Annotated in this window: 104 protein-coding genes, 1 tRNA gene and 2 pseudogenes (1 of these 107 running past the window's edge); 49 read left to right on the top strand and 58 right to left on the bottom strand. The window is 69.8% G+C overall.

The genetic code is table 11. The features are described 5' to 3' along the window. The 3 genes in view from ABD108_RS07525 to ABD108_RS07515 are tightly spaced (at most 10 nt apart) and all read left to right on the top strand, a layout consistent with a single transcriptional unit that may run on beyond the window. Nucleotides 1-1,112 carry the 3' portion of a hypothetical protein gene (locus ABD108_RS07525; protein ID WP_343929938.1) on the top strand. Its footprint begins 46 nt before the window's first position, so 1,112 of the gene's 1,158 nt are visible here — the last part of the coding sequence; its start codon lies off the left edge, out of view; its stop codon occupies nucleotides 1,110-1,112. Further along, nucleotides 1,112-1,888, top strand: coding sequence for an SDR family oxidoreductase (locus tag ABD108_RS07520; protein WP_305111169.1), 777 nt, complete (start codon nucleotides 1,112-1,114; stop codon nucleotides 1,886-1,888). Before ABD108_RS07525 ends, ABD108_RS07520 begins: the two co-directional genes overlap by 1 nt. A 10-nt stretch (nucleotides 1,889-1,898) precedes the next feature. Further along, on the top strand, nucleotides 1,899-3,059 hold the full coding sequence (locus ABD108_RS07515) for a sulfotransferase family protein (protein ID WP_220657807.1): 1,161 nt from the start codon (nucleotides 1,899-1,901) through the stop codon (nucleotides 3,057-3,059). On the opposite strand, the gene ABD108_RS07510 is transcribed toward ABD108_RS07515, so the two are convergent. From ABD108_RS07510 to ABD108_RS07490, 5 genes are all read right to left on the bottom strand, one after another. Then, the gene (locus ABD108_RS07510) at nucleotides 3,056-4,594 is read right to left on the bottom strand and encodes an ABC transporter substrate-binding protein (protein ID WP_343929937.1); all 1,539 of its coding nucleotides are present in this window, start codon (nucleotides 4,592-4,594) and stop codon (nucleotides 3,056-3,058) included. The genes ABD108_RS07515 and ABD108_RS07510 overlap by 4 nt on opposite strands. Then, entirely contained in the window at nucleotides 4,591-6,156 is a 1,566-nt protein-coding gene (locus ABD108_RS07505; RefSeq protein ID WP_343929936.1) for an ATP-binding cassette domain-containing protein, read from the bottom strand. The genes ABD108_RS07510 and ABD108_RS07505 overlap by 4 nt, the downstream gene beginning before the upstream one ends. Continuing rightward, on the bottom strand, nucleotides 6,153-6,944 hold the full coding sequence (locus ABD108_RS07500) for an ABC transporter permease (RefSeq protein ID WP_220657804.1): 792 nt from the start codon (nucleotides 6,942-6,944) through the stop codon (nucleotides 6,153-6,155). Before ABD108_RS07500 ends, ABD108_RS07505 begins: the two co-directional genes overlap by 4 nt. Next, nucleotides 6,941-7,918, bottom strand: coding sequence for an ABC transporter permease (locus ABD108_RS07495; protein WP_343929935.1), 978 nt, complete (start codon nucleotides 7,916-7,918; stop codon nucleotides 6,941-6,943). The genes ABD108_RS07500 and ABD108_RS07495 overlap by 4 nt, the downstream gene beginning before the upstream one ends. Before the next feature lie 75 nt (nucleotides 7,919-7,993). Then, nucleotides 7,994-8,830 (bottom strand): SDR family NAD(P)-dependent oxidoreductase, encoded by an 837-nt coding sequence (locus ABD108_RS07490; RefSeq protein WP_343929934.1) that lies wholly within the window; start codon nucleotides 8,828-8,830, stop codon nucleotides 7,994-7,996. An 82-nt stretch (nucleotides 8,831-8,912) separates the two neighbouring features. Between ABD108_RS07490 and ABD108_RS07485 the strand changes: the two genes are divergently transcribed. Further along, entirely contained in the window at nucleotides 8,913-10,136 is a 1,224-nt protein-coding gene (locus ABD108_RS07485) for a DUF418 domain-containing protein (protein ID WP_343929933.1), read from the top strand. Here ABD108_RS07485 and ABD108_RS07480 read toward each other — a convergent pair. Further along, entirely contained in the window at nucleotides 10,133-12,013 is a 1,881-nt protein-coding gene (locus ABD108_RS07480; RefSeq protein ID WP_305111176.1) for an SDR family oxidoreductase, read from the bottom strand. The two genes, ABD108_RS07485 and ABD108_RS07480, sit on opposite strands and share 4 nt — an antisense overlap. Nucleotides 12,014-12,143: 130 nt before the next feature. Between ABD108_RS07480 and dinB the strand changes: the two genes are divergently transcribed. Both dinB and ABD108_RS07470 read left to right on the top strand, forming a co-directional pair. Continuing rightward, entirely contained in the window at nucleotides 12,144-13,361 is a 1,218-nt protein-coding gene (gene dinB / locus ABD108_RS07475; protein ID WP_220657799.1) for a DNA polymerase IV, read from the top strand. Between the two features lie 73 nt (nucleotides 13,362-13,434). Further along, entirely contained in the window at nucleotides 13,435-15,639 is a 2,205-nt protein-coding gene (locus ABD108_RS07470) for a molybdopterin-dependent oxidoreductase (protein ID WP_343929932.1), read from the top strand. Here the strand turns inward: ABD108_RS07470 and ABD108_RS07465 are convergent, their stop codons facing one another. The 4 genes from ABD108_RS07465 to purS are packed head-to-tail and all read right to left on the bottom strand — an operon-like array spanning nucleotide 15,640 to nucleotide 19,348. Beyond that, nucleotides 15,640-17,121, bottom strand: a complete 1,482-nt coding sequence (locus ABD108_RS07465) for an amino acid permease (protein WP_220657797.1) — start codon at nucleotides 17,119-17,121, stop codon at nucleotides 15,640-15,642. Nucleotides 17,122-17,157: 36 nt separating this feature from the next. Then, entirely contained in the window at nucleotides 17,158-18,426 is a 1,269-nt protein-coding gene (locus tag ABD108_RS07460; protein WP_343929931.1) for a M18 family aminopeptidase, read from the bottom strand. Beyond that, the gene (gene purQ / locus ABD108_RS07455) at nucleotides 18,426-19,112 is read right to left on the bottom strand and encodes a phosphoribosylformylglycinamidine synthase subunit PurQ (RefSeq protein ID WP_220657795.1); all 687 of its coding nucleotides are present in this window, start codon (nucleotides 19,110-19,112) and stop codon (nucleotides 18,426-18,428) included. The genes ABD108_RS07460 and purQ overlap by 1 nt, the downstream gene beginning before the upstream one ends. Further along, nucleotides 19,109-19,348, bottom strand: coding sequence for a phosphoribosylformylglycinamidine synthase subunit PurS (gene purS / locus ABD108_RS07450; protein WP_220657794.1), 240 nt, complete (start codon nucleotides 19,346-19,348; stop codon nucleotides 19,109-19,111). The genes purQ and purS overlap by 4 nt, the downstream gene beginning before the upstream one ends. Nucleotides 19,349-19,429: 81 nt before the next feature. Between purS and ABD108_RS07445 the strand changes: the two genes are divergently transcribed. Beyond that, nucleotides 19,430-20,077: an MBL fold metallo-hydrolase gene (locus tag ABD108_RS07445; protein ID WP_220657793.1), complete on the top strand. Its 648-nt coding sequence runs from the start codon at nucleotides 19,430-19,432 to the stop codon at nucleotides 20,075-20,077. 7 nt (nucleotides 20,078-20,084) lie between these two features. Here ABD108_RS07445 and ABD108_RS07440 read toward each other — a convergent pair whose 3' ends face one another. Next, nucleotides 20,085-20,783, bottom strand: coding sequence for a DUF2334 domain-containing protein (locus tag ABD108_RS07440; protein WP_220657792.1), 699 nt, complete (start codon nucleotides 20,781-20,783; stop codon nucleotides 20,085-20,087). 68 nt (nucleotides 20,784-20,851) lie between these two features. After that, a complete protein-coding gene (locus ABD108_RS07435) occupies nucleotides 20,852-21,343 on the bottom strand; it encodes a glutathione peroxidase (RefSeq protein ID WP_220657791.1) in 492 nt (163 codons plus the stop codon). Nucleotides 21,344-21,445: 102 nt separating this feature from the next. Here ABD108_RS07435 and ABD108_RS07430 point away from each other — a divergent pair, with 102 nt between their 5' ends. Both ABD108_RS07430 and ABD108_RS07425 read left to right on the top strand, forming a co-directional pair. After that, the gene (locus ABD108_RS07430) at nucleotides 21,446-21,919 is read left to right on the top strand and encodes a MarR family winged helix-turn-helix transcriptional regulator (RefSeq protein WP_220657790.1); all 474 of its coding nucleotides are present in this window, start codon (nucleotides 21,446-21,448) and stop codon (nucleotides 21,917-21,919) included. Then, entirely contained in the window at nucleotides 21,916-23,517 is a 1,602-nt protein-coding gene (locus ABD108_RS07425; protein ID WP_220657789.1) for a DHA2 family efflux MFS transporter permease subunit, read from the top strand. Before ABD108_RS07430 ends, ABD108_RS07425 begins: the two co-directional genes overlap by 4 nt. A gap of 76 nt (nucleotides 23,518-23,593) precedes the next feature. Here the strand turns inward: ABD108_RS07425 and ABD108_RS07420 are convergent, their stop codons facing one another. The 3 genes from ABD108_RS07420 to ABD108_RS07410 are packed head-to-tail and all read right to left on the bottom strand — an operon-like array spanning nucleotide 23,594 to nucleotide 27,115. Beyond that, nucleotides 23,594-24,094: a hypothetical protein gene (locus ABD108_RS07420; protein WP_305111184.1), complete on the bottom strand. Its 501-nt coding sequence runs from the start codon at nucleotides 24,092-24,094 to the stop codon at nucleotides 23,594-23,596. Nucleotides 24,095-24,104: 10 nt separating this feature from the next. Beyond that, a complete protein-coding gene (locus ABD108_RS07415; protein ID WP_343929930.1) occupies nucleotides 24,105-26,225 on the bottom strand; it encodes a S9 family peptidase in 2,121 nt (706 codons plus the stop codon). Next, the gene (locus ABD108_RS07410; protein ID WP_343929929.1) at nucleotides 26,222-27,115 is read right to left on the bottom strand and encodes a phosphoribosylaminoimidazolesuccinocarboxamide synthase; all 894 of its coding nucleotides are present in this window, start codon (nucleotides 27,113-27,115) and stop codon (nucleotides 26,222-26,224) included. The genes ABD108_RS07415 and ABD108_RS07410 overlap by 4 nt, the downstream gene beginning before the upstream one ends. Nucleotides 27,116-27,215: 100 nt before the next feature. On the opposite strand from ABD108_RS07410, the gene ABD108_RS07405 reads away from it, so the two are divergent. Together ABD108_RS07405 and ABD108_RS07400 are read left to right on the top strand one after the other, a co-directional pair. Then, the gene (locus ABD108_RS07405) at nucleotides 27,216-27,830 is read left to right on the top strand and encodes a TetR/AcrR family transcriptional regulator (RefSeq protein ID WP_343929928.1); all 615 of its coding nucleotides are present in this window, start codon (nucleotides 27,216-27,218) and stop codon (nucleotides 27,828-27,830) included. Beyond that, entirely contained in the window at nucleotides 27,827-29,188 is a 1,362-nt protein-coding gene (locus tag ABD108_RS07400) for a flavin monoamine oxidase family protein (RefSeq protein WP_220657783.1), read from the top strand. Before ABD108_RS07405 ends, ABD108_RS07400 begins: the two co-directional genes overlap by 4 nt. Here the strand turns inward: ABD108_RS07400 and purB are convergent. The 3 genes from purB to purD all read right to left on the bottom strand — a co-directional run bounded on the left by purB (nucleotide 29,164) and on the right by purD (nucleotide 32,554). Beyond that, entirely contained in the window at nucleotides 29,164-30,591 is a 1,428-nt protein-coding gene (gene purB, locus ABD108_RS07395; protein WP_220657782.1) for an adenylosuccinate lyase, read from the bottom strand. The genes ABD108_RS07400 and purB overlap by 25 nt on opposite strands. Before the next feature lie 34 nt (nucleotides 30,592-30,625). Continuing rightward, the gene (locus ABD108_RS07390) at nucleotides 30,626-31,237 is read right to left on the bottom strand and encodes a TetR/AcrR family transcriptional regulator (RefSeq protein ID WP_343929927.1); all 612 of its coding nucleotides are present in this window, start codon (nucleotides 31,235-31,237) and stop codon (nucleotides 30,626-30,628) included. Nucleotides 31,238-31,318: 81 nt separating this feature from the next. Continuing rightward, nucleotides 31,319-32,554, bottom strand: coding sequence for a phosphoribosylamine--glycine ligase (purD, locus tag ABD108_RS07385; protein WP_305111193.1), 1,236 nt, complete (start codon nucleotides 32,552-32,554; stop codon nucleotides 31,319-31,321). Between the two features lie 92 nt (nucleotides 32,555-32,646). Here purD and ABD108_RS07380 point away from each other — a divergent pair, with 92 nt between their 5' ends. Genes ABD108_RS07380 through ABD108_RS07370 form a run of 3 tightly spaced genes read left to right on the top strand, consistent with a single transcriptional unit; the run spans nucleotide 32,647 to nucleotide 34,557 of the window. Further along, a complete protein-coding gene (locus ABD108_RS07380; RefSeq protein ID WP_343929926.1) occupies nucleotides 32,647-33,648 on the top strand; it encodes a serine hydrolase in 1,002 nt (333 codons plus the stop codon). A 9-nt stretch (nucleotides 33,649-33,657) separates the two neighbouring features. After that, a complete protein-coding gene (locus tag ABD108_RS07375; protein ID WP_343929925.1) occupies nucleotides 33,658-34,122 on the top strand; it encodes an ArsR/SmtB family transcription factor in 465 nt (154 codons plus the stop codon). A 9-nt stretch (nucleotides 34,123-34,131) separates the two neighbouring features. Continuing rightward, on the top strand, nucleotides 34,132-34,557 hold the full coding sequence (locus tag ABD108_RS07370; RefSeq protein ID WP_220657777.1) for an HIT family protein: 426 nt from the start codon (nucleotides 34,132-34,134) through the stop codon (nucleotides 34,555-34,557). 4 nt (nucleotides 34,558-34,561) lie between these two features. Here the strand turns inward: ABD108_RS07370 and ABD108_RS07365 are convergent, their stop codons facing one another. The 4 genes from ABD108_RS07365 to ABD108_RS07350 all read right to left on the bottom strand — a co-directional run bounded on the left by ABD108_RS07365 (nucleotide 34,562) and on the right by ABD108_RS07350 (nucleotide 38,108). After that, on the bottom strand, nucleotides 34,562-35,968 hold the full coding sequence (locus ABD108_RS07365; RefSeq protein WP_343929924.1) for a sensor histidine kinase: 1,407 nt from the start codon (nucleotides 35,966-35,968) through the stop codon (nucleotides 34,562-34,564). A 5-nt stretch (nucleotides 35,969-35,973) separates the two neighbouring features. Then, entirely contained in the window at nucleotides 35,974-36,681 is a 708-nt protein-coding gene (locus ABD108_RS07360; protein ID WP_220657775.1) for a response regulator transcription factor, read from the bottom strand. A 102-nt stretch (nucleotides 36,682-36,783) separates the two neighbouring features. Continuing rightward, the gene (locus ABD108_RS07355; protein WP_220657774.1) at nucleotides 36,784-37,119 is read right to left on the bottom strand and encodes a GNAT family N-acetyltransferase; all 336 of its coding nucleotides are present in this window, start codon (nucleotides 37,117-37,119) and stop codon (nucleotides 36,784-36,786) included. Further along, nucleotides 37,116-38,108, bottom strand: a complete 993-nt coding sequence (locus ABD108_RS07350) for a pirin family protein (protein WP_343929923.1) — start codon at nucleotides 38,106-38,108, stop codon at nucleotides 37,116-37,118. Before ABD108_RS07350 ends, ABD108_RS07355 begins: the two co-directional genes overlap by 4 nt. Nucleotides 38,109-38,126: 18 nt before the next feature. On the opposite strand from ABD108_RS07350, the gene ABD108_RS07345 reads away from it, so the two are divergent. Together ABD108_RS07345 and ABD108_RS07340 are read left to right on the top strand one after the other, a co-directional pair. Beyond that, nucleotides 38,127-38,591, top strand: coding sequence for a carboxymuconolactone decarboxylase family protein (locus ABD108_RS07345; RefSeq protein ID WP_220657772.1), 465 nt, complete (start codon nucleotides 38,127-38,129; stop codon nucleotides 38,589-38,591). Between the two features lie 64 nt (nucleotides 38,592-38,655). Then, a complete protein-coding gene (locus tag ABD108_RS07340; RefSeq protein ID WP_343929922.1) occupies nucleotides 38,656-39,504 on the top strand; it encodes an alpha/beta fold hydrolase in 849 nt (282 codons plus the stop codon). Here ABD108_RS07340 and ABD108_RS07335 read toward each other — a convergent pair whose 3' ends face one another. The 3 genes from ABD108_RS07335 to ABD108_RS07325 form a co-directional block, all read right to left on the bottom strand. Next, a complete protein-coding gene (locus ABD108_RS07335; protein WP_220657770.1) occupies nucleotides 39,505-39,993 on the bottom strand; it encodes a GNAT family N-acetyltransferase in 489 nt (162 codons plus the stop codon). Nucleotides 39,994-40,030: 37 nt separating this feature from the next. Beyond that, nucleotides 40,031-41,743, bottom strand: a complete 1,713-nt coding sequence (locus ABD108_RS07330; RefSeq protein WP_220657769.1) for an aminotransferase class V-fold PLP-dependent enzyme — start codon at nucleotides 41,741-41,743, stop codon at nucleotides 40,031-40,033. Between the two features lie 117 nt (nucleotides 41,744-41,860). Beyond that, entirely contained in the window at nucleotides 41,861-42,742 is an 882-nt protein-coding gene (locus ABD108_RS07325) for a crotonase/enoyl-CoA hydratase family protein (RefSeq protein ID WP_220657768.1), read from the bottom strand. Nucleotides 42,743-42,785: 43 nt separating this feature from the next. On the opposite strand from ABD108_RS07325, the gene ABD108_RS07320 reads away from it, so the two are divergent. The 5 genes from ABD108_RS07320 (at nucleotide 42,786) to otsB (ending at nucleotide 46,854) form a co-directional block, all read left to right on the top strand. After that, nucleotides 42,786-42,860: transfer RNA gene (locus ABD108_RS07320), tRNA-Thr, on the top strand. Between the two features lie 189 nt (nucleotides 42,861-43,049). Then, nucleotides 43,050-44,453, top strand: coding sequence for a threonine/serine exporter family protein (locus ABD108_RS07315; protein WP_220657767.1), 1,404 nt, complete (start codon nucleotides 43,050-43,052; stop codon nucleotides 44,451-44,453). A 38-nt stretch (nucleotides 44,454-44,491) separates the two neighbouring features. After that, nucleotides 44,492-44,650 (top strand): hypothetical protein, encoded by a 159-nt coding sequence (locus ABD108_RS07310; protein WP_220657766.1) that lies wholly within the window; start codon nucleotides 44,492-44,494, stop codon nucleotides 44,648-44,650. A gap of 6 nt (nucleotides 44,651-44,656) precedes the next feature. Further along, nucleotides 44,657-46,111 carry an alpha,alpha-trehalose-phosphate synthase (UDP-forming) gene (locus ABD108_RS07305; protein ID WP_305111203.1) on the top strand — a complete coding sequence of 485 codons (1,455 nt, stop codon included), beginning with the start codon at nucleotides 44,657-44,659 and terminating at the stop codon, nucleotides 46,109-46,111. Further along, nucleotides 46,108-46,854: a trehalose-phosphatase gene (otsB, locus tag ABD108_RS07300; RefSeq protein ID WP_343929921.1), complete on the top strand. Its 747-nt coding sequence runs from the start codon at nucleotides 46,108-46,110 to the stop codon at nucleotides 46,852-46,854. The genes ABD108_RS07305 and otsB overlap by 4 nt, the downstream gene beginning before the upstream one ends. Here the strand turns inward: otsB and ABD108_RS07295 are convergent. Genes ABD108_RS07295 through ABD108_RS07285 form a run of 3 tightly spaced genes read right to left on the bottom strand, consistent with a single transcriptional unit; the run spans nucleotide 46,847 to nucleotide 49,887 of the window. Further along, on the bottom strand, nucleotides 46,847-47,686 hold the full coding sequence (locus ABD108_RS07295; protein ID WP_343929920.1) for a transglutaminase-like domain-containing protein: 840 nt from the start codon (nucleotides 47,684-47,686) through the stop codon (nucleotides 46,847-46,849). The two genes, otsB and ABD108_RS07295, sit on opposite strands and share 8 nt — an antisense overlap. Continuing rightward, nucleotides 47,653-48,837 (bottom strand): L,D-transpeptidase, encoded by a 1,185-nt coding sequence (locus ABD108_RS07290; protein WP_343929919.1) that lies wholly within the window; start codon nucleotides 48,835-48,837, stop codon nucleotides 47,653-47,655. The genes ABD108_RS07295 and ABD108_RS07290 overlap by 34 nt, the downstream gene beginning before the upstream one ends. Further along, nucleotides 48,838-49,887, bottom strand: a complete 1,050-nt coding sequence (locus tag ABD108_RS07285) for a UDP-N-acetylmuramate dehydrogenase (protein WP_343929918.1) — start codon at nucleotides 49,885-49,887, stop codon at nucleotides 48,838-48,840. Between the two features lie 24 nt (nucleotides 49,888-49,911). On the opposite strand from ABD108_RS07285, the gene ABD108_RS07280 reads away from it, so the two are divergent. The 6 genes from ABD108_RS07280 to ABD108_RS07255 are packed head-to-tail and all read left to right on the top strand — an operon-like array spanning nucleotide 49,912 to nucleotide 55,097. Then, nucleotides 49,912-50,433: a DUF2505 domain-containing protein gene (locus ABD108_RS07280; protein WP_220657760.1), complete on the top strand. Its 522-nt coding sequence runs from the start codon at nucleotides 49,912-49,914 to the stop codon at nucleotides 50,431-50,433. A gap of 22 nt (nucleotides 50,434-50,455) precedes the next feature. Then, nucleotides 50,456-50,965, top strand: a complete 510-nt coding sequence (locus tag ABD108_RS07275) for a DUF2505 domain-containing protein (RefSeq protein ID WP_220657759.1) — start codon at nucleotides 50,456-50,458, stop codon at nucleotides 50,963-50,965. 3 nt (nucleotides 50,966-50,968) lie between these two features. After that, nucleotides 50,969-51,736: an O-methyltransferase gene (locus ABD108_RS07270; protein WP_343929917.1), complete on the top strand. Its 768-nt coding sequence runs from the start codon at nucleotides 50,969-50,971 to the stop codon at nucleotides 51,734-51,736. A 54-nt stretch (nucleotides 51,737-51,790) separates the two neighbouring features. Further along, complete coding sequence (locus ABD108_RS07265) at nucleotides 51,791-52,597, top strand: carbon-nitrogen hydrolase family protein (protein ID WP_220657757.1); 807 nt, start codon at nucleotides 51,791-51,793, stop codon at nucleotides 52,595-52,597. 56 nt (nucleotides 52,598-52,653) lie between these two features. Further along, nucleotides 52,654-53,802, top strand: a complete 1,149-nt coding sequence (locus ABD108_RS07260) for an LmeA family phospholipid-binding protein (protein ID WP_343929916.1) — start codon at nucleotides 52,654-52,656, stop codon at nucleotides 53,800-53,802. Then, the gene (locus ABD108_RS07255; protein ID WP_343929915.1) at nucleotides 53,802-55,097 is read left to right on the top strand and encodes a cytochrome P450; all 1,296 of its coding nucleotides are present in this window, start codon (nucleotides 53,802-53,804) and stop codon (nucleotides 55,095-55,097) included. The genes ABD108_RS07260 and ABD108_RS07255 overlap by 1 nt, the downstream gene beginning before the upstream one ends. A gap of 1 nt (nucleotide 55,098) precedes the next feature. Here ABD108_RS07255 and deoC read toward each other — a convergent pair whose 3' ends face one another. Beyond that, entirely contained in the window at nucleotides 55,099-55,803 is a 705-nt protein-coding gene (gene deoC / locus ABD108_RS07250) for a deoxyribose-phosphate aldolase (RefSeq protein WP_220658567.1), read from the bottom strand. Between the two features lie 7 nt (nucleotides 55,804-55,810). On the opposite strand from deoC, the gene purU reads away from it, so the two are divergent. Continuing rightward, nucleotides 55,811-56,683, top strand: coding sequence for a formyltetrahydrofolate deformylase (purU, locus tag ABD108_RS07245; protein ID WP_220657754.1), 873 nt, complete (start codon nucleotides 55,811-55,813; stop codon nucleotides 56,681-56,683). Between the two features lie 36 nt (nucleotides 56,684-56,719). On the opposite strand, the gene ABD108_RS07240 is transcribed toward purU, so the two are convergent. From ABD108_RS07240 to ABD108_RS07215, 6 genes are all read right to left on the bottom strand, one after another. Further along, the gene (locus ABD108_RS07240; protein WP_255585654.1) at nucleotides 56,720-57,628 is read right to left on the bottom strand and encodes an endonuclease domain-containing protein; all 909 of its coding nucleotides are present in this window, start codon (nucleotides 57,626-57,628) and stop codon (nucleotides 56,720-56,722) included. A gap of 104 nt (nucleotides 57,629-57,732) precedes the next feature. Continuing rightward, the gene (locus ABD108_RS07235) at nucleotides 57,733-58,776 is read right to left on the bottom strand and encodes an alpha/beta fold hydrolase (protein ID WP_305111222.1); all 1,044 of its coding nucleotides are present in this window, start codon (nucleotides 58,774-58,776) and stop codon (nucleotides 57,733-57,735) included. Between the two features lie 24 nt (nucleotides 58,777-58,800). Further along, complete coding sequence (locus ABD108_RS07230; RefSeq protein WP_220657752.1) at nucleotides 58,801-59,100, bottom strand: DUF2516 family protein; 300 nt, start codon at nucleotides 59,098-59,100, stop codon at nucleotides 58,801-58,803. Nucleotides 59,101-59,173: 73 nt separating this feature from the next. Continuing rightward, a complete protein-coding gene (locus ABD108_RS07225; protein ID WP_220657751.1) occupies nucleotides 59,174-59,716 on the bottom strand; it encodes a heparin-binding hemagglutinin in 543 nt (180 codons plus the stop codon). Further along, nucleotides 59,713-60,096 (bottom strand): helix-turn-helix domain-containing protein, encoded by a 384-nt coding sequence (locus ABD108_RS07220; RefSeq protein ID WP_220657750.1) that lies wholly within the window; start codon nucleotides 60,094-60,096, stop codon nucleotides 59,713-59,715. The genes ABD108_RS07225 and ABD108_RS07220 overlap by 4 nt, the downstream gene beginning before the upstream one ends. 86 nt (nucleotides 60,097-60,182) lie before the next feature. Then, nucleotides 60,183-61,508, bottom strand: a complete 1,326-nt coding sequence (locus ABD108_RS07215) for a DUF445 domain-containing protein (protein WP_220657749.1) — start codon at nucleotides 61,506-61,508, stop codon at nucleotides 60,183-60,185. A 60-nt stretch (nucleotides 61,509-61,568) separates the two neighbouring features. Here ABD108_RS07215 and ABD108_RS07210 point away from each other — a divergent pair, with 60 nt between their 5' ends. Beyond that, nucleotides 61,569-62,432: a polyphosphate kinase 2 family protein gene (locus ABD108_RS07210; RefSeq protein ID WP_220657748.1), complete on the top strand. Its 864-nt coding sequence runs from the start codon at nucleotides 61,569-61,571 to the stop codon at nucleotides 62,430-62,432. Nucleotide 62,433: 1 nt separating this feature from the next. Here the strand turns inward: ABD108_RS07210 and ABD108_RS07205 are convergent, their stop codons facing one another. Together ABD108_RS07205 and ABD108_RS07200 are read right to left on the bottom strand one after the other, a co-directional pair. Then, nucleotides 62,434-63,669, bottom strand: a complete 1,236-nt coding sequence (locus ABD108_RS07205) for a low temperature requirement protein A (protein ID WP_220657747.1) — start codon at nucleotides 63,667-63,669, stop codon at nucleotides 62,434-62,436. 52 nt (nucleotides 63,670-63,721) lie between these two features. Further along, nucleotides 63,722-64,474, bottom strand: a complete 753-nt coding sequence (locus ABD108_RS07200) for an SDR family oxidoreductase (protein ID WP_305111224.1) — start codon at nucleotides 64,472-64,474, stop codon at nucleotides 63,722-63,724. A 124-nt stretch (nucleotides 64,475-64,598) separates the two neighbouring features. On the opposite strand from ABD108_RS07200, the gene ABD108_RS07195 reads away from it, so the two are divergent. Then, nucleotides 64,599-65,492 carry a LysR family transcriptional regulator gene (locus ABD108_RS07195; RefSeq protein WP_343929914.1) on the top strand — a complete coding sequence of 298 codons (894 nt, stop codon included), beginning with the start codon at nucleotides 64,599-64,601 and terminating at the stop codon, nucleotides 65,490-65,492. Here ABD108_RS07195 and ABD108_RS07190 read toward each other — a convergent pair. The 4 genes from ABD108_RS07190 to aceA form a co-directional block, all read right to left on the bottom strand. Further along, entirely contained in the window at nucleotides 65,480-66,250 is a 771-nt protein-coding gene (locus ABD108_RS07190) for a class I SAM-dependent methyltransferase (protein ID WP_343929913.1), read from the bottom strand. The genes ABD108_RS07195 and ABD108_RS07190 overlap by 13 nt on opposite strands. Next, the gene (locus tag ABD108_RS07185) at nucleotides 66,247-67,194 is read right to left on the bottom strand and encodes an NAD(P)/FAD-dependent oxidoreductase (protein WP_343929912.1); all 948 of its coding nucleotides are present in this window, start codon (nucleotides 67,192-67,194) and stop codon (nucleotides 66,247-66,249) included. Before ABD108_RS07185 ends, ABD108_RS07190 begins: the two co-directional genes overlap by 4 nt. A gap of 176 nt (nucleotides 67,195-67,370) precedes the next feature. Further along, a complete protein-coding gene (locus ABD108_RS07180) occupies nucleotides 67,371-68,240 on the bottom strand; it encodes a 3-hydroxybutyryl-CoA dehydrogenase (RefSeq protein ID WP_305111227.1) in 870 nt (289 codons plus the stop codon). A gap of 127 nt (nucleotides 68,241-68,367) precedes the next feature. After that, nucleotides 68,368-69,660 carry an isocitrate lyase gene (aceA, locus tag ABD108_RS07175; RefSeq protein WP_220657741.1) on the bottom strand — a complete coding sequence of 431 codons (1,293 nt, stop codon included), beginning with the start codon at nucleotides 69,658-69,660 and terminating at the stop codon, nucleotides 68,368-68,370. Between the two features lie 415 nt (nucleotides 69,661-70,075). Here aceA and ramB point away from each other — a divergent pair, with 415 nt between their 5' ends. Genes ramB through ABD108_RS07160 form a run of 3 tightly spaced genes read left to right on the top strand, consistent with a single transcriptional unit; the run spans nucleotide 70,076 to nucleotide 72,359 of the window. Beyond that, the gene (gene ramB, locus ABD108_RS07170; RefSeq protein WP_220657740.1) at nucleotides 70,076-71,476 is read left to right on the top strand and encodes an acetate metabolism transcriptional regulator RamB; all 1,401 of its coding nucleotides are present in this window, start codon (nucleotides 70,076-70,078) and stop codon (nucleotides 71,474-71,476) included. Between the two features lie 9 nt (nucleotides 71,477-71,485). After that, the gene (locus tag ABD108_RS07165; RefSeq protein WP_343929911.1) at nucleotides 71,486-72,004 is read left to right on the top strand and encodes a carboxymuconolactone decarboxylase family protein; all 519 of its coding nucleotides are present in this window, start codon (nucleotides 71,486-71,488) and stop codon (nucleotides 72,002-72,004) included. 1 nt (nucleotide 72,005) lies between these two features. Further along, nucleotides 72,006-72,359, top strand: a complete 354-nt coding sequence (locus ABD108_RS07160) for a VOC family protein (RefSeq protein ID WP_343929910.1) — start codon at nucleotides 72,006-72,008, stop codon at nucleotides 72,357-72,359. 1 nt (nucleotide 72,360) lies between these two features. Here ABD108_RS07160 and ABD108_RS07155 read toward each other — a convergent pair. Continuing rightward, nucleotides 72,361-72,720 (bottom strand): annotated as a pseudogene (locus ABD108_RS07155) (phytanoyl-CoA dioxygenase family protein); the annotation flags it as partial. A gap of 321 nt (nucleotides 72,721-73,041) precedes the next feature. Between ABD108_RS07155 and ABD108_RS07150 the strand changes: the two are divergent. From ABD108_RS07150 to ABD108_RS07120, 7 genes are all read left to right on the top strand, one after another. Continuing rightward, entirely contained in the window at nucleotides 73,042-74,010 is a 969-nt protein-coding gene (locus ABD108_RS07150) for a GAF domain-containing protein (protein WP_343929909.1), read from the top strand. Between the two features lie 47 nt (nucleotides 74,011-74,057). Next, nucleotides 74,058-74,912 (top strand): SDR family NAD(P)-dependent oxidoreductase, encoded by an 855-nt coding sequence (locus ABD108_RS07145; protein WP_343929908.1) that lies wholly within the window; start codon nucleotides 74,058-74,060, stop codon nucleotides 74,910-74,912. A 743-nt stretch (nucleotides 74,913-75,655) separates the two neighbouring features. Continuing rightward, nucleotides 75,656-76,525, top strand: coding sequence for an nSTAND1 domain-containing NTPase (locus ABD108_RS07140; RefSeq protein WP_343929907.1), 870 nt, complete (start codon nucleotides 75,656-75,658; stop codon nucleotides 76,523-76,525). Between the two features lie 414 nt (nucleotides 76,526-76,939). After that, entirely contained in the window at nucleotides 76,940-77,995 is a 1,056-nt protein-coding gene (locus ABD108_RS07135) for a hypothetical protein (RefSeq protein ID WP_343929906.1), read from the top strand. 194 nt (nucleotides 77,996-78,189) lie between these two features. Continuing rightward, nucleotides 78,190-79,212, top strand: a complete 1,023-nt coding sequence (locus ABD108_RS07130) for a DNA/RNA non-specific endonuclease (RefSeq protein ID WP_343929905.1) — start codon at nucleotides 78,190-78,192, stop codon at nucleotides 79,210-79,212. Next, nucleotides 79,202-79,621 carry a hypothetical protein gene (locus ABD108_RS07125; RefSeq protein ID WP_343929904.1) on the top strand — a complete coding sequence of 140 codons (420 nt, stop codon included), beginning with the start codon at nucleotides 79,202-79,204 and terminating at the stop codon, nucleotides 79,619-79,621. The genes ABD108_RS07130 and ABD108_RS07125 overlap by 11 nt, the downstream gene beginning before the upstream one ends. A gap of 215 nt (nucleotides 79,622-79,836) precedes the next feature. Next, nucleotides 79,837-80,403 (top strand): recombinase family protein, encoded by a 567-nt coding sequence (locus ABD108_RS07120; RefSeq protein ID WP_343929903.1) that lies wholly within the window; start codon nucleotides 79,837-79,839, stop codon nucleotides 80,401-80,403. A gap of 492 nt (nucleotides 80,404-80,895) precedes the next feature. Here the strand turns inward: ABD108_RS07120 and ABD108_RS07115 are convergent, their stop codons facing one another. The 3 genes from ABD108_RS07115 to lpdA form a co-directional block, all read right to left on the bottom strand. Next, nucleotides 80,896-81,246, bottom strand: a complete 351-nt coding sequence (locus ABD108_RS07115; RefSeq protein ID WP_343929902.1) for a hypothetical protein — start codon at nucleotides 81,244-81,246, stop codon at nucleotides 80,896-80,898. Nucleotides 81,247-81,400: 154 nt separating this feature from the next. Continuing rightward, on the bottom strand, nucleotides 81,401-82,177 hold the full coding sequence (locus tag ABD108_RS07110; RefSeq protein ID WP_343929901.1) for a DUF4253 domain-containing protein: 777 nt from the start codon (nucleotides 82,175-82,177) through the stop codon (nucleotides 81,401-81,403). A gap of 87 nt (nucleotides 82,178-82,264) precedes the next feature. Next, nucleotides 82,265-83,647 (bottom strand): dihydrolipoyl dehydrogenase, encoded by a 1,383-nt coding sequence (gene lpdA, locus ABD108_RS07105; protein ID WP_343929900.1) that lies wholly within the window; start codon nucleotides 83,645-83,647, stop codon nucleotides 82,265-82,267. Between the two features lie 30 nt (nucleotides 83,648-83,677). Here lpdA and ABD108_RS07100 point away from each other — a divergent pair. Next, a pseudogene (locus tag ABD108_RS07100) lies at nucleotides 83,678-85,698 on the top strand (prolyl oligopeptidase family serine peptidase). Further along, on the top strand, nucleotides 85,695-85,997 hold the full coding sequence (locus tag ABD108_RS07095) for a thiamine-binding protein (RefSeq protein WP_305111233.1): 303 nt from the start codon (nucleotides 85,695-85,697) through the stop codon (nucleotides 85,995-85,997). The pseudogene ABD108_RS07100 and the gene ABD108_RS07095 overlap by 4 nt, the downstream one beginning before the upstream one ends. On the opposite strand, the gene ABD108_RS07090 is transcribed toward ABD108_RS07095, so the two are convergent. Beyond that, complete coding sequence (locus tag ABD108_RS07090; RefSeq protein ID WP_343929899.1) at nucleotides 85,985-86,422, bottom strand: DoxX family protein; 438 nt, start codon at nucleotides 86,420-86,422, stop codon at nucleotides 85,985-85,987. The two genes, ABD108_RS07095 and ABD108_RS07090, sit on opposite strands and share 13 nt — an antisense overlap. 84 nt (nucleotides 86,423-86,506) lie before the next feature. On the opposite strand from ABD108_RS07090, the gene ABD108_RS07085 reads away from it, so the two are divergent. After that, nucleotides 86,507-87,175: a L,D-transpeptidase family protein gene (locus ABD108_RS07085; RefSeq protein ID WP_220657724.1), complete on the top strand. Its 669-nt coding sequence runs from the start codon at nucleotides 86,507-86,509 to the stop codon at nucleotides 87,173-87,175. 9 nt (nucleotides 87,176-87,184) lie between these two features. Here ABD108_RS07085 and ABD108_RS07080 read toward each other — a convergent pair whose 3' ends face one another. From ABD108_RS07080 to ppk2, 3 genes are read right to left on the bottom strand one after another with little or no spacing between them, the layout of a single operon-like run. Further along, nucleotides 87,185-88,024: an alpha/beta fold hydrolase gene (locus ABD108_RS07080; RefSeq protein ID WP_343929898.1), complete on the bottom strand. Its 840-nt coding sequence runs from the start codon at nucleotides 88,022-88,024 to the stop codon at nucleotides 87,185-87,187. Further along, nucleotides 88,021-88,890: a hypothetical protein gene (locus tag ABD108_RS07075; protein ID WP_220657722.1), complete on the bottom strand. Its 870-nt coding sequence runs from the start codon at nucleotides 88,888-88,890 to the stop codon at nucleotides 88,021-88,023. The genes ABD108_RS07080 and ABD108_RS07075 overlap by 4 nt, the downstream gene beginning before the upstream one ends. Before the next feature lie 59 nt (nucleotides 88,891-88,949). Next, the gene (ppk2, locus tag ABD108_RS07070; protein WP_220658564.1) at nucleotides 88,950-89,885 is read right to left on the bottom strand and encodes a polyphosphate kinase 2; all 936 of its coding nucleotides are present in this window, start codon (nucleotides 89,883-89,885) and stop codon (nucleotides 88,950-88,952) included. A gap of 89 nt (nucleotides 89,886-89,974) precedes the next feature. Between ppk2 and ABD108_RS07065 the strand changes: the two genes are divergently transcribed. Further along, on the top strand, nucleotides 89,975-90,622 hold the full coding sequence (locus ABD108_RS07065; protein WP_220657721.1) for a TetR/AcrR family transcriptional regulator: 648 nt from the start codon (nucleotides 89,975-89,977) through the stop codon (nucleotides 90,620-90,622). Between the two features lie 47 nt (nucleotides 90,623-90,669). Here ABD108_RS07065 and ABD108_RS07060 read toward each other — a convergent pair whose 3' ends face one another. From ABD108_RS07060 to ABD108_RS07025, 8 genes are read right to left on the bottom strand one after another with little or no spacing between them, the layout of a single operon-like run. Next, nucleotides 90,670-92,445: an ABC transporter ATP-binding protein gene (locus tag ABD108_RS07060; RefSeq protein ID WP_343929897.1), complete on the bottom strand. Its 1,776-nt coding sequence runs from the start codon at nucleotides 92,443-92,445 to the stop codon at nucleotides 90,670-90,672. After that, a complete protein-coding gene (locus tag ABD108_RS07055; protein ID WP_343929896.1) occupies nucleotides 92,442-94,187 on the bottom strand; it encodes an ABC transporter transmembrane domain-containing protein in 1,746 nt (581 codons plus the stop codon). The genes ABD108_RS07060 and ABD108_RS07055 overlap by 4 nt, the downstream gene beginning before the upstream one ends. Before the next feature lie 43 nt (nucleotides 94,188-94,230). Beyond that, entirely contained in the window at nucleotides 94,231-95,337 is a 1,107-nt protein-coding gene (locus ABD108_RS07050) for an isochorismate synthase (protein ID WP_343929895.1), read from the bottom strand. Then, complete coding sequence (locus ABD108_RS07045) at nucleotides 95,334-95,957, bottom strand: isochorismatase family protein (protein WP_220657717.1); 624 nt, start codon at nucleotides 95,955-95,957, stop codon at nucleotides 95,334-95,336. Before ABD108_RS07045 ends, ABD108_RS07050 begins: the two co-directional genes overlap by 4 nt. Beyond that, entirely contained in the window at nucleotides 95,954-97,606 is a 1,653-nt protein-coding gene (locus ABD108_RS07040; protein ID WP_343929894.1) for a (2,3-dihydroxybenzoyl)adenylate synthase, read from the bottom strand. The genes ABD108_RS07045 and ABD108_RS07040 overlap by 4 nt, the downstream gene beginning before the upstream one ends. Beyond that, nucleotides 97,603-98,355 (bottom strand): SDR family oxidoreductase, encoded by a 753-nt coding sequence (locus ABD108_RS07035; RefSeq protein WP_343929893.1) that lies wholly within the window; start codon nucleotides 98,353-98,355, stop codon nucleotides 97,603-97,605. The genes ABD108_RS07040 and ABD108_RS07035 overlap by 4 nt, the downstream gene beginning before the upstream one ends. 33 nt (nucleotides 98,356-98,388) lie before the next feature. Then, on the bottom strand, nucleotides 98,389-99,324 hold the full coding sequence (locus tag ABD108_RS07030; RefSeq protein ID WP_343930084.1) for a methionyl-tRNA formyltransferase: 936 nt from the start codon (nucleotides 99,322-99,324) through the stop codon (nucleotides 98,389-98,391). Then, the gene (locus ABD108_RS07025) at nucleotides 99,324-100,628 is read right to left on the bottom strand and encodes a lysine N(6)-hydroxylase/L-ornithine N(5)-oxygenase family protein (RefSeq protein ID WP_343929892.1); all 1,305 of its coding nucleotides are present in this window, start codon (nucleotides 100,626-100,628) and stop codon (nucleotides 99,324-99,326) included. The genes ABD108_RS07030 and ABD108_RS07025 overlap by 1 nt, the downstream gene beginning before the upstream one ends. Before the next feature lie 238 nt (nucleotides 100,629-100,866). Between ABD108_RS07025 and ABD108_RS07020 the strand changes: the two genes are divergently transcribed. Continuing rightward, nucleotides 100,867-101,889: an iron-siderophore ABC transporter substrate-binding protein gene (locus tag ABD108_RS07020; RefSeq protein WP_343929891.1), complete on the top strand. Its 1,023-nt coding sequence runs from the start codon at nucleotides 100,867-100,869 to the stop codon at nucleotides 101,887-101,889. Nucleotides 101,890-101,938: 49 nt separating this feature from the next. Here ABD108_RS07020 and ABD108_RS07015 read toward each other — a convergent pair whose 3' ends face one another. Further along, nucleotides 101,939-102,835, bottom strand: coding sequence for a siderophore-interacting protein (locus ABD108_RS07015; RefSeq protein WP_343929890.1), 897 nt, complete (start codon nucleotides 102,833-102,835; stop codon nucleotides 101,939-101,941). 135 nt (nucleotides 102,836-102,970) lie between these two features. Here ABD108_RS07015 and ABD108_RS07010 point away from each other — a divergent pair, with 135 nt between their 5' ends. From ABD108_RS07010 to ABD108_RS06995, 4 genes are read left to right on the top strand one after another with little or no spacing between them, the layout of a single operon-like run. Then, a complete protein-coding gene (locus tag ABD108_RS07010; protein ID WP_343929889.1) occupies nucleotides 102,971-103,207 on the top strand; it encodes a phosphopantetheine-binding protein in 237 nt (78 codons plus the stop codon). Next, entirely contained in the window at nucleotides 103,204-103,410 is a 207-nt protein-coding gene (locus tag ABD108_RS07005; protein WP_343929888.1) for an MbtH family protein, read from the top strand. The genes ABD108_RS07010 and ABD108_RS07005 overlap by 4 nt, the downstream gene beginning before the upstream one ends. Nucleotides 103,411-103,453: 43 nt before the next feature. Continuing rightward, entirely contained in the window at nucleotides 103,454-112,012 is an 8,559-nt protein-coding gene (locus ABD108_RS07000; RefSeq protein WP_343929887.1) for an amino acid adenylation domain-containing protein, read from the top strand. Next, on the top strand, nucleotides 112,005-113,267 hold the full coding sequence (locus ABD108_RS06995) for a hypothetical protein (protein ID WP_343929886.1): 1,263 nt from the start codon (nucleotides 112,005-112,007) through the stop codon (nucleotides 113,265-113,267). The genes ABD108_RS07000 and ABD108_RS06995 overlap by 8 nt, the downstream gene beginning before the upstream one ends. Nucleotides 113,268-113,280 lie beyond the last annotated feature (13 nt).

Genomic DNA, 113,280 nt, shown 5'->3' with positions numbered 1-113,280 from the left:
TCGTGGCCGCCGCCCCGCACATCGAGACCGAGGCCGACCTCCTGGAGGGGATGCAGTACCTCGCCCAGGGCATCGCGGCCTGCGTGCACGGCGCCTTCCACTTCGACAAGGACCATCCGTTCCTGCTCAGCGGCACGGGGCCGTTCACGAAGATGGGGCTCGACAACCCCGACACCCTGTACTTCGGCGCCCGGGTGGACGGCGCCCACGAGTACGTGGTCACCGGCCGCCGCGGCAGCACCTGCGATGTGAGTTTCCAGGTGCTCGGCGGTGGCGAGTACACCGACGACAACGTGCCCGCCAGTGCGGTGGCCTTCGACGACCGCGAGCTCACCGTGGACGCCGACGGCCGGTTCGAGGTGCGCTTCGGTCCGGGCGAGCCCGGCCCGGACTACTACCGGCTACCACCGGGTAAGGCGCAGTTGGTGATCCGGGAGGTGTACGACGACTGGTCGGCGCAGCGCGGCAGCTTCGCCATCGCGCGGGTGGACACCGCCGGCACCGCCCCGGCGCCCCTCACGGACGAGCTGATCCGCAAGCGGTACGTCGCGGCCGGCAAGCAGTTGGTGAACCGCGTGAAGACCTGGCTGCAGTTCCCCAAGTGGTTCTACGATCCGCTGCCGGTGAACACGCTGACCGCGCCGCGGCTCACGCCCGGCGGCCTGGCCACCCAGTTCAGCTCGGTGGGCCACTACGACCTGGCCGACGATCAGGCCCTGATCATCACCGTGCCGCGCGGCGACGCACCGTATCTCGGCTTCCAGCTGGGCAGCCTGTGGTACATCTCGCTCGACTACATCAACCACCAGACCTCACTCAACGGCAGTCAGGCCCAGGTGGATCCGGACGGAAACATCCGGATCGTGGTCTCGGAGAACGACCCCGGCGTCGCCAACTGGATCGAGACGCTGGGCCACCGCCGCGGCTACCTCCAATTCCGCTGGCAACGCACGTGCGGCCCGGTCACAGACGGTCCCACCGCGCAGGTGGTCCCGCTGGACGAGGTCGCCGGGCACCTGCCCTTCCACGCGCGGAACGCGATCGACGGGGCCGGGTGGCGCGCGCGGATCGCGGAGCGGCAGCGGCTCATCGGCGAGCGGATGGTGGGCTGATGTCCGGGCTGGGACTACAGGACGCCGTGGTCGTGATCGCCGGCGCCGGACCGGCACTCGGCACCACGCTGGGCCGCCGATTCGCCGCCGAGGGCGCCACCGTGGTGCTCGCCGCCCGCACGGCCGAACGGCTGGAGGCCACCGCCGCGCAGATCGACGGTGCCGTCGCGATCACCGCCGACATCACCGACGAGGCCTCCCTCGCCGCCCTCGCCGCGCAGGTGCAGGAGCGGTTCGGACGCACCGACGCCCTGATCAACAACGCCTTCACCTATCCCGCGATGCAGCGCCTGGTGAAGACCGATCCGGCGCACATCCTGGAGAGCGTGAACCTGATGGCGCTGGGCGCCCTGCGCACCGTGCTCGCCTTCCGCGAGGCGCTCGCCGCGTCGAAGGGCGCGGTGGTGAACGTGAACTCCATGGTGATCCGCCACTCCGACCTGCGCTACGGCGGCTACAAGGCCGGCAAGACCGCGCAGCTGGCCCTGGCCCAGTCGCTGGCCACCGAGCTGGGCCCGCAGGGCATCCGGATCAATTCCGTGGTGCCCGGCTGGATCTGGGGCGACACCCTGCGCGCCTACTTCGACTACCGCGCCGCGCAGGACGGCGGCCCCACCCGCGATGACCAGTACGCCGAGGCCGCCGCCGGCTCCGACCTGAAACGACTGCCCACCGAGGACGAGGTGGCCTCGGCCGTGCTCTTCCTCGCCTCACCCGCCGCCTCCGGCATCACCGGCCAGACGCTCGACGTCAACTGCGGCGAATACCACGTCTGAAGGAGATTCCATGACCACCAGTCACCGCGCCGGCAGCGGCGTCGGCACCGTCGACGATCTGCACGAATCCGCGGTCCGCCGCACCGGACTCAGTGATTTCGGCGACCCGTCCGACGGCTACCGCGAAGCATTGCAGGTGCTCCTCGACGCCTACCGCGACGAGGCGGAGCTCACCGAGACCGGCTCCAAGATCTCCCGCGTCTTCCTCCGCGGCGCCCTGTCGGCGCGGCTGATCAGCGAGGCGGCCTTCGCCGCGAACCCGCAGCACGCCGATGTCGCGATCGACCGGCCCGTCTTCGTCACCGGGCTCCCCCGGTCCGGCACCACCGCGCTGCACCGCCTCCTGGACGCCGATCCCGGTAACCAGGGCCTGCAGATGTGGCTCGCCGAGGTACCGCAGCCGCGCCCCGCGCGCGAGACCTGGGCCGAGAACCCCGTCTACACGCTGCTCGATGAGCAGTACGCGCAGCACCACACTGAGCACCCCGAATTCATGGGCCTGCACTACATGTCGGCGTCGGAGGTCGAGGAGTGCTGGCAGCTGCTGCGCCAGTCCGTGCACTCGGTCTCGTACGAGTGCCTGGCGCACGTGCCGTCGTACGCGCACTGGCTGGCCGAGCAGGACTGGGCACCGGCGTACCGGCGGCACAAGCGCAACCTGCAGCTGATCGGGAGCAACGATCCCGGCAAGCGGTGGGTGCTCAAGAATCCGAGTCACCTGTTCGCGTTGGACGCGCTGTTCGAGGTGTACCCGGACGCGCTGGTGGTGCAGACCCATCGCCCGCCGGAGACGATCATCGCGTCGGTCTGCTCGCTGGCGCAGCACGCCACCGAGGGATGGTCGACCGCGTTCACCGGCGAGACCATCGGCGCCGATCAGTTGGACACCTGGGCCCGTGGCCTGGCCGCCTTCGACGAGTCCCGAGCCCGGCAGACCGCCGCGGGCCGAGGCGGTCAGTTCGTGGATGTGGACTACCGGGACCTGGTGGGCGATCCGCTCGGCACCGTGGGCGGGATCTACGACGCCTTCGGCCTCGAACTGACCGACGCGGCGCGGGAGTCCATGTCGGCGATGCACGAGGCCAGCCGGACGGGGGCACGGCGCCCGAACCACAGTTACTCACTGGCGGACTACGGCCTCACCGAGGAGCAGGTGAAGGACCGCTTCTAGCGGATCGTGGTGCCGTGCAGGTCGATGTACTTGTAGAGGTTCCAGTCCAGGCCCTTCACCCGCGCGGGCGAGACGTAGGTCGCGGGTGAGACGGCCAGGTCGATCACGAACTGCTGGTCCAGCAGGTAGTCGGAGTACTCCCGCAGCACCTCGGGGCGGCCGGTACCGTCCTGCAGCCGCGCGACGAGGGCGGTGTACTCGGGCGTGGAGAACTTCGACAGGTTGCCGGAGGGCTTGAACGGTGCCGCGCCGCCCGCGAGCGTCGCGGGGTCCGACTGACCGAAGCCGTGCGGGCCCAGCCACAGTTGGGCCTTCCCGGTGCGCAGGAAGGGTGAGAACGCGGCCTGCTCGCGCGGATCGAGCTCGACGGTGATCCCGGCTTCCGCGAGATCGTTCTGGACGATCGCCGCGATCGACGGTGCCACCGCCAGCCCCGTCGGGTAGCTCAGCGTGAGGCGACGGGGGCCGTCCGCCTCGGCCAGGAGGGCGCGGGCACGGTCGAGGTCGCGGCGGTAGTGATTGGCCGCGGCGCGATCGTAGGCGGGTGAGCTGCGCGCCCACGGTGCCGCGCTCGGCTCGGCCACCCCTGCGAACACCTCCTCGGCGATCCGCTCCCGGTTCACCGCGGACGAGATCGCCTGCCGCACCCGCTTGTCCGCGAGCGCGGGGTCGGCGGCGTTGGCACCCACGTAGTAGGCGGCGTCGAAGACGTCGCCCGTGGTGATCCGGTAGAGCGACTGGTCACGGAACTGGCGCAGCGCCTGCGGTGAGGCGTCGAGCACCAGATCGGACTGGCCCGCGCGGATGGAGGTGAGCAGCGCGCCGGGGTCGCGGACCACACGCAGCGTCACACCGTCGAGCCGGGCGGGACCGCGCCAGTACTCGTCGTTGCGCTCGAACCGGGCGTTCGCCGCCACCTCGCGGCCGGCGAAGCGAAACGGTCCCGTGCCCACGAAGGCGGTGCCCGCGCGCAGTTCCGAGGCGGATTCCGAGTCCACGAGGAGCATGAATTCGAGCAGGTCGACGATGTTCGGCACCGGCCGCGAGAGCCGCAGGACCGCGGTGTGCGCATCGGGTGTCTCCACCGATGCCACCGCCTTCGCGGCGCCCTGCAGCTGCGATCCGGCGGCGTCCGAGGCGTACACCGAGACCGCGTAGGCCACGTCCTTGGCCGTGAGCGGCCGCCCGCTGTGGAAGCGCACATCGTCGCGCAGGTGCAGGGTGAGGCTGCGGCCGTCCGGGCCGAACTCCCATCCGCGGGCCACTGCCGGACGTGGGGTGCGGGTCGTGCGGTCGTAGCGGATCAGGGTGTCCCACACCAGTAGCCCGATGGCCATGGTGGTGACCGACTGGCTGTAGATCGATTTGGGGTCGAGATCGGCGAGCGAACCGAGCACCAGGGTGCCGCCGTCCGAGCCGGGCGCGGCGTTCGCTGCGCGGGCCTGTTCGACCGCGGACGTGCAGCCGCTCAGGGCGCCGGCCCCGAGCGCGCCGAGGCCCGCGAGCAGCACCGTCCTGCGGCTGATCCCGTTCATGCCCGCTCCTCCCGTCGTGCCCGCTGGGCCACCGGATCCGGCAGCGGTACCGCTTCGACGAGTTCCCGCGCGTAGTCCGACCGCGGCGACGCGAGCAGGGCCCGGGCGGGTCCCTGCTCCACCACCGCGCCGCGGCGCAGCACCACGGCGCGGTCGGCCACCTCACCCACCACCGCGAGGTCGTGGGTGATGAACACCGCCGCGAATCCGAACTCGGCGTGCAGGTCCCGGAACAGATCGAGGACGGCGGCCTGCACCGAGACGTCGAGGGCACTGGTCGGTTCGTCCGCCACCAGCAGTTCGGGTGCAGCCGCGAGGGCGCGGGCGAAGGCCACCCGCTGCCGCTGTCCGCCGGACAGCTCGCGCGGGCGACGCCGCAGCACCTCGGCGGGCAGCCGCACCGCGTCGATCAGCTCGGCCGCGCGGGTGCGCAGCACGCCCCGGTCGCGCTCGCCGCCGATCCGCAGCGGCTCGGCGACGATCCGTTCCACGGTCCACCGGGGGTCGAGCGCGGCGTACGGGTCCTGGTGGATCAGGGCGAGCCGCTCCGTCGCGACCTCGACGGTGCCGCCGGACGCTCGTTCGAGGCCGAGCAGCACGCGGCCCAGAGTGGTTTTGCCCGAGCCCGATTCGCCGACCAGACCCAGCACCTCTCCGGCTCCGACGGTGAGGTCGACGCCGTCGAGGGCGGGCGCACCGTCGTATGCGACCCGCAGTCCGTGCACCCGCACCACCGGTGCGGCGGGGGCCTCGGTCGGGTCGACCGGTTCACCCGGGCCCGACGGCAGCCGAGGGACGGCGGCCAGCAGCTCGCGGGTGTAGGCCTCCCGGGGCGCCGCGAACAACTCGTCCACGGGAGCGGATTCGATGGTCTCCCCGGCCCGGACCACGGTGACCCGGTCGGCCAGATCGGCCACCACGCCGAGGTTGTGCGAGATCAGCAGCACCGCCAGGCCGCGCCGGTCACGCAGTTCGCGGAGGAGGTCGAGGATCTGTGCCTGCACGGTGACGTCGAGGGCGGTGGTGGGCTCGTCGGCGATCAGCAGTTCCGGCTCCGCCGCCAAGGCGAGCGCGATCACCACCCGCTGCTTCTGCCCGCCGGAGAGCTGGTGCGGGTACTGCTCCGCCCTGGTCTGCGGGTCCGGAATCCCCACATCCGTCAGGAGTTCGACGGTGCGGCGCTTCGCCTCGTCGCTGCTCACCTTCCGGTGCGCCCGCAGTACTTCGTGGATCTGCCGCCAGATCCGCTGGGACGGATTGAGGGCGGTCTGCGGTTCCTGGAAGACGAGTGCAGCGCCGGGGCCGCGCAGTGCACGCAGTTCCCGCTCCGACCGGCCGATCACCTGGTGCCCGATCAGTTCGATGCTGCCGGTGGCGCGCACACCGTCGGGCAGCAGGCCGAGGATCGCGCGACCGGTGAGCGACTTACCGGAGCCGGATTCGCCGACCAGGGCCACGATCTCGCCCGCCTCCACGGTGAGGTCGAGACGGTCGACCAGCGGCCGTCCCTGCGGTCCCGTGAGCGTGAGGGCCGCGATGCGCAGCGTCGTGGGGGAGGTCATCGGCGCCACCCCGCGAAGCCCCGGGCCACCAGTAGCAGCGCCAGGGAGAGTGCGACGACGGCGATGAGCGGTCCCCATGCGTATCCGGCGTTGGCGTCCCAGTTGTGCACGGCTCCCGCGAGAACCGAGCCGAGCGAGGGCTCCGGCGGGCGCACGCCGACGCCCACGAAGCTCAGTCCCGCCTCCACGAAGACGCCCAGCGACAGCGCGAGCGCGGTTTGCACGGCGAGCGGTTCGAGCGCATTGGGGAGCACGTGCCGGGTGAGCACCCAGCCGCGCGACGCCCCGGCCACGCGGGCGGCCTCGGCGTACGGGGTCTCCCGCAGCCGCAGCACCTCGGCGCGGGTGAGGCGCAGGAAGACCGGGATCTCGGCGACGGCGATCGCGATCACCACCGTGACGGTTCCCGGCCCGCGCAAGGCGGTGATGAGGATGGCCAGGATCAGCGCCGGGAAGGCGAGCACCACATCGGACAGGCGCGCCAGTACGGTGTCGAGCGCTCGGCTGGTGGTGCTCAGCAGGCCGAGCGCGATGCCGGCCGCCGCGGCGATCGGCACGGCGGTGAAGATCACGATCAGGCTGGTGCGGACGCCGTACAGCACGCGGCTGAGCACGTCGCGGTTGAGTTCATCGGTGCCCAGCGGATGGCCGCCGCCGGGCGGCAACAGATTCGCACCGGGGATCTGCCGGAGCGGGTCGAAGGGCGCGAGCAGCGGCGCCGCCACCCCGGCCAGCACCACGGCGGCCAGGAGGACCGCTCCCACCAGGAGCGTGCGCGGCGGCCTCATCCGGCCCTCCGCGTGGGATCGAGGAGGCGGTAGGTCACGTCGGTGAGCAGAGCTATCGCGATGAAAACCGTGACGGCGAGCAGCAGCACCGCCTGCACCACCGGGTAGTCGCGGGCCGCGATCCCCTGCCCGAGCAGTTGCCCCAGGCCGGGCCAGGCGAAGATCGCCTCGACCAGGACCGCGGAGCCGAGCAGTTGCCCGGCCTGGATGCCGAACACGGTGACCACCGACGGGAGGGCGTTGCGCGCCGCACCGCGCACCAGGATGCGTCCGGCGGGCACACCGGCGGCGCGCGCCGTGAGGATGTAGGGCTTGGCCCACTCGGTGCGCAGCGCCTCGGAGAAGAACCGGGTCAGCGTGGAGGCCACGGGGATTCCCAGGCAGAGCGCGGGCAGGAGGAGGTACTGCACCGTGATCCCGGGATCTGCGAAGTAGCCGGCCGGCGGCGTGCCTCCCGCGGGGAGCACCGGCCACACCACGGCGAACAGTTCTACCAGCAGCACGCCGGTCACGAAGGGCGGCACCGCGATTCCCAGTACCTCGAAGCCCGCGACCGCCGAGTGCACCCACCGGGCGGACGAGGCGACGGTGGCGAAGGAGAGCACCGTGGCGATGAGCACGGCGATGATCAGCGCGGCGAACCCGAGTGCCGCGGTGTTCCGCAGACCGTCGCCGAGCAGCGCATCGATGCGCCCGCCGATCACGTAGGAGGTGCCCAGGTCGCCGGTCGCGGCGCCCCCGAGCCAGTGCAGGTACTGCGTCACCAGCGGTTGGTCGAGTCCGAGCTCGGCGCGCAGTGCGGCGAGCGTCGCGGGAGAAGCGTCCGCCCCGGCCAGGGCGACGGCGGGATCGCCGGGCACCGCGTGCAGCACGGCGAAGATCACCATGGACGCCAGCAGTAGGGTGAGGGCCGCGATGGCGACCCGGCGCGCGAGCCACGCGGTGCGCGCACGCCTGTCCCCCACCTCTGCCATGCGCTCAGTCAATACGCCGCGGGCCCGCTCCGCTACGTTTACGAGCCGAATGAATGGAACCCGAATGAATGGAACTCAGTCCGCATCGCCGAGCGCATCCCGTTCGTAGCCGGACCGGACGGCGCGATCGGCGGTCCGCACCTGATCGGGGATCAGGTACCTGTCCAGCAGGTCCTTGACCGGTTGCGGTACGAGAGTCTGCAATCGGTGCAACAGCCCGACGGTGCGCGGCACGTGCACCTCGAACCGCGGGCGGGCCACGGTCGCACCGATCGCGCCCGCGATCGCCTCCGGGGTGAGCAGGGCGGCGGCGCCGGTGGTGGTTCCGGCCGCGAGGGCCGTGTCGACCACCGCGGGCATCACCACGCTGAGTTCGACTCCGGTGCCGCGCAATTCCCGGCGCGCGGCCTTGAGGAAGCCGTAGACACCGTGTTTGGTGCCGCTGTAGGTGGCCTCGCCGGCGGGGCTCAGCTTGGACGCGGCCGATGCCACCGTCACGATCAGGCCGCGTCCGCGCGGCACCATCCGGCGGGCGGCCAGCCGCGTCCCCGTGATCGGGCCGATCAGGTTCACGGCGACCTGGCGCTGCACCGATCCTGCGGATTCGTCCAGGAACGGTCCCACCCACATGACCCCGGCGTTGTTGACGAGCACGTCGAGCGGACCGTCGGCCTCCGCGGCGTCGAGGAAGGCGGCGAACGAGGCCTCGTCGGCCACGTCGAGCGGCGCCGTTCCCGCCGTACCGCCCGCGGCGCGGATCTCGCCCGCGACGGCGTCGGCGGCCGCGGGGTCCAGGTCACCGAGCCACACGGCGGCCCCGTGCGCGGCCAGCAGCCGCGCGGTGGCGGCCCCGATCCCCGCGCCCGCTCCGGTGATGGCGATCCGCTTACCTGCGATCGAGCGTTCCGGCATCCGCGTTCCCTTCGTCCCCATCGATCCTAGGACGCCGGACCGTTCTTGACCGTGCCGCGGGGGCAGCCCCTAGGTTGGCGGCATGACCACCCCGCCCCCGGTCGCGTCGGCACCCACCGCGATGACCGGCCGCAGCATCGCGCCCGATCTGGCCCGCGGGCTGATGCTGCTGCTCATCGCCATCGCCAATGCGCCCGCGTACCTGTGGGGCGTGCCGCGCGGCGCTTTCGGGTTGCACCCCGCCGACGGCTCGGTGGCCGACCGGGTGGCGCAGACCGTCGCTCTCATCGGGATCGACGGCCGGGTGTACCCGATGTTCGCGTTCCTCTTCGGCTACGGCATCGTGCAGCTCTACCGGAGGCAAGCCGAGGCGGGCGTCGCGCAGGCCGATGCCCGGCGACTGCTGCGGCGGCGGCACTGGTGGATGGTGGCGTTCGGCTTCGTGCACGCGCTGCTGCTCTGGTTCGGGGACATCCTGGCGGCCTACGGCCTGTGCGGCCTGGTGCTGGTGGCGCTCTTCCTCGATCGATCGGACCGGACGATCCGCGCGTGGTGCGGCACGCTGGTGGGTCTGCTCGTGCTGCTCGCGGTGGTGCCGGCATTGACCGCCGCGGCGGTGGGGACCGGTGGCACCGTCGCCGTGAGCGACACCTGGCCGCTCAACGCCAACGCCGAACCCGGGATCCTCGCCGCCGCCTGGGCGCGCATCGCCGCGTGGGCCCTGTACGGCCTGCCCACCGCCCTGTTCGGGGTGATCATCCCGGTCTCGATCCTGCTGGGCATCCTCGCCGCGCGCGCCCGCCTCCTCGACGAACCGGGACGCCACCTGCGCACGCTGCGGCGGATCGCGGTCGTCGGTCTCACGGTCGGATGGGGCAGTGGGCTGGTGGTGGCGCTGCAGAGCCTCGGCGCGCTCGGGATCGACCAGGGCTACGACTGGGCCTTCGTGGCCCCGCATTCGCTCGGCGGCTTGTTCGGCGGCATCGGCTACGTGGCGCTGTTCGGCCTGCTGGCCGCGCGGATCGAGGCGGCCGGCTCCCGCCGGGACGCCGGTGCGGCCTGGGCGATCCAGGCCGTGGGCAAGCGCTCCCTGAGCTGCTACCTGTTCCAGTCGGTGATCTTCGCGCCACTGCTGTGCGCCTGGGGTTTCGGGCTCGGCGCACGGCTGAGCGGATGGTCGGTGGCCGTCCTCGCGGTGGCGGTGTGGGCGGCGTCGCTGGCGATCGCCGTCCGGCTGGAACGCGCCGGTGAGCGCGGTCCCGCCGAACGACTGCTGCGACGCCTTTCCTACCCCCGCCGGCCCTAGCCGGCCGAAACACCCTTCGCCGCCGCGGAATCGGCGGTGGTCAGGTACTCCTGATGCAGGACGCGGCGGGTGAACCGCGGCGTGAAGGCGTGACCGAGTGCACCGAGGGCACCCAGCGGGGTGAAGACCTGCGTGGGCCGGCGGCGCATGGCGCTCATGATGATCCGCGAGGCCTTCTCGGTGCTGATCACGCTGGCATCGTCGTAGGCCTCGGTGGGGGCGATCATCTCGGTGCGCACCAGCGGCATGTGGACGTTGGTGAAGGTGACGTGCTCGGACAGTGTCTCGGTGGCCGCCACGTCGGTGAAGGCGTCGAGCGCCGCCTTGCTGGCGACGTACGCGGAGAACCGCGGACCGCGGGCCAGCACACCGATGCTGGAGACGTTCACGACGTGCCCGAAGCCCCGTTCGCGCATGCTGGGCAGCAGGGCGAGGATCATGCGCACGGCCCCGAAGTAGTTGACCTCCATGGTGCGTTCGAAGTCGTGCATCCGGCCGGTGGAGGCGCGCACCGACCGCCGGATCGACCGCCCGGCGTTGTTGATCAGGTAGTCGACGTGGTCGTGCTCGGCGAGGATCTGCGCCACCGTCGCATCGACGGCGTCACCGTCGGTGACATCGCAGACGTAGGTGAAGGCCTCGCCGCCGGCGGCGCGGATCTGCTCGGCGGTGGCTTCGAGCTCGGCGGCGTTGCGGGCCAGCAGGATCGTCCGGGCACCGCGGGCGGCGAGGTCGATCGCCGTCTGCCGCCCGATTCCCGCGGAGGCGCCGGTGATCACCACGTGCCGTCCGGCGAGACCGTCCCGGCGGCGCAGCCGCGCGGGATCGAGGTTGTGCCGCCAGTAGGAGAACAGCTTCGGTCCGTAGTCCCGCAGCGACGGAACATCGATTCCGGTTCCCGCCAGCGCCTTCCGGGTCTCCTCCGAGGTGTAGGTCGCGGTGAATCCGAGGTTCTCGAAGGCCTTCGGAGGAATGCCGAGCTGCTTGAGCGCGGTATCCCGCGCGAGCCGCGTCCGGCCCCGGCCACTGGCCCGGATCGCCCGGTCCACGAGGCGGTGCGGCACCCGACCCACGGCGGGCGGCGCGCCCACCGGCCGGGCCACCGCGCGGTAGATGTCGAGCACGCTCTGCGGCTCCGGGTTCACGAGGTGGTAGACCTCGCCGGTCCCGTCAGGCCGCAGCATCAGCTCGACCAGGGCCTCGGCGACGTAGTCGACCGGAACCACGTTGGTATCGCCCGTGTCCGGGAGCACCACCGGCAGCGCCGAGGGGACCCGGGTCATCGCCGCGAAGGTGCTGAAGAAGTAGTAGGGCCCGTCCACCTTGTCCATCTCGCCGGTCTCGGAATCGCCGACCACGATGGCGGGTCGGTAGACGCGCCAGCGGAGGCCCTCGGCCTCGCGGACGAGCTTCTCGGACTCGAACTTGGTGCGGTGGTACGGCGAGGGGAAGCCCTGACCCAGGTCGAAATCGTGCTCGCCGAACGGGCCGCGATGATCCCCGGCCACCGCGACGGAGGACACGTGGTGCAGTTCGGCCCCGAGGTCCAGGGCCAGGTCGATCACCGACTGGGTGCCCGCCACGTTCACCCGCTCGTTCGCCGCGGCATCGGCCGCCATGTCGTAGACGGCGCCCAGGTGCAGGATCGCGTCCGCGGCGGGCGGCGCACCGTCGAGACCGAGACCGGGCGCGGCGAGATCGCCGAGCAAGGGGATCACGCGATCCTCGCCGTACTGTTCGCGCCAGCCGTCGAGCTTGGGCGCGGAGGCGGGGCGCACGAGCAGGTGGACGACGGCGTCGGGGTCGCGCTCCAGTAGTAGCGGGACGATGCGGCGGCCCAGGAATCCGGTGGCCCCGGTGACCAGGTAGGTGTTCACATTCAGCTCCTCAAACGGGCGAACGGGTATCTGACTTGCGGGTAATCTTACTACAGAGTCAGTTCGATGATCCAGGTCGCTGAGCAGCGCCGACACCGATCGTGTCACACCCCCGCGGCATCATCGCGGCATGCACATCGAACGGCAGGACCGCACGGAGGCCACGATCCTCCACGCCGACCTGGACTCGTTCTACGCCTCGGTCGAACAGCGGGACCATCCGTGGCTGCGGCGCCGCCCCGTGCTCGTCGGCTCGGGCGTGGTGCTCGCCGCCAGCTACGAGGCCAAGGCCCGCGGCGTCCGCTCCCCCATGCCGCACCGCGAGGCACTGGCTCTGTGCCCCACCGCCACCACCATGCCACCCCGGTTCGAGGCCTACATGGAGGCCAGTCGGCGGGTCTTCGAGATCTTCCGCGACATCTCGCCGCTCGTCGAAGGCATCTCGGTCGACGAGGCCTTCCTCGACGTCGGCGGCCTGCACCGGATCGACGGGACACCCGCCCGGATCGCGGAGCGCCTCCGCGAGCGGGTCCGCCGCGAGGTCGGCCTGCCGATCACGGTGGGCGTCGCGCGCAGCAAGTTCCTCGCCAAGGTGGCCAGCGCCGTCGGCAAGCCCGACGGTCTGCTGGTGGTGGCCCCCGGCACCGAACTGCAGTTCCTGCATCCGCTTCCGGTGCGGCGGCTGTGGGGCGTCGGGCCGAAGACCGAGGCCCGGCTGCACGAGGCGGGCATCGCCACCGTCGGGCAGATGGCGGAGCTCGGCGAACACGGCCTGTCCACGCTGCTCGGTCGCGGCACCGGCCGGCACCTGTACGCCCTCTCCCTCGCCCACGATCCGCGCCGTATCGATACCGGGCGGCGGCGCAAGTCGATCGGCGCGCAGCGCGCACTCGGCCGCCGGATGAAGTCGGAGGCCGAGATCGAGGCCACCGCGCTCGCGATCGTCGACCGGCTGGGCGAGCGGCTGCGCGCCGCCGGGCGGGTCACGCGCACCGTCGAGCTCCGGCTGCGGTTCGACGACTTCACCTCGATCACCCGGTCGCGCTCCCTGCGCGAGCCCACCGACAGTACGGAGATCGTCCTGGCCACCGCCCGGGGGCTTCTGGACGAGGCGATGCCCCTGATCCGCGACCGCGGCTGCACGCTGATCGGGCTCTCGCTGGCGAACCTCGAGAACCACGGCGCCGTCCAGCTCACCCTCCCGTTCGACGGCGGCGAGCACGACGCCGATCTCGACATCGCCATGGACGAGCTGCGCACGAGATTCGGCCGCGCGGCGGTCACCCGGGGCTCGCTGCTGCACCGCCCGCTGGGTCCGGACGCCCCGATGCTCGCGGAGCAGGACTGAGAATGATTGCTAACATATTCGCCTCGCGAGGGCCCCGCTGCGTTTACCGTGGAGGGCAGACCGAGGAGTAGCCATGCCCACTACCACCCGTCCCACCCACTGCACCCTGTGCGAAGCGCACTGCGGAATCCTGGTCACCGTGGACGACCTTCAGCAGGTCACCAGGATCGCCGGCGACCCCGACGACGTGCTGTCGAAGGGCTACATCTGCCCCAAGGCGACGGCGATGGGCGGCCTGCACCACGACCCCGATCGCGTCCGCACTCCGATGCGGCGGGTGGGCGAGACCTTCGAACCGGTCGGCTGGGACGAGGCCTTCGACGAGATCGGCACGCGGCTGCGCGCGATCCGCAAGGAGCACGGCTTCCGCGCGCTCGCGATGTACCTCGGCAATCCGGCCGCCCACAGCACCGCCGTCGCGCACGGACTGATGCTGCGGATCGCACTGCTCACCCCCAACTTCTTCACCGCCTCGTCGATCGACCAGTACCCGCACGAGTTCGCGGCCTGGCGCATGTTCGGCTCCAACGCACTGGTCCCCATCGTCGACATCGACCGCACCGACCGGCTGGTGATCATCGGCGCGAACCCCGCCGTCTCGAACGGCTCCATCTCGACGATGCCGGGCGCCAAGAAGCGGATCAAGGCGGTCCGCGACCGCGGCGGCACGGTGGTGGTGATCGATCCGCGGCGCACCGAGACCGCCAAACTCGCCGACCAGTACGTGGCGGTGGCACCGGGCGGCGATGCGTACCTACTCCTGGGCGTGCTGCACGTCCTGCTCTCCGAGAACCTCTGCGACGAGGCAGTTCTCGCGCGCAGCGTCACCGGCGCCGCCGAACTGCGCGAGCTGGTCGCCCACGCCACCCCGGAGTCGATGGCCCCGCTCGCCGGTGTGGACGCCGCCACCATCACCGCCCTGGCCCGCGATCACGCCGCCGCGTCGTCGGCGGCGATGTACTGCCGCATCGGCATCTGCCAGCAGGAGACCGGAACCCTGGTCACGTGGCTGATCACCGCGATCAACGTGCTCACCGGCAACCTGGACAGTCCCGGCGGGATGATGTTCACCACGCCGCCCATCGACGTGCCCCGCCTGGCCAGGTTCATCCCCGTCGGCTACGGACTGTGGACCGACCGATCGGGACGGCACAAGGCCTTCCGCAGCGAGCTTCCCGTCGCGGCGCTCCCGGACGAGATCACCACGCCCGGCCGCGGCCGGATCCGGTCGATGATCACCTTCGCCGGGAATCCCGTGTCGTCGATCCCACATCGCGGCACCCTCGACGAGGGCCTCGCCGGGCTCGACCTCATGGTGTCGGTGGACATCTACATCACCGAGACCACGCGCCACGCGGATTTCATCCTCCCGCCGATCTCCCACCTGGAGCGGGGTGGACTGAACGTCCTGTTCCCGGTTTTCAGTGTGCGCAACAACATCCGGTACACCCACCCCGTCTTCGATCCGCCCGCCGACGGCCTCGACGACTGGCAGATCATCAACCGGCTCCTGATCGAGATCCTCCCGCTTCCCGCGCGGCGGCTGCTGGCACGGCCGCTGCGCAGGCTCACCGACCACTTCCCGCCGGACCGGCTGGTGGCCGCGGCCGTCGCCGCCGGACCGTACGGCGTGCTGCGCCGGGGACTGCGCCGCGGCCTCACCGTAGCCCGTATCCGCGACACGGCGGGCGGCGTCGACCTCGGCCCCCTGCAGCCGCGACTGAAGCAGGTCATCGCCACCCGCGGCCGGAGGATCCGGCTGGCGCCGGAGAGCTTCGTGGCCGAGGCGCGAGCCCTCCTGGAGGCGGGACTGCGCGGCGGCGGGAGGCCGACGGGCGACGGCTACGACCTCAAGCTCATCGGCCGGCGGCACCTCAAGAGCAACAATTCGTGGCTGCACAACGTGCCCACGATGGTCACCGGATCGAACCGGTGCACTGCGCTGATGCACCCCACGGACGCCGAACGGTGCGGCGTGAGCGGCGCAGACACCGTGCGGATCTCGTCACCGTCGGGCGCGATCGAGGTCGCGCTGGAGGTCTCCGACGAGATCCGGCCCGGCACGGTGGCGGTCCCGCACGGCTGGGGACACGAGGGCACCGGCTGGAGCGTGGCAGCCGCGCTCGCCGGGCAGAACGTCAACGTGCTGCACGATCCGGCGCGGGTCGACCGGTTGTCGGGGAACGCGGCGGTCAACAGCACCTGGGTGCGCGTCGAACCGGCCACCGGCGCGGAGCCGGAGCGGACGGCCGTGGCCGGCGCGGCACCGTCGGCCTGATCAGCCCTGCGCGGCCCGCCACTGCGCGGCGGCCTTCTTCTCCTCCTCGACGCGGGCGGCGAAGGCCTCGCGCGCGGCCTGGTGCTCCGGGTTGCGGCGCAGCACCAGGTAGGCGATGCCGACCACCAGGAACCACAGCGGAGTCACGAGCATGGCCTGCAGGGTGTCGGTCTCGCGGGTGAAGGCCCACAGCAGGAACAGGAAGAAGGCGAAGATCACCCACGGCATCACGGTGCCGAGCGGCATCTTGAAGGTGCTCTCGGCGTGCGCCTGCGGGCGACGCGACCGGTACACCAGGTAGCTGGCCAGGATGATCGTCCACACGAACATGAAGCACAGCGACGAGACGGTGGTGACCACGGTGAACCCGGCCGACTTGTCGAGGCCGAAGCCGAGCAGCACCACCGAGGACAGCAGCATCACACCGGTGAGGAAGAGCGCGTTCTGCGGCACCTTGCGGCTGGACAGCTTGGCGAACATCCGCGGCGCATCGCCCTCGGTGGCGAGGCCGTAGACCATGCGCGAGGTGGAGTAGATGCCCGAGTTCGCCGACGACATGGCCGAGGTGAGCACGACCGCGTTCACCAGGTGCGCGGCGGCGCCGAGCCCGGCGAGGGTGAACAGCATGACGAAGGGCGACTCGTCCTTGCTGAACCGGTCCCACGGCACCACGGACATCAGCACCACGAGCGAGCCCACGTAGAACAGCAGGATGCGGATCGGGATCGAGTTGATCGCGCGGGGCAGGTTCTTCTCGGGATCCTTGGTCTCGGCGGCGGTGGTACCCACCAGCTCGATGCCCACGAAGGCGAAGACGGCGATCTGGAAGCCCGCCACGAAACCCATGAAGCCCATGGGGAACATGCCGCCGTTCTCCCACAGGTTCGTGAGTGAGGCCTTCGCGCCGTCGTGCTCGAAGCCGGTGATGATCAGCACCGCGCCCACGATGATGAGGGCGACGATCGCGATGATCTTGATCATCGCGAACCAGAACTCGGTCTCGCCGAAGGCGCGCACCGTCGGCAGGTTCAGGCCGATGAGAAGCACGATCACCACGACCGCCGGGATCCACGGCGGAATGTCCTTGGCCCAGAAGGTGATGTAGACGGACGCGATCACCACCACGTCGGCCACCGCGGTCACCACCCAGCAGAACCAGTAGGTCCAGCCGGTGAAATGCGCCGCCCACGGGCCGAGGATGTCGCCCGCGAAATCGGAGAAGTTGCGGTACCCGGTGCGGCTGAGCAGCAGCTCACCCATGGCGCGCATCACGAAGTAGAGCATGAAGCCGATCACCATGTAGACGATGATCACCGACGGTCCGGCAACCGAGATCGTCTTACCGGAGCCCATGAACAGGCCGGTGCCGATGGCGCCGCCGATCGCGATGAGCTGGATGTGGCGGTTGCTCAGGGCTCGGGTCAGGTGCTCACCGTCGTCCGGGTTCGACGGTGTCGCAGGCGTCTGCGGCGAAGAAGTCATGCCTCAGAACACTAATCGACGCGCCCGAGACCTACGTCACTCGGGCGCGAGGAAGGCCGCGAGGGCCGCGGTGTAGAGCGGGACGTCGGCGGCGCCCATGAGTTCGCGGGCACTGTGCATCGCGAGCTGCGGTGCGCCCACGTCCACGGTGGTGAGGCCGGTGCGCGTCGCGGTGATCGGGCCGATGGTCGAGCCGCAGGGCAGATCGGCGCGGTGCACGTAGCGCTGCAACGGGACGCCCGCCTGCTGCGCGGCCCGCGCGAACACGGCCTCTCCCACGGAATCCGAGGCGTAGCGCAGGTTCTGGTTCACCTTGAGCACCGGGCCGCCGCCGATCTCGATGCGGTGGCCGGGCTCGTGCCGCTCGGGGTAGTTCGGGTGCGTCGCGTGCGCCATATCGCCGGAGGCGCACACGGAGACGCTCATCATCCGCAGGAAGTCCTCGCGGTCCAGGCCGAGCGCCAGGGCCAGGCGTTCGAGCACCGTCGGGAGGAACTCGGAGCCGGCGCCGCGGTCGGAGCTCGAGCCCACCTCCTCGTGGTCGAACAGCGCCAGCACGGGCACGGCCTGATCGCCGCCCGCCGCCGCGATGAGGGCGGAGGTGCCGGCGTAGCAGGTGCATTGGTTGTCCAGGCGCGGCGCGGAGACCAGCGACCGGCCGGCACCCACCAGCGCCGAGGGCGCCAGATCGTGCGTCATCAGCTCGAAGCCGAGCAGACCGCCGCGCGGTACGTCGAAGGTGTCCTCGAGGTACTGCAGGAATCCGGTGCCCGCCGCCGGGCCCCAGATCGCGTTCACGTGCCGCTGCGGATCGAGCTCGACGCCCTTGCGGTTCTCCGAGAGGTGGATCGCCAGCTGCGGCACCCGCAGCAGGGGCTGGTCGATGCGGACCAGCAGCTCACCGTCGGAGGTGGCGATGCGACCCGAGAGCCCCAGGTCGCGGTCGAGCCAGGAGTTCAGCCACGCGCCGCCGTAGGGTTCGAGCCGCACCTGCGCCAGTCCCTCGGAGACGAGGTCGGGGTGCTGCTTGAGCCGCAGGTTCGGGCTGTCGGTGTGACCGCCGACGATGCGCAGCGGCAGCAGCCGCTCGCCGCCGGCAGCGCTCGCGTCGAAGGCGATGATCGACCCGCCGCGGATCACGTAGTGCCGGCCCAGATCGGACCACGGGTCGTGCTCGTAGAGGCGGGTGAAACCGGCCTCCTCCAGCATCAGCGAGACCGTCTCCACCACGTGGAAGGGCGACGGTGACGCATCGACGAAGGCGCAGAGTCCCGCCGCATCGGCCGATACCGTGGTGGCAGTCATCAGACCGAGAGCACCGCGTCCAGGGCGGAGTAGAAGATGCCGAGACCGTCGTCCGACGGGCCGGTGAGCGCCTCGGTGGCGTGCTCGGGGTGCGGCATCAGGCCGACGACGCGGCCGTTCGCCGAGGTGATGCCGGCGATGGCCCGCATCGAACCGTTGGGGTTGCCGCCCGCGTAGCGGAAGGCCACCCGGCCCTCGCCCTCCAACTCGTCGAGCACGGCCTCGTCGGCCACGTACCGGCCCTCGCCCGACTTGAGCGGGATCAGGATCTCGGCGCCCGGCTCGTAGCGGGAGGTCCACGCGGTGTCGGCGTTGTCGACGCGCAGCCACTCGTCGCGGCAGATGAAGTGCAGGCCCTCGTTGCGCACCAGGGCGCCCGGGAGCAGTCCGGCCTCGCACAGGATCTGGAAGCCGTTGCAGATGCCCAGCACGGGCATGCCCTTGCCCGCGGCCTCGATGACCTCGGTCATCACGGGGGCGAGCGAGGCGATGGCCCCGGCCCGCAGGTAGTCGCCGTAGGAGAAGCCGCCGGGCACGACGACGGCGTCGACGCCCTTGAGATCGTGGTCCTTGTGCCAGAGCGAGACGGCCTCGCCGCCCGCGCGCTCGACCGCACGCGCCGCGTCGACATCGTCGAGCGTGCCGGGGAAGGTGATGACTCCGACCCGGCCCCCTGCGGCGCTCATGCCTGGACCCGGGTGACGGTGAAGTCCTCGATCACGGTGTTGGCCAGCACGTCGGACGCGATCTGCTGGAGCTGCTCGTCGCTGAGGTCACCGTCGACCTCGAGCTCGAACCGCTTGCCCTGCCGCACATCCGCGACACCGGGGAAGCCCAGGCGCCCCAGCGCCCCCACGATGGCCTGGCCCTGCGGGTCCAGGATCTCGGCCTTGGGCATCACGTCCACCACAATCCGCGCCACGTGCGGCTCCTCACGAAGTATCCAACGCGCTCGGGTGTCGATCGCGCTTTCCCGGTCAGTTTACCGGCGCATACTGGGGCCATGCGACTCACCCACTTCCGCCATTCCTGCGTCCTCGTGGAGATGTCCGACACTCGGGTGCTCTTCGATCCCGGCAACTTCTCGCACGGCTTCGAGGGCATCACCGGACTGGACGCGATCGTGGTCACCCACCAGCACCCGGACCACATCGATCCGGCCCGCATCGACGCCCTGGTCGACGCCAATCCCGAGGCGCAGTTGTTCGCCGATCCCACCACCGCGGCGCAGCGCGGCGGCCGGTGGATCGCCGCCGTCGCGGGGCACGACTACGGCATCGGCAATCTCATCGCCCGCGCCGTGGGCGGCAAGCACGCGATCATCCACCCGGACGTCCCGCAGATCGACAACACCTCGTTCCTGCTGGGCGACGAGACCCGGCCGGGCCGGTTCTACCACCCGGGCGATGCGCTGTACGTCCCGGAGGACGTGCACGTCGAGGTGCTCGGGCTGCCGGTGAGCGCGCCCTGGTCCAAGATCAGCGAGACGGTCGACTTCTTCCGTGCGGTGGCACCCACCGTGGCGGTGCCGATCCACGACGCCCTGCAATCGGCGGAGGGCGACGCCATCTACGGCGGCCGGCTCACGGACATGCGGCCCGACGGGGCCGAGGTGGTGCGGGTGGCCACGGAGGCCACCGCGGAGTTCTAGCGCCGGATCAGGCCGCGGCCAGTACCGCGCGGCGCGCCTCGTAGACGGTCGGTACCGCCCCGTGGTGCAGCGCGAGGTCGACGACGTCGAGCACGGTGCGCGAGACGGTCGAGGATTCGAGCCGCCGGGCGTCGACGCTCAGGCGCAACACGCCGCCCCGGCGGGCGATGCGGTTCGCCTGCGCGAGCAGCGCGCGGCACCACCAGGGCTCGCTGAGGAATCCGTCTCCGATCCCCAGCACGCGGGCCTTCTCCTCGGCGCCGGTGGTGAGGTCGGTGATCGCGGTGTAGCCCAGGTTCACGCGGAATCCGGCGTCGGGCAGGGCGAGCAGCGCACCGGTGGAGGCGTTCCAGCGCGGCGCCGCGAAGACCCGGGTGCGCAGGCCCACTCGCTCCAGCACCCGGTCCGCCGCCGCGAGCCGCAGCTTGGCCTCGTGCGTCCCCAGCGTCGAGAACTCGGCCCGGCGACGCTTCGTGGCGGCCTGGTCGTAGCCGTTGAGGACGATGGCATCGCCGGCTTCCCGGCGCGCACGCAGGAAGGCCTGGGTCGACGGATCGTCGACCAACCGGTACTTGCCCTTCAACCGGGGCGCGACCAGCAGCGAGACCGGCACGCCGCGGTCGTCCATCCGCTCGGCGAACCGCTCCGCCTCCGCCCGGGTGACGTCGGAGAGGGCGGAGACGGAGACGTACAGCGGCGAGCTCATGGCCGTAGTGTGGGCCGCTCAGATTTCTGTTCGGAGGCCGAAAGGTTGCGCGTCGCTGAACGGCAGCCTCAGTTCGGGAGGACGGCCTCGATCGCGCCGACCACCTCGTCGGATTCGGGCTCCGTGCGCGGCCGGAAGCGCTGAACCGTGGCGTGATCCGGCGCGATGAGGAACTTCTCGAAGTTCCAGGTGATGTCGCCGGCCTCGCCGTCGGCATCGGGCGTCGTGGTGAGTTCGGCGTAGAGCGGGCTGCGGTCGTCGCCGTTGACGTCGGTCTTCTCCAGCAGCGGGAACGTGACGCCGTAGGTGGTGGAGCAGAAGGTGGCGATTTCCTCGGCGGTGCCGGGTTCCTGTCCGGCAAACTGGTTGCACGGCACGCCGAGCACGGTGAGGCCGCGGTCGGCGTAGCGGGTCGCGAGGGCCTCCAGTCCGGCGTACTGCGGGGTCAGGCCGCACTTGCTGGCCACGTTCACCACGAGCACGGCGCGGCCGGCGTAGTCGGCGAGCGAGGTGGGAGAACCGTCGAGCGAGGTCAGGGCGATGGAATCCAGGGCGGTCATGAGCGCCAGCGTACGCCGAATGTAACGCAAGACACATCTATCTCATTTGCGCAATGGTTGCGCCAGAGTTACCGTTTTGGGGTGCAAGCAACTTCCGGGAACGTGACTCCCGAAGCCCTCACCGAGGTTTTCGGCGAATTCATGGGCCGCCTCATGTGCAATGTCACGCAGGAGAGCCTGGGCACGATGCTGTCGTCGGACATCACCGCGCACCAGTTCCACATCCTGCTTCAGCTCACCGCAGCCGAGGAACCGCAGCCGATCAATCGGATCGCCGATGATCTGGGACTGTCCGTCGCCGCCACCGGACGGAACGTGGAGAAGCTTGTTCAGCTCGAGATGGTGGATCGGCGTGAGGACGCCTCGGACCGCCGGATCAAGAACCTGACCATCACCGACCTCGGCCGAAAAACAGTTGCGGCCGCGGTCAGCGACAAGCACCGTGAGGTGCTGGGTTTCGCGGAGCGCCTCCCCGAGGATCTGCGCGGACGACTGCACGACGTGATGGTCGAGATCCTCGACCAGGGACTGATCCCCCCGAACCCCTTCTTCACCGCAATGAAAGAGAACGCATGAGTACCGAGAACACGCTCGACAAGAGCGAGATCCCGCACGCGGGTGAGGGCCTCGACAAACGCGTCCTGATGGTGGCCGGCGTGGTCGTCCTCGGATCGATCATGGCCATCCTGGACATGACGATCGTGGCGGTCGCGCAGAACACCTTCCAGGCGCAGTGGACCGCATCGCCGGCCACCGTCGCCTGGACGATGACGGGTTACACCCTTGCCCTGGCCGCGATCATCCCCGTGACCGGTTGGGCCGCAGACCGATTCGGCACGAAGCGGCTGTACATGACGGCCACCGCGCTGTTCGTGGCCGGTTCCGCGCTGTGTGCCACCGCGGGCTCGATCGAAATGCTGATCCTGTACCGGGTGCTGCAGGGCCTCGGCGGCGGCATGCTGATGCCGCTGGGCATGATGATCCTGACCCGCGCCGCGGGTCCGGAGCGCATCGGCCGCGTCATGGCCGTGCTCGGTATCCCGATGCTGCTGGGCCCCATCGGCGGCCCGATCCTCGGCGGCTGGCTGATCGAGTCCTTCTCGTGGCACTGGATCTTCCTGATCAACGTGCCGATCGGCGCGATCGCCATCGTCTACGCCTGGTTCGTGCTCGATAAGGACGAGCCCGTCAAGGGACAGAAGTTCGACCTCGTCGGCTTCATCCTGCTCTCCCCCGGCCTCGCCCTGTTCCTGTTCGGCGTCTCGTCGATCCCGGAGGCGCAGCAGGACACGTCGATGTACACCGGACGGGTCATCCCCGCCACGGCCGTCGGCCTGGTGCTGATCATCGCCTTCGTGTTCTGGGCACTGCGCGCCAAGCTGCCGCTGCTGGACCTGCGGCTGTTCAAGAACCGCAACATGACGGTGGCCATGATCACCTTCGCGATGTTCGCGATGGCCTTCTTCGGCAGCTCGATCCTGTACGCGCAGTACTTCATCGGCATCCGCGGCGAGTCCACCCTGATGGCGGGCCTGCTGCTCGCCCCGCAGGGCATCGGCGCCATGGTCACCATGCCGATCGCCGGTGTGCTCACCGACAAGATGGGCCCGGGCAAGTTCGTCATGACCGGCCTCGCGCTGATCACGGGCGGCATGATCGCCTTCACCCAGCTCACCCCCGAGACGCCGTACTGGCTGCTCCTGGGCTCGCTGTTCGTGCAGGGCCTCGGTATGGGTATGACGATGATGCCCACGATGTCGGCCGCGATCCGCACGCTGGCACCGGAATCCATCTCCCGCGGTTCCACGCTGACCAACATCGTGCAGCAGATCGCCGCGTCGATGGGCACCGCGATCTTCTCGGTGCTGTTCACCAACTGGCTCACCAACGCCGGTCCGGTGGACCCCGCGTCGGGCAAGCACACGGGTGCGCTCGCGTACGGCTTCAACGCCAGCCCCGAGATGCGGGAGAAGGGCCTGGCGCTGTTCCAGGGCGAGACCGGCTTCTCGAAGTTCCTGAGCGAGAACCTGCCCTTCGCGGCGACCGCGTTCGGTAACACCTACATGGTGGCCGCCATCCTGGTGGCACTGTGCATCATCCCGGCGTTCTTCCTGCCCCGTAGCCACGAGGCGGACACCGAGGCCGCCGAGCGGCAGATGGTCATGCCGCACTGACCATCGCCTCACACGCAGAAAGTGCCCGGTCCCCGTTGGGGGCCGGGCACTTTCTTGTTCGCCTTCTTGTTCGCCGCTACTTGAGCAGGCTCTGCATGTCGAACTTGGACTCGACCGGGGCGATGTACCGCTTCAGGGCGTCGACGTTTCCCGCATCGCCCATCGCGCAGGTGTAGGCCACGGTCTCGCGGGGCGCGGCCTTCCCGATCTCGTACTTCACCTTGTAGGTCGATGCTCCCGGGCACGGGGCGCCGGTGGCGGACGGCGGCAACGAACCGGCGTTCTGGACCAGGGCGCGGATCGTCGGGTAGTCCAGCCGCTTGCTGTCGGTGGCGGTGGGCTTCTCCGTGCGATCGACGGTGCCGTAGCTCCCGGCCAGCACCGTGGCGTTCGAATCGTGCACCACGATGGTGTACTCGCGGTGGTAGTTCGGCGCCGTCGACGGGCCGATGTAGGTGTAGGTCACCTTCGGGCCGACGGGGTTGGGCAGCGGCGTCGGCGAGGGTGCGGCGGACGCCGGGGCGGCGACCGCGAGCACGGCGGCACCCGCCAGGACTGTTGCGAATGCAGACTTCATGCAATCGAAGCTACTGCGCGGCACCCAACCTGTCGAGCACCCAGGCGTACTCGAAGGCGGTCTCCCGCCATTTCGCATAGCGTCCGCTCACGCCGGCGTGACCCGCCACCATCTCGGTCTTGAGCAGGATCGGCTCACCCGAGGTCGAGAGGTCCAGCAGCTTCGCGACCCATTTCGCGGGCTCGGTGGGGAGCACGCGGGTGTCGTTGAGCGAGGTGGTGACCAGGAGGGCGGGATAGGCCTTGGCCTCGACGTTCTCGTACGGCGAGTACGCCTTCATGTACCGGTAGACCTCGGCGTTCTCCAGCGGATTGCCCCATTCGTCCCATTCCCCCACCGTGAGCGGGAGCGACGGGTCGAGGATCGAGGTGAGCGGGTCCACGAACGGGACGTCGGCGACGATGCCGGAGAACAGCTCGGGTGCCAGGTTCGCCACCGCGCCCACGAGCAGGCCGCCGGCGCTGCCGCCCATCGCGACCAGCGCGTCGGGCGTCGCGCGCCCGGAGTCCACCAGGTGCCGGGCCACATCCACGAAGTCGGTGAAGGTGTTGTTCTTCTCCAGTTGCTTGCCGTGGTCGTACCAGGCACGCCCCATCTCGCCGCCGCCGCGGATGTGGGCGACCGCGAAGACCACGCCGCGGTCCAGGAGCGAGAGCCGGGCCACGGAGAACCACGGGTCCAGGGTGGCCTCGTAGGAGCCGTAGCCGTAGAGGAGCGTGGGGGCCGCTTCGGAGGCGGGGGGAGCCGACGGCGTCGATGCGTCCGGGGTGTCCTTACGGCGCACCACGGAGACCGGCACCTGCGCGCCGTCGCGTGCGGTGACCCACACCTGTTCCGCGGTGTACAGCGCGGCGTCGTAGCCGGGCACGTTCACGCGCTTGAGAACGGTGGACGCACCGGTCGCGGGGTCGAGTTCGAGGACCGTTCCCGGCGTCACGAAGGACTCGTAGGCCAGCCGCAGGCGGGGCGCATCCCACTCCGGGTTCGCGGCGGGGCCCACGTTGACGAGGGGCTCGCCCGGGTCCCACTCGTCGAACGACGGTGCGCCGGTGGCCTGTGCGAGCGCCAGTCGCGGGAGGCCACCGCGCCGGTAGCCGAGGGCCAGGGTGCGGGCGTAGGCGTCGACGTACTCCAGCCGTACGTCGTCGCGGTGCGGCACGAGCACGGTCCAGTCCTCGGGCGATTGGACCGGGGCCGAGACCAGCTCGAAGTTGATGCCGGTGCGGTTGTGCAGCACCAGGAATCGGTCTTCGCCGTCGAGCACCGCGTGTTCCGCCGAGTACTCCACGTCCTCCTCGCGCGGGATCAGCACGCGGAAGTCGCCGGTCGGGTCGGTGGCGTCGAGCACCCAGGTCTCGGAGCTCAGGGTCGACGATGCCCCGATCATCAGGTACCGCTCGCTGCGGCTCAGGCCGATGCCCACCCCGAACCGTTGGTCGGTCTCGTGGAAGACGCGTACATCCTCCGCACCGGAACCGATCTCGTGCCGCCAGATGCTGTCGGCGCGCCAGGCGTCGTCGACGGTGGTGTAGAAGAGGTGCCGGGAATCGGGCGCCCAGGTGGCTCCGTAGAAGACGCCCTCCACCACATCGGGGAGGGGCTCGCCGGTGGCGATGCTCCGGACCCGCAGGGTGAATCGCTCGTCGCCGGAGGTGTCCAGCGAATAGGCCAGCAGCTCACCGTCGGTGGAGATGGACGCGGCACCGAGGGCGATGTACTCGTGCCCCTCCGCCTCCACGTTGAGGTCGATGACCACCTGTTCGCCCGGGAGCGGCTGTTCGGACAGGATCGGCGGCGACCAATCGTCCGGTCCGGCGATCGGTGCGCGGCAGTGGATCCCGTACTGGGCGCCCTCCCGTGTCCGGGCGTAGTACCAGTAGCCGCCGCGGCGCTGCGGCACCGACATGTCGGTCTCCTGCGTATGCGCCTTGATCTCGCCGAAGATCTTCTCGCGCAGCGGTTCCTGCGCCGCGGCCGCCGCCTCGGTGTAGGCGTTGTGCTGCCGCAGGTAGTCGAGCACCTCCTCGTTCGAGGTGTCGGCGAGCCAGGCGTAGTCGTCGGTCACGGTGTCGCCGTGGAAGGTCCGCTGCGTGGGGACCTTCTTGGCGATCGGCTGCACGGCGTCGGTCATGCGGCGCCGCCCGGCCAGTCGCTGAACTTCAGACCGGAGATGCGTTCGTAGGCCTCGATGTACCGGGCGCGGGTGCGCTCGACGACGTCGTCCGGGAGGGCCGGCGGCGGGGTGTCGGAGTCGGTCGACCAGCCGGAATCGGGTCCGGTGAGCCAGTCCCGCACGATCTGCTTGTCGAAGCTGGGCTGCGCCCGGCCCGGCTCGTACAGGGCGGCGTCCCAGTACCGGGAGGAGTCCGGGGTGAGCACTTCGTCGGCGAGCAGCAGCTCACCGTCGGGCGTGAGACCGAACTCGAACTTGGTGTCGGCCAGAATGATTCCGCGCTCGCGGGCGATGTCCGCGCCGCGCCCGTACACGTCGAGCGTCAGATCGCGCAGCTTCGAGGCGAGTTCGACGCCGACGTCCGCGGCCACGCGGTCGAAGGAGACGTTCTCGTCGTGATCGCCCACCGCCGCCTTGGTCGCGGGCGTGAAGATCGGCGGGTCGATCCGGCTGCCGTCCACGAGACCGGCGGGCAGTGGGACGCCGCACACCTGGCCGTTCGTCCGGTACTCCTTGAGGCCCGAGCCGGTGAGGTAACCGCGCGCCACGCACTCCACCTGCACCATGTCGAGGCGCCGGGTGATCAGGGCGCGGCCGAGCACCGACTCCGGGATGCGCGGATCGTCAGCCGGACCTGCGAGGTGGTTCGGCACTCCGAGTGCGTCGAAGAAGAACACCGACATCGCCGTGAGCACGCGCCCCTTGTCGGGGATCTGCGAATCCAGGATGTAGTCGTAGGCGCTGATCCTGTCGCTGGCGACGAGCAGCAGGTGCTCATCGTCCACCGCGTACAGCTCGCGGACCTTGCCCGAGTAGATCGGCGTGTATTCGCTCAGTTCAGGACGCACTCCCCCAGCCTAGTGGGTTCAGTCGATTCCCTGGACGCCCCCGAAGCAGTAATGTAACGTCCGTTTCACTGAAACAGTCGTTTCAATCGAGAGGTACAGCATGCCGGAATCGACTTCGCAGAACATGACGGCCCGAAAAGCCGAGCTGCTCGAATCCGCAGTCGACTACATCTACCGTCACGGACTCGCCGATCTCTCGCTGCGGCCATTAGCAGCAGCGATCGGTACCAGCGCACGCCTACTCGTGTACCACTTCGGCTCCAAGGAGCAGTTGATCACCGACGCACTCGACGGCGTGCGCGCACGCCAGGAGGCCTTGGTCGGTGAATGGCTGGACACAACCGACGACCAATCGTTCGAGCACGTGATGGAGCGATTCTGGAGCGCCAGCTCGAGTCCGGAGGCGCAGGCGTACGGCCGACTCTTCTTCGAGGCCTACGGCATGTCGCTGATCGACGACGCACGACTCCCCGGATTCCTCGACGGCTCGGTGCGGCGTTGGGTCGACCTGATCGCCGGAGCCCTCGTCACCGAAGGCGTGCCCACCGACCAGGCGGAGACGCTCGCCACGTCCGCACTGGCAGTACACCGCGGCCTTCTCCTCGACCTACTCGCCACCGGAGATCGGGAACGCGTCGACACCGCACACCACCACCTGACCCAGTCACTCGCAGCAGCGGCTGCAACGGCGACCGCCCCCAGGGGACCGCGATGACATCGACGGATAGCTACGACGCGATCGTCGTGGGTGCGGGTCTATCCGGCCTCACGGCGGCGGATGATCTGCGCCGCACAGGCGCCGACGTCTGCGTCGTCGAAGCGCGCGACCGTATCGGCGGCAGGATTCTGACCCGCCGCAGCAGGTCCGGCGCACCGGTCGAGATGGGAGCTGCGTTCGTCGGCCCGCGCCAATACGAGATCCAGGTGCTAGCGAGACGCCACGGCCTCGCCTTGAAGCCGACGTGGGACGACGGTGTGCACCTGGGCCAGTTCGGTGGTGCGGTACGCACGTGGCGGGGCGGCCTGCCCTTCATCGGACCGCTGAACTCTGCATCAGCTCTGGCCGGCATCGCCTTGATGAACCGCCTGTCGCGGCAGATCACCCCAGAGCGACCGTGGTCGTCGAAGCGGGCCGGAAGTCTCGACGCACTCTCGGTTGAAGAATGGCTCGCCGGACTACCTCTCCCCCATGAATCCCGCGCACTGCTGACGACGAGCCTCCGTTCGATCTTCGCTGCGGATCTCGCCGAGATCTCCCTGCTACACGCTCTGACGTGCATCCGCTCCGCGGACGGATTCCGGAACTACATGCGGGCCAGCGGGAAGCAGCAACTCCGGTTTGCGGACGGTGCCTCCTCGCTGTGCGATGCACTCGCCGAACCGCTGCGATCCTCGATTCGACTGTCGGAACCCGTGCGCGCCATCACATCCGGATCCTCCGTGACAGTGTGGACCGACCGCGGCGAGATCGTCGCGCCCCGCGTGATCGTCGCCATTCCGCCACGGCACGTCGGGCAGATCGATTACACACCAGTTCTTTCCGATACTCGTCAGCGAGTACTCCACGACTTCACCGACGGTCAGGTTCTCAAATACCACCTGCTGTACCGAGAGCCGTTCTGGCGAACGCGAAACCTGAGCGGCAAGTCGATGTCACACGATGGCCTGGTCACCATGACGTTCGACCACTCGACCGAGGATGAAGGCACTCTCGTCGCATTCGTGGTGGGAGCACACGCACGACGGCTCTTACACTTGCCTCAACAGGAACGAGTCAGCGCCGTGACGCACGCTCTGGTCGACCGGTTCGGGGATGAAGTCCGAAGCCCCGTCGAGTCGCTTGTCCACGAGTGGAACGAGGACCCCTGGTCGTCGGGGTGCTTCGCGGGATTCCTCCCCCCGGGATCGTGGACCTCGCACCCCACCGAGCCCGCCGCTCCTCACGGCCGGATTCACTTCGCCGGCACCGAGACAGCAACGCGGTATTTCGGCGCCATGGAGGGTGCAGTCACTGCGGGCCAGCGGGCAGCCCGCGAGGTGCTCGCAGCTCAGAGGATGGGGGCGGGGGCGTAGCTCGCGGCGTCGGGGTGCTTGGCCGCGAGGGCTTCGACGTCGGAGACGACCTGGGCCACCTGGGCCTCCGCGGCACCGGTGAAGGCGGCGCGGTCGGCCAGCGCCTCATCGAGCTGTGCGCGGGACAGGCCGAGCCGGGAGTCGCCGGCGAGACGGTCGAGCAGATCGGGCTCGCGGCCCTCCTCGCGCATCGCCAGGGCCACGGCGACGGCGTGCTCCTTGATCGCCTCGTGCGCCACCTCGCGACCGACGCCGGCCCGGACCGCGGCCATCAGTACGCGGGTGGTGGCGAGGAAGGGCAGGTAGCGGTTCAGTTCGTTCTCGATCACGGCCGGGTAGGCGCCGAACTCGGCGAGCACCGTCAGGAAGGTCTCGAAGAGGCCGTCGAGCGCGAAGAAGGCGTCGGGCAGGGCCACGCGGCGGATCACGGAGCAGAATACATCGCCCTCGTTCCACTGCGCGCCGGCCATCTCGGCGGCCATGGAGCCGTAGCCCCGCAGGATCACCGTGAGCCCGTTCACGCGCTCGCAGGAGCGGGTGTTCATCTTGTGCGGCATCGCCGAGCTGCCCACCTGGCCGGGCTGGAAGCCCTCGGTGACCAGCTCGTGCCCGGCCATGAGCCGGATGGTGGTGGCCATGGACGACGGTCCCGCCGCCAGCTGCACCAGCGCACTCACCACGTCGTGGTCGAGCGAGCGCGGGTACACCTGGCCTACGGACACGAGCGACTGCGAGAAGCCGAGGTGCGCGGCGACCCGCGCCTCCAGCTCGTCCAGCTTCGCCGCATCGCCGCCGAGCAGGTCGAGCATGTCCTGCGAGGTGCCCATCGGGCCCTTGATGCCGCGCAGCGGGTAGCGGGAGATCAGATCATCGACGCGGGCGATCGCGACGAGCAGCTCGTTCGCGGCCGAGGCGAACCGCTTGCCCAGCGTGGTGGCCTGCGCCGCGACGTTGTGCGAGCGTCCGGCCATCACCACCGAGGAGTACTGCGCGGCGCGCTCGGCGAGCCGGACGGCCACCGTCACCGCGTGATCGCGGACGTACTCGAGCGAGCGCAGGATCTGCAGCTGCTCCACGTTCTCGGTGAGGTCGCGGCTGGTCATGCCCTTGTGGATCTGCTCGAACCCGGCGAGCTCGCTGAACTCCTCGATCCGCGCCTTCACATCGTGGCGGGTGATCCGCTCGCGCGCGGCGATGGAATCCAGATCGACCTGATCGACCACGGCCTCGTAGGCCTCGACGGCACCGTCGGGCACGTCGATCCCGAGGTCGCGCTGCGCCTTGAGCACCGCGATCCACAGCTGCCGCTCCAGCACGATCTTGTACTCGGGCGACCACAGCTCACGCATGCGCGGGCTGGCGTACCGGTTGGCGAGGACGTTCGGGATGCGGGGAGTGCTCACCCCGCGATTCTCTCATGCACTGCGGGGACGCCCGTCAGGGAAGCATCGGGGCCAGATCGTCGATCACCGCGGCAACGGCATCGCGGACGGCGCGAGCCACATCGGTGCCGTGATCGGTGAACGCGGCCAGGGCCGCACCGTCCTCGATCGCCATCAACCGGTCGATGCAGGCGCGGTCGGCCCGCCGCCCGGAGCGCTCCAGGACCTCCACGTGCAGCTCGGCGAGGGCGCCGCGGACCTGCGCCTGCATCTGCGCCAGTTGCGGGTCACGCGTGCACACCACGAGCCGCTCGTACCGCGACACCAGGGCGCTGCGCTGCGCCTCGGTCTCGCAGGCGAAGAAGACGCTCGCGATCAGCCTGGCCAATGCGCCCTCGCCGCGGCGGCGCCGGCTCACCCCGCCGACCCGGGCACGGACTGCAGCGATGTCGTGATCGCCCGCGTAGGCGACCGCGTTCGAGAGCAGATCGCCCAGCGACTCGAAGTAGTACGTGGTGGCTGCCAACGGGATGTGCGCCCGGTGCGCCACTGCGCGATGCCGCACGGATTCGAAACCGCCCTCCACGAGGAGCTCTCCGGCGGCGGCCACCAGAGCCGCGCGCCGGCGCTCGCCCTTGGGAGTGGTCGCGGCTGTCACCTTGGACATGGTGCCAGGGCACCCGGCTCGCAAAGCCGGTTTCGCGCAAATAGCCCAGCGGGTTTCGTCCCACTCGGAGAATTGCAGTCGTTACAGCGCCTGGTGACCGATGTCCGTGCGGAAATGACTGCCCGGCAGCTTGATCCGGTCGAGCTTGGCGTAGGCGTCCGCGCGGGCCGCGCCGAGGTCGTCTCCGACACCGACCACGTTGAGCACACGGCCACCGTTGGACACGAGCCGTCCGTCCGCGTCGCGCGCGGTACCGGCGTGATAGACCCCGGCACCGTCGGCGCCGGTGATCACATCGCCCTTGCGGGGCGTGCCCGGGTAGTTCTCGGCGGCGAGCACCACGGTGATGGCGGCACCGTCGCGCCACTGGAGCGGCGGCAGCTCGGCGAGCGTACCGGTGGCGGTGGCGTTCAGCGCCTGTCCCAGTGGAGATTCCAGGAGGCTCAGCACGGCCTGCGTCTCCGGGTCACCGAAGCGGCAGTTGAACTCCACCACCGCGGGACCCTCGGTTCCCATCGCGAGGCCGGCGTAGAGGAGCCCCGAGAAGGGCACGCCCCGGCGCACCATCTCGCGGGCGACCGGGCGCACCACGGTCTCCACGATCTCCTCGGTGGCACCGTCGGCGAGCCAGGGCAGGGGCGAGTACGCGCCCATGCCGCCGGTGTTGGGGCCGGTGTCGCCGTCGCCGACGCGCTTGTGGTCCTGCGCGGGCAGCAGGGGCACCACGGTCTCGCCGTCGACGAGGCAGAAGAGCGAGACCTCGGGGCCGTCGAGGAAGGATTCGAAGAGGGCGGGGCGGCCGGACTCGAGGAGGTCGGCGGCGTGCGCGCGGGCCTCGGCACGGTCGGCCGTGACCACCACGCCCTTGCCGGCGGCGAGACCGTCGTCCTTGATCACCCAGGTGGGGCCGAACCGATCCAGCGCGGCGTCGATGAGCGCAGGGCTGTCGACCACCTCGCTGCGGGCGGTGCGGACGCCGGCGGCCTCCATGACGTCCTTGGCGAAGGCCTTCGAGCCCTCGATCTTCGCCGCCTCCGCGGAGGGGCCGAACGCGGCGATGCCGCGGGCCCGGACGGCGTCGGCGACGCCGAGCACCAGGGGCACTTCGGGGCCGATCACCACGAGGTCGGCGCCGAGCCGCTCGGCCAGCGCCGCGACCTCATCGCCGGAAGAGGCGTCGACGTCGTGGTTCGTGGCGAGCGCCGCGGTGCCGGGATTACCCGGGGCCGCATGCAACTCGGTGACCTGGGGGTCGCGCGACAGCGCGTCGAGGAGGGCGTGTTCGCGGCCGCCGGTGCCGATGACGAGTACTCGCACGTCGCCGACCTTACCGGCGCAGGGGCTGTACACCCGACACCAGCATGGGTATCGTTATTCCGGAATTCCGATCTATCGTTCTTGGAGGGTTCATGCGCCGCACACTGATCACCGCCGTCGTCGCAGCGATGCTGGTCGCCGTCCCCGCCCCGGCGGCGCTGGCCGCCCCCTGTGCCCCGCCGGCCGCGACGGACACGAGCACGGCAGCGGGCTGGGTCGGCTACCTCGCGGAGCACCGCGACGACGTCGCGCTCGTGGTGGACGACGGGCGGGGCGGCACCGTCCGGCACCGTGCCGACGCGGCCATGCCCACCGCCTCGATGGTCAAGCTCATCCATCTCGCCGCCCTCACCGGCCGGGCGGGGGTCGGACGGATCGACCTCAACGAGCGGATCCCGATCGCCGACTGGCAGCGGTGGTACGTGGACTACCGGGGCACGCCGCTCGACGGCGGAGCCCACGCCGAAGCGCTGAAATACCTGGGGATCCCCGCGACGAAGGGCGTGCCCGACGACGCCTCCGGCACCGTCTCCCTGTATCAGCTCGCCGATGTGATGATCCGGTTCTCCGACAGCGCGGCCCCCGATGCCCTCCGCGCACGGCTGGGCGACGATGCGCTGCAGGACGTCATGACGCGGTACGGCATGCCGGGCCCGGTCCCCTCGATGAAGAACCTGTACGACGGGCTGCTCGCGAGCGGGGCGAGCACCGCCGCGCAGCTGACCTCCGCCACGGATCGGACCTATTCGGCACCGGCGTCGTCGTTCGCCCGGCTGGTCGGTGACCTCGCCTCCGGCCGGTTCGGTCCGGGCTCCGAGACCGCGCGCCGATTCCTCGAGTTCCAGGACGCGCGACCGAGCGGCCTGCTCGCCCTCGGGTTCAAGGGCGGTTCCCTCCCCGGCATCCGGACGGAGGCCTTCGAGGGCCGCCGGCCCGACGGTTCCGTCACCGTCGGCGTCCTGATGGTGCGCCGCGCGTCGGCGGCGGATCTGCGCAAGGACGACGAGGCGGGGATGCCGCACCAACGGATGCTGCTCGCCGCCATGACCGACGGTGCGGCCCGCGAGCGCGTGGCCTGCGCACTCCGCACGTAATCTAGGCCCATGACCGAGGACGATCGTCTCGCCGACCTGGAAGTGCGGGTCGCCGCGCTCGAGGCGGCGCTGGGGACGGCGGCCGCGCAATCACCCGCCGCCGGTGCGGGAGCGGTGGGCTACGGCGGCGAGGTCTCCCTGCACGGCGAGGTCACATGGCGCGTCGACTACTCGGCGGGCGCCGCCGCCGCCCTGCCGGCCGAGCGGATCGCCGCGGTGCTCGGAGCGCTCGGACACCCGGCCCGGATCGAGATCGTGCAGGAACTGCTGCGCGGGCCGCGCACCGCCGCCGAACTGCTCGACCTGGTGGACGCGGGATCGAAGGGGCAGCTGTACCACCATCTCGGTGCGCTGGCCGCGGCGAACGTCATCGAGAAGCAGGCCCGCGGCAATTACGGTGTGGCGGCGCAGAAGGTGGTGCCCACGCTCATCGCGATGCTCACCGCGGCGGACATCGGCGGGCTGCTCCGATAGCCTGGCGGTATGGCTACTGATGCGAATGGCGCCTCCGGCACCGTCTTCTCGAAGATCATCGCCGGCGAGCTCCCGGGCCGGTTCGTGTACCAGGACGATTCGGTGGTGGCGTTCCTGACCATCGCGCCGCTCACGCAGGGCCACGTGCTCGTGGTCCCGCGCGCCGAGGTCGACCACTGGGAGTCGGTCGACGAGGAGCTGTGGAACCACCTCTCCGACGTGAGCCGCCGGATCGGCCGCGCCGTCAAGGTGGCCTTCGATGCGCCCCGCGCCGGCATGGTGATCGCGGGGCTCGAGGTGCCGCACCTGCACATCCACGTCTTCCCGGCGTACACGCTGAGCGACTTCGACTTCGGCCAGGCCGATCCCAATCCGTCGGCCGAGTCGCTCGACGAGGCGCAGACCAAGATCGTCGAGGCGCTCGCCGCCGTCTGATCCGCTAGCGCGGCAACCGCACCGTGAAGGTCGCGCCCGCACCGGGTGCGGTGTTCACCGTGACGTTGCCGCCGTGCCGGTCGACGATGCCGTGCACGATCGAGAGGCCCAGTCCCGCACCGCCACTGCCGCGGCTGCGGGAGGAGTCGGTGCGGTAGAACCGCTCGAAGACGCGTGCGGCCTCACCGGTCTCCATCCCCGGTCCGGTATCGGCGACCTCGACGACGGCCGCGTCCGGCAGTCCCTCGATGCGCACCCGGACCTCGGCGTCCTCGGGGGTGTGCCGCAGCGCGTTCGAGACCAGGTTGGTGATCACCTGGTGCAGCCGGTCGCGGTCGCCGGACACCATCACGGCACCGTCGGCATCGGCTCCGGCCACGTCGATCTCGATGTCGCGCTTCGGTTCCCGCGCCTGCGCCGCGCGCACCACATCCTCCCCCACCGCGGCGAGGTCGACCGGTTCGGCGGCCAGGGGGCGACGCGCATCGAGCCGCGCGAGAAGCAGCAGATCCTCCACCAGCAGGCCCATCCGCTGCGCCTCGGCCTCGATGTGCGCCATGACGTAGTCGGTGTCATCGGTCGCGCCCTGCCGGTACAGCTCCGCGAAGCCCCGGATCGAGGTGAGCGGGGTGCGCAGCTCGTGCGAGGCGTCGCCCACGAATCGGCGCATCCGCTCCTCGTCGGCCCTGGCCCGTTCCTCGGACGCGGCGACCTGGCCGAACGAGTCCTGCACCTGGTGCAGCATCGTGTTGAGCGACGAGGACAGCCGGCCCACCTCGGTGTTCGGCGGGGCATCGGGAACGCGGCGGGTGAGATCGCCGGCCGCGATGGCCTCCGCCGTGGCCTCGACCTGTTCCAGGGGCCGCAGCGAGCGGCGCACCACGAGGTAGCCCACGCCGCCCGCGATCACCAGCACCGCGCCGCCGATCAGCAGCTCCAGTTCGACCAGCGTGCGGATGGTGGAGTCCACCTCCGTGAGCGTGACCGCCACGAAGGTCACGCCGTACTGCGAGTGCGACTGCACCACCCGCCACTGCGGACCGTCGCCGCCGACGGAGTCCACCGTGGCCGCGTCGCTGCCGAGCGGGTCGAGGCCGCTGAGATCGGGCCGGTCGGTGAAGTCAGGGTTGCTGATCTGCAGCTGGCTGCCGTCGGGCAGGAAGGTGGCCTGGTAGAAGCGGGTGGGTGGTCCGCCGCGCGGCGGTGCCGGGAAGTTCGGTGGCTTCGGCCGGGCCCACGTATCGGCGGCCTGCCGCAGCGTCTGGTCCTCCCGGGCGATCAGCTGGTCCTTCATCGCCGCGGTGAGCGCGGTCCCCGAGACGAGCAGGCCGAGGAAGACCACGCCCACCACCACGGCGACGAGCGAGAACCGCAGGGGCACCCGCGCCGCGAGCCCGGTCCGGTTCGTCATCGCCGCTACCGCGGCTCGCGCAGGACGTAGCCCACGCCGCGCAGCGTGTGGATCAGGCGGGTCTCCCCCGTATCCACCTTGCGCCGCAGGTACGAGACGTAGGACTCGACCACGTTCACATCGCCACCGAAATCGTAGTGCCACACGTGATCGAGGATCCGCGGCTTGGACAGCACCACACCCGCGTTGACCATGAAGTACCGCAGCAGGGTGAACTCGGTGGGCGAGAGTGCCACCAGCTCACCGGCCTTCCACACCTCGTGCGTCTCGTCGTCCAGCTCGAGATCGGCGAACTTCAGGCGGGTGATCTCCTCGTGTTCGCCGAATCCGCTGCGCCGCAACAGCACGTTGATCCGCGCCACCACCTCTTCGAGACTGAAGGGTTTGGTCACGTAATCGTCGCCGCCGAGGGTGAGCCCGGCCACCTTGTCCTCCACCGAATCCCGCGCGGTGAGGAACAGCGCGGGCGCCTCGACACCGTCCTGCCGCAGTCGCTTGAGCAGCCCCAGGCCGTCCATCCCGGGCATCATGATGTCGAGCACCATCACATCGGGGCGGAAGGTGCGCACGCGGTCGAGTGCCGCGGGCCCGTCCTGGGCCACCGTCACGTCGAAGCCCTGGAACTTCAGGCTCACCTGCAGGAGTTCCCGGATGCTCTGCTCATCGTCGACGACGAGCACCTTGGGCTGGATCGTCTCTTGCGCACTGGACACAACGCCATCGTGCCCCGCCGCCCGGCGAGCGGTCTGACAGATCGCTGGCAGTTTCCTGTGAACCGGAGCGCCCCGCGACCTGTCCGAGACCGCCCGCGAGCGTCACCCGCGGCTGCTGAGGAACTGCAGGATCTCCGGGGTCACGGGATCGACGAGGTCGGCCACCTCGTCGTGCTTGCTCACGTACTTGGCCACCAGCGGGCACACCGGCACGACCCGCTTGCCCGCCGCGCGGGTGTCGACCAGGGCGTCGTGCACCAGGACCGAGCTGAGCCCACGGCCGGAGAACTTCTCATCGAGCTCGGTGTGCGGGAAGATCCGCTGCTCGCCGCGGTCGATGAACACGGTGAAGCCGGCGAGCTCACCGTTCACGGCGATCTCGTAGCGCCCCGCCTCGTCGTTGCGGGTGACGACGTTCTGATCCTGCTGTTCGGTCACTGGGAGCTCCTCTTGCGTGGCTTGAGTCGGGTGGTGGGCAGCGGCGGGGCGGGCAGGTACTGATCGTCGCGCCAACCGTCCACACTGCCGAAACGCACGTCCCGCGCCTGCCATTCCTCGCGGTACCGGGCGATGTCCTCGTGACTGCGGCCGACGAAGTTCCACCACATCACGATGTCCTCGTCGAACGGGACTCCGCCGAGCAGAACGGCGCGCGCCGGGACGTCGGTGGGATTGTGCAGGCGGATCCCGCCGAGCCCCGTGCCCACGTAGCCGAGGTCGCCGCGGGCGAGCGCGACACCGTCGAACAGCAGGCGCTCGGTGTCCAGGAGGACCCCGTGCTCGAAATCGGGATTCACCGCGAGCGCGACGCGGGCGCCCGGGGCGAGCACGAGCTCGGCGCCGAGCAGCGGCGTCGCGGTGGACACCTCGGCGGTACTGCCCGCCAGCTCACCGATGAACACCTTCACGGTGCCGCCGGGCCCGTCGGCACGGACGTCGGGCAGGTCGACGGTGGGCGGGGCGTAGTGCTGGAAGCCGTTGTCGGCATTGCGCACCCGATCGGGCAGCGCGAGCCACAGTTGCACGCCGTGCAGCCGCTCCGTCTGCGGGGTCGACACCTCCGAGTGGCTGATACCGAAGCCGGCGGACATGAGGTTCAGCTCGCCCGGCAGCACCGGGGCGTGCACGCCGGCGCTGTCGGTGTGCTCGATCTCGCCCTCGAACAGCCAGCTCACCGTTTGCAATCCGGTATGCGGGTGCGGCGGCACGTTCATCCCGCCCGTGCTCGTCACGTCGTCGGGGCCGTAGTGGTCGGCGAAGCACCAGGCACCGATCATCGACCGGTCGTGCGTGGGCAGCGTGCGGCGCACCGTCATCGCCCGGGGCCCGCCGAGCGGCACCTCCCGCGCGGCGATGACCTCGACGGTGCCGGAGCCGCCCCCGGCCGTGCATTCGATCTCCTGCGGATCCGGATCGACATTGCTCATGGAACTAGCCTAGGTGCCATGGCAGCCGAACGCGTTCGCATCGACAAGGCGTCACCCGAGACGTACAAGAAACTGGTGGGTGTCTCGACCGAGGTCGGCACCGTGGCCGCCGCGGCGGGACTGAGCCGGGCCGTGGTGGAGCTGGTGAACCTGCGGTGCTCGCAGATCAACGGCTGCGCGTACTGCCTGTCGCTGCATCACGACCTCGGCATCGCGGCCGGCCTCACCGAACAGCAGATCGCCGTGCTCCCCGCCTGGCGCGATGCGCCCGCCCTGTTCGACGATCAGCAGCGCGCCGCGCTGGAGATCGCCGAGCTGGTGACGAACCTGCCGCCGCACCACGCCGCCGACATCGCCTACGACCGCGCCACAGACGTGCTCGACACCGATCAGACCGCCGCACTGATCTGGGCCGCCATCGCGATCAACGCCTTCAACCGGCTGTCCATCGTGAGCGGCTACGAGGTGCGCAAGAAGGCCTGAGTCACGACGACGATCCGCCCCAGGTCGGATGCCGAACCGAAGACGGGATGGTTGAGTGGTGAGCATGACTGAGCGGATCAGCGGCTTCCAGCGCGCGGGGCTGACCTTCCCGGTGGTGGACACCGGACCGATCGACGGCGAGATCGTGGTGCTGCTGCACGGTTTCCCGCAGACCCCCACCTCGTGGGAGGCGACCGCCGCGGCGCTGCACGAGCGCGGCTACCGCACCGTGATCCCCTGGCAGCGCGGCTACTCCGCGACGGCGAAGCCGCAGCGCCGCTACGACTACCGCAGCGCGGAGCTGGTCGCCGATATCGCCGAGCTGCTCCGCATCACGGGCCCCGCGCACCTCGTCGGGCACGACTGGGGCGCCGCGGTGGCCTGGCAGACCGCGGCGGAGCATCCCGCGTCGGTGCGCACCCTGACCACGGTGTCGGTGCCGCACCCGCTCGCCTTCCTGCGGTCGATGGCCAGCTCCAACCAGGCCCTGCTCTCGTACTACATGCTGCTCTTCCAGATCCCCGTGCTGCCCGAGCTGCTCGCCGCCCGCCGTCCCGACCTGTTCTCGAAGTTCCTGGCCCGCGCCGGTATGCCCGAGGAGGCGCAGGCGGTGGTCCTCGACGAGATCGTCACGCCCGGCCTGCTGGGTGGCGGGCTGAACTGGTACCGCGGCATGCCCTTCGTGGGGACCCGCCCGCCGAGCGCGAAGGTCACCAGCCCCACGACGCACATCTGGAGTTCGGGCGATGTCGCGCTCGCCCGCCGCGGCGCGGAACTGACCGAGGACTACGTGCAGGCGCCGTTCCGGCTGATCGTGCTGGACGGAGTGAGCCATTGGATCCCGGACGAGCGTCCCGACGAGCTGGCCGAGATCATCGTCGAGAACGCGACGGCGCATCCGGCCGGCGGTTGATCAGAGGATGCGCTGCATGAGCACGAGATCGAGCCAGCGGCCGAACTTCATACCCACCTGAGGCATCTGGCCGGTCACCCGGAAGCCGAGCTTGCGGTGGAGCGCGACGGAGGCGTGGTTCGACTCCTCGATCGCCGCCACCACCACGTGCACATCCGACTGCTTCGCCCGATCGATCAGCGCGTTCATGAGCGCCTCGGCGATACCGCGCCGGTAGAACCCGTCGGCCACGTACACCGAGTTCTCCACCGTGTATCGGTAGCCGGTCTTCGCGCGGAACGGGCCGTAGCTGGCGTAACCGCCGAGCTCGCCGTCGACGATCGCCACCAGCACCGGGAAGCCCCCGGCGCGCCGCTCCTCCAGCCACGCCGTGCGCTCGGCGAGGTCGGAGGTCTCCTCCGACCAGATGGCCGTGGAGTTCTCCACCGCGTCGTTGTGGATGACGAGGATCGCCGGCAGGTCGGAGGGCTGGGCGTCACGGATCTCCATGCCGTGCATCGTATGCCCTCCCGACGGTGCGCGGAGGTCAGGCCTCCAGGCAGTCCACCGGAAGATCGAACCAGCGCAGATGATCGAAATCGGCGGAGAGCTCCGCCGGTGCGGCCTCGACCGGGGAGGCCACGGCGAACACCGCCTGAGCCTCGGCGAGGTAGCCCGCCAGGGCGCTCTCGGGCGCGCGGTCGTCGTGCTGCGGGTACGACATGCGGCCCTGCTCGTCGTAACTGACATCGGTGAGCCGGACGAGCGGCTCCACCGCGCCCCGGCGGTGCCGCCACAGCCCCGTCTCCGGTTCGAACCGATAGTCGGGCAGCAGCTTCCACCCCTCGCGGGCCACCATCAGCACCGCCTCCACGAGGTAGTCGAAGACCGCCTCCGAGATGAAGTAGTTGAGGTTCACCCGCACCCAGCCGGGCTTGATCCCCTCACAGCCCCGGGTGATCTCGCGTTCGAACTCGCGGGAGTGGTCGAGATCGATGCCCAGCAGCCGATGCCCGTACGGGCCGGCGCACGAGCAGCCGCCGCGGGACTGGATGCCGAAGACGTCGTTGAGCAGGGCCACGACGAAGTTGTGGTGCAGGAACTTCCCGGTGGGCGAGCGCACCACGAAGGACAGGATCGAGAGCCGGTCCGCGTCCAGGTTGCCGAGGATCTCGATCGCCGGCTCCGCCTGCCAGCGGGCCACGGCGCGGCGCAGCAGATCCTCCTCGTGCGCCTTGATCACCTCGACGCCCACCTCGCGCTTGAGGTCGAAAACCAGCCCCGCGCGGATGGATTCGACGATGGCCGGGGTCCCGGCCTCCTCGCGCTGCGCGGGATCGTCGACGTACTGGTGATCGTCGGGGTTCACGTAGGTCACGGTGCCGCCGCCGGGGACGACGGGGACCCGGTTGCGCAGCAGCTCCCGGCGGATCACCAGCACCCCCGGGGTGCCCGGTCCGCCGACGAACTTGTGCGGACTGAGGAAGATCGCGTCCTTGTAGGCGCCGGTGCCCAGCGCGCGCGCCGGATCGCCCTGGTACATCTCGATGTCCACGTACGGTCCGGCGGCGGCGAAGTCCCAGAAGGACAGTGCGCCGTGGGCGTGCAGGAGGGCGCTGATCCGCCCGGTGTCGCTGAGGATGCCGGTCACGTTGCTGGCGGCCGAGAAGGAGCCGATCTTGAGCGGCCGGTCCCGGTACCGGTCGAGCGCGGCGTCCAGCGCGGTCACGTCGATGTGCCCGTCGGCGTCCTGGTCGATCACCACCACGTCGGCGATCGATTCGCGCCACGGCAGCTCGTTGGAGTGGTGCTCGTACGGGCCGATGAAGACCACCGGCCGCTCCTCCGGCGGGATCGCATCGCTCAGGTGATAGCGCCGGTCCAGATCGTCGGGGATCCGCAGGCCCAGCACGCCGACCAGCTTGTCGATCGCGCCGGTGCAGCCCGAGCCGGTGAAGATGACCACGGTCTCGTCGTCGCCGCCGACGGTCTCGCGGATGATCCGGCGCGCGTCCTCACGCAGTCGAGTGGTCTGCAGGCCGGTCCCGCTCGACTCGGTGTGGGTGTTCGCGTACCGCGGCAGCACCTCGTCGCGGATGAAGTCCTCGATGAAGCTCAGCGAACGTCCCGAGGCGGTGTAATCGGCGTAGGTCACTCGGCGCGGACCGAAGGGCCCCGGGAACACCTGATCGTCGCCGATGAGCGATTCGCGGATGCGGCTCAGGATCGGCGGCTCGGGCAGACCTCCGGGGTTCGACATGATGCGCGGCCTCCGATCGGGTGTCAGCATCCCCCCATGGGGATACCGTCCACGATAGATCGGGAAGCGGGCTCCCGAGCCGATCCCGGCCGGACCTTCACCGAACCGTCACCGTCGTCAGTCGGCGACGATGCGCGGCACCGCGGACGCTCGCGAGGTGAACTCGGGCGAGCGCTTCTCCAGGAACGCCGCGACGCCCTCCTTGCCGTCGCCGATCGACGTGTAATACATGCCCAGCGAATCCGCCAGGTGCTGCTCCAACGGAGTGGCCGCGCCGAGACCGCGGTAGATCAGCTGCTTGTTGATCGCCACGCCCACGGCGGATCGCCCCTTCACCCAGGACCGGGCCAGCTCCTGGGCAGCGCCCACCAGCTCGTCGGGCTCGTGGATGCTGCGCACCAGCCGGCCGGCGTGCGCCTCCTCGGCGGTGAGGATGTCGGCGGAATACACCCACTCCAGCGCCTGCGACGGCCCGACGATGCGGGGCAGGAACCAGCTCGAACACGCCTCCATGACGATGCCGAGGCGCCCGAAGACGAAGCCGATCCGCGCCTTCGTGGACGCCAGCCGGGTGTCCATCGCGAGGGTCATCGTGGCGCCGATGCCCACCGCGGGGCCGTTGATCGCGGCGATCACGGGCTTGGGCAGCGAGTAGATCGCCAGCGTGAGCTTGCCGCCGGTGTCGCGCACGCCGTCCTGGAAGGGCGGCTGGTCGTAGTTCGCGACGAACTCCTCCGGCGTGGGCGGGTCGATCGTCTCGTCGAGCCCGAAGACGTTGCCCTCACCGGTGAGGTCCATACCCGCGCAGAAGGCGCGGCCCGAGCCGGTGACCACCACGGCGCGGATCTCGTCACTGTGCGCGTGCACCTCGAAGAACTCGGTGAGCTCGCGCGCCATCGTCACGCTGAACGCGTTGAGCTGATCGGGCCGGTCCAGCAGCAGGGTCGCGACACCGTCGCCGTCCACGGTCCAGCTGATGGTCTCGAAGGAGTCAGTCATGACTGAGACGATATGCTGTGCACCGACGGTCGCACGGCCGCCCGCCTCCCTAGCTCAGTGGTAGAGCACCGCTCTTGTAAAGCGAAGGTCGTCGGTTCAATCCCGACGGGGGGCTCCACAAGCCTCAACCCGCAGGGCCGAGGCGACGATGCCGGGCAGGCGCAGCCACGACGGCGCCACGGCGAACTCCGTCGGCCTGCGACCGTGCTCGCCGCCGACACGCACGGACCCGGCCGGGGTGACAACGGTGTGCACGGGGTGAGACGCTCACGGTCTGCACCGCAGTGATCGAGGAGGTCCCCCGAAGGTGAAGCTCGCGCTCCGCAACCGGATCGCCCACGGCGTCCAGGCACTGACCGGCCGCCGCGCGGCCACCGCGGACACCGCTGGGCTGCCCGTCGTCACTCCGCTGCAACCCATCGACCTGCGCGACACCGAGACCGTCGGCGAGGTCCTCGAGGTGGCCATGAAGGTGGGCGCGGTGCTGCTCGACTCCGGCACCGGCGCCGTCGACACCGAGGCCCAGGTCCGGTACGTGGCCGCCACCTACGGCATCGACGACTGCACCGTGACGGTGACCTACAACGCGATCACCGTGTCCGTGCAGCGCGGACGGGGCCTGCCACCGTCGACCTACCTGCGCACCGTGAACCACCGCTCGCTGGACTACACCCGGCTCGCACAGGTGGACTCCCTGGTGCGGCGCATCGGCCGCGGCGTGATCCGGCCCGATGTGGCGCAGCGCGAGCTGGACGAGATCATGAGCGCCGGCCACCCGTATCCGCGCGCCGTCGCCATCGCCGGCTGGGCGATCATGGCCGGCGCGCTCACCCTGCTACTCGGTGGCGCGCTCCCGTTGGCCGCGGTCTCGTTCGTCTCGACCGCCCTCATCTACGCGGTGAACGTGCGGCTCGGCCAGATCGGTCTGCCCTACTTCTTCCAGCAGGTGGTGGGCGGTTTCCTCGCCACCCTGCCCGCGGCGCTGATCTACCGGCTGTCCCTGGTCTACGGCTGGGAGGTCGAGCCCTACCGGGTGATCGTCTCGGGAATCATCGTGCTGATGGCCGGACTCTCCCTGGTCGGCTCGGTGCAGGACGCCATCACCGGCGCACCCGTCACGGGCGCCGCCCGGTTCTTCGAGGTGGTGGTGTTCACCGGCGGCGTGGTGGCCGGCGTCGGCATGGCGTTGCGCGTCACCTCCGAGCTGGGCGCCACCCTCCCGCCGCTGCAGCAGGCACCGTTCGACTACGCACCGCTGCCGATCCTGGTGGTCACGGGCGGTATCGCCGCCGCGGCCTTCGCCCTCGCGAGCTACGCCCAGATGCGGGCACTCACCACGTCCTTCCTCGCGGGCTGCGCGGGCGCCCTGGTGGCCGGGTCGATCCTCAACCTGGGGCTCGGCCCGATCGTCGCGTCCACCGCGGCGGCCTCCACCGTCGGCCTGGCCGGCGGCCTCCTGGCCCGCCGCGCCGTGGTGCCCCCGCTCATCGTGGCCGTCGCCGGCATCACGCCCCTGGTCCCCGGCCTCGCGGTGTACCGCGGCCTCTCAGAGCTGATGGCCGGACAGACCACCGCCGCCCTGACCAACATGGCCACGGCGCTGGCCGTGGGCTGCGCACTCGCGGCCGGCGTGACCTTCGGCGAGTGGCTGGCACGCACCATCCGCCGGCCGCGGATCGCCAGAATCACGTTCCGGCGGGTCCGCGGGTAAACTAGTTCCGGTTGTCAATGAGAAACGAAGGTGTGCAGATGCCCCCGAAGACCACGGAGATCAGCGACGAGGATCTCGAGCCCGTAGCGGACGAGACCGCACGTCAGGCCCAGCGGGTCGTCGCCGCGTACGCGACCGACGCCGACGAGTGCCGGATGCTGCTGTCGATGCTGGGCATCGGCCCCAAGGAGGCCTAAGCCACCGTGGCCGCCACTGAGATCTCCACAGAAGGTGCCGAGTTCATCGTGGTGGCCAACCGGCTCCCCGTCGACGTGGAGCGTGCCCCCGATGGCACGCTCACGTGGAAGGAAGCCCCCGGCGGCCTGGTGACGGCGCTCAAGCCGATCCTCAGCGCCCGCAACGGCGCGTGGGTCGGCTGGCCCGGCGCTCCCGACGTCGGCGGCGAACCGATCGAGGGCGAGGACATGCTCCTCGTCCCGGTCGAGCTCAGCGCCCAGGAGGTCGAGGAGCACTACGAGGGCTTCTCCAACGGCAGCCTCTGGCCGCTGTACCACGACGTGATCGTCAAGCCCGAGTACCACCGCGAGTGGTGGAACACCTACGTCGAGGTGAACCGGCGGTTCGCGGAGGAGACCGCGAAGGTGGCCGCGAAGGGCGCCACCGTCTGGGTGCAGGACTACCAGCTGCAACTGGTCCCCAAGATGCTGCGGATGCTGCGGCCGGACGTGAAGATCGGCTTCTTCCTGCACATCCCGTTCCCGCCGGTCGAGCTGTTCATGCAGATGCCGTGGCGGCGCGAGATCATCGAGGGCATCCTCGGCGCCGATCTGGTGGGCTTCCACCTGCCCGGTGGCGCCCAGAACTTCCTCTACCTAGCCAAACGGCTGGCCGGCTACCCCACCAGCAAGGGCTCGATCGGCGTGCGCTCGAAGTTCGGCGTGGTCACCGTGGGCTTCCGCTCGGTGCGGGTGGGCGCCTTCCCGATCTCGATCGACTCCGCCGATCTGGCCGCCACATCGAAACTGCCGGAGACCCGCAAGCGCACCCGCGGCCTGCGCAAGGAACTCGGCAATCCCGAGAAGATCATGCTCGGCGTGGACCGCCTCGACTACACCAAGGGTATCGATGTGCGGCTGCGCGCCATCGGCGAGCTGTACCAGGAGGGACGGCTCGATCCGGAGCGGCACGTCTTCGTGCAGCTGGCCACGCCCTCGCGCGAACGGGTCGAGTCCTACAAGGCGATGCGCAACGACATCGAGCGCCAGGTGGGCCGGATCAACGGCGACTTCGGCCGCGTGGGCCATCCCGTGATCCACTACATCCACAAGCCGGTGCCCCGCACCGAGCTGGTGGCCTTCTTCGGCGCCGCCGACGTGATGCTGGTGACCCCGCTGCGCGACGGGATGAACCTGGTGGCGAAGGAGTACCTGGCCTGCCGCACCGATTCGACGGGCGCGCTGGTACTCAGCGAGTTCACCGGCGCCGCAGCCGAACTCCGCCAGGCGTACCAGTGCAACCCGCACGATCTGGAGGGCGTGAAGAACGCCATCGACGAGGCCGTGCACCAGGACCCGGAGGACGGCAAACGCCGCATCCGCAGCATGCGCCGCCAGGTGCTCCAGTACGACGTGGACCGCTGGGCCCGCTCCTTCCTGCAGACCCTGTCCGGTCGGGTCGACGAGACACCGAAGCAGTGACCGAGCTGCGCGCGGCACTCGGCGGATTCGCCGCGCTGCCCACGGTTCTGGTGGCCACCGACTACGACGGTGTGGTGGCGCCCATCGTCTCCGATCCGGCCGCGGCGTTCCCGCTGCCCGGGACGGTGGAGGCGCTCACCGCACTGTCCGGCCGGCCCGGGGTCACGGTCGCCCTGATCTCCGGCCGCGACCGGGCCACGCTCGGACGACTTTCCGGTGCCCGACCGCCCCTCGTGACGGTGGGCAGCCACGGGGCCGAATGGGAGGACGGGTTCGAGGGCGCACTCGACTCCGCCGCGCAGGATCGCCGGGACACGGTGCTCGCGCAGCTGCACGCCATCGCCGCGGACTTCCCCGGCGCGGCCGTGGAGCCCAAACCGCTCGGCGGCGCATTGCACGTGCGGAACGTGGTGGCCGGGAACGGCTCCGAGGCCATCGAACGGGCCCGGCGGGGCCCCGCCGCCCTGCCCGGCGTGCACGCGACCGACGGTAAGGCGGTGCTCGAGCTCACGGTGCTCGAGGCCTCCAAGGGACGCGCCCTCACGGCGCTGCGCGAGCGCACCGGCGCCGCCGCCGTGCTCTACCTCGGCGACGACGTGACCGACGAGAAGGCCTTCGCCGTTCTCACCGAGCCGGGCGACATCTCGATCAAGGTGGGAGACGGCGCCACCGCCGCCCGGTTCCGCATCGACGACCCGCAGGACGTGCGCGCGGTCTTCGAGGAGCTGCTCACGCTCAGGTGAGCGCGACCAATGTTCGCGGATCATCCTTGGGCAGATCGCGATTCGCCGTCGCTCCGACGGTGAGCCGATCCAGGCGAATGGATCCGCCGTGGTTGTCCAGGAAGGCGATATCGGAGGCATCGCGTCCGGTGGCGATGCGCATCATGGTGGCGCGCGGCGCGAGCCCGGTGGCGTCGAGCACGTACCAGCGGCCCTCCACGAGCGCCTCCGTCACCGCGTGGAAGTCCATCGGATCGCACCCCGGCGCGAACACCGCGGTCATCCGCGCGGGCACCTTCAGCGCCCGCAGCAGCGCGACGGTCAGGTGCGCGTAGTCGCGGCAGACGCCGGCCGAGGCCAGCAGGGTCTCCGAGGCACCGTCGAACGGGGTGCTCGCACCCGGCAGGTAGTCCAGGCGTCCAGCGACGAACTCGCACACGGCGATCGCCTTTTCCGCATCGCTCATCGAGCCGGGGAACTGCGTGCCCGCGAAGCCGAAGAAGCGATCGACCGGTGCGTACCGCGAGGGGCGCAGGTACAGCGTCGACAGGTAGTCGTCGCTCGGCTCGGGCAACGCCGCGCCGAGGACTTCCGCGCGGTACTCCAGGTGCGCGACGCCCCCGCCGACCGAGGCCCGGTGGATCCGGGTGCCGTGCGGGCCGATCACCTCGTGCAGCTGGTGCGGCACACCGTCGACGGTGAGCCGCAAGGATTCCCGGACGTCGAGTCCGGGCACCCGGGCGACGGTCACCTGGTACTCGAGCAGCGTGGGCGCGAGCACCGTGCACGCGACATCGGCGGAGACGGTCCGCCCGGGACCTAGGTGCGGTGCAGAGCCGACATCGATTGCCATGTGGGCCAGTCTATGGCCCAGTCGTAGATGTCTCCGTCGGCGGCCGACAGCTCGATCGACGTACCGCTCACCTCGACCGGATCGCCGTAGATGGCACTGCGGAAATACGACTCGGCATCTGCCAACGACAAATTGATGCACCCGTTGGTCACGTTGGACGCACCCTGGTTGCCCACGGTTTGCGGGTTGGCGTGGATGAATTCGCCGTTGTTGGAGATCCGCACCGCCCACCGCTCACGCACGTTGAAGTAGCCGGCGGCGGGATTGGACATGGCGAAGTCCTCGTGCTTCTCGCTCACCACGTGGATGCCGGAGCGAGTCACGTTGCGCGGCAAGTCGGCCTCGCCGTAAGAACACGGCAGATCCAAATGCACCTGATCGCCGCGCATCACCCGGATCCGGTGCGAGGGCGCGGAGGCCTTGACGATCTGCGCTCGGCCGATGGTGAATTCGCTCGTCACATCGGCGGCGCCGTACACGCCACCGCCGTGGTCGAGCCCGTACAGCGCACCGTTCATGGCCACCTTGGCGCCCGGTGCCCAGTACTCCTTGGGACGCCAGTGCGCGCGCGAGCCGTTGTCCTCGGGCAGCCACGCCCACGAGCCCTCCGTGGCCGGAGTGGTGGTGACCTTGAGCGCCTTCTCCACCGTCGCCTTGTCATTGACGGTGCCGGAGAACTTGAGGATGAGCGGCGCCGCGATGCCCACCTCGGCACCGTCGGCCACGTTGACCACCACCGACATGGTGGAGTCCGGATCCACCACGGTCACGCTGTGATCGATCTTGGTCCACGTGCCGCCCGGGCCGTCGGCGATGCCCGACCAGCGGTACGTGGCGCCGTAGCCGAGCGGTTCGGCCGCGGTGTAGGTGGCACCGTCGGGCGCGGCGGTGAGCTTGACCGCCTTGCCCGACGCCGTGTTCGTGAGCGTGACACCCGGCCGGAAGGTGCCACCCTCCGCCTTCACCGAGACGGTCGTGAGCGGCCCGGGCTTGGTCTCGCCCGCCGGGCTGTAGCTGATGGTGGGCGCCTGCGCCGTGGATGCGAGGGGGTCGCCGTCGCGGGTGCACGCCGCGGCGACCGCGGCGATCGAGGCCACGGACGCACCGAGGAATGCGCGCCGCCCGAAGGGCGCGCGAAACATGTCGAACATCTAATGGATTCTACCGGTCGTTCCTGGGAGGTCGCTGCCCACCAGGACCGGCTCCGGGTGCAGCTCCACACCGAATCGGGCGAACACCCCATCTCGGACTTCGGCTGCGAGCGAGAGCAACTCGGCCGTGGTGCCGGAGCCGCGGTTGGTGAGCGCCAGCGTGTGCTTGGTGGACAGCGAGACGCCGGTGCGGCCGCCGGAGAAACCCTTGCCGAATCCGGCCCGCTCGATCAGCCAGCCGGCGGACAGCTTCACCCCGTCGGGGGCGGGGTACTGCGGCGGCGTCTCCCCCGTGGCGGCCTCGATCCGGGCGACGGCGGCACCGTCGTCGGGCACCACCGGGTTGGTGAAGAAGGAGCCCACGCTCCAGGTGTCGTGATCGGCCGGGTCGAGCACCATGCCCTTGCCGCGCCGCAGCGCCAGGACCTGCTCGCGGGCGGCACGCGGGTCGACGGTGCCGCCGGGCTCGACGCCGAGGGCGCGGGCCAGCTCGCCGTACCGGATCGGGGCGCTGGCACCGTCGGTGAGGGCGAACCGCACCGACAGCACGATGTCGGAATCGGAGGCCTTCAGGCGCGAGGTCCGGTAGGCCAGCTGCAGATCGTCGGGGGCGACCCAGGCCGTCTCGCCCGTGGCCCGGTGGTACAGCTCCACCGCGTCGAGCCAGGCCGCGACCTCGACGCCGTACGCGCCCACGTTCTGCACGGGCGTGGCGCCCGCGGAGCCGGGGATGCCGGACAGGCACTCCAGCCCGCCGAGTCCCGCGTCGACGATGGCCGCGACCACCTCGTCCCAGGTGACACCGGCGAAGGCGGTCACGGTGGTGCCGTCGATCGCCACGCCGTGCCCGGCCAGGTGCACCACGGTGCCGGCGAAACCCTCGTCCGAGATCACCAGGTTCGATCCGCCGCCCACCACCAGCACGGGCTCCCCGGCGGCATCGCAGCGCGCCACGGCCGCGGCCACCTCGGCGCCCGATTCGCAGCGCACGTACCCGCGCGCCGGACCACCGAGGCGCAGCGTGGTCAAGTCCGAGAGCAGTATCGACACCCCGCAACGGTAACGTGTACTGCCATGACCACCCGCCTCGAGCGCTCGCTCGACTACGCCACCAGTCCGGCCGCCCTGCACGCCGCGTTCACCGACGCGCAGTACTGGCCCGCCCGGGTGGCCGAGGTGGGCGGCGACGACGCGAAGATCACCGAGCTCACCGTGTCCGGTGACGCCGCGGCGCCCGATACCCGGTCGGTCCGCGTGGTGGTCACGTACACGATCGGCGCCGACAAGCTGCCCTCCGTGGTGACCGCGATCAAGCCGGGTGGCCTGCAGATCGAGCGGACCGAGGAGTGGGGCCCGTTCGACGGCACCCGCTGCGAGGGCACCTTCTCCGCCACCATCGACGGGGTCCCCGCGCACCTGTCCGGCAGCGCCGTCCTGGAGGCCGGACCCGAGGGCGCCCGGATCACCGCCCGCGGCGAGGCCGCCGTGTCGATCCCCTTCGTGGCCTCGAAGGTCGAGTCGCTGGTGATCGAGAACCTGCAGGAACTGATGGAGAACGAGCGCGAGTTCACGCTGGCTTGGATCGCGCAGCACTGATCACCTTGTAGAGTTCCCCCACATGGCACGACGTCTCAGCTATTCGGCGCGCTTCCCCTTCCCGGCCGAGGTCTTCTACAACGCGTACTCCACGAAGCAGTACTGGGACGACAAGATGACGGACTTCCGGAATCTGACCCCGCTGTCGGAGCTCGCCGAGTTCGACGTCGACGACGAGGGCATCACCGTCGTCCAGAAGCAGAACCTCCCGCACGAGTACCTGCCGCCCATCGCGCAGGGTGTGGTGAAGAAGGACATGATCATCACGCGCCAGGAGTTCTACGGCGCGTGGGACGGCGAGCACTCGCTGGGCGATTACAAGGCCTCGATCCCCGCCGGCCCCGGCTCGCTCAAGGGCGAGTGCGACCTGTTCAACACCGAGACCGGCTCCACCATGCGGTACACCACCGTGGTCAAGGTCTTCGTGCCCTTCGTGGGCACCAAGCTCGAGCAGCTGATCCTGATCAACCTGGTGGACCTGTTCCGCGCCGAGGCCGAGTACCTCAAGTACTGGGTCGACAAGAACGACTGACCGGTGCCCGCCCCCGAGGGACGGATCACCCGGGGCACCACGGGCCTGAACCGGTTGCGGCGCAGTGACCGCTGGTCGGCGCACGCGCCCGCCGTGGCGCAGGCGCTCGCCGGGCCGGCGCCGCTCGCCGTCGACCTCGGGTACGGGGCGCGGCCGAACACCACTCTGGAATGGGCGTCCTGGCTGCGCCGCGCGAATCCGACGGTCCGCGTGACCGGCCTGGAGATCGACCCCGAGCGGGTGGTTCCCGGCCGCGACGGTGTCGAGTTCGCGCGCGGCGGCTTCGAACTCGCCGGCCTGCGGCCGAACCTGGTGCGGGCCTTCAACGTGCTGCGCCAGTACGACGAGGCCGAGGTGCACGACGCCTGGCACTCCGTGACATCGCGGCTCGCGCCCGGCGGGGTGTTCATCGAGGGCACCTGCGACGAGCTGGGCCGACGGTGCTGCTGGCTCACCCTCGACGCCGACGGTCCGCGGACCCTGACGCTGGCCTGGCATCCGGGGTTCACCGAGCACCCGTCGGACCTGGCCGAACGGCTACCGAAGGCCCTGATCCACCACAACGTGCCGGGCGAGAAGATCCACGCGCTGCTCACCCTGGCCGACGAGTGCTGGGATCACGCCGCCGGCTACGCGCCCTACGGCAACCGGATCCGCTGGCGGGCCGCCGGCGCCGCCCTGGCGGAACGCACCGCCGGCGCCGCCCGCCCGCCGCGGCGTCCCACGCGCGACAACCTGCTCACCGTCGACTGGTCGCTGGTGGCGCCGTAGCGGCCGCACGCAGCGCTCGATCGGTATCGAACCGCAGTCAGTAGTGTGGTGCGCATGACAACGCTCCGCGTGGCACTGGCGCAGATCGGCGCGGGTACCGACCCCGGCGCCAATGCGGCGCTGGTCGAGGAGTCGCTGGAGCGCGCCGCGGCGCAGGGAGCGCGGCTCGCCGTCTTCCCCGAGGCCACCCAGTGCCGGTTCGGGGTGCCGCTCGGTCCGGTCGCGGAACCGCTGGACGGGCCGTGGGCCGACCGGATCGCCGCCGCAGCCGCGCGCACCGGTGTGCACGTGGTGGCCGGCATGTTCACGCCCGGCTCCGACGGCCGGGTGCGCAACACCCTCCTCGCCGCCGCGCCGGACGGCACCCGCACCGGCTACGACAAGATCCACCTCTTCGACGCCTTCGGCTTCCAGGAGTCGCGCACCGTCGAGCCCGGTGGGCGCGCCGTGACGGTCGAGGTGGACGGGGTCACCGTCGGGCTCACCACCTGCTACGACCTGCGCTTCCCCACCCTGTTCACCGCTCTCGCGGACGCGGGCGCGCGGGTGATCGCGGCCCCCGCCTCGTGGGGCGACGGGCCCGGCAAGCTCGACGCCTTCACCACCCTCGCCCGGGCCCGCGCGCTCGACAGCACCAGCTTCGTGCTCGCCGTCGACCAGGCGCGCCCGGCCGCGCCGGACCCGAAGGGTGCGCCGCTCGGGGTGGGCGGTTCGCTCGCCGTCGGGCCCGACGGTGCCGTGCTCGCCTCGGCGGGCGACGCCCCCGAACTGCTGATCGTGGACCTGCCACTCGGCCGGATCGACGAGGTCCGCGCGGCGCTCCCCGTGCTCGCCAACCGTCGGGACTTCACCGTTTCCTGACGCGTCCTTCCGCTCCTACCCACCTACCTCCGATGAATAGGGAACAATCGCAGCCGATGGATACGAACCCGAACAACCCGCAGGGCCCGCAGCCGCAGAACCCGGAGAACTCCGGCCCGATCCAGCCGGGGCAGCAGCCCGCGCCGACCGGCTGGGAGCGCCCGCAGCAGCCCCCGCAGGCACCGCAGCAGTCGAATCCGCAGCAGCCGGCCCCGCAGCGGCTCGGCACGCCCCAGGACCCGGCACAGCAGACCGGCCGGCACTCGCAGCCCGAGCCGGGCACGGACGCGACGGTGCCGCTGCCGACCTCGCCGCAGCAGACCACGCCGATGAACGCCGCCACCCCGCCCCCGGCGCAGCGCGGCCCCGTCGGTCCGGGGCCCGGCCCCGTCGGTCCCGGCCCCGGTGGCCCGGGTGGACCTACCGGCCCCGGTGGACCCGCGGGACCGGTGAACGTGGGACCGTCGCAGCCGCCCGCGCAGCGCTCGCAGAAGTCGAAGTCCAAGATCATCGGGCTCTCGGCGGCCGGCCTCGTGGCCGTGCTGGTGATCCTGCTGGTGGGCTCGGAGCTCTACTTCCGCAACAGCGTGCAGAACTGCCTGGGCGAGAACATCAAGAACGGCACCAAGGCCAACGACGTCAGCGTCTCGCTGTCCAAGAAGCCGATGATCCTGCAGGCCACCGGCAAGCTGCCCTCGATCGACATCCAGGCCACCGGCCTCAACGCGACCGAGGGCCTCAACGCGCACATCCTGCTCAAGGGCGTCGAACCGAGCGGTGACAACCGCGTGGACGATGCCACCATCCAGGGCACCTTCACCGCCGACGGCATCAAGAACAAGGTCTCGCAGACCGGCGTGCTGAGCAACCCGACGGTGAACCTCAACACCTCGGCCAACCAGATCGAGATCACCGGCACCGCGATCATCGTGCCGATCACGATCAACCTCAAGCCCACCCTGCAGGACAACAAGGTGGTGCTCACCGCGAGCAAGGCCTCGGTCATGGGTGTGGGTGTGCCCGACGATCTGGCCCAGCAGCTGATCACCGCGATCGCCGACATCCCCACCCCGCAGGGCCTCACCGCCTCCGATCTCAAGATGACCGACCAGGGCGTCTCGGTGACCTACACCGGTAAGAACGTGCTGCCGAAGGACATCGAGAGCAGCGGCGACACGGGAGCCGTGAGCTGCTCGGTGATCTGATGCGCACCGGGGTGACCGCGGCACTCGCCACGCGCGTGCGCTGGGCGATCCAGCACGGTCTACCCCGGTACGCGCTGCCCCGGCGCGCCGCGCGCGGCGATGTCATGGCGCAGATGCTGCTGGGCTACACCGAGCCCGGATCGCAGTACCCGCAGTTCGACCGTCTCCGCGAGGCCGGCCCGCTCACCCGCAGCGACGTGGGGATCACCACCGCCGACCATCAGGCGTGCCGGGAGATCCTGCGCGACAAGCGGTTCAGCACCGTCCAACCCACCGACATGGGATTCCCGGACCCGCTGCAGCGCGTGCTGCGGGCCACCGACCTGGACCTGCCGAATCCCGTTGAGCCACCGTCGATGCTGGTGAGCGAGCCGCCCGCGCACACCGCCTACCGGCACCCGATCGCCCGCACCTTCACGCCGAAGGCCATCGACCAGCTCACCGACCGGGCCGTGCAGGTGAGCGCGGAACTGCTCGACGCCATGGCCGCCGCGCCGTCGCCCGATCTGGTGACCGACTACGCCGCCCGGCTGCCCGTGACGATGATCGGCAGACTCCTCGGGCTCCCCGAGGACGACGACGATTACATGCTCGAATGGGGCGAGGCCGCCGCCCCGCTGCTCGACCCCGGTCTGTCCTGGCCGGTGTACCGGCGCGCGGTCCGCGCGCTGCGCGGCCTCGACGACTACCTCACAGCGCATTTCGCCCGGGTGAAGGCCGCCGGCCACGGCGATCATCCGTTCGCGCTGCTCGCGTCCAGCGGCGAACTCACCGACCGCGAGCTCGTGACGAACGCGGCGCTGCTGATCGGTGCCGGCTTCGAGACCACGGTGAACCTGATCGGGAACGGCATCGTCGCGCTGGTGGAGCACCCCGCGCAGCTCGACCGGTTGCGCGCCGAACCGGAGCTGTGGCCCAACGCCGTCGAGGAGATCCTGCGGTTCTCCAGCCCGGTGCAGCGCACCGCCCGGATCGCCCGCGAGGACGCCGAGATCCTGGGCACCGCGGTGCCGGCGGGCACCATGGTCTCGCTGCAACTGGCGGGTGCGAACCGTGATCCGAAGGTCTTCCCCGATCCCGCCGTCTTCGACGTGGCCCGGCCCGAGGCGAAGAAGAACGTCTCCTTCGGGTTCGGCATCCACGCCTGCATCGGCGCCGCCCTCGCCCGGATGGAGGGCGTGGTGGCACTGCGGATGCTGTTCGACCGGTTCCCCGACCTCACGCTGGACGGTCCGGGGACGCCGCGCGGGCTGTCGACGCTGTACGGCTACGCGTCGCTGCCGGCGCGGCTCTGAGTCACTCCGGGAAGCCGTCGAGCACCGCGCGGGTGCCCGAGAGGCCGAGCCGGTTGGCGCCGGCATCGATCATCGCGCGGGCCGCATCGGCGGTGCGGATGCCGCCCGAGGCCTTCACGCCCACCGTCGGGCCGACGGCGGCGCGCATGATGCCCACGGCCTCCGCGCTGGCACCGCCCGACGGGTGGAACCCGGTGGAGGTCTTGACGAACGTGGCACCGCCCTTGACCGACACCTTGCACACCTCGGTGAGCAGATCGGCATTGCCGAACTCCAGCAGGGCCGCCGATTCGACGATCACCTTGAGCACCGGATCGGCGCCGATCGCCTCGCGCACGGTGAGCACGTCGGCGAAGACGCGGTCCAGTTCCCCGGCGAGCGCGAGGCCCACGTCGATCACCATGTCGACCTCGTGCGCGCCCTCCTCGATCGCCATCCGGGCCTCGGCGGCCTTGATCAGCGAATGATGCTTGCCGGAGGGGAATCCGGCCACCACGCAGGTCTTCGGGGCCCGACGGTCCGCCTCCTGCGCATCGAGCGCGACGCGCAGCGGCAGCATCGACGGGGAGAGGCAGACGGCGTAGACGCCCAGGTCCAGCCCCTCCTGGTACGCCGCGGCCGCAGCGCTTTCGGTGGCCTCGGGCTTGAGCAGCGTGTGGTCGACGAGGGCGGCGACTTCGGATCGGGTGAGCACGTCTGAGACGATACCGGTCGTGACCCGCGACACCCGCTACGTCCTGACTCTCGGCTGCCCCGACACCACCGGCATCGTCGCGAGGATCTCCACCTTCCTCGCCGACGTGGGCGGCTGGATCGTGGAGGCCGCCTACCACTCGGACCCCGACACCGGCTGGTTCTTCACCCGCCAGGCGGTGCGCGCCGACAGCGTCTCGATCCCGCTCGACGAGCTGCGCGCCCGATTCGCGGAGGTGGCCGCCGATATCGGCCCCGAGACGGAGTGGCGACTGACCTCCAGCGCGGACCCCAAGGACATCGTCGTGCTGGTCAGCAAGGAGGGCCACTGCCTGCACGATCTCGTCGGGCGGGTCGCGACGGGCGAACTGGACGCGCGCATCGCCGCGGTCATCGGCAACCATCCCGAGCTGGGCGATTTCGTGTCCCGGCTGGGCATCCCGTTCCACTACGTGCCCTTCCCCGGCGCGGGCGAGGACAAGTCGCAGGCCTTCGCCGAGGTCGCTCGGTTGACCAACGCGCTGGATCCCGACGCCGTGGTGCTGGCCCGCTTCATGCAGGTGCTGCCGCCGGAGCTGTGCGAGGAGTGGGCCGGCCGGGCGATCAACATCCACCACAGCTTCCTGCCGTCGTTCATCGGGGCCCGCCCGTACCATCAGGCCTTCGCCCGCGGCGTGAAGCTGATCGGCGCCACCTGCCACTACGTGACCGCCGACCTCGACGCCGGCCCTATCATCGAGCAGGACGTGACCCGCGTGGACCACTCCGACGAGGCCACCGACATGGTCCTGCGCGGCCGCGATATCGAGAAGGTGGTCCTCGCCCGCGGTCTGCGCTGGCACCTGGAGAACCGCGTCCTGGTCCACGGCCGCAAGACCGTCGTCTTCTCCTGAGTCGCCGAGACTGCGGTTCGGTCCGCGGATAGGCCCTCAGGCGTACATTTTCGCAGTATCGACGGCGGCGGGCCACGTCTTGGGGCAACCGCGTGCGAGGAGCTTACGTTCCAATCGCCGCACCACCTCGTGCGGGCGCTCGGCCAGCAGTTCGGCGCCCACGCGGACGACGGTCCACCCGAGCCGCTCGAGTCGCTCGTAGCGGTCGATGTCGTGCGCGCGTTGCCGCCGGTCCAGCCAATGCTGGTCTCCGTCGTACTCGATGGCGACGCGGTAGTCGGGATACGCCATGTCCAGGCGCGCGACCAGTCCGTATCCGGCCTCGAACACCTGGTGCTGCGTGGTCGGGCGAGGGAAGCCGGCTCGGACGATGAGCAGCCGCGTCGCCGTCTCGCGCGGCGACTGGGCACCCGCGTCCGCTAGATCGATGACGCCCGCTACGCCGCGGGTGCCCCGTCGTCCCGGGTGAGCGGCGGCCACGGCGAGGATGTCGGCCTTCTGGATCTGCGGGTTGGCGTCGAGGAGCGCGTCGATCCGCGCTATCGCCTGGTCGACGGGGTGCCACCGGGCCAGGTCGAAGGCCGTCCGGGCGACGCTGGTGGCGCGAATCCCGCCGAAGAGCATCACTTCTCCGCGATGCAGGTCGTCGGAGTGGACTCCGAGCAGGGGCGGCGACCGGTGATTGCGGTGGAGCAGCTCGGCGGGAAGCCCGGCATCGATCCACTTGCTGCCGTGCGCAGCGGCTGCCGACAGTCCCGCCAGCACTCCCCTGCGCCTCGACCACAGCCATGCGCATTCCGCGCGGTTCTTCGCGGTGATCGCGATGCCGCGATGCAGGTAGACGCCCGGGTACATGGCGACGTAGTGGCACCGCAGCTCACGCCGCGTCAACAGCCCTTCCGCCAGTGCCTCCCCGCCGCGGAAGGGGCGTAACAGCTCCCCCACGACGCCGACGGTAGCGCGGCGGCCGGTGCGAGTCGTCGAAACTGCGGTTTTGTCCGGCCAGAGGCTTCGAACTGAACAATTCCGCAGATTCGACGGTTGAATCCCTACGCGGGGGCGGGGATCTCCTCGTCGACGATGGAGTCGAGGAGGGCGTTGAGCTTCTCCGGCTGCTCGATGGGCAGCATGTGGCCGGCGTCGCGGATCACGGCGAACCGGTCGAGGTGCCCGGTGAGACGCAGCTCGGCGGCGATGACCTCGGCGTCGGCGGGCGGGGTGAGGTGGTCGAACTGGCCCACGACCACGGAGGTGGGGATGGTCAGTTTCTGCAGGCCGTCGGTCACGTCGAGACCGGCGAGCACGCGGCCCCACTCGGCGCGGACATCGGAGGGGCAGGTCGCGACCATGTCCTCGGTGTACCGGACGGCGCCGTACGAGGAGTAGCCGCACAGCGCGGTGTAGCGCAGGACGGCGGTGTGGAGCCGGTTGTGGCGCACCTTGATCGGCGATCCGAGCACCGACGAGCCGACGCGGCCCACGAAGCGCGGCGCGAGCCGGTTCACGGGCGCGAGCAAGGTGGCCCCGACGAATCCGGGCACCGCGTCGCGCGCGTAGGTGGACACGAGGACGGCGTGGTGCGCCCGCTCGGCGACCTCGTCGGTGTACTTGCCGGCCCAGGCCATGATGGTGATGGCGCCCATGCTGTGCCCCACGAGCAGCGCCTTGCGGTCGGCGGGGACGGCGGCACCGAGCACCGCGTGCAGATCGTCGGCGAGCACGCCGGTGGTGTACGCGAAGGCCCCGGGCTCCGATTCGCCGTGGCCGCGCTGGTCGTAGGTGACCACGCGGTAGCCGCGGCCGACCAGGTGCTCGACCTGGCCGGGGAAGTTGGCGACGTTGCAGGTCCAGCCGTGCACGAGCACGGCGACCGGACCATCGACGGGGCCCCAGCTGCGCACGTGCAGACGGGTGCCGTCACCCGAGACGACGAAGCCGTCCTCCCGGGGACCGGCGTAGTCCTCGATCAGCTTGGCGCCCTGCGGCACCGCGGGGGCCCGGAGCACATAGGCCGCTGCACCCGCAGCGGCGCCGGCCGCACCGACTCCCAGGGCGCCCAGGGCGCCGAGAGCGAGCTTGCTGGAATTCTTCATGGAACCAACCCTACTAACTTCTACTCAATAGCGGGGACGCCGGACCTCGTCGAGCTTGGGCCGGGCGTCGAGCAGGTACACCATCGAACCGATCGCCCCGATGATGACACCGGTGCCGTTCAGGTAGGCCATCGCGAAGAGGGTGCACACGACGAGCGTGATGATCCAGTAGTTCTTCTGCCACTTGTTCGCGGCGGTGAACGCCTGCGCCGGGGTGCGCGCCGCATGGAACAGCGCGAAGAGGCCGCCACCGACGACGAGCAGCTGCACCACGGTCAGCGCGACCGTGGTCATGGTGAAGTAGCCCGTCCAGAATGTGTTCATGCCACCAGGGTAAAGGTCGGGCGCCCGGCGGCAATGCCGCCGGGCGCCCGGTCCCGCACATCAGTGATGCGGATTACTTGCTGTTCGCGACCTCGTCGGCGGCCTCGGCGGCCTCCTCGTCGGCGCGGCCGACCAGCTTGGCGGCGCGCTCGCCGACCTGCTTGGCGGCGTCGGCGACCTGGCCCAGCGAGGACTCGGTCAGCTCGACGGCCTGGTTGTAGGCCTTGGTGGCCTGGCCGGTGGCGTCCTCGACGATCGAGCCGGACTTGATCCGCTCGAAGGCCGACTCGCCGCGCTCGGCGAGGGACTCGTAGATGTCGGTGGCGACCTGGATGTAGGCGGCGGCGACCTTGCGCAGCTCGTCCGAGGTGAAGCGGGCGCGCAGCTCGTCGACGTCCTTGGGCAGGCCGTCCTTGGCGTCGGTCAGCTTCGCGGTCGCGGTGCCGGCGGCCTCCTCGACCTTGGCCTTGGCCTCGGCGACGCGGGTGTCGAAGTCCTTCGACGCGTCGGTCGCGGCGGCGCGCAGCTTCTCGATGACCTCGGCGACGGCCTCGTAGGCGTAGTCGCCGGCACCGATGGTCGCGAAGAGCGGGGTCTTCAGGTTCTGCTCGGTCATGGTTGGATCTCCTTCAGTGCAGTCTCGTTCTCGCGGCGGAAGCTCTCGTAGACATCGAGAAGCGCCTGCTTCTGCCGCTCGTTGATGGCCGTGTCCGCTATCAGCGCGTCACGCACGGGAGATTCCGCACGTTCCTCGAGGATCCCGGCCTGCACGTAGAGCACCTCGGCCGACAGCCTCAGCGCCTTGGCGATCTGCCCGAGCACGTCAGCGGACGGTCGACGGAGCCCCCGTTCGATCTGGCTGAGATACGGGTTGGACACCCCCGCCTTCTCGGCCAGCTGCCGGATGGACACCTCTGCCGCGAGACGCTGCGCCCGGATGAACTCGCCGATGTCCGAACCGCTCGGCTTCTCCTGCGGCTGGGCCTCGTCCGTCATTTCCGGTCTCCCGTCTGCGCGGCTGACACCACGCTAACACTGAGTGCTAACTCTTGCAAGCAGTTTGTTAGCACGATGATCGCAAATCAGAACAACAACTGGGTGACGGTGTAGATCAGCAGTCCCGCAATGGAGCCCACGACCGTGCCGTTGATCCGGATGAACTGCAGATCGCGGCCCACCTGGAGCTCGATCTTCTCGGAGGCCTCGTCGACGTCCCACCGAGCGACGGTGTCGGTGATGATCGAGGTGATCTGTCCGGCGTAGTTGGCCACCAGGTGCCGCACGGAGCGGTCCACCCAGTAGTCGGCCTTGCCGCGCAGCGACGGATCGTCGCGCAGTCGCACGCCGAACCGGGCGGCCGACTCGCTGAACTTGGACCGCAGCGTGGAATCGGGATCCTCGACCGAGGCCTCGATCATCCGCTTGGCGGCGCGCCAGGCGGCCTGCGCCGCGGTGCGCACCTCCTCGCGCCCCATCAGCTCGGCCTTGACGTCCTCGACCTTGGCGATGGTGCGCGGATCGTGCTGCAGATCCGAGGCGAAATCCCACAGGAAGGTGCTCATCGCGTGCCGCACCTCGTGGTCGGGATCGCTGCGCACCTTCCACGTGAACTCGACGAGCTCGCGGTAGATCCGCTCCCCCAGCAGCGAGTTGACGAACTTGGGCGACCACTGCGGACCGTCGGTGTCGACGATCTTGTCGATGACGCCCTGGCTCCCGAGGGCCCAGTGGTGCGCGCGCTCGGCCAGCAGGTTGATCAGCGGCAGGTGGCGCTGCTCCTGCAGCAGCGTCTCGACCAGCCGCCCGATCGGCGGCCCCCACTCGGGCTCTGCGAGCCGCTTGATGATGGTGCTGTTGAGCACCGCCTCGACGTCCTCGTCGCGCAGCACCTCGCTCATCACCTTGACCAGCTTCGCCGCTTCGGCACCCAGCTTCTGCGAGTTGTCCGGGTCGGCCATCCAATTGGCCACGCGGTCGGTGAGTTCGAGCGAGCCCACCTTCTCCGCGATCACATCGGGCGTCAGGAAGTTCTGCTCGACGAACCCGCCCAGCGCATCACCGAGCTGGTCCTTCTTCTTCTTGATGATCGCCGTGTGCGGGATCGGAATACCGAGCGGATGCCGGAACAGCGCCGTCACCGCGAACCAGTCCGCGAAACCGCCGACCATGCCGGCCTCGGCGGCCGCCTTCACGTATCCGACCCACGGGCCCGCAATCGGCAGATCGGAGCCGTAGGTGTCGAGGTACTCGCAGAACAGGTAGATCACGGCCGCGCCCAGCAGGAAGCCGAGTGCGACCGCCTTCATCTTGCGCAGGTCCCGCCGCTTCGCCTCGTCCGGAGTACCGAACGGGCTCGACGATCCCGGCCCTGAACGCTCGGGCTTCGTCGCCCCAGTTGCCACCGTCACGAGTCGATCTTGCCCGAAACTCCGACATGAGGGGCGGAAGGGTGCGGCTAGGGTTGTGGAATGGCGAAGAACAGCGGATCGGACGGCTGGACCACCTCGGCCTCGGAGGCACTGCGGTGGCGGGCGGGCTCGCAGGTCACGGATATCGACACGAGCGGCAAGCCCGGTTTCGACGGTGACAAGGCGCTCGGAGAGCAGCTGTTAGCAGAACGCGGTGAGCGGCTCTCCGAATTGCAGGAGTTGCTGTACGCGAATGGCCGGTCGGGCGATCACCGCTCGATCCTGCTGGTGCTCCAGGGGATGGACACCGCGGGCAAGGGCGGCATCGTGCGGCACGTGATCGGGATGGTCGATCCGCAGGGCGTCAAGGCCGCCTCGTTCGGCAAGCCCACTGAAGAGGAGCTGGCGCACGACTTCCTGTGGCGCATCCACAAGCAGACCCCCCAGGGCGGGCAGATCGGCGTCTTCGACCGCTCGCACTACGAGGACGTGCTGGTGGTGCGCGTGCACGATCTGGTTCCGGCGTCGGTGTGGGAGCCGCGGTACGACATCATCAACGATTTCGAGGCCGATCTGATCGCCGCGGGCACCACCATCGTCAAGTGCGCGATGTTCGTCTCCCTCGACGAGCAGAAGAAGCGCCTGCAGGAGCGGCTCGACCGGCCCGACAAGTACTGGAAGTACAACCCCGCCGATATCGACGAGCGCGGCTACTGGCCGAAGTACCAGGAGGCCTATCAGGCCATGCTGGACCGCACGAACACCGACGGTGCGCCCTGGAACATCATCCCGGCCGACCGGAAGTGGTTCTCGCGCTTGGCGATCACCGAACTGCTCATCGAGGCGCTGGAGAAACTGAACCTCGACTGGCCGCCCGCCGATTTCGACGTGGAGACCGAGAAGGCGCGGCTGGCGAAGGCCTGATTCAGGCCGCCAGTCGCTCCGCCCGGCGTGAGCTGGACCAGAACTCCTCGGCGAGCACCTGCACCACGAGGGCGACGGCGCTCCACACCACCACGGCGAGCGGGGTGGCGCCGTAGTGCACCGCCACCAGGCCGGCGCCGAGCAGCAGCAGGGTGATCGCGACGGTGACGGCCCGCTTACCGTCGTATCCGGTGAGATAGCCGTCCATGACGGCGATTCCGAGCACGGCGATCCCCACCGGGATCACCACCGCCGAGGCGACCACGAGGTTGCTGACGTGCGCCTCGCGGGAGACGCCGAGCGCCTCGACGTGCAGGCCCGCGCCCACGGCGGCGACGGCCATGAAGATCACGATGTGGCCGTAGCCCCACGGGAAGCACTTGTCCTTGTTCGCCGCGAGTGCGTGCGCCACGGGGATGGAGAAGTAGATCCACCACAGGCAGAGGTTCACCGCCAGCGCGGCGACGCCGAAGACGCCGACGTCGAAGCTCCAGCCCTGCGCCTTGACCAGCGCCTGCATGGCGACCACGGTGCCCACCACGCCCTCGCCGAGGGTGATGATGGTGAGCAGGCCGTAGCGCTCGGCGATGTGGTGCGGGTTCCACGGGGTGCGCTGTTTGCGCTCGGCGATCCACGGGCCGCCGAGTTCGACCACGTAGAGCAGCAGGCCGGCCACGCTGAGCTGCCCCAGGGTGAGCGGCGCCAGGGCGGTGAAGATCCAGCCGATCTGGGCGATCACGATGGCCACGATGTAGGTGATCGCGGCCTGACGGTACTGCGGCGACTGGATCGCCACCCGCGTCCACTGCGCCAGCATCGCCACGCGCATGATCACGTAGCCCAGCACGATCACGCCGTTATCGGGCGTGTGGCCGGCGGTGATCGACTCGAAGAAGGGCGCCACGCCGAGGCCGATGATGCAGACGCCCAGCATCTGCAGCATGGTGACCACGCGGAAGAGCCAGTCGTCGGTGTCGAACGCCGAGGCCATCCAGGTGAAGTTGATCCATGCCCAGATCGCCGCGAAGGCGCAGAACCCGAAGCCCAGGAAGGCCGTGAAGTAATGCGCCTCCGCGACGGCATCGGCCAGTTGCACGCCCGCCAGGGAGAAGACCACCACGAAGGTGAGGTCGAAGAACAGTTCCAGCGTGGTGGCGGTGCGCCCCTCTTCTTCGGGGTCGCGCCCCGTCATCCGAGTTAGGCGGTGGCGCACCGACGGTGCATGGGCCTCAGTCACTTCGTTCTCCTCCGGGGCAGCGACGGGACGCCCAATCCTAAGGCGACCGAAGTCAGCGCGTGGTGTAGCCGCCGTTGGCGAACAGCGTCTGCCCGGTGATCCAGTGGCCGCCCGGGGTGACCAGCAGGTCGATGATCGGCGCGATGTCGTCGATCAGGGTGAGGCGGTTGCCCATGCCCTGCGACTTGTGGAACTCGACGCGCTCCGGGGTCTCCTGGCCGTAGAAGAACGGGGTGTCCATGGGGCCGGGGGCGATGGCGTTGACGTTGATGCCGCGCACGCCGTACTCCTTGGCCGCCGCGCGGTTGAAGTGCTCCACCGGGCTCTTGCCGCCCGCATAGGTGGAGTAGCCGTCGGTGAAAGCGCCGAGCAGCGCGGTGACCACGGTGACCAGCGAACCGTTGTCGTTGAGCGTGCGACCGGCCTCCTTGATGAAGAAGTAGGCGGCCTTGGCGTTGACGTCGAACATCGAGTCGTACTCGGCCTCCGACGTTTCCAGGATCGGCTTGCGCAGCACCTTGCCCGAGGTGTTGACCGCGATGTCGATGCCGCCGAAGGCGTCCTTGGCCGCGTCGAAGAGCTCGGTCACCTTCGCCGGCTTGGTGAGATCGCCCTGGAACAGCAGCGCCTTGCCGCCCTCGGCCTCGACGGCCGCGGCGGTCTCGCGGGCCTCCGCCTCCGACGAGGCGCTGTTGTAGTGCACGGCCACGTTGGCGCCGAGTCCGGCGAGGTGGCGGCTCACCAGACCACCGAGGTTCTTGCCGCCACCGGCGACGACTGCGGACTTGCCCGTGAGGATGCTCATACTGCGTTCTCCCTGTTCGTCGAATGCGAATGTGTTGCGATTCCAACGGTAGGCGCGGCATCGACAAACAACAATCGAGACTTCATGGATGATTCACAATCAACTCTTGTGCGAATATGGGGTGGTGCCCACCCACGACACCGTCCCCGACCTGCGCAGGCTGGAGCAGTTCGTCGCCGCGATGGAGGAACCCTCGCTCTCCGCTGCGGCGGCACGCCTGCACCTGAGCCAGCAGGCGCTCTCGGCCGCACTCAAGCAGCTCGAACGCGAGCTGGGCGTGGCGCTGTTCGTCCGGTCGGGGCGCCGGCTGGCGCCCACGCCCGCGGCGGAGAGCCTGTACGACGGTGCTCCCACGCTCCTCGCCGGTGCCCGCCAGCTCGCCCTGCGGGCCCGCAAGGCCAGTTCCACGACGCCCCCGCCTTTCGTGGTCGGGCGGAGTCCCGCAGTGACGGCGCGAGAGGCGTACATCCTCCTGGAACCGCTCATCGCGCACCCGGATTCACCGTCGATCACGGTGCGCGAGCTGTTCCCCTCGGCGATGGTCGAGGAATTGCAGCGGGGCACCGTCGATCTGGTTCTGCGGCGTGGCACGGCCACCCCGGAGCGGCTCGCGGGGGCCACCCTCACCTATCACCCGCTCCGGATCGCGCTGCACCGTGATCACCCTCTGGCGCAGCGGGAATCGCTCACGTTGACCGATCTGGCCGGGTCGCCGATCACCGTGTGGGCGCCACAGCACGCCTCGTCGTACACCGATTTCCTTGCGGCGCAGTGCCGCCGCGCGGGTTTCGATCCCGATCTGGTGGTCAACCGGGTCCAGGGCACTCCCCCGGTCACCGCTGTCCTCACGCAGCCCCGGGCCGCCGCCTTCGTGACCGATCCCGCCGGGCCGCAGTTCGACGGCCAGGTGGTGGTGCGCGATCTCGACGATGCACCGAAGGTTCCCCTGCAGGCACTGTGGTTGCCGCACACCAGGAACCGGCTGCGCACGGCCCTCCTGGAGGCCTATCCGGACTGAGCCGGTTCCGCAGGCGCGATACCGGTGACGAACTGCCCCTGGCCGCTGAGCGTCTGCTGCACATCGGTGAGACCGTCCTCGCGGAGCCAACCGGTGATCTCGTCGCGACCGAACCAGCGGAAGCCGGTGGCCCGCTCGGCGGAGGCGCCGAACACCGAGGTGAGCGGGGTCTGCAGCGAGGTGAACAGGGCCACCCGCCCGCCGGGCGCGGTGACCCGCGCGATCTCGCGAACGGCCAAGCGCGGAGCCGGAATCAGGTAGAGCGCGGCCAGGCACACCACGGTGTCGAAGGTGCCGTCGGCGAAAGGCAGGTCCAGCGCGCTTCCGCGGACATAGGCCACGCGGTCGGCGGAGTTGTCCCGCACCGCCCGTCGCAGCATCGGTTCGGAGACGTCCAGCCCCACGGCGATGCCGCCGCCGGACAGCCTGCGCCCCAGCGGCCGGGTGTACAGGCCGGGGCCGCAGGCCACGTCGAGGATGCGGCGGTCGCCGCCCGAGGCGAGATCGTCGAGCAGCACGTCCTGGCGGCTCAGGGTGCCGGTGCCGCCCAGGCTGAACAGGCGGGTGAAGGCGGGGCGCCAGGCCTTCTCGTAGACCGCGGCCACTGCGGGCGCGTTCATCAGCATGCGGCTCAGGCCCGCGGGCCGCTCGACGCCGGGTCCGAGCACGTCGAGGTACCCGTGCACCCGCTGCGGCTCGTGGTGCAGCCTGCTGCGGTCCAGCATCGATTCCACCCGGTCGAGGGCGCCCGCGTTCATGGCGCCAGGCTAGCCCGCTCCCCGCGCGCCCGGGCCAGCTCGGCGTCGATGTCCCGCTCCAGGAGATGCGCGCTGATCGCGGCGGCGGCCACCGAGCCGGCACCGGCGGCGACGATCACCTGCGCCATCGGGTTCACCACGTTGCCCGCGGCCCACACGCCGGGTAGCGCGCGGCCCATCGGATCGACCGGCACGAAGCCGTTCTCGCCCCGCTCGGCGCCGAGTCCGAGCAGCAGCTCGTCCTGCGGCACGAACCGCGGGCCGACGAAGACGGCCTCCCGCGCGATCTCGGTGCCGTCGGCCAGGCGGACGGCGCGCAGCCGGTCGTCGGCCACATCGAGCCCGTCGACCTTCCCGTCGACGATCCGCACACCGCGGGCCTCGATCTTCTCCCGGTCGGCGGTGTCGATGTCGAGGCCGTTGGTGAAGAAGATCAGGTCGCGCGACCATTGCGGGATCAGCAGCGCCTGGTGCACCGACATCGCCGCGTTGTCGCCGCCGAGCACGGCCAGCGGGCGGTCGCGCACCTCGTAGCCGTGGCAGAAGGGGCAGTGGATCGCGTCGCGGCCGAACCGCTCGGCGACACCGTCGATCGACGGCAGCTCGTCGCGCAGGCCGGTGGCCACCAGCAGGGTGCGGGCGCGCAGCATCTCGTCGCCGGCGGTCACCTCGATGAGGTCGCCGTCGCGGCGCACGCCGGTCGCGGCGCCGGAGAGGATGCGCACGCCGTAGGCCTGCGCCTCGTCGCGCCCGATGCGCAGCAGCTCCGCAGGATTGAGGCCGTCGTGGCCGAGGTAGCCGTGCATGTGCGCGGCGGGGGCGTTGCGGGGCGATCCGGCGTCCAGCACGACGACGCTGCGCCGCGCCCGCCCGAGGACCTGGGCCGCGGTGAGGCCCGCGGCCCCGCCGCCCACGATGACGGTGTCGATGATGTTCTCGCTCATGCATCCCACCGTGCCCACCCGCGCACCGTCTGGCAATATTCCTTGCCAATCCAGCAAACAGGCAACCGCCACTTCCCGACTTAACAGCGTTAGCCCACACCGCATCCTGGGGAAACAGTGTGGGCTAACGCTGTTAAGTCCGGCGGGGCCGGCCGACGGTGCCGGACGGTGCCGGGCTACTTGGCGGGGTACTCGTAGATACCGCGGCCGGACTTCTTGCCGACGTAGCCGGCCTCCACGAGACGCAGCAGCAGCGGCGGCGCGGCGTAGGTGGGCTCCTTGTACTCGGCGTACATGGCGTCGGCGATGAACTTCACGGTGTCCAGGCCCACGAGATCGGCCAGCTTGAGCGGACCCATCGGGTGCGCGCAGCCGAGCATCATGCCCTTGTCGATGTCCTCGGCGGTGGCGAAGCCCGACTCGTACATGCGGATCGCCGAGAGCAGGTAGGGCACCAGCAGCGCGTTGACGATGAAGCCGGACCGGTCGGTGGCACGCACGACCTGCTTGCCCAGCACCTCGGAGGCGAACTGCTCGGCGCGGGCCGCGGCGGTCTCCGAGGTCGACAGCGAGCTGATCACCTCGACCAGCGGCAGCACCGGCACCGGGTTGAAGAAGTGCAGGCCCAGCACGCGGCCGGGGTTCTTCGTGGCGGTGGCGATGCGCTGGATCGGCAGCGACGAGGTGTTGGACGCGAGCACGGCATCGGGGTCGGTGATGACCTCGTCGAGCTTGCCGAAGATCTCGGCCTTGACGGCCTCGTTCTCCACGATCGCCTCGACCACCAGCTGGCGGTCGGCGAAGTCGGCGAGATCGGTGGTGAAGGTCAGCCGCTCGGCGGCCTGGTCCCGCTCCCGCTCGGTGATCTTGCCGCTGGACACGGCGCGGTCCAGCGACTTGAGGATGCGGGCGCGACCGCCGGTCGCGAGCTCCTCGGTGGCCTCCCAGACCAGTACATCGGCGCCTGCGCGGGCGGACACCTCGGCGATGCCGCCGCCCATCTGGCCGGCGCCGACGACGCCGACGCGCGAGATCTTCTCAGTCATAGTGTTTCCCAGTCTCGATCAAGAATCTGCGATGGATACGACGACGGGGGCGGGTCCGGTGTGGACCCACCCCCGACAGTCGGTGGTTCATGTCACGGCAGCTCAGTGAACTCCCGCAGCCAATTCCTTAGTGGAACTGGCCCTCCTCGGTCGAGCCCTTGAGCGCGGTGGTCGAGCTCTCCGGGTCGACGGTGGTGGCGATGCGGTCGAAGTAACCGGCGCCGACCTCACGCTGGTGCTTGGTGGCGGTGTAACCGCGCTCCTCCGAAGCGAACTCGCGCTCCTGCAGCTCGACGTAGGCCGACATCTGGTTGCGGGCGTAGCCGTAAGCCAGGTCGAACATCGAGTAGTTGAGGGCGTGGAAGCCGGCCAGGGTGATGAACTGGAACTTGAAGCCCATGGCGCCCAGCTCGTTCTGGAACTTCGCGATGGTCGCGTCGTCCAGGTGCTGCTTCCAGTTGAAGGACGGCGAGCAGTTGTAGGCCAGCAGCTGGTCCGGGAACTCGGCCTTGACCGACTCGGCGAACTTCTTGGCGAGCTCGAGATCGGGGGTACCGGTCTCCATCCAGATCAGGTCGGCGTAGGGCGCGTAGGCCTTGGCGCGAGCGATGCAGGGCTCGATGCCGTTCTTGACGTTGTAGAAGCCCTCGGCGGTGCGCTCACCGGTGACGAAGGGCTTGTCGCGGTCGTCCACGTCCGAGGTGATCAGGGTGGCGGCCTCGGCGTCGGTACGCGCGATGACGACGGTGGGGGTGTTCGCCACGTCAGCCGCGAGCCGGGCAGACGTCAGGGTGCGGATGTGCTGCTGGGTGGGGATGAGCACCTTGCCACCGAGGTGGCCGCACTTCTTCTCCGAGGCGAGCTGATCCTCCCAGTGGGTACCGGCGGCACCCGCGGCGATCATGGCCTTCTGCAGCTCGTACACGTTGAGGGCGCCACCGAAGCCGGCCTCGCCGTCCGCGACGATCGGGACGAGCCAGTTGTCGATCGAGGTGTCACCCTCGACGCGGGAGATCTCGTCGGCGCGCAGCAGCGCGTTGTTGATGCGACGCACGACGGCCGGAACCGAGTTGGCCGGGTACAGCGACTGGTCGGGGTAGGTGTGGCCCGAGAGGTTCGCGTCGCCGGCGACCTGCCAGCCGGAGAGGTAGATGGCCTTGAGGCCGGCGCGCACCTGCTGCACGGCCATGTTGCCGGTGAGGGCACCCAGGGCGTTGATGTAGCTGTCGTCGCCCTTGGTCACGCCCTCCCAGAGGATCTCGGCGCCACGGCGCGCGAGGGTGTGGTCCTCGACGACGGTGCCCTGAAGCTCCTCGACCTGAGCGGCGGTGTAGTCACGCGTGATGCCCTTCCAGCGCGGGTTGGTGTCCCAATCCTGCTGGATCTCGGCGGCGGTCCTCGGCTGTCCGACGGTGCTCATTGGCTCCCCGTTCTTAAGTTGCGTCAGTGATCAAAAGGCAACCGGCGCCCCTCGACGGGGCGTGGCGATCCGGGGGTGTCGCTAACCCGATCCGCTCGTCCGGCGTAACGCCTTCACACACTGTGCCACACCTAAAGCCGCAGGCCAAGACGGTCGGCGATGCCAAATCAAGCCATGAAATCACGGCGATCTTGCGAATCTTGCGAAGGCGGGAGTCCGCGACTCGCTCAAAAAGTACGCGCGTACTGGGAGTTTGTCGCCCGGTGTCGGCGGGCCGCTCCCGGCGCCCGGCTACCGATCAGTAGCCCGACGATGCCGCCCGCCGCTGCGACCTTGTGATGCACATCACTGCAAAGGTGGTGAAGAACCGGACGAACCCGCCGGTAGCTGCGCGTCCACGGCTAATATTCGCCGCATGTCCAAGACCTTCGTCGGCGCCCGGCTGCGCGGCCTCCGCAAGGAACGCGGCCTCTCGCAGGCGTCGCTGGCCGAGGCCCTGGACATCTCCCCGTCGTACCTGAACCAGATCGAGCACGACGTCCGGCCGCTCAGCGTGCCCGTGCTGCTCAAGATCACCGACGTCTTCGGCGTGGACACCTCCTTCTTCAACTCGCAGGACCAGACCCGGCTCATCGCCGAGCTGCGCGAGGTCACCATGGACGTGGACGCGCCCACCAGCACCGAGGAACTGTCCGATCTCGCGCGCGATCACCCCGGTTTCGCCCGGGCGATGGTCGCGCTGCACCGCCGCTACCTCGGCGTGTCCGATCAGCTGGCCCAGGTCACCGACGGCCGCAACGACCCCGGCGCCCGCGGCAGCATCCCCAACCCGCACGAGGAGGTGCGGGAGTTCTTCTACCAGCAGCAGAACTACTTCCACGAGCTCGACACCGCCGCCGAGGAGCTCACCGCGCGGATGCGGATGCACAGCTCCGACGTGCGCACCGAGATCGTGACCCGCCTCGAGGCCGTGCACAACGTCTCCATCCGGCGCCGCGTGGACCTCGGGGAGACAGTGCTGCACCGGTACGACCCGCGCACCCGCGTGCTGGAGATCAACCTGCACCTGTCCCCCGGCCAGCAGGTCTTCAAAATGGCGGCCGAACTCGCCTTCCTGGAGTGCGGGCGCGACATCGAGGCCCTGATCGACGGTGCCGGATTCGGCTCCGACGAGGCTCGCAGCCTGGCCCGGCTCGGCCTGGCCAACTACTACGCCGCCGCCGTCGTGCTGCCGTACACGCAGTTCCACGGCGCCGCCGAGGAGTTCCAGTACGACATCGAGCGGCTCTCGGCGTTCTTCTCGGTGAGCTACGAGACCATCGCGCATCGTCTTTCCACGCTGCAGCGGCCGAACCTGCGCGGCGTCCCGCTGTCCTTCGTCCGCGTCGACCGGGCCGGGAACATGAGTAAGCGGCAGAGCTCCACCGGCTTCCACTTCTCCGCCTCCGGCGGCACCTGCCCGTTGTGGAACGTGTACGAGACCTTCGCGTGGCCGGGCAAGATCATCACGCAGATCGTCGAGATGCCCGACGGACGGAACTACCTGTGGGTGGCGCGCACCGTGGAGCGGCGGGCCTCGCGGTACGGCCAGCCCGGCAAGACCTTCGCCATCGGCATCGGCTGCGAGCTGCGGCACGCGCACCGGCTGGTGTACGCGCGGGGCCTGGACCTGTCCGACGCCAACGCCACCCCGATCGGCGCCGGCTGCCGGGTGTGCGAGCGGGCGGGCTGTTCGCAACGCGCGTTCCCCGCGATCGGCAAGGAGCTCGACATCGACGAGCATCGGTCCACGGTGTCGCCGTATCTCGTCAAGTAGCGTCGAGACATGACGCGCGTGACTCCCGGCGGCCTCCGCCAGCTCGGTCCGATCAACTACGCCATCAGCAGGGTCGGCGCGAAAGTGATTCGCGCCGATGACATGCACCTGTTCTCCACGCTCGGCCGCAGTCGCCGGGTGTTCCTCGGCTGGCTCGGATATTCGGGGATGCTGATGCCCTTCGGCGCCCTCAAGCGGTCGGAGTCGGAGACCGTGATCGTGCGGGTCGGCTACCTGCGCGGCAACAAGTACGAGTCGATGCACCACCGCTGGATCGGCGCGCGGGCCGGCCTCACCGAGACCCAGTTCGAGCGGATCTACGACGGCACCGGGTGGGACGACAAGAGTGCGGCGCTGCTCGCCGCCGTCACCGAGCTGGTGCAGACCAAGGCCGTCACGGACGACACCTGGGCCCGGCTGTCCGAGTTCTACACCGACCGCAAGCTGGTCGAGATCGTCTTGCTGGCCACTAATTACGACGGGCTGGCCACCACCATCGACGTGCTCGGCATCACCCCGGAGCGATGACATGCGCGTGCACAAGGTGATCACGAACATCCCGGTGAGCGATATCGCTTCCGCCCGTGGGTTCTACGCCGATTTCCTCGGCCTGTCCGATGAGGAGTTCAACCTCGGCTGGGTGGCCCGCTTCTCCTCCCCCGACCACGCGGCGAGCGTCCAGCTGGTCACGGGGGATCAGACCGCCGAGACCGACTCGGCGATCTCCGTGATGACCGACGATGTGGACGCCGCGTACGCGGAGGCGCAGGCGGCGGGCTACCAGATCGTGCACCCGCTCACCAGCGAGGAGTGGGGACCGCGGCGATTCTTCGTGCGGGCGCCCGACGGCACCGTGGTGAACGTGGTCGGGCACCCGCACTGAGTCAGCGCGCGGCCAGATACTCGGGCCGTCGCGACTGCGCCGCGAAGGGCTCCTCCAGCGCGTTCGAGACCGCGTTGAACACCACGAACAGGCTCGACCGTGGGAACGGTGAGATGTTCCCGGCCGAGGCGTGCAAGCAGTTGCAATCGAAGTACAGCGCGCTGCCGGCCCCACCCGTCACCTGCGTGATGCCGTATTCCTCTGCCAGCGTGGCGATGTCGCTCTCCTCCGGGGTGCCGAAGGGCGGCCGGTAGGAGGTGAGCGATTCGCGGTGGTAGTCGCCGGGCGTCTCGCCCACGCAGGGCACGAACCGGCGGTGCGACCCGGGCAGGATCATCAGCGGGCCGTTGAACGGCATGTTGTGTCCCTATCCCTGAACGCAAGCCGGACAGGTCGCCGAGAGCCTGGTCAGCGCGAAGAGCGCGCACCCGGCGGGTGCGCGCTCTCGTGACGATGACGATGTCCCAGAACCGACCCTTTCTGAGACGTTGCGGTGCCAACCAGATCTTCAGCAGACCCGTTCACGGTGCTATCGGATTTGTTGGTGTCGCGGGCCGGTCGTGCGGGGTACAGGTTTGCGTTCTGTTGCTGTTGGGCGAGTTGCAAAGGAGCGCGGAGGGTGGCGCGGTCGCGGTTTGGGTGGTCGGTGTTGGCGTGTTTGACGCCGTGGGAGGCGTCGGAGGTGGGCGAGGGTGATGTGGCGCAGGTGATCGATGACGGTGGTGTGCGGGAGTGGTTGCCGTGGTCGGCTCGGCGTTATGTTCCTGGTGCGTGGCCTGTTGTCGCGGGGGCGATCACGTCGGGCGAAGTGCGGGAGTTGGTGGTTGAGGGCGGGGTGTGTGTGCGGGCGGTGCCGATCGACGGCCCGGAGGGTGCGGTGTTCGGGGTTCGGGTGTGGCAGGGCAAGCAGTTTCCGGATGGTCCGCCGCCTGCGGCGGGTGGTTTTGCTTGGCAAGCAGGCGTGCGGGTCTTTCATCAGAGTTTCGCGTGCGCGAACATGTCGGGGACGAGTTTTGAGGAGTTCATCGCCGATCGGCCGACGGTGGATTTCACGCGTCGGGCGTTGCGTTTTGATCATGTCGCGGAGCTGGTGGACATCATGCACACCCCGACTGTGGGGAAGCGGTTTCTGCGGCCGGTGGCGGTGGTGCACGTGCAGACGGGTCAGATCATGGCGTGGCAGATGATCCTGGAAGCCGACAGCGATACCGGCGGTCGTGGCTTCTTCTTCGACACCACTCCGCACGGGGTGGAGCCGGATTTGCCGTCGCCGTCGGAGTTCGCGCAACGTCAGCTTGCCGCGGCTGAGGGGCGGGGTTTGGCGTTGGGGGTTCGTCAGGATCAGGGCGCGGTGCCGATTGACGCGGGCGTTGACAGTGACGGTGAGGATCTGATTATTGGCACGTGGCTAACAGACCCGCCGCCGGGAGTGAGTGTCGATAGGGTCGCCGGACGCGGGCAGTATTTGGTGCCGCCGGCATCGCGGCGTGCGCTTGCGCAAGCACGTCTGGGTGAGAGCGCTGAGGTGCAGAATTTGATGGCCGACGGTAAGGGGGGGACCGGCGCAGGCGGTGGTGCTGCCGTACATGCGGGCGCGCAGCCTGATCCGATGCTGGTGGTCATCGAGTTCCGTCTACCTCAGCGCAGCTAAAAAGCCGACTGCCCCGCGTCGGGCGGTGGCCGGTAGCGTCTGTCGTTATGGCGAACATTGTGCGTGCGGTAAATCATCGACTGCTGCAACGTTCGGTCTTGCCGTCTCTTCCGGGCCTGCTTGGGGGCCGGGAGCACAGCGGTGCGTCGTTGGCGGGCAAGACTGTCGCGATTACGGGCGCTTCCGCGGGGATCGGGCGGGCGGCTGCCTATCGGCTGGCCGGCCGGGGTGCGACGTTGGTGTTGATCGCGCGTAGCGGTGACGAGCTCGCTGCGACAGTGAAGGGTGTCCAGCAGCGTGGGGGCACCGCGATCGCTATCGAGGCCGACCTGACAGACGAGGATTCGGCCGGCGCTGTGATCACCGAGCTCAATAGCCGGAATGTTGATGTGCTGGTCAACAACGCGGGGCGGTCGATCCGCCGCAAGATCATCGACTCCACCGACCGAATACACGACTTCGAGCGAACCATGGCGATCAACTATTTCGCTGCGGTCCGCTTGACCTTGGGTGTTCTCGACGGGATGCGTGAGCGCGGTAGCGGCCAGATCGTCAACGTCTGCACCTGGGCCCTGCGTCCCGGCACGATGCCGCTGTTCGGTGCCTATGGCGCGTCGAAGGCGGCGTTGGAGATGTTCTCCCGCAGCCTGGGCGCGGAACTCGAGGGCTCCGGTGTCGCGGTCACCGTCGTGTACTTCCCTCTGGTGAAGACCGAGATGATCGCCCCGACCGCCAAGTACGACAGCAGGGTCACCCTGACCGACACCGAAGCCGGCGAGTGGATCGAGCACGCCATCGACGCCCGTCCACTACGGATCGTCCCGAACCTGATGAAGGCCGCCCCCCTAGCCGACATCACCATCCCCGGTGTGATGGACAAATTCAGCCGCATCATCAGCTGACCGCCCCCTGGTCTTCGGATCCCGTGTAGGCGCGCGGGCCAAGGCGGGACCATTTTCGCCGGAGTTTGTTGTGTCGATTACATCGTTTGCACACGTTAGGCGTGCTCAGTAAAGCCTTAGCCACAGAGCGCGTCGCCCCTCGAAGTCCACGGACTTCTTCGGGTGGCGGAATCCTCCCCGCCGCCGACGGATGTCAGCTAGCGCGGGTCGCAACATACTGCACCCCCCAAAGAGGGATCATCTCGTCTGCCTTGATCGGCTGACGCGGGTCTCCCGTCGGCGGTGCGCGCGACCCCGAGGAACAGATGACACACCACCATGCAACAGCGGGCGCTGTCCCTGCCTGTGCCATCGAGTACGCGCCCTCACCTTTTGGCTCCCCCACCACCCCCATTGCAGTTTTCGAAGGAAGAAGTAGCCCCTGATGTCATCGCATCGCTCCCGCATCCTCTCCGGCGCCGCCGCAGTGGCGCTCGCCGCCGCCACGATCCCCGGCTACGCCGCTTCCGCCGCACCCACGCCCGCACCCAAGCCCGCCTCTGATGCCAAGAAGGCTGATGATCAGTTCGCTACTACGCAGCAGGCGGTGATCAAGCGGGATGGGCGGAAGACCGTGGTGAAAAAGACCACGGAAGATTTGAACTCTGTTCCGCCGCTGTATCCGCCTCGAAAGCGTTCTCTGAGGTCATCCCACTACTCCCAGTCTCAGACCGCTGTTAGGGGCGGGTGATGAAGATCGGCTGTTGATCGACCGCGCCCACCGTGCCGGACAGCACGGCGGTGCTGTCTCGGGTGGCGCTGTTTCGGGCTCTGGTGGGGGCGTGTTGTCGGTGCGGCAGTTCGAAGGCTTCTTTGCTGTTGCGGTCGGCAACGGCATGGTGGTGCCGGCGTTGGATCAGATCGCCGCCTCTGCTGAGGCCTGGGCGCAGCGGGCAGAGGTGCGCGGTGACGCGGCAGCGGTGGGGCAGGCACGGCGGGTGTTGCTTGATTGCGTGGAGGTCTCCTCTACTGGTTACCGGACCTCGCGCCTGTCCTGGGTCGGAGCCGACCGAGATCGGGATGCCGTCACTGTCGTCGCGGAGCTGGTCGATGTCGGCATCCTCACCACCGTCGATAGTGCCGACGGTACGGACGCCCCCGATGCCGCGGCTGCTGCCGTGGGTGGGGTGGTGTTGGTGGATGTACAGGTGGTCAATGTGTGGCCGCGGCTGGCCCGGTGGGTTCGCGGGGCGTGGGCGGACTTGGAGACTCGGACGGGGTTGGAGCACGATGCGCGGCGCTGGCACGCTGCGGGGCAGCCGCAAGAGTTGCTGCATGACTATCGGCGGATCGAGTTGGCCGCTGTCGCTCTGCACGTGCTCAACCAACCCGATTCCGCCCCCGCGGGCGGGGATGCATCTCCGGGCGGGGACGTGTCCTCGGCGGCTGGGGGAGGGTTTCGGTTCGGGGTCGCAACAGTCGGTGATATCCCGGTGACAGTGTGGTTGTTTTGGGCGGCGTCGCAGACCTGGGCGGTGTATCGGTTGCGGGTCGATCAGGTCATCATGGCCTTGTTGATCACTCTGGCGGTGATGGTCGTCGGGCTCGGTTTCACTCTCGCCGCAGTCACATGAACCGCGTGAATGGTCGTGGGGGTGCCACCTGCCGGCGTGCCGGTTTTAGGGTGGTTTGCCCGGATATAGTGGGGGTCTACATCCCGGCATATCAGGCACTCGAATATAGACCCTGCCCCTATATGTCCCGATTTTATGCCGGTTTACCTGCGCAGATGCGGGTGTCATGGTTTTGGGGGGCTCGACAAGTCGCTAGTGGTGGGTGAGGTTGGCGCTGTTCGCCCCGTCTCGGGGGCTTCTCCCCTTATTTTTCAGCCTGGTTCTGCGGGCTGGTCTTTGTGTGTGTGGAAGTGAGTTGATGTTCTGATGGCCGCAGTGCATGCGCGGGGCAACCCCATCCCCCCATCCGGCCCTCAATCCGGCAGCAGCGTGCCGGGCGGTACCGGAGGTGGTGCCACCGGTCGGGATGGTTCGGTGGCCCAGCAGCGCCTCCAGGGCGCATTTCTGACCGTCATTGGATTGGCTGGTGCGTTCGGTGGTGTGCTGTTTTCGATCGAGGCTCCCCGCTTGACTCCGGTGCCGGTCGTGTTCTTGACGTTTTGGTTGGTGATGGTGATCGCCGGTCAGATCCTGTTCGCCGGGCTGCGTAAGCTCCGCGCCGCAGGCGTCAACGCCCCCGCCCCTGGGCAGGTGCGCGCCGCGGCGGCAGTGGCGGCGATTGTGGTCGCCGTCGGCCTTACCGGCCTCGCTACCACCACGGCAGGAGTGGGTAGTGCGGTGGCGGCGCCGTGCCCCGGCGGCGGACCAGCGACCTGTGGCCCCACCCCAGGGCCGGGACCGGAGTTGACGTTCACTCCACCGGCGCAACAGGCCGCGCCCGGCCAGCAGCCCGGCCAGCAAGGCCCGCAGCAGGACAACAACGGTATCGCTACTTCCCCCGCCGGCAGTGGCGGCAATAACGGTGGCAACATTCAAGCTCAAACCCCCGACTTCGGCACCCCGGGTCAGCCGAGACCGAACATCCCCGGCAACGAACAACCCGGCCAAGGGCAGCAGCCCGGCCAGCAGCAGGGGCCGGTGCGCACGACTTCGCCCGGTGGCCCGCAGCAGCAAACCAGTCAGCAGCAGCCCGGCCAGCAGACAGGTCAGGCGTCGCCGTCGCAGCCGACGGTGACCGTCACCCAAACGCAATCGCAGTGCCCGGCACCCGGCGCACCCGGAACTCCCGGCACCCCAGGTGCAGGCGGCGACAGCGGCAGTGGTGGTGCTGGCCCCGACGGTGGCGGCAGTGATGATGGTGCCCCGTCGTGGGCGTACCTCGTCGGGGAGGCCAGTGCGCTGCTGACCGGCCGCCGGCGGCCCGGAAGCGGTGGCGGCGCAGCACCGCAGCCCGCCACGCGCACGTTCGATCAGATCATCGACCCCACCACCAGCAGTGACAGTAGCGGTGGTAGTGAAGCGGTGGAAGGGGGCCTGCGTGAGGTTGCCTGGAAGAGAACCTCGCAGTCATCCGGGGAACCCCGCTGCTGAACCAGGTCGGTCCGTATAACTACACACCCCAGCAGCTTTCCGACCAAGCCGCCGCAGCCAAGGCCGCCGGCGAGCAACGGGCACTCGAACAAGCCATCAAACCGGTCACCGAGACACAGAAGCCCCCGGTATCGCCGCCGCCCCTGTCCACGCCTCCAGAACAAGTTGTACCGAGCCCCAGGTGGTCCAAGCCGGTGGTTCCGGATACTCCGGGACAACCGGCGGTGGACCCGAGCGGGTCCGGCACGAAGCTGCCCTCCGCGGTCGATGCGGCACCAGGACAATGGGACAAGTTCCTTGGCGAGGACGCCGAACAGTACCGGAAGTTCTTCCCCAGCACCGTATACCCGCTCAGCTCAACGAAGACCAACCACAACGGTATCGAAAACATCGCGTACCAAATGTCCGACGGGTCTGTCCTCAACGTCACTGAGAACTACTCCGGTGACGCGCCGCTACGCCGGCAGTCGATCGAAAACTCCCCCATCCTCGGCAACGTCGATATCAACCCCTCCCAGGGCACAGCAACCTCCACCCGAACCGGCGCACAAATCGCCGTCGAAACCCTCGACAACATCGACCAAGCCCTCAACCTCGTACCAGGCCCCCTCAAAGGCGCACGAGTCATCACCAAAGGACTAGAAGAAGGCACCCGCCGAGGACTCAACGTCCCCGAACGCACCACCGTCGACGCCACCAAGGCAATACCGGGACGCCAGTCGAGTGCCGTCAACCTCCGCGACGTTCCTGAAAGTGCGGTTGTCAAAGATGGTAGCCATATTAATCCAAACGGCACACTAAAGCCAGATACCATATATGAAACTGGCGAGAACGGAGGCTATCGGTACCGCACTGACAAAGATGGTCACATTGCCCAGTTTGACATAAAAAGCTTGAAGTCAACGACGCGCTCCGATCGTCTTAACCACGACCCAAACACGCCTGGTAAACTGGAGGGTGACCACGCTGGACATCTGGTCGCCGACAGGTACGGAGGCTCCCCGAAACTCGACAACATCGTGTCGCAACTAAGGTCGGTCAACCTAAGCGCCTACAAGAAGCTGGAAAATCAATGGGGTCGGGCGCTTGATGAAGGAAAAGATGTATCCGTCAGAGGTAGAATTATCAACGACTTAACCGGCCGACCCGCGACGTTCGAAATTGACTATAGTATTGATGGGAAATGGACCCACGTGGAGGTCGATAATGTCAAATGAGTACGAATCGGCATTGGCGGAGCACTCTTCCGAGATAGTTTCGGCCGCAGTCGACTACGCAGGAAGCGGCGTTGAAGACGTTTTCGTATATCTCTCGACGGAGGACATGCTGTTTGGTGACGTATTTTTCAGGCAGCACGGAGAAGTTGTCGACACCGTAGGAATTCAAGGGGTAGATACCTCTGGCGAACGCCAGAGAGCATTGATGTCCTATATTGTTGCCCAGCTCCGTCTCCTCGTGAAGGCCGCCCGGGACAACGACCAGCCGGTTCCCAGCGAGATGCGTTTGCGGTACGACGTTCGCGATGATCACCTCACCTCCGAACTCCGGTACGGAAGCCTTGGGCTTAGGTCAAATGAAAGCGAATCAGATCTCGTTGCGCGCTGGATGCAGTCCGAACGTGGGTAATTCTGTCAAGGGTTGATATTCATGACGCCGCGGGTGCAGACCGTCGCTCCAGCCCCTCCAAGTTACGGCTTTCCCTCGGCGGGGTAGACATGTCTTAGAAAGAATCGTTCATGAGACATCCCGGCGGCTGACCTGTTCGCCAAGGTCGAAGATGTACCGTGCCCCGTGTCCGCAACAACGTCACGCACTCCCCCGTTCTCGATACCCTCGTGTCCATGCGTGTCGGATACGGACGGGTCTCGACCCGCGATCAACACCCCGAAGCTCAGCACGACGCGCTCACCGCGGCGGGCTGCGATGAGATCCTCATAGACAAGGCCTCTGGCAAGCGCGCCTCACGACCCAGCTCGACAAGGCTCTGCTGTCGGCGAACCGCGCCGGCGACCCAGCTCATCGTCACTAAGCTCGACCGCCTCGGCCGATCGCTCGAGAACCTGATCGAGCTGTCCAAGACGCTCGACGATCGCGGCGTCGACCTGGTAGTGCTTGATCAGGGTATCGACATCTCCACCCCGGTCGGGCGGATGTTTTTCCACGTCCTCGGTGCCGTCGCCGAGTTCGAGCATGCCCTCATCTCCGAGCGCACCCTCGACGGCCTCGCGGCCGCGCGTGCCCGCGGCCGGCGCGGCGGTCCCAAGCCCAAGCTCGGTGCCCGTCAGGTGCAGCTCGCGCAGGCCATGTACGACGAAACCGGCCCCGACGGCAAACGCCGGCATACCGTTGCCGGGATCGCCGCCGAATTCGGCGTGACCCGACCTACGCATCGTCAACATTGCCGGTAATGCACTCAACCAGAACTTCCTCCCCATGCTCCCGGACTCAGGTAAGGCGGTGCTCTGAATACCATGAAGGTCGTATATTGCCAGAACTGGTACTGGTTTAAGAATAGGCCCACAGAGCCTATGACGGAAGAGCAAGCACAGCGACGGTTTAACACCGACGGCGAAATGAAGTTCACCATCGCATTGATCTCGAACGAGTCCGTCGACGGAGTACCTTTCGGGACGATCGAAACGATGCCGCACGGAAAAGGAATTACAGTAACCCGCTACAGTGCCAGCGGAACTCCGATCCTCGGGATCGCTTATGGGAAGACTGGCGATCGAATGTTCGCTTTCGGCGCCAACGAGAATCATTACTCAATCTCACAGGATCCCGGTAATCGACTTCTGACAGAGATGGATGCGGACGTCATCGAATCATACCGATTCTCGACCGATGGCACCGCTGACGTTAGGCGTCAAATGAGCGAGGCTGTATACGAGTTCATCAGTTTAAAGGTAGCTCAGACGCCAGAGCGGAGCGAGGCGAACTGGAAACCACTCCTCGGGTTCGGGGATTGGGATGTTTATGTTCCCCCGACTCTCGAGGAATTTCATGAGGGTCTTACCATTGAGGAAGATGCGGTTTTGAACCGCAGCGATGCATATCCGGGTTAGTAGATCGGCGGCGTCGAGCACGCCCTCCACGCTGCGATACCCGTTGTCTCCGAATAACTCCACCGCGTCCTCGGCCCAGGGCCCGTCGCGTCCGGGCCAGATCACCGGATCGGGCCGGTCCATGACGATGCCGGCCTCGGGCAGCCGCGTGGGGTAGCGGTCGGTCAATGTCGCAGAACTGTTCATCGATACCTTCCGTCCGGCAGTGCCGTGCACTGCGTGCCTCACGGCGCGGACGGCTATCGACGGACCGAAGCCCCTTCTCGACTCGGCGCCGTGGCCCCGCCACGCCGCACAGCCGACGATGCCAGGGGCACCGTCGGCTGTCCAACCGCGCCGGTCAGTCCCACCAGAAGTGCCAGTGCGTCCACTCCGTGAGGCCCTCGCGGTACTCGTCGGGTTCGAGGCCCTGCTCGATGTTGTCGGGGCAGAAGGCGTAGTGCTCGGACAGCAGCGACTGCAGCTGCGCCGCGGCCTCGGGCCGCCGGCCCACCTGCACGAGCAGCGTGTCGAAGCCGATGCCCACCAGGACCGCGCCGAACCGCTCCTCCCACGAGCGCAGCACCGCCGCCAGATCGGCGCCCGAGTAGTCGATGTTGGTGGCGCCCCACCAGCCGAGCACCTCCGGGGCGTCGGCGGGCCGCACCACGGGCACCAGCAGCAGGCCGCCGTCGCCACCGGTCGCCAGCTCTCCCGCAACGGGATCCGGGCCGGACTGCGCGGTCGCGAGCGCCGTGACCCGGGGCACCGACAGCTGGGTGTCGGGGTACTCGGCGGCGAACTCGGCATCGCCGCGGGTGAGCACCGTGAGGGCGTCCTGCGGGATCGCGGAGCCGGCCGATTTGCCGTCGAGCTCACCGTCGAACCAGGGGCGCGCGAGGTCGCCGTCGTCGAGTCCGTTGGCGCGCAAGGGCCACAGCCCCGTCTTGTCGAAGACGGCGGCCAGGTCGCGGATCAGCTCGTCGATCTCATCGGTCGGCAGGAGGGCGTTGCTGATCCAGGCGACGGGGCCGCCGTCGCCCTCCTCGGCGGTCACGAGCCGGCCGGGCGGGAGTGCGATCCCGGCGAGCTCGCGGGCATCGGCGGCGGGAAGCTTTCCGGGGGTGGCGTGGAACATCGGTCTCCTCCTGGGTGAGACGAGCGGCTGAACGGGAACGGCCCGGCACCGTCGAGATCGGTACCGGGCCGCCTGGAACGGATGGTCCTAGAGGTTGATCATGTGGCCGGCGAGGCCGTGGATCGACTCCTGCAGCGCCTCCGACAGCGTCGGGTGGGTGTGCACGTTGCGGGCGAGCTCGTTGACCGTGAGGTCCCACTTCTGCGCGAGGGTGAGCTCGGGCAGCAGCTCGGAGACGTCGGGGCCGATGAGGTGCCCGCCGAGCAGCTCGCCGTACTTGGCGTCGGAGACCAGCTTGACGAAGCCGACGGGCTCGCCGAGGCCCTGGGCCTTGCCGTTCGCCGAGTAGGGGAACGTGGCGGTCTTGACGTCGTAGCCCTCGTCCTTCGCCTGCTGCTCGGTGAGGCCGAACGAGGCGACCTGCGGCTGGCAGAAGGTGGCGCGCGGCATCATGCGGTAGTCGCCCAGCGCCTGGGTCTCGGCGCCCGCGATGGTCTCCGCGGCCACCACGCCCTGCGCCTCGGCGACGTGGGCGAGCTGCAGCTTCGCGGTGACGTCGCCGATGGCGTACACGCCGGGCACGTTGGTGCGCATGTAGTCGTCGATGGCGATGGCGCCGCGCTCGGTGAGGGCCACGCCCGTCTTCTCCAGGCCGAAGCCCTCGACGCGCGGGGCGAAGCCGATGCTCATGAGCACCTTGGAGACGGTGATCTCGCCCGGGCCCTTGGGGCCGGTGTACTTCACGACCACCTGCGAGCCCTGATCGTCGACCGACTCGACCTTGGTGGAGGTGAGGATGTTCACGCCCAGCTTCTTGTACTGCTTGGCGATCTCCTTGGAGACGTCGGCGTCCTCGTTGGGCAGCGCGCGGTCCAGGAACTCGATGATGGTGACGTCCACGCCGTAGTTCTTGAGGACGTACGCGAACTCCATGCCGATGGCGCCGGCGCCCACGATGGCGATCGACGCGGGCAGCTCGCGTGTGAGGATCTGCTCCTCGTAGGTCACCACGTTGTCGGACAGCGTGACGCCGGGCAGCAGGCGCACCGTGGAACCGGTGTCGATGATGATGTTCTCGCCCGTCACCGTCTGGTCGCCGACCTGGATGGTCTTGGCGTCCACGAAGGTGCCGTAGCCGTTGATCTCGGTGATCTTGTTCTTCTTCATCAGGAAGTGAACGCCCTTGACGATGCCCTCGCTCACCTTGCGGCTGCGGTCGAACGCCGCACCGAAGTCGAACGAGACATCGCCCGAGATGCCGAACAGCTGCGCCTTGTGCGTGAAGGTGTGCGCGAGCTCGGCGTTCTTCAGGAGAGCCTTCGACGGGATGCAGCCCACGTTCAGGCACACACCGCCCCAGTACTTCTCCTCGATGACCGCGACCTTCTGCCCGAGTTGGGCGGCGCGAATTGCGGCGACGTAGCCTCCTGGGCCGGCGCCGAGTACAACAGTGTCAAAGTGATCAGCCACGGAATTCAGCCTAGTCCTAGTGTGGAGATCATGGACCCGTACCTGTGGCTCGAAGAAGTGGAATCCGACACGTCGCTCGATTGGGCGCGCGAACGCAACGCCGAATCGGCGGCGCGGCTGGCCGGGGAGCGCTTCGAAACGATCGAGTCCGAAGTACTGCAGATCCTGGACTCGGACGAGCGGATCCCGTCGGTGCGGCGCCGCGGCGAGTGGCTGTGGAACTACTGGATCGACGGCGAGCACCCGTACGGCCTGTGGCGGCGCACCACGCTCGCCTCGTACCGCACCGACTCCCCCGAGTGGGATGTGGTGATCGACCTCGATGAGCTGCGAGAGCGGGACGGCGAGAACTGGGTGTGGGGCGGCGCGGCCGTGCTGCGGGGCGCCTCCCCCGACGGTGAGCCCTGGGACCGCGCCCTGATCTCGCTGTCGCGCGGCGCGCCGACGCCACCGTGGTCCGCGAGTTCTCGATCTCCCGCCGCGCCTTCGTCGACGACGGCTTCGCACTGGAGGAGGCGAAGAGCCGCATCTCCTGGATCGACGCCGACGCGGTGTACGTGGGCACCGACTTCGGACCGGGCGCGCTCACCGATTCGGGGTACCCGCGGATCGTGAAGCGTTGGCGGCGCGGCACCCCGCTGGCCGAGGCCGTCACGGTCTACGAGGGCGAGAAGACCGATGTCTCGGTGGGCGCGGTGTACGACGACACCCCCGGGTACGAGCGGCACTTCGTGGGCCGCAGCACCGACTTCTACAACCACGAGGAGTACCTGCTCGATCCCGAGTCCGGGGCGCTGGAACTGATCGACGTGCCCACCGACGCCGAGGCGGACGTCCACCACGACCTGCTGCTGGTCTCCCCCAAGTCGCCGTGGGAATTGCCCTCGGGAACGGTGGCCCCGGGTGCGCTGGTGGCCTTCGACTTCGCCGCCTACCGCGCGGGCGGGCGGGAGTTCACCACGATCTTCGCCCCGGACGCGCACACCAGCCTGCAGGGCTACGCCTGGACCAAGTCGTACCTGCTGCTGGCCACGCTGCACGATGTGCGCTCGGAACTGCGCACCCTCGACCCGAAGGACTGGTCCGAGGTGACCACCGCCGGGCTGCCGCCGCTGGCCGAGATCGGCGTGGCCGGCACCGATCCCCGCGAATCCGACGAGATCTTCCTGTCCGCCAGCTCGTTCACGCTGCCGCCGAGCCTGCTGTACGGCGAGGCGGGCGGCACCGTCGAACCGCTCAAGTCCACGCCGGCGATGTACGACGCCGACGGGGTGGTCGCCGAACAGTTCTTCGCGACCAGCGCAGACGGTACGCAGATCCCGTACTTCGTGGTGCGCAAGCCCGCCGCGGGCCCGCAGCCGACCCTGCTCTACGGCTACGGCGGTTTCGAGATCTCGCTCACCCCGGGCTATTTCGCGGGCGCGGGCCGGTCGTGGATCGAGCGCGGTGGAGTGTACGTGCGGGCGAACATCCGCGGCGGCGGCGAGTACGGGCCCACGTGGCACACCTCGGCGCTCAAGGAGAACCGGATGCGCTGCTACGAGGACTTCTCGGCGGTGGCCCGCGATCTGGTCGAGCGCGGCATCACCACCCGCGACCAGCTCGGCGCGATGGGCGGCAGCAACGGCGGCCTGCTGATGGGCGTGATGTACACGATGTACCCGGAGTTGTTCGGCGCCATCGTCTGTCAGGTGCCGCTGCTCGATATGAAGCGGTTCCACCTGCTGCTGGCGGGCGCGTCGTGGATGGCCGAGTACGGCGATCCCGACGATCCGGAGCAGTGGAAGTTCATCGCCGACTACTCGCCGTACCAGAACCTTCCCGACGATGCCGCCGGGTACCGGCCGGCCCTGCTGGTCACCACGTCGACCCGGGACGACCGCGTGCACCCCGGGCACGCCCGCAAGTTCATCGCCGCGCTGCGCGAGCGCGGCCTCGATGTGAACTACTACGAGAACATCGAGGGCGGCCACGGCGGCGCGGCCGATAACAAGCAGGCCGCGTTCATGGCGGCCCTGGCCTACGAATTCCTGCTGAAGGAGCTCTCATGATCGCCGCCTTCTCGATCAGTCCGATGGGCGGTCCCGCCGGGGACGACGGTGGCGTGGCCGCGGCCGTCGCGGAGGCGGTGGCCATCGTGCGCGCCTCGGGCCTGCCGAACGAGACCAATGCCATGTTCACCAACATCGAGGGCGAGTGGGACGAGGTGATGGCGGTGATCAAGGCCTGCGTCGATCGGCTCGCCGAGACCGCGCCGCGGGTGTCGTTGGTGATCAAGGCCGATGTCCGTCCCGGTTTCACCGGCCAGCTGACGGAGAAGGTCGAGCGGGTGGAGCGTCACCTGCGCTGAAACCGGGCCTCGATACCGAGCGGCTCGTCGAGGGCGAAGCGGCCGGGTCCGGCACCGGCGAGGGCGAGCAGTACGAGCAGGAGCAGCCACTCGGAGCTGTAGAAGAAGGTGCTCAGGAAGCCGGTCGGCGTGGTCGCCGCCGACATCGCGGCGGGCCACACCGAGTAGAAGATCGCGCCCAGCATCGTGACGGCGAGGCCGGCTGCGGCGACGCGGGTCAGCAGCCCCAGCACTAGCAGGGCGCCGAGGATCCGTTCGGCCCACGCGGTCGCGGTGGAAGCCAGCCCCGGCTCGGGGATGCCCCACCCGGCGAAGTCCGCGGCGAACTTGTCGGGGTTCGCGGCCTTGCCCCATCCACTGATGAAGAACATCACGCCGACGCTGACGCGCGCCACGAGCAGCCACAGGTCCCTGGCAGTAGTCACGGCATCGACGGTACGTGTGCCTCCCGCGGGGACGCACTCCATGCCATACTGTGACGCATGTTGCTCAGGAGGCGGAAGTTTCTCATGGGACTAGCTGTGGGCCTGCCCGCGTCCGTCGTGGCCTCATCGCTGGTCGTTCCGCAGGCCGCCGCCGCGGAGCCGGACGCGGCCCTGCTCGATGCGGCGGTGGCGGGAGTGCCCGGGACGCAAGAGGTCATCACCGTGGCGGCACCGTCGTTCAGCTCGACGGAGGTGCAGGTTTCGGCCTGGGCGAAGCTCGAGCAGGGCTGGACACGGGTGTACGGACCGGTGCCGGGCAAGGTGGGGCAGCAGGGCATCGGCGAGGGCAAGGACGGGGTGCCGCGCACCCCGTTCGGCGTCTTCCGCCTCGACCTCGCCTTCGGCCGCCAGGACAACCCGGGCACCACCCTGCCGTACACCAAGGTGACGAATCAGCACTGGTGGGACGGCAATGTGAACTCGCCGACCTACGACCGCATGGTCACCCAGGCCGCGAGCCCCGGACCGGAGAGCGAGAACCTCTACGACATGGGCCCGGTGTACGACTACGCCGTGCACTTCGACAACAACCCGACCCACACCCCCGGCAAGGGCGGCGCGATGTTCCTGCACGTGACCGACGGCAATCCCACCCTGGGCTGCGTGGCGATCAGCCGCGAGGGCATGATCGCACTCCTGAAGTGGCTCTCCCCCGCCTACAACCCGGTGCTGGTGACCGGTCTCGCTGGCTAGGCCGCACGCCTAGGTGTTCGCGAGGACCCAGTGGTCCAGCACGGGAACCACCTTGCCGGGCTCCACGATCCACTGATTGTGGCCGAGCCGCTCCGATATGCGCTCGTGCGTCACCGATTCCGCGGGGAACTTCTCCCCCACGTAGCGGGACTGCCGATCGCTCACCAGATCGTCCCCCGCGATGGCGAGAGTCAATACCGGCGTGCGGGTACCGGCGAGCCGGGCCTCGTAGTCGACATCCGCTCCCTCGACGTTGAAGTCGCCGGTCTGCACCAGGTGATCGAAGTCGCGGACGATGCCCTTCGGTACCTCGCCGAGCCCGTCCGGACCGGACCAGTGGCCCCGTCGGGCTGCGGCCTTGGCGGCGACCGAGGTGCCGATCCGCCGCGCGGTGCCCGACAGCCCGTCGAGCTTGTAATAGCCCGTGCCGCAGGCGATCAGGATCACCCCGGCCAGGTTCCGCCGGGCCCGCGCCGCGTACATCACACCCATCAGCCCACCGAGGCTGTGCCCCACCAGGATCCGCTTCGCATCCGGGAACTTCTGTTTGACCAGAGCCGAGACGGCCGGATAGTCCTCGACCACCACGTCCTGAAAGCCGTGCGCGCCACTCGCCCCGCGCGGCCGCGAATCGCCCTGTCCCCGCAGCTCGGCGACCACCGCGTTGTACCCGGCGTCGACCAGAGCGCGGCCGAGATCGTCGAAGTACCCCGCGGGCACGTTCACACCCGGCCAGATCATCAGGCACGGGGCCTTCGGGTCCGGGCCGCGGAAGATGCGGACGGGGTTGGTGGTCCCGTCCTTGTAGGTCAGGGTCGCGACCGTCGGGCGACGGGCCGGTGAGGTCACCAGTCCCGCCGATCCGCCCGCCGGGCGGCGAAGGCCCCCAGTCCGCCGAGCACCAGTCCCACGGCGGCGAGCGCGCCGCCGACCACGGCCTCGGTGAGGATCCAGGGGCGCATGCTGCGGTCCACCTGGGCGATCGCCGCGTCGAAGACGGCGGGGCTCAGGCCGCCCGCGGCGCCCTGCCCGGACAGGTACGACGGTGCCGCAACGCCCAGCAACCACGTGACACCGGCGGCGACGGCGATACCGAGCCCCAGGTAGAAGATCAGGAATCCCCGACGGTGCGCGGCCAGTAGCGCGAGCAATCCGGCGACCACGGCGGTGAGCGGCGCGATCCACGCCGCCTGCCGGATCGTGTCGGCGACGGACGCGTACCGCCCGGCCCGGAACAGGTCCCGGTTAGCGCCCGTGCCGGACAGGTCGATCGTCACCTTCTCGGGCACGGCCACTTTGACGCCGTTCGCCGCGGCCACATCGCGGATCATCGGCGCGAGGTCGATCTCCGCGGTGGTGGCGCCGCGCATCCGCTGATCAGCAGTGGGCTCCACCAGCAGCCAGGTGTGCACCTGGCCCACGGCCTGGGTGAAAGCGCCGGGGAACTGCGGGCTGCGGGTGTAGTTCGTGACGTACGGGGTGATCGAGTCCAGCGGCGGCCGGGCGTCACCCTGCTCGGTCAGCAGGCGTTGCACCTGCTCGGAGATCTCCTGCGCCATCGCGTCCTGCACGCCGCGATCGCGGCCCAGGGGCTCCATGAGTGCGGTGAACCGGTCGCGGTCGAGCACCTCGCGCTTGGCCCAGTTCGCGGGCACCGCCACGAAGGTGGCGAGGATCGCCACCAGCACCAGCAGGAAGGCCGTGAAGGAACGCACGGAAGCCAACGTACTGGACGAACCCATCCAGCTCGCTCAACTACTGCCCGTGCCCCCGATCAGTCGCTGATCAGATCCTTGCCGCGGCCCACGATCAGCGGGTCGGTCGCGCCGACGACCTCGTGGTCCTTGTTGTCGTACTCGAACTTGTTGAGGATGAAGCGCATCGCGTTGAGCCGGGCGCGCTTCTTGTCGTTGCTCTTGACCACGGTCCACGGCGCCTGATCGGTGTCGGTCGCGTTGAAGACCTCTTCCTTGGCCGCGGTGTAGTCGTCCCACTTGTCCAGGCTCGCGAGGTCCATCGGCGAGAGCTTCCACTGTCGCACCGGGTCGATCTGCCGGATGGCGAAGCGGGTGCGCTGTTCCAGCTGGGTCACCGAGAACCAGAACTTGGTGAGGTCGATGCCGTCCTCGATGAGCATCCGCTCGAACAGCGGGACCTGGTGCTCCCAGCGCTCGTGCTGCTCATCGGAGCAGAAGCCCATGACCCGCTCGACGCCGCCGCGGTTGTACCAGGACCGGTCGAACAGCACGATCTCGCCGTTGGTGGGGAAATGGTCGATGTAGCGCTGGAAGTACCACTCGCCGGCCTCGCGGTCGGTGGGCTTGACCAGGGCCACCACACGCGCGCCACGGGGGTTCATGTGCTCCATGAAGCGCTTGATGGTGCCGCCCTTACCGGCGGCGTCGCGGCCCTCGAAGACGATCACGAGGCGCTGGCCGGTGTCCTTGACCCAGCGCTGCAGCTTGAGCAGTTCGATCTGCAGCAGCCGCTTCTCGCGCTCGTAGTCGGAACGGCGCATCCGCTCGGAGTACGGGTAGCCCTCGCGCCAGGTGTCCACCACGTGCCGCTCCGGCGTCAGGAGCACCGGATCGTCGTCATCGTCGTCGTTGACGGTGAAGCCGTCGGTGGCGCGCAGGTCGACGATCTTCTGCAGCGCGTCGCGGCCGCTCACGGCACTGAGGTCGATGCCCACGGGCAGGTCCAGATCCATCACGCGCGGAACGCTACGGTCGGTGTCCGTCGGATCGGTGAACGGCGCGTGAACGCGGGGCGACCCGCGCGACGAGTAAAGTGACCCTGATGTCTACCACCACCGGATCCCGCCGCCGCGCCGAGCACCTCGGCCCCGAGCGCCGTCGTCCCCAGGTGTTGGACGCCGCGCTGGAGATCGCCGCGCGCGACGGCCTGGCGGCCGTGACGATCGGCACCGTCGCCGATCGGCTGCAGGTGACCCGCCCGGTGATCTACTCCTGCTTCCCGGATCGTGTCGCGCTCATCACCGAGCTGCTCGACCGCGAGACCGAGAAGATGATGACCTACGTGCTCACCTCGCTGCACAACGCGCACGGCGAAGACCCGGAGCGGGCCTTCATCATCGGCGTCCAGGGCCTGCTGGCCGCGGTCAACGAGCGCGCCGACACCTGGCAGCTGCTGTTCTCCGGCATCACCGACCCCGAGGTGGTGCACCGCGTGCAGGGCGCCCGTACGACGCTCGCGAAGCAGGCCGAGGACTGGATCCGTCCGGCGCTGATCCGCTGGTGGGACATGCAGGACCTGGACCGGAAGCTGCCGATGCTGATGGAGCTGTTCGTCTCCGCGTGCGAGGCGGCGGTGCGCACCATGCTGGCGGACCGTCCGGACGACGCCGGACCCGAATGGCGCGGCGATTCGGACCGGATCGGTGAGTTCTACGGCTCCGCGATCCACCGCGCCTTCCACGGCGCCTGACTCGTCACGCGGCGGCGCTCAGCCCCGCTCGGCGCACCGTCGCACGGTCATCGGTGCCGGGTCCACGCCGCCCAGAGCTGCGAGTACCGGCCACCGGCCGAGCGGAGCGCATCGTGGGTGCCCTCCTCGACGATCCTGCCGGATTCCATCACGAGGATCCGGTCGGCGCGCGCGGCCTGACTGAGCCGGTGGGCCACGACCAATGCGGTACGGCCCCGTAGCGCCGCCTGCGCCGCGTCCTCCAGGACATCGGCCTCGGAGCTGTCGGCGTCGGCGGTGGCCTCGTCGAGGATCACCGCCGGCGGATCGAGCAGCACGATCCGCGCGAGTGCGAGCTGCTGCTCACGCATCGGCGTGAGCGCGTGCCCTGCGGCACCGACCACCGTATCGAGCCCGGAATCCAAGCGGGACACCCAATCCCAGGCGCCCACCCGCTCGAGGGCGGCGCGGACCTGCTCCTCGCCGGCCTCGGGTGCCACGAGGCGGAGGTCGTCGATCAGGGTGCCGGCGAAGACGTGCACGTCCTGTGTGAGCAGCACGGGTGCGGCGCCCTCGGGCAGATCGCCGACCGGGGTCGAACCGACTCGCACCGTCCCCGATTCCGGGGTGTGCACCCCGGCGAGGAGCGCGGCGAGCGTGGACTTGCCGGCGCCGGAAGTACCGACCACGGCCACCGTCTCGCCCGGGCGGATCACCACGGTCACATCGTCGAGCACGCGCCGGTCATGGCCCGCGTAGCGGAAGCCGACCCGCTCGACGCTCAATTCGGGGGCGCCGGGCGCCGCGTCCGCGGTGGCCGCCGGACGCTGCTCGCCCGTCTCTGCGAGGTCGATGACGCCCACGATCCGGGCCAGGGAGGCCGCGGCCGATTGGATGTCGTCCATCACCAGCAGCAGTGCGCCGATCGGGCCGAACAGGCGCAGGAACAGCAGCATCGCGGTGGTGACCGCGCCCACCGTCACGGCATCGGCCTGCACCAGGTAGAAGCCGACGAGCACGATGGTGGCCATGCCCACGAATTCGGCGAGGTTCACGCGGCCGAACAGCCGGTTCTGCACGATCCGGGCACGCATCGACCAGCGCACCACGCCCCAGGATCCGCGAGCGATCCGGTCGGAGGCCTGCTGTTCCAGCGCGTAGGCGTGCACGGTCTGCAGGCCCCGGATCGACCCGAGCACGTGGTGCGCCCGCTCGGCCATCGCGGCCCGCTCGGCCCGGTACACGGGCGGCGCGGTGCGCAGGTACATCCGCACGCCGGCCCAGTACACCGGGAGCACGGCGACGACCACCACGAGGAAGCGCCAGTCCACGGCGGCCAGCCCGAACATGGTGACGGCCACGGTGAATCCCGACCGGGACAGGGCCGGCACCCCGCGTGAGATGGCCTCGCTGACCACCACGACATCGTCGGTGGCGCGCGAGACCAGATCGCCGGAACCGGCCGCCTCCACACGTTCCTGCGGCAGTCGGAGTGCGGCGCCGAGCATCCGCTCACGGAGCCTGGCGAGGGCCGTCTCGAACAGCTGTGCCGAGGCCGCGATCCCCACGCCGGTGAGCGCGGCACCCGCGATCGTGGCCACCGCCATCACGGCGCCGATCCGCACCACATCGGCCACCTCGCCGCGGTTGATCGCGTTGTCCACCATCGCCCCGAAGCCCCAGGGCGCCACGAGGCCGAGGGCGGCGCCGAGCAGCAGGATCACGATCACCCCGGCCAGGGCGCCCCCGCGTCCACGCAGCAGTCCCCGCGCGAAGGAGAAGGTGGTGCGCCCGTCGGCGACGGGAAGCAGTCCGGGGGCGGTGGATTCGCCGGTGGTGGTCATCGGATCACCTCGATCGGGTCCGCCGCGCCGCGCGCGGCCACGGTCACCTCCGCACCGGACACGGTGAGCACCGTATCGGCGGCGGCGATGAGTGCCGGGGAGTGGGTGAAGATCACCGTGGCGCGGTCGGCACGCAGGCCGCCGAGCCGCTCGGCGATGGTGGCCTCGGTGACCGAATCGACTGCGCTGGTGGGATCGACGAGCACCAGGGTGGCGGTGTCGGCGGCGAGGGCGCGGGCCAGGGAGACCCGCTGGCGCTGGCCCCCGGACAGCAGTCGTCCGGCTTCGCCGACGGAGGTCTGCAAGCCCTGGGGCAATACCTCGATGACGTCGTCGCATGCGGCGGCGAGGAGCGCGGCGGCCACCCGGTCGTCCGCCCCGTCCGCGGCCACGGCCACGTTCTCGGCGACGGTGCCCTCGAACAACGTGGAGGTGTGCGGTGCCACGCGCACCGCAGCCAGTGCCGCGTTCTCGGTGAGCGAGTACAGGTCGGTGTCACCGGCGTGCGCCGCGGCGCCGCCGGCCGCACGCGCCCGGGAGAGCAGCGCGGTGGCGTCGGCGGCGGTGTCGGCGTCACAGACGACCGCGGTCGTGCCACGGCCGGGGAACTCGAGGTCGACGGTGCCGGTTCCGGAGCGGACTCCGGTGAGCCGCACCGGGGTCGGGTCGCCGTGCGGCGCGGTGCCGGTGCCCTCCTCGCGCACGTAGGGAGCCTGCAGCACCATGAGCACGCGCTTCGCGGAGGCGTGTCCGGCCACCCAGAACTTGCCGAAGTTGCTGCCGAGCTGACTGAGCGGTCCCATCGCCACCTGGGTCACGCCGACCACCGTGATCAGTTGCCCCACGGTGAGTGCGCCGTTGACGGCCTCGATTCCGGCGAGCACGCCCACCAGCACGATGAACACCGCGGACACCGCTTCCATCGCGCCCACGTAGGCGCCCTGGGAGCGGCGGGCGCGGATCACGGCGGCCAGGGCCCGGCCGCTCGCGGAGCGGTAGCGCCGATCCGCCTCGGGTTCGGCGTGCACGCCCTTGATCACGCGGAATCCCGCGACCAGATCGGCGGCGGCGCCGGCGGCCTCGCCCGCCTCGCGTTGTTCCGCCTCGCTGCGGGCCCGCAGGGTGTTGCCGGCCTTATCGAGGCACCACAGCATCGCGGGTGCCCCGAGCAGCACGAGCAGGCCGAGCGGCCACGAGATCGACAGCAGCACGACGCCGCAGAAGACGATCGCGGCGAGTTCCCCCACCGGGTACAGGGTCAGCGCGATGGTCATGGCGAGCCGTTGCACATCGGCGGTCGCGATGGACAGCAGGACACCGGGGGTGTGCCCGCCGGACAGTCCGCGGGGATCGATGATGCGGTCGGTGACCTGGGTGCGCAGCCGGTGCTGCACCGTCTGCATGCCGAGGAAGCCGATCCGGGAACCGAACCGGAAGCTGAACGACAGGAAGGCGAAGACGGCGGCGAGCACCAGCACCCAGCGCACCGTGGCCGGCCAGTCGCCGGTGGCGATGCCGCGGTCGATCGCCAGCCCCATCACCACCGGAACGAGCGCCTCGCCCACCTGGTGACCGATGATCAGCGCGGATCCCGGCAGCGTGCGCGAGGGGTTGCCGAACATGGTGCGCAGCACCAGCTGTCGCGGCGTGGTGTGCTCGTCGACCTGGATCGGGTCGGGTGCGGGTGGATCGGGCGGCGCCTCCAAGAACACGGGTAGCCGCGAATCGGCCCAGTCCGCCATGTGGTCCTTCCTTGCTGTCGCCGGCATCGCGGCGAGGCCGCCGTCAGTGCGCGGCGGCGGTGAGCCGGAACGGCCCGAGTACGGTGCGCAGCTTATTGCGGGTCTCGTCGAGCTCGGCATCGGGATCGGAGGCGGCCACGATGCCTCCCCCGGCGGTGGCCCGCAGGCGGGTCCGGGTGGGGTCGAGTTCCGCGCTGCGGATGGTCACGCGCCAGTGTCCGTCGCCGTCCGCGGTGGTGTATCCCACGGCGCCGGCGTAGAAGCCCCGGTCACCCTCCAGATCGGCGATGGTGCGGGCGGCGGCGAGGCGGGGGAAACCGCACACCGCGGGGGTGGGATGCAGTGCCAGCGCGAGGTCGAGCGCGGTGGTCGACGGGTCCTTCAGCCGCCCCACGATCATCGTGCCGAGGTGCCACACCGGCCCGGCGCGGCTCACCGACGGTGCCGCGGGCACATCGAGCGCGGTGCACAGCGGACCGAGCGCGGCGGCGATCTCGTCGACCACGTACGCGTGCTCCTCGCGGTCCTTCGGCGATTCCAGGAGGCCGTCGGGTTCGGTGGCGGTGCCCGCGAACGGGTGGCAGGAGACGCGGTCGCCGTCGCGGCGCACCAGGATCTCCGGCGTGGAGCCCACCAGCCAGCGGCCCGTGAAACGGGGCCCGGCCGGGGTGAGGTCGACGGCGAAGCCGTTGCCGTTGGCGTCACGCGAGCGGAGCACCTCGGCCATGGTCAGCGGGTCGATGGGCTCGGCCGCGGCGAAATCGACCGCGCGGGCCAACACCACCTTCTGCAGCTCCCCCCGGCGGATCAGGTCCACTCCGCGACGCACGCGTGCGATGTGCTCGTCGGGTGCGGGGATCTCGGTCAGCTGGGTGAGCGCCGGCAGCTCCGGCAGGTCCCGTGCCGACGGGAGATCGGCGGCGTGCCGGGTGGTGAAGGCCTCGGGGACCGTGAGCGCGGCCGGTGCGGCCAGGTCGAAGGGCAGGGCCCCGACCACGGCACCCGATCCGCGGCCGATCCCACTGCGCAGCGCCTCCGCGGCGACCCGGGGATCGGTGTACTCCGCGGCCACGCCGGTGCCCACCCGCTCCGTGCCGCCGGTGGCGAACACGAAGTGGGGCCGCGCACCGTCTGCGGTCCTATCGGTCATCGAAGTGCCTCTCGCACGCTGTCCGTGGTCTCCACTCTGCCGCATCGACCGGCCACGTACTGCAGTGCCCGCGCATGTTCGTCGGCGGAGAAGTCGGCGACGGCGTCCCGGACCACGTAGGGCTGGATGTCGCGCATGAAGGCGTCCAGCGCGGTGGTCATGATCCCGATGTGGGCGTAGATGCCCGCGATCACCAGCTGATCGCGGCCCCAGGCGCGCATCCGTTCGGCCAGATCAGACTTGGCGAAGGCGCTGTAGCGCCACTTGGTGAGCAGCACATCGCCGTCTGCGGGGGCCAGTTCGTCGATGATCGCCTCGTTCTCCGGCGCCAGGCCCGGGCCCCAGAAATCGGTGAGCAGGGCCCGCTCCTCGGGGTCCTGATCGCCCGGCTGCGCCGTGTACACCACGGGCGCACCGGCGGCGCGGGCCGCACTGAGCAGTGCTGCGATGTTGGGGACGACGGTGGCGAGCGGCTCCTGATCGCGTTCGAAGGGCCGCACGAAGTGCTCCTGCATGTCGTGGACCAGCAGTACCGCGCGGGCGGGGTCGACGGTCCAGTCCACGGTGTCGGCGCAGTCGACCTCGGGCAGGTCGTAGGTCACCGTCTTGGGCAGGCTCATCTCTTCTCCTCGGTATCGGTGCGCGCGGCGACGAGGTCGGCGAGCGCGCGGCGCAGTTCGCGGCGGCTGATCTTGCCGACGCCGGTGGTGGGGAACGCGTCGACGAACTCGATCCGGTCGGGCACCTTGTACTCGGCGACGCCGCGCTCGCGGACGAACTTCTTCAGCTGGGGCGCGGTGGGGCGGTCGTCGCCGGGAGCGGTGAGGATCACCGCGCAGGTGCGCTCGCCCAGGAAGTCGTCGGCCACGGCCACCACGGCGGCGTCGATCACGGCGAGGTGGGCCACGAGATGGTTCTCCACCTCCTCGGCGGCGATCTTCTCGCCGCCGCGGTTGATCTGGTCCTTCGCCCGGCCCTCGACCACCAGGTGCCCGCTCGGCAGGCGGCGGACGATGTCTCCCGTGCGGTAGAAGCCCTCGTCGTCGAACGAGGCGGCGTCCACGCCGCCCAGGTATCCGCGGATCGTGTACGGGCCACGGGTCAGCAGGTGGCCGGGCTCGCCGTCGGGCACCGGGGCGCCCTCGTCGTCGACCACGCGGACCTCGTCGTCCGGCGAGATCGGGCGGCCCTGGGTGCCGAGCACCAGGTCCTCCGGGTCGTCGTCGCGGGTGTAGTTGACCAGGCCCTCCGCCATGCCGAAGACCTGCTGCAGGCGGCAGCCCAGTTCGGGTTGCACGCGCCGCGCCGCCTCCACGGGGAACTTCGCGCCGCCCACCTGCAGCACCTCCAGCGTGCTCAGGTCGGCGTCGGTGCCGGGCCTGGCCTGCAGCCACAGCATCGCGACGGGCGGCACGAGGGAGGTCATGGTGATCCGCTCGGCCTCGATCAGCGGCAGCGCGCGGTGCGGGGCGGGGTCGGTGCCCAGCACCACGGTGCCGCCGGCCCACAGCACGCCGAGGATGCCGGGCGAGCTCATCGGGAAGTTGTGCGCCACGGGCAGCACCACGAGGAAACGGGTGCCGGGCCCCAGCCCGCAGATCTTCGCGGACTCGCGCACGGAGTAGAGGTAGTCGGCGTGGGTGCGCGGGATCAGCTTCGGGACGCCGGTGGTGCCGCCGGAGAGCTGGAGGAAGGCCAGCGCGGCGGGGTCGACGGTGGCGGGTGTCCCGTCCGCGTCGCCGGTGACGGGTTCGGCGAAGGGTTCGTCGTCGACGACGAGTACCTCGAAGCGGCCGTCGCCGAGTTCGGCCGCCACCTCGGCGCCGAGCGCGCGGTGATCGAACCGGGCGATGGTCGCCGCCGTGATCAGCGCGCGGGCACCGGAGGTCCGGGCGAAGTGCACGAGCTCGCTGCGGCGGTGCGCGGGCAGCGCGAAGACGGGAACGGCGCCGATGCGGAACAGGCCGAACAGCACGGCCGGGAACTCGACGGTGTTCGGGAGCTGCAGGATCACGCGGTCACCGGAGCCGATGCCCCGGGCGCGCAGCCCCGCGGCGACGACGGCGGCGGCGCGGTCGAGTTCGCGGTAGCTCAGGCGCGTCGCCGCACCACGGTGGTCCTCGCCGACCAGCGCCTCGGCGTCGCCGAACCGGCGGGCGGCTGCGGGCAGGAAATCGGCGAAGGTCTCGTCGGTCCAGTAGCCGGCGGCCCGGTACCGCGCGGCCACATCGGCGGGGAAGTACTCCGTCGGAGCGGTGTCGGTGGTCATACGGTGGCGCCTCCGTCCACGGTGAGGACCTGCGCCGTGATGTGCCGGGCGCCGGCCGAGAGCAGGTAGTCGATGGCGCCGGCGATGTCCTCGGCATCGGCGATGCGGCCCAACGGGATTCCCAGGCGGTGCCGTGAGAGATCCCCGGCGACCGCCGCTGTCGCGGCCGCCTCGCCACCGAAGGCGGTCTGCATCGGGGTCGCCGTGGAACCGGGGGCCACCACGTTGATCCGCACACCGCTGGCCGCCAGCTCCAGGGCGAGCGTCAGCGTCACGGAATGCGCTGCGGCCTTGCTGGCGCCGTACACGCCGAGCCCCACCCGCGGGCCGTTGCCCGCATTCGAGCCGACGACCACGGCCGCGCCCGCCCCGCGCTGCGCCATGCGTGCGGTGACCGCGGAGAGCACGGTCACGGTTCCGGTGAGATTCACCGCGAGTGCGGTGCGCCAATCGTCCTCGGTGGCATCGAGAACCGGGCCCGCCACCAGCACACCGGCACAGTGGGCCAGTGCGTCGATCGGTCCGTTCGCGCGCTCGGCGGCATCCACGGCGGCCGTCACGGCCTCGGCGTCGGCCACATCGAGCTGATGGGTGGTCACGGCTGCGCCAGTGGCGGCCACCGCAGCGGCGGTGACGGCGAGCCCGGCGGCGTCCCGGTCCGCCAGGGCGACGGGGCCGTGCGCGGCGAGCCGGATGGCCGTCGCGGCCCCGATTCCGGAGGCGGCGCCGGTCACCAGTGAGTGCGGCATCGTCGTTGTTCCTTCAGCGTCTTCGTCGTGCGGTCAGCCGAGATAGGCGCCGCTGTCTCCCAGGATCTTCGCGGCGGGGTGCTCGGCACCGTCGGCGGTGCGGACCCGCTCGACGATCACGGCGGGGTTGCCGCCGCGCCACGCGTCGGGTCCGGCGACCACGGCGATGCCGTCACCGTCGGGCACGCAGACGCGACCGGGGGTTCCCCCGTACCGCTTGGCGGACACCGAGGCGGCGGTGATCGCGATCCGCTCCCCCCGGAACACGGTGTGCGCGTTCGGGTACGGATCGGATTGCGCACGGATCAGGCGCTCGATGGCGTCGGCCGGCCAGGTCCAGTCGATGCGACTGTCGTCGTCCGAGCGCTTGTGGAAGTAGGTGGCGGCCGCGGGATCCTGCGGGACGGCGACGGCGGTACCGGCCTCCAGTTCGCGCAGCGAGCGGGCCACCAGCGGACCGATCAGGTCCACGGTGCGGTGGAACAGGTCCACGGTGCGATCGGCCGGACCGACGGCGATGGACTCCTGCGCGATGATCGGGCCGGTATCGAGTCCCTCGTCCATCAGGTGCGCGGTGACGCCGACGTGCGTCTCGCCATTGATGAGCGCCCAGATCAGCGGGGAGAAACCGGCGTACTTCGGCAGCAGGGAATCGTGGATGTTGAGGGTTCCCAGCCGCGGGAGGGAGTAGATCGACTTCGGCAGCCAGGTGCGCCAGTTGTTGGCGACGATGATGTCCGGCTGCGCCTCGGTGACCGCCTCCAGCAGCCCGGCGTCGGGACGCTTGGCGAGGAAGACCGGCACACCGCGATCGGTGGCGAGCTGCTCGACCGAGTCGTTCCACATCTGCTCGTACGGGTTGTTGGAGACGGGGTGGGTCACCGCGAGACTCACCTCGTGGCCGGCATCGAGGACGGCCTCGAGGGTGCGGTGCCCCCAGGTCTGGAATCCGAAGGTGACGACGCGCATCATGCTCCCTTGGCGATTGCGACAGCGGAATCGGCGAGCAGGTCGGCGGAGATCCCGGTGAAGATCTCGCCCGCCCGGATCGCGACGTTGGACAGCAGGGTGGAACCGAGACCGTGGGTCTCCTCGGTGGCGCCCTGGATGTAGAGGCCGGCGAGGGGCTCACCGTCGACGGTCAGCCGGTAGTCGCGGTCCACGCGGAACCGGGCCTCGTCGTCGCCCCACTCGGGTAGCACCTCGCTCACCCCGACCGAGCGGAATCCGGTGGCGCACACCACAGCGGTGTAGTCCTCGACGCTCTGAGCGCCGGTCATCCGGTCGACGAGGGTCACGCGCATGCCGTCGGCGGACGGGACCGCATCGGACACCGTGGTGACGGGGCGGAACCGCAAGCGGCGGTTGCCCGTGACCTTCTCCTGGTACTCGATGGCGTAGAGCTCGTTGATGAGTTCCAGGTCGACGCAGCCGTAGTTGGTGGTCGCGTGGCGCTTCATCAGCTCGGCGCGCACGTCGTCGGGCGCGTCGTAGAAGTGGTCCACCGCATCGGGATCGAAGACCTTGTTGGCGAAGGGACTGTCGTCGGCGGGCTGGAAGCCGTACGAGTTGTACGCCGATTCCACCACGGCGTCGGGATAGCTGCGGTGCAGGTGCTGCACCACTTCGGCGGCGCTCTGTCCGCCACCGACCACGAGGAAGCGGTGCGGCGCACTCGCATCGAGCCCTGCCGCCGCGAGATGCTCGAGCAGGCGATGGTTGTGGAACAGGCGCGGTCCGGTGGTGGCCCACTGGGGCAGCTTCTCACGCAGGCCGGTGGCGGCGACCACGGTGCGGGTCCGCAGCTCGTGCGCGCCGTCGGCGTCGGCGTACCGGACGATCCAGCGGGCACCGTCGGCGGCGGGCTCGTCGATGCGCACGAGCGCCGTGACGTCGGTGCCGTAGGCGATCTCGGCGTCGACCGTCTGCGATACCCAGGCCAGGTAGTCGGTGAACTCCAGGCGGGTGGGGAAGAAGGTCTGGTGGTTGATGAAGTCAACGAGGCGGCCTCGCGCTTCGAGGTAGCTCAGGAAGCTGAAGGGGCTGCGTGGATTTCGCAGCGTCGCAAGGTCCTTGAGGAAGGCGATCTGCATCGTGGCGCCGTCGAGCAGCATGCCCGGGTGCCAGCCGAAGCGTGGTTTGCGCTCCAGGACGGCCATCGACAGGGGCGGGTAACCGGCACGGTTGTGTTCATCGACCGCCGCGGCGAGTGCCAGATTGGACGGTCCGGCGCCGATGCCGACCACGTCGACCGTCGCCCGTTGCTGTGCCATACGACTCCTTCGCTCTGCGAGCACTCCAGATAGGATAGGCATACCTGTGCAGGGCACGTCCACTCGTTCGTGACGCCTGTGTCACTCGACACAACGGCCGCCTCAGCCGTAGCCCGTCTGCCAGCGCCGCACCGTGCGACTCATCCGAGCCGAGCACGAGGGCGCCAATACCTACGGTTACCCTAACCTAATTCTTGCCGAGCGGCGAATTCCGCGAAACAGACAGAAGGGACATCGAGTGACACACCGATCCGGAGGCGTGCGCACGGCGCTCGCCCTCACTGCGGCGCTCGCCGTGCTGGTCACGGCAGGTTGCGGCTCGAACGACGGGTCCGGTGGGAGCGCCCCGCCGCGCGGCGCCGGCTTCCCCGTCACGATCGACTCCGCGCTCGGGCGCACGGAGATCCCGGCGAAGCCGCAGCGCGTCGTCACGCTCGGCTGGGGCAGCACCGAGGCCGCGGTGGCGCTCGGTGTGATCCCGGTGGGCATGCGGGACATGAAGTCCGACTCCGGCACCGTCGACGGCATCCTGCCGTGGGTGAAGGACAAGCTGGGCGAGGCGACGCCCGAGTTGCTCTCCGAGACCAGTCGATCGATCCCGTTCGAGCGGATCGCGGCGCTCAAGCCGGACGTGATCCTCGCGGTGCAATCGGGCCTCACGCCGGACCAGTACGCGCAGTTGTCCAGGATCGCGCCGACGGTGGCGCAGCCGGGCAAGAACTGGCAGACGTCCTGGCAGGACCAGACCACCCTCGTCGGCAGGGCGCTGGGCAAGGACACCGAGGCGAGGAAGCTGATCGACGAGACCGATCGGCGCGTCGCGGACGCCAGGGCGGCCAACCCGGCCTTCGCGGGGAAGACGGTGGCGTTCGCGAGCGGCACCAGTCCGGACAGCCTGAACCTGTACTTCGACACCGACCCCCGGGTGCGCCTGCTGGCCGGTCTCGGATTCACCCCACTGCCCGCGCTGACACCGCTGCGCGAGAGCACCCCGGGCACGTTCGCCGCCCCGGTTGCCTGGGAGAACGTACCGCGGTACAACGCCGACGTCCTGGTCGCGTGGTACCTCGATGCCACTCGGCAGGCGGTCGAAGCCAATCCCGTTTTCGCGAATCTGACCGCGGTGCAGAAGAAGGCCTACGTGCCGCTCACCGACCCGCCGCTGGTGTTCGCGGTGAGCTCGCCGAACGTGCTCGACATGCCGTGGCTCCTCGAGCGCTACGTGCCGCTGCTCCAGGAGGCGGCGAAGAACGCGGGCTGACGCCCGAGTCGAGTGCCCCGGGAGCCTTGCTTCCGGGGCACTCGTCGTTCTACAGGCCGGCCGCCTCCAGCGCCCGCTCGTAGATATCGGTGGCCTCCTGGCGCGACTTGCCCTCGGCCAGGGCATCGGCGAAGACCTGCCGCAGCCGCTCGCCGCCGCGCTCCTCGAAACGCTTGGTCCACTCCTCGGCGTTGTGCCGCCAGTAGCCCACGATGTCGGCGCGGCCGCGCGACCAGCCCAGCGCGCGGACGTGCTTCTTCGCCGCCCGCGTATCGGCCGCCTCGCCCGCGAGCCATAGGTAGGCGTCGGTGGGCAGTTCGACGCGGTCGAGCGCGGTGGCCAATCCGCTGGGGCCGGTCCCGTTGCCGGACCCCAGTAGCTCGATCACCTCGGTGTTCGGACGTTCCGGCAGATACCGGGTATCGCTCGGATCGAGCACCTCGGCGAGCACCGTGACCGGCACCTCCGGCGGGGTGTCCTCCAGGATCCGGGCCAGGGCGGGCAGGGCAGCGAGATCGCCGGCGAGCACATGACGGGTGGCATCGGCGGGCGGTGCGTACCAGGATCGCGGGCCGGCCGCGAGCAGTCGCCAGCCCGGCCGAGCGGCGCGGAACCAGCCCATCGCGGGACCGTGGTCGTGCTCGGCGATGTCCACCACCATTCGGCCGACCGCCGGGTTGTACCGGCGCACCGTGTAATTGCGGTGCCCCTGGCTGCGCTCGGTGTCCACGACCTCCCATCCGCCGAGTGCCGAGGGATCCTCCGACCGCCGGGTGCGCAGTTCGTCGCCGTCGGGCGAGAAGTAGAAGGCGATCGACTCGTCCCCGGGCGAGATCGGCCGATAGCCCTGGCCCGCCGCGGGGTCCACGTCGAACTCCAAGCGCAGCAGGTTCTTCGACACCTGTGACGACGCCGCGACGGTGAGGACGAAATCGTTCCACTTCATGCGTTACTCCGATCGGTCGATATCGCGGCGCTCGCGCGGCAGACCCCGGCGCCCGCTTTCCGTTCGACGGCCTAGAAAGTGTAGGCTTACCTATCTGAACGCACAGGAGATTACCTCAAGGAGTCCGGTTCCGAAATGTCCACCTCTGACCTGACCGCCGAGCAGGTGCGCGCCGACGTCGCCGAGCTGCTCCGCTGCGCGCCGCACGAGATCGCTGATGACGAGAACCTTTTCGACCGCGGCCTGGATTCGGTCCGCGTGATGACCCTCATTCAGCGATGGCGCGATGCCGGCTCCGCCGACATCGAGTTCCCCGACCTTGCCGAGCAGCCCGAACTGGCGCATTGGCAGCGCCTGGTGACCGGCGCATGAACCCGTTCGACGATGCGGGCGGCGAGTTCCTCGTGCTGATCAACGCGCGGGAGCAGCGCTCGCTGTGGCCGGTCTTCGCGGACGTCCCCCCGGGCTGGACCGTGGATTTCGGTCCCGATACCCGCGACGCCTGCCAGAACCGCATCGCCGAGACCTGGACCGACCTGCGTCCGCTCGATCTCCGCGACGCACTCCCCCGCTGACCCCGCGTTCGCCCGCGCCCGCATCACCTCCAGGAGTAACGAAGTGACTCTCGCCGAGTCCACGCCGCCGGCGGTCTCGTCGGCGCCCGCCGGCCGCACCCTGCTCCCGCTCACCGCGGCGCAGTCCGGAATCTGGAACGCGCAACGACTGGAACCGGATTCGCCGTACTACGTGGTGGGCGACGTCCTCGAGATCGTGGGCGAACGGCCGGTGGACCTGGACGCGCTCCGCACCGCGATCACCCGGACGGTGCGCGAGGCGGAGAGCCTGCGGCTGCGAGTCACCGAGACCCCTGACGGCCCGCGCCAGTGGATCGACGATGCGGTCACCGATCCGCCGGTGGTGGACCTGCGCTCCGAGGCCGATCCGCGCGCTGCGGCGGAGCGAGCCGTGACCACGGAGCGCGCCCGTCTCGCCGAGGCGTGCGCGGGCATGACCGACCGCGACCTGTTCGCGTACCGCATCCTCGTGCTCTCGGAGACCGAGGTCTGGTACACCCAGATGGGCCACCACCTGGTCTTCGACGGCTATTCCGCCGCCATGCTCTCGCGCCGCGTGGCCGCGCACTACACGGCACTCGCGACCGGCGCCGAGGCGCCGGCATCGCGCTTCGGATCGTTCGCCGAGTACGTGGCCGCCGACCAGGAGTACCGGGCGAGCGAGGACCTCGTCGACGACCGGGCGTACTGGCGGGACGAGCTGACACCCCTCCCGGCACTTCCCGACCGGACCGGTTTCGACGGGCCGGCGACCACCACCCGGACCGCGCGGATCGAACTGCCCCCGGCTGCCTTCGAGTCGCTCCGCCGCGCGGCCGACGAGGCTGGCACCACGTGGGGCGAGACGCTCATCGCCTGCTACGCCGCTTTCCTGCATCGCACGCTGGGCGAATCCGATGTGGTCTTCGCGATGCCGCTGATGTGCCGCAGCGGTGGCGTGGCGCTGCGGACGCCGGCGATGGCGGTGAACGTGCTGCCGCTGCGGATCACCGTGCGCGGCGGTGACCGTCTCACCGATCTGAGTGCCCGTGTGGCGGATGTCATGCGGCGCATGCGGACCCACCAGCGGTACCGCGGCGAGGATCTGCCCCGCGACCTCTCCACTCCCACCGTGGGCGCCCTGCTGCACGGGCGCGGCATCAACCTCAAGGCCTTCGATCTGACGCTCGACTTCGCGGGCTCGCAGGGAACGATGCGCAATGTGGCGGGCGGCCCACCCGAGGACTACGGCCTCAGCGTGATCCCGACCGTCGCCGGAGGTCTCCTGCTGGGCTTCGAGGTGGACGAGCGCGCCGCGAGCCAGGAGCAGGTGCAGGGCCGGTTGGACACGGTCACCACGCTGATCACCCTGCTCACCGACCCGGCCGCTCCCTCTGTCGGCGAGGTCCCGCTGCTCCCCGCGGATCTGCGGGGCTCGCTGATATCGCGCTCGCGCACAGCCGATTCCACGCACCCGCCGCAGGAGGTTCCCGCCGCGCTCGCCGCACTCGCGCAGCGCGATCCGGACGCGGTGGCCCTGGTCCACGACGGCGAGAGCCTCACGGCGGGCCGGCTCGCCGACCGGGTGCACCGCGTGGCACGCCTGCTGCGCGCGGAGGGCGCCGGCGCCGACGATGTCGTGGCCCTGGCCCTGCCGCGGGGCATCGACCTCGTGGTCGCGCTGCTGGGCGTCCTCGACGCGGGCGCCGCCTACCAATACCTCGATCCCGCGCACCCCGCGGCACGGCACGCCGAGCTGGTCGCGGATTCGGCGCCGCTTCTCGCGCTCACCACCACGGAATCGACTCCGCCCGAGGGGCTCCGGTCCATCGCGCTCGACGATCCGGCGGTGCGGATGCGGCTCGACGGCCTGCCCGGACATCCGCTGGACGAGGCGGAACTGTCCGCGCCGCGGCACCCGGACCACCTCGCCTACGTGATCCACACCTCGGGCTCCACCGGCCGCCCCAAGGGCGTCGCGGCCCGCGTCGGCGGCCTCACCAGCCTGCTGCGCCACCACCGTTCGACGCTGGTGGACATCGCGGTCGACGGCGACGCGCACAGGCGCCTGCAGTGCGCGCACACCTACTCCTTCGCCTTCGACGCCTCGCTCGATCAACTCCTGTGGCTACTGAGCGGGCACACCCTGCATCTGTACTCGACCGACGTCGCCCGCGACGCGGAGGCGCTCCTGAGCGCCTACCGCCGCGACGCCATCGACGTGGTGGACACCACGCCGTCGATGGCGGCCCCGCTCATCGATGCCGGGCTGCTCGACGGCGAGCACCGTCCGGCCCTGCTGGTGCTGGGCGGCGAGGCCACCGGTCCCGCGCTGTGGCGCCGGATCGCGGCGAGCGGCGTCCCGGCCGCGAATCTGTACGGCCCCACCGAGGCCGCCGTCGATGCGACCGCCGCTCCGGTGTCGGGTGATCACGCCGTCATCGGTCGCGCCGTACCCGGGACCGCGGCGTACGCGCTCGACGGTGCCCTGCAACCGGTCCGGGACGGCGAGGTGGGCGAGCTGTACCTCGCAGGCCCGCATCTGGCGCGCGGCTACCTGAACCTGCCCGCGGCGACAGCCGAGCGCTTCGTCGCGGATCCCTTCGGCGAGCCCGGCACGCGCATGTACCGCACCGGCGACCGGGTGCGGTGGCTCGGCGCCGCCGGGGGCTACGAGTACCTCGGGCGTGGGGACGGCCAGGTCAAGATCCGCGGCTACCGGATCGAGCTGGCCGAGGTGGAGACCGCGCTCGCCGGCGTGCCCGGCGTCACCAGCGCCGCCGCCGTGATCCGCACCGACGGCGGGCGGGATCGCCTGGTGGGCTACGTGACGGGCGATGTCACGGCGGACGGCGTCCGCGACGCCCTCACCGCTGTCGTGCCCGATCACATGATCCCCGGCGCGGTGGTGGTGCTCGACGAACTGCCGGTCACCATCAACGGCAAGCTGGACCGCACCGCACTCCCCGCCCCCGCGGCGCAGGCGGGTGGCCGCGCGCCGCGGACCGATCGCGAGCGACTGTTGTGCGCGGTGGTCGCGGAGGCCTTCGCGGTGCCGGAGGTGAGCGTCGACGACGACTTCTTCAGCCTGGGCGGCGACAGCATCAGCGCCATCACCGTGTGCAGCGATCTGCGTGCCCGCGGCCTGGACATCCGGCCACGTGACTTCCTCTCCGGCAGTAGTTTCGCCGCCCTCGCAGCGTCCGCCGCCGAGACCGCGACCGTGGACGCGGGGCCCGTCGTGGACCCGTCCGGGGAGTTCCCCGCGCCGCCGATCGTGGCAGCGCTGCTCGCGCCGCACGCGGACCTGCGGGACATCGCCGGGTACGCCCAGTGGATCGCCCCCGAGCTTCCGGACGATGCCACCACCGAGACCGTGCGTCAGGCGCTCACCGCACTCGCCGAGGCCCATCCTGCGCTGCGGCTGCGCGTGATCGACTCCCGCACCCTCTCCGTCGACGAGCGGGTCCCGTCGATCGAGCTGCAGGAGACCACGGGCACCGTCGAATCCGTGGCCGAGCGCCTCGCCGCCGATCTCGATCCGGTATCCGGCGTCGTGCTGCGTGCCGCGATCGTGGCCGGCGGACCCGATGATGCCGCCCGGCTGGTTCTGGTGATCCATCACCTCGCCGTGGACGGCGTCTCCTGGCGGGTGCTGCTCGCCGACCTACCGCTCGCGCACCGGGCCGTGGCGGCAGGGCGGGCTCCCACGCCGCGTGCCGAGTCCACTCCATGGCGGGCCCACGCGCTGGCCCTCGCCGAGGAGGGCCGGACGGGCGCGCGCCGCGGCGAACTCGCGCAGTGGGGCGAGGCCCTCGCCGCCGCGGAGCGCCTGGGTGAGCGCCCCCTGGATCCGGCCGTCGATCGGGTCGCCACCGCAGCGGTGACCCGCACGAGGGTCGGATCCGCGCTCGCCGATGCGGTCGTGCGCGATCTGGCACGGGCGTACCGTGCGAACGTGGAAGAGGCCCTCCTGGCCGCCCTGGCACTGGCGCTGCGGTTGCGGCGGCGGCGGGCCGGGCTCGCCCCGATGGCCGCGACCACGGTGACCGTCGAGGGACACGGCCGCGAGCAGCTCTGGGCCGCCGAAGATCTCGCGCGCACCGTGGGATGGTTCACCACCGAGTTCCCCGTGCGGTTGCCGGTCCCGGTCGAGGACGCCGACCTCGACGATGCGCTGGCCGGCGGCGCGGCCGCCGGACGGCTCGTGCGCGGCGTCAAGGAGGCTCGGCGCACCCTTCCCGATCACGGCATCGGCTACGGCGTCCTGCGCCATCTCGACCCCGGTGCCGACCTCGACGGTGCGGCCCCCGATGTGGTGTTCAACTATCTCGGCCGGTTCGCCGGCGCCGACGACGGGTGGACGCTCCCGGGCGACACTCCGTTCGCCGTCCTCGACCCCGCCGCCAAGGCACTGGAGCAGGTGCTGGCGATCAACTGCTTCGACGGAGACGACGGCCTGGTCGTGGAGTGGACCGTGGCCGGCGGGGTGCTGGACGGCGATGCCGTGCGCGCGCTGCAGGAGTGCTGGGAGGCCGCGCTGGCCGCCCTCGCGGAGCACGCGCGCCGGATCGGTCCCGACGGTGGCGGCCTCACCCCGTCCGACCTTCCACTGGTGGACCTCGATCAGACCGACATCGACCTGGTGGAGGCGTCCGGCCCGGTGGTCGACGTGCTCCCCGCGACCGCACTCCAGGTGGGCCTCGCCTTCCACTCGACGCTGCTCGGCGACGACGAGCACGATGTCTACGTGGTGCAGGCCGCCACCCACCTGCGCGGCCCCGTCGATCCGCTGCGGATGGAGCGGGCCGCGGCCGAACTCCTGCGCCGCGTACCGTCGCTGCGCACACGTCTGGGGTACACCGCGTCCGGCGACGTGGTGCAGGTGGTGCCCGATGAGGTGGACCTCGATTTCACCTATGTCGACCTCACCGACCGGGACGATCCGTCGGCGGCGTTCGCGGTGATCGCCGCCGCCGAACAGCACCGCCGCTTCGATCCCACGTGCGCGCCGTTGATCCGGTTCCTGCTGTGCCGCACGGGATCGGACCGGTATCGGCTGGCTCTCACCAATCACCACGCGCTGCTCGACGGATGGTCGATGCCGATCGCGGGTCGCACCCTGCTCGCGATCTACGCCGAACTCGACGGCGGCCCAGAGGCGCCGGCCTCCGCGCCGCTCGCCGGGTACTACCGCTGGCGGGCCGAGCGGGACGTCCCGGCGGCGCGCGCGGCCTGGGCCGAGGAACTGGCCGGGATCGAATCGGCCACGATCCTCGCTCCCGCGGCGACGGGTGCGGCATCGGCCACGCCGGAACGGATCCACGTCGAACTCGACGCCGACCTGACCCGCGGCATCGACGCCCTCACGCGCACTCGTGGCGTCACATTGACGAGCGTTCTGCACGCGGCGTGGGGAGTTCTGCTGGGCCGCCTCACCGGACGTCGCGACGTGGTCTTCGGATGCCCCGTATCCGGCCGGTCCGTGGAGGTTCCGGATGTCGGCACGATGATCGGACAATTGGGCGAGAGCATCGCGATCCGCGTGCCCCTGCGGCCCGGACAGCCCGTTGCCGGGCTGATCGCGGAGCTGCACCGGCGCGCGCTCTCCCTGTCCGATCACCACCACCTCGGACTGGTCGAGATCACTCGCACCGCCGGCGTGGGCGAGCTCTTCGACACGATGGTGGTCACGGAGAACTTCCCGCTGTCCGACCGCAGCGTGCACCCGGTGGAACCCGGCCTGGACCTGACCGGTGTCGATATCACCGATGCCACCCACTACCCGCTCACCGTGGTCGTCCTTCCGGGCGAACGACTCACGCTGGGGCTGGGGTACCGGCCGGACGCGCTCGCGGAGGAGACGGTGCGGGCGTACGGCCGATGGCTCACCGAGGTACTGCGGGAGATCGTCGCGGCGCCGGACACCCCGGTGGCCGCGCTGGGCTTCCTTCCAGCCGACGAGCGCGCCGCGATGCTCGCGCTGGGCCAGGTCGCCGCGCGCGGTGAATACCATCCGTTGCTCGAAGAATTCGCCGCCCGCGTGGCCGAACGACCGGACCACCCGGCGGTGATCTGCAATGACCGGCAGCTCAGCTACGGCGAGCTCGACGCCGCGGCGAATCGGCTGGCGCACCGCCTGGTGGAGGCGGGTGTGCGGCAACAGGACACCGTCGCCGTCTTCGCCGAACGCGATGTGCCCTGGTACGTGGCGATCTTCGGCGTGCTCAAGGCCGGGGCGGTGTACCTGCCGCTCGACCCGTCGTATCCCGCGGCCCGCCTGGAGTTCCTCCTCGGCGATGCCGCGCCGTCGGCCGTGCTGACCTGTGGTGACATCCCGGAGTCGGCGACCGCCGCCGCACCCCGCGATGTCCCGGTCTTCGCGGTGGACCCGTGGGACCTCGACGGCGACGAGACGGACCCTGTGCGGGCACGGGCGGGACTCACTGCGGACGCGCTGGCGTACGTGATCTACACGTCCGGCACCACCGGCCGGCCGAAGGGCGTCGCGGTGAGCCACCGCGGCCTGCCCGACCTCATGGCCTTCGTGGTCGAGGTCCTGGGATTCCGCTCGGACGAGCGCGTGCTGCAGGCGGGTTCGCCGAGCTTCGACATTTCGGTACTCCAGGTTCTCGGGCCGCTGATGGTGGGTGCCACCTCCGTGGTGGCGCCCGATGCGGTGCGCCTACCCGGCGACGAGCTGGTGGAGTACATCGAGGAGCACGGGGTCACCGTGGTGAACCTGCTGCCCTCGTTCCTGGCGGCGATGCCCGACCACTGCACCGTGGACCCGTCGGTGATCTTCATGGTGGGCGCCGAGCGCCTCGATCCCGAACTCGCGGACCGCTGGGGCCGCGGGCGGCGGGCGCTCTTCAACTGCTACGGGCCCACCGAGGCCACCATCAACTCCGTCACCTGGCGGTACGTACCCGACGATCCCGGCCCGCTGCCGATCGGTCGGCCGGACCCCGATCTGCCCTGCTACGTGCTCGACGAGGGCCTCAACCCGGTGGGAGTGGGCGTGCTCGGTGAGCTGTACCTCGCGGGCGATTCGCTGGCGCAGGGATACCTTCACCGCCCCGACCTCACCGCCTCGACCTTCATCGCGAACCCGTTCGGGGAGCCGGGATCCCGCATGTACCGGACCGGCGATCTAGTGGCGTGGCGCCCGGACGGGAACCTCTCCTTCCACGGCCGCGCCGATCACCAGGTGAAGATCCGGGGCCTGCGAGTGGAGCTCGGCGAGATCGAGACCGCACTGGCCCGGCAGCACGGCGTCCGCGCTGCCGCCGTTCTGGTGCACGAGGACCGGCTCGTCGGCTACCTCGTCCGCAACGACGGTGCCGAACCCGATCCCGAGGCGATCCGCACGGCCCTGGGCACGGAGCTCCCGGATCACATGGTGCCCACCGCGTACGTGGTACTCGACCGGCTACCGCTGGGCCCGACCGGCAAGCTCGACCGCGCCGCGCTGCCGGCGCCGGCCGTGGGCCGCGCGGACCCGGCCGCCGACCGGCTACCCGCGACCCCCGCCGAGGAGGTGGTCCTCGCAGTGTTCCGAGAGATCCTGGACACCGAGGACGTCACGCTCGCCGACGATTTCGTGGAGTTGGGCGGAGATTCGCTCGTCTCGCTCCAGGCGGTCTCCCGAGTGCGTCGGCGCGGCTTCGAGCTGAGTCCCCGGGACGTCTTCGAGGGACGCACGGTGGCCGGAATCGCGGCTCGGGCGAAGCCCTCCGCCGCATCGTCGGGGCCCGCGGGCACCGATTTCGAGCAGTTCCTGGACGTGCTGGAACTCGGGGCCACCGAGGCGCCTGGAGTCTTCACCGGCCGGCATCCGGCGAAGGTGGGGGTGCACACCTTCGGCGGCCAGATCCTGGCGCAGGCGATCGTGGCATCGGCCCGCACCCTGCCCGACCCCCGTCTCCCGCTCCACGCCGCGCACACCCACTTCATCGAGTTGGGCTCGGTGACCGAGGATCTCACCTACCGGGTGCTGACGCTGCGCGACGGACGGACCGCCGCGAACCGCCAGGTGACGGTCGAGCAGGGCGGCACTGTGATCGCTGTGATGACGCTCGCCTATCAGGAGGGTGCGGCGGGCGCGCTCGCCCATGCCGCGCCCCAGCCCGAGGCGGCGCCGCCCACCTCGCTGCCCCGGATCCAGGAGGGCTTCGCGGGCCGGGAGAAGGAACTGCGCGCGCTCGTGGAGGCCTCGCATCCGATCGACATGCGGTTCGCCTCCGACCCGGTGTGGGTGCGCCGCGAGACCGGCGAGTCCGACGGACCGAGCCTGGTGTGGATGCGCACCGACGGCGCGATGCCCGAGGATCAGGTGCTGCACGACGCGGCACTGGCCTGGGCCTCCGATATCGCCGTGCAGGACTCGATCATCGCGCGCCACGGATTGTCCTGGGGCTACGACCGAGTGGTGGCCGCGACGCTCAACCAGTCGCTGTGGTTCCACGACCGGCCCCGGTTCGACCGGTTCCACCTGTTCGCGACCGAATCCCCGGTGGCCGGCGACGGCCGCGGGCTGTCGACGGGGCACTTCTTCCACGACGGACGCCTGATCGCCACGGTGACCCAGGAGGCGGCGGTGCGAGTTCTCGGCGATGAGTGATCGCCGGCTGGTCGCGACCACCGTCGGGCTCACCGTCGGCGGCGGCCTGATGATCTTGTTCGTGGACGGAATCCTGCTGTCCCAGATCCTCGCCGCCCCGGTGTTCGGACCGGTGTGGACGGTGCTCACCGGGATCGGCGCCGCGATCATCGGAACGGCGCCCGCGCCGGTGGACGTGGCCACGGGCAGCGACCTCGCGTGGGCGTGGCAGATGCACGCCGGCTGGATCGCTTGCGGCACGCTGATCGGAGCGGTCTGGGGCGCGGTCGCGCTCCGCTCATCCGGAACCGCGGACCCCGGTGGGGTGCAGCGGGTCAGCCGCATCCTGTCGGCGATCGCTCTGGTCACCCTGGTGGTGGCCATGCTGCTGTACGGGCTGGCCAAGGTGATTCCGGCCCAGATGGGCTACATGAACCTGCCCGCCTATCAGCTCCAGGCGGTGGGCGATGCCGAGCCCTTCGCGATGCTCTGGGGATACATGGCGGCGTCCACGCCGTACACGGTGATCACCGGCCTGATCGAGACCGCCGCCGCACTACTCCTGGTGCCGCGCCGGACCCGGACCGCAGGCGCCCTGCTCGCCGTGGTCTCGCTCACGCAGATCGTGCTGCTCAACGTCTTCTACGACGTCCCGGTGAAGCTGTTGGCCTTCGAGCTGCTGCTGATCGCCGTCCTGCTCACCCGCCCGTGGGCTCCACTGCTGCGCGCGATCTTCCCTGCGCCGCAGGGCTCGCCGAACCGCAGAGCAGTGGCGGCCCGCGCGGCGGGCACGTGCGCACTGGTCGTGCTGCTCGCCGTCACGGCGTCCAAGAACGCCGACCGCGTCGAGCTGATGAACACGGCGCGGGACGCGCGGGATGGTGTGTGGCGGGCCACCGAGCTGAGCATCGACGGCGCACCCGCACGCGCCGCGGGCGGCGGACCGGCGTGGACGTCGATCGCGATCACGTTGCGCGGCAGCGCGGACCGTCCGGCCACCGGTTCGGCGCAGGACAGCCTGGTGACCCAGACTCCCGACGGTGCGGTCGAGCCCTGGGGCCTCCGTCTCGACGGCGACGAATTCGTGGTGCGCGCCGGGGCCGGGTCACAGCCGGTGCGGCTGTCCGCGGCGCTCGCCGGGCCCGATGCACTCGTGCTGAGCGGCACCGTCGACGGTCACCGCTTGGAGGGCCGGTACGCGCGCCGCGTGATGGAGCGCTCCGAAACCATCCGGTTCGTGCAGGCGCCGTTCGATCGCAGTCGCCCGCGGCTCTGATCGACCCTGCAGA

Source organism: Tsukamurella strandjordii (assembly GCF_039525985.1).
In the GTDB taxonomy this organism is placed as follows: domain Bacteria; phylum Actinomycetota; class Actinomycetes; order Mycobacteriales; family Mycobacteriaceae; genus Tsukamurella; species Tsukamurella strandjordii.
This window is presented reverse-complemented; position numbering and strand designations above follow the sequence as displayed.

Coding starts and splice junctions, on each gene's coding strand:
- aceA (WP_220657741.1), bottom strand. CDS start 69,660: ATGAGCACCGTCGGACAGCCGAGGACCGCCGCCGAGATCCAGCAGGAT.
- ABD108_RS07280 (WP_220657760.1), top strand. CDS start 49,912: ATGACCACCCGCCTCGAGCGCTCGCTCGACTACGCCACCAGTCCGGCC.
- ppk2 (WP_220658564.1), bottom strand. CDS start 89,885: ATGGATCTGGACCTGCCCGTGGGCATCGACCTCAGTGCCGTGAGCGGC.
- ABD108_RS07515 (WP_220657807.1), top strand. CDS start 1,899: ATGACCACCAGTCACCGCGCCGGCAGCGGCGTCGGCACCGTCGACGAT.
- ABD108_RS07380 (WP_343929926.1), top strand. CDS start 32,647: ATGCGCCGCACACTGATCACCGCCGTCGTCGCAGCGATGCTGGTCGCC.
- ABD108_RS07005 (WP_343929888.1), top strand. CDS start 103,204: ATGAACCCGTTCGACGATGCGGGCGGCGAGTTCCTCGTGCTGATCAAC.
- ABD108_RS07370 (WP_220657777.1), top strand. CDS start 34,132: ATGGCTACTGATGCGAATGGCGCCTCCGGCACCGTCTTCTCGAAGATC.
- ABD108_RS07225 (WP_220657751.1), bottom strand. CDS start 59,716: ATGACCGAGCAGAACCTGAAGACCCCGCTCTTCGCGACCATCGGTGCC.
- ABD108_RS07485 (WP_343929933.1), top strand. CDS start 8,913: ATGACCACCCCGCCCCCGGTCGCGTCGGCACCCACCGCGATGACCGGC.
- ramB (WP_220657740.1), top strand. CDS start 70,076: ATGTCCAAGACCTTCGTCGGCGCCCGGCTGCGCGGCCTCCGCAAGGAA.
- ABD108_RS07095 (WP_305111233.1), top strand. CDS start 85,695: ATGATCGCCGCCTTCTCGATCAGTCCGATGGGCGGTCCCGCCGGGGAC.
- ABD108_RS07440 (WP_220657792.1), bottom strand. CDS start 20,783: ATGAGCTCGCCGCTGTACGTCTCCGTCTCCGCCCTCTCCGACGTCACC.
- ABD108_RS07415 (WP_343929930.1), bottom strand. CDS start 26,225: ATGACCGACGCCGTGCAGCCGATCGCCAAGAAGGTCCCCACGCAGCGG.
- ABD108_RS07015 (WP_343929890.1), bottom strand. CDS start 102,835: ATGAAGTGGAACGATTTCGTCCTCACCGTCGCGGCGTCGTCACAGGTG.
- ABD108_RS07510 (WP_343929937.1), bottom strand. CDS start 4,594: ATGAACGGGATCAGCCGCAGGACGGTGCTGCTCGCGGGCCTCGGCGCG.
- ABD108_RS07405 (WP_343929928.1), top strand. CDS start 27,216: ATGCCGGAATCGACTTCGCAGAACATGACGGCCCGAAAAGCCGAGCTG.
- ABD108_RS07335 (WP_220657770.1), bottom strand. CDS start 39,993: ATGGAGATCCGTGACGCCCAGCCCTCCGACCTGCCGGCGATCCTCGTC.
- ABD108_RS07060 (WP_343929897.1), bottom strand. CDS start 92,445: ATGACCACCACCGGCGAATCCACCGCCCCCGGACTGCTTCCCGTCGCC.
- ABD108_RS07310 (WP_220657766.1), top strand. CDS start 44,492: ATGCCCCCGAAGACCACGGAGATCAGCGACGAGGATCTCGAGCCCGTA.
- ABD108_RS07055 (WP_343929896.1), bottom strand. CDS start 94,187: ATGGCGGACTGGGCCGATTCGCGGCTACCCGTGTTCTTGGAGGCGCCG.
- ABD108_RS07435 (WP_220657791.1), bottom strand. CDS start 21,343: ATGACCGCCCTGGATTCCATCGCCCTGACCTCGCTCGACGGTTCTCCC.
- ABD108_RS07050 (WP_343929895.1), bottom strand. CDS start 95,337: ATGACCGATAGGACCGCAGACGGTGCGCGGCCCCACTTCGTGTTCGCC.
- ABD108_RS07210 (WP_220657748.1), top strand. CDS start 61,569: ATGGCGAAGAACAGCGGATCGGACGGCTGGACCACCTCGGCCTCGGAG.
- ABD108_RS07375 (WP_343929925.1), top strand. CDS start 33,658: ATGACCGAGGACGATCGTCTCGCCGACCTGGAAGTGCGGGTCGCCGCG.
- ABD108_RS07235 (WP_305111222.1), bottom strand. CDS start 58,776: ATGAAGAATTCCAGCAAGCTCGCTCTCGGCGCCCTGGGCGCCCTGGGA.
- ABD108_RS07330 (WP_220657769.1), bottom strand. CDS start 41,743: ATGTCGAACCCCGGAGGTCTGCCCGAGCCGCCGATCCTGAGCCGCATC.
- ABD108_RS07145 (WP_343929908.1), top strand. CDS start 74,058: ATGGCGAACATTGTGCGTGCGGTAAATCATCGACTGCTGCAACGTTCG.
- ABD108_RS07160 (WP_343929910.1), top strand. CDS start 72,006: ATGCGCGTGCACAAGGTGATCACGAACATCCCGGTGAGCGATATCGCT.
- ABD108_RS07115 (WP_343929902.1), bottom strand. CDS start 81,246: ATGAACAGTTCTGCGACATTGACCGACCGCTACCCCACGCGGCTGCCC.
- ABD108_RS07275 (WP_220657759.1), top strand. CDS start 50,456: ATGGCACGACGTCTCAGCTATTCGGCGCGCTTCCCCTTCCCGGCCGAG.
- ABD108_RS07230 (WP_220657752.1), bottom strand. CDS start 59,100: ATGAACACATTCTGGACGGGCTACTTCACCATGACCACGGTCGCGCTG.
- ABD108_RS07010 (WP_343929889.1), top strand. CDS start 102,971: ATGTCCACCTCTGACCTGACCGCCGAGCAGGTGCGCGCCGACGTCGCC.
- dinB (WP_220657799.1), top strand. CDS start 12,144: ATGCACATCGAACGGCAGGACCGCACGGAGGCCACGATCCTCCACGCC.
- ABD108_RS07260 (WP_343929916.1), top strand. CDS start 52,654: ATGGATACGAACCCGAACAACCCGCAGGGCCCGCAGCCGCAGAACCCG.
- ABD108_RS07035 (WP_343929893.1), bottom strand. CDS start 98,355: ATGCCGCACTCACTGGTGACCGGCGCCGCCTCCGGAATCGGGGCCGCG.
- ABD108_RS07400 (WP_220657783.1), top strand. CDS start 27,827: ATGACATCGACGGATAGCTACGACGCGATCGTCGTGGGTGCGGGTCTA.
- ABD108_RS07445 (WP_220657793.1), top strand. CDS start 19,430: ATGCGACTCACCCACTTCCGCCATTCCTGCGTCCTCGTGGAGATGTCC.
- ABD108_RS07065 (WP_220657721.1), top strand. CDS start 89,975: ATGTCTACCACCACCGGATCCCGCCGCCGCGCCGAGCACCTCGGCCCC.
- ABD108_RS07505 (WP_343929936.1), bottom strand. CDS start 6,156: ATGACCTCCCCCACGACGCTGCGCATCGCGGCCCTCACGCTCACGGGA.
- ABD108_RS07465 (WP_220657797.1), bottom strand. CDS start 17,121: ATGACTTCTTCGCCGCAGACGCCTGCGACACCGTCGAACCCGGACGAC.
- ABD108_RS07040 (WP_343929894.1), bottom strand. CDS start 97,606: ATGACCACCGACACCGCTCCGACGGAGTACTTCCCCGCCGATGTGGCC.
- ABD108_RS07025 (WP_343929892.1), bottom strand. CDS start 100,628: ATGGCACAGCAACGGGCGACGGTCGACGTGGTCGGCATCGGCGCCGGA.
- ABD108_RS07165 (WP_343929911.1), top strand. CDS start 71,486: ATGACGCGCGTGACTCCCGGCGGCCTCCGCCAGCTCGGTCCGATCAAC.
- ABD108_RS07200 (WP_305111224.1), bottom strand. CDS start 64,474: ATGAGCATCCTCACGGGCAAGTCCGCAGTCGTCGCCGGTGGCGGCAAG.
- ABD108_RS06995 (WP_343929886.1), top strand. CDS start 112,005: ATGAGTGATCGCCGGCTGGTCGCGACCACCGTCGGGCTCACCGTCGGC.
- ABD108_RS07265 (WP_220657757.1), top strand. CDS start 51,791: ATGACAACGCTCCGCGTGGCACTGGCGCAGATCGGCGCGGGTACCGAC.
- ABD108_RS07390 (WP_343929927.1), bottom strand. CDS start 31,237: ATGTCCAAGGTGACAGCCGCGACCACTCCCAAGGGCGAGCGCCGGCGC.
- ABD108_RS07180 (WP_305111227.1), bottom strand. CDS start 68,240: ATGACTGAGAAGATCTCGCGCGTCGGCGTCGTCGGCGCCGGCCAGATG.
- ABD108_RS07295 (WP_343929920.1), bottom strand. CDS start 47,686: ATGGCAATCGATGTCGGCTCTGCACCGCACCTAGGTCCCGGGCGGACC.
- ABD108_RS07030 (WP_343930084.1), bottom strand. CDS start 99,324: ATGCGCGTCGTCACCTTCGGATTCCAGACCTGGGGGCACCGCACCCTC.
- ABD108_RS07255 (WP_343929915.1), top strand. CDS start 53,802: ATGCGCACCGGGGTGACCGCGGCACTCGCCACGCGCGTGCGCTGGGCG.
- ABD108_RS07045 (WP_220657717.1), bottom strand. CDS start 95,957: ATGAGCCTGCCCAAGACGGTGACCTACGACCTGCCCGAGGTCGACTGC.
- ABD108_RS07365 (WP_343929924.1), bottom strand. CDS start 35,968: ATGACGAACCGGACCGGGCTCGCGGCGCGGGTGCCCCTGCGGTTCTCG.
- purQ (WP_220657795.1), bottom strand. CDS start 19,112: ATGAGCGCCGCAGGGGGCCGGGTCGGAGTCATCACCTTCCCCGGCACG.
- ABD108_RS07420 (WP_305111184.1), bottom strand. CDS start 24,094: ATGAAGTCTGCATTCGCAACAGTCCTGGCGGGTGCCGCCGTGCTCGCG.
- ABD108_RS07340 (WP_343929922.1), top strand. CDS start 38,656: ATGACTGAGCGGATCAGCGGCTTCCAGCGCGCGGGGCTGACCTTCCCG.
- ABD108_RS07120 (WP_343929903.1), top strand. CDS start 79,837: ATGCGTGTCGGATACGGACGGGTCTCGACCCGCGATCAACACCCCGAA.
- ABD108_RS07500 (WP_220657804.1), bottom strand. CDS start 6,944: ATGAGGCCGCCGCGCACGCTCCTGGTGGGAGCGGTCCTCCTGGCCGCC.
- ABD108_RS07185 (WP_343929912.1), bottom strand. CDS start 67,194: ATGAGCGAGAACATCATCGACACCGTCATCGTGGGCGGCGGGGCCGCG.
- ABD108_RS07520 (WP_305111169.1), top strand. CDS start 1,112: ATGTCCGGGCTGGGACTACAGGACGCCGTGGTCGTGATCGCCGGCGCC.
- ABD108_RS07345 (WP_220657772.1), top strand. CDS start 38,127: ATGGCAGCCGAACGCGTTCGCATCGACAAGGCGTCACCCGAGACGTAC.
- ABD108_RS07490 (WP_343929934.1), bottom strand. CDS start 8,830: ATGCCGGAACGCTCGATCGCAGGTAAGCGGATCGCCATCACCGGAGCG.
- ABD108_RS07425 (WP_220657789.1), top strand. CDS start 21,916: ATGAGTACCGAGAACACGCTCGACAAGAGCGAGATCCCGCACGCGGGT.
- ABD108_RS07470 (WP_343929932.1), top strand. CDS start 13,435: ATGCCCACTACCACCCGTCCCACCCACTGCACCCTGTGCGAAGCGCAC.
- ABD108_RS07085 (WP_220657724.1), top strand. CDS start 86,507: ATGGGACTAGCTGTGGGCCTGCCCGCGTCCGTCGTGGCCTCATCGCTG.
- ABD108_RS07290 (WP_343929919.1), bottom strand. CDS start 48,837: ATGTTCGACATGTTTCGCGCGCCCTTCGGGCGGCGCGCATTCCTCGGT.
- ABD108_RS07350 (WP_343929923.1), bottom strand. CDS start 38,108: ATGAGCAATGTCGATCCGGATCCGCAGGAGATCGAATGCACGGCCGGG.
- ABD108_RS07125 (WP_343929904.1), top strand. CDS start 79,202: ATGTCAAATGAGTACGAATCGGCATTGGCGGAGCACTCTTCCGAGATA.
- ABD108_RS07220 (WP_220657750.1), bottom strand. CDS start 60,096: ATGACGGACGAGGCCCAGCCGCAGGAGAAGCCGAGCGGTTCGGACATC.
- ABD108_RS07110 (WP_343929901.1), bottom strand. CDS start 82,177: ATGTTCCACGCCACCCCCGGAAAGCTTCCCGCCGCCGATGCCCGCGAG.
- ABD108_RS07495 (WP_343929935.1), bottom strand. CDS start 7,918: ATGGCAGAGGTGGGGGACAGGCGTGCGCGCACCGCGTGGCTCGCGCGC.
- ABD108_RS07460 (WP_343929931.1), bottom strand. CDS start 18,426: ATGACTGCCACCACGGTATCGGCCGATGCGGCGGGACTCTGCGCCTTC.
- ABD108_RS07190 (WP_343929913.1), bottom strand. CDS start 66,250: ATGAACGCGGGCGCCCTCGACCGGGTGGAATCGATGCTGGACCGCAGC.
- ABD108_RS07325 (WP_220657768.1), bottom strand. CDS start 42,742: ATGACTGACTCCTTCGAGACCATCAGCTGGACCGTGGACGGCGACGGT.